Origin of the sequence: Pseudomonas sp. FSL R10-1339 (genome assembly GCF_009600545.1) — a bacterium.
In the GTDB taxonomy this organism is placed as follows: Bacteria; Pseudomonadota; Gammaproteobacteria; order Pseudomonadales; family Pseudomonadaceae; genus Aquipseudomonas; species Aquipseudomonas bubulae.
Genome location: NZ_WIVQ01000010.1, coordinates 1 through 85,033, shown reverse-complemented (window position 1 = coordinate 85,033; position 85,033 = coordinate 1). Strand labels below are relative to the sequence as shown.

The window sequence follows — 85,033 nt, the reverse complement described above, 5'->3', positions numbered from 1 at the left end:
TGTGGTGGCTGCCCCAGCCCCGTTGGTCGAGGCCCCGGCCCCCGCGCCAGTTGCGCCCCCCGAGCAAAAAACAGGCTTTTTCGCTCGTCTCAAGCAAGGCTTGTCCAAGACCAGCGCCAGCATTGGCGAAGGCATGGCCAGCCTGTTTCTGGGCAAAAAAGCCATTGATGACGATCTGCTCGAAGAGATCGAAACCCGACTGTTGACCGCCGACGTGGGTGTTGAAGCAACCTCGGTGATCATCAAGAACCTGACGCAGAAGGTCGCGCGCAAGCAACTGACCGATGCCGATGCACTCTACAAGTCGCTGCAGGACGAGCTGGCGGCCATGCTCAAGCCGGTGGAGCAACCGCTGAAAATCGAATCGCAAAACAAGCCATTCGTGATTCTGGTGGTAGGCGTCAACGGCGCGGGTAAAACCACCACCATCGGCAAACTGGCGAAAAAACTGCAGCTTGAAGGCAAGAAAGTCATGCTGGCTGCCGGTGATACCTTCCGTGCGGCCGCCGTCGAGCAGCTGCAGGTGTGGGGCGAGCGCAACCATATCCCGGTCATTGCCCAGCACACTGGCGCGGATTCGGCGTCGGTGATTTTTGACGCTGTGCAAGCTGCCAAGGCCCGTGGCATCGACGTATTGATCGCCGATACCGCTGGTCGCCTGCATACCAAAGACAACCTGATGGAAGAACTCAAGAAAGTTCGCCGGGTCATGGGCAAGCTTGACGAAGACGCTCCCCACGAAGTGCTGTTGGTGCTCGATGCCGGTACCGGGCAGAACGCTATCAACCAGACCAAGCAGTTTGATCAGACCGTTGCCCTCACGGGTCTGGCACTGACCAAGCTCGATGGCACGGCCAAAGGCGGGGTGATTTTCGCCCTGGCCAAGCAATTCAATATTCCTATCCGCTTTATCGGTGTGGGTGAAGGCATCGATGATTTGCGTGATTTTGAGTCCGAACCCTTTGTCCAGGCTCTGTTTGCGGAGCGGGAGCGTCCATGATTCGTTTCGAGCAGGTCGGTAAGCGCTATCCAAATGGACACGTGGGCCTGCACGAGCTGAGCTTTCGGGTCCGTCGAGGCGAATTCCTTTTTGTGACCGGCCACTCCGGCGCAGGTAAAAGCACGCTGTTGCGCCTGTTGCTGGCGATGGAACGCCCGACCAGCGGCAAATTGCTACTGGCGGGGCAGGACTTGGGGCAAATCAGCAACGCGCAGATCCCTTTTTTACGTCGCCAGATCGGTGTGGTTTTCCAGAACCACCAGTTGCTGTTTGACCGCACAGTGTTCAACAACGTCGCCCTGCCGCTGCAAATTCTCGGCCTGTCCAAGGCTGAAGTCGCCAAGCGTGTCGACTCGGCGCTGGAGCGCGTAGCGCTGTCGGACAAGACCGACCTGTACCCGGGTGACTTATCCACGGGTCAGCAACAGCGTGTAGGCATTGCCCGCGCCATCGTGCATCGCCCGGCCTTGCTGCTGGCCGATGAACCCACCGGTAACCTCGATCCGCGTCTGGCGGCGGAAATCATGGGCGTATTTGAAGACATCAACCGCTTGGGCACCAGCGTACTGATTGCCAGTCATGACCTGGCGCTGATCGCGCGCATGCGCCATCGCATGCTGACCTTGCAGCGCGGACGCCTGATCGGTGACGGGGAGGCCGCGCAATGAGTGCCACCCGCAGTTCCAAAGTATCCGAGCGCGTAGCTCCAAAGGCTGCCGACCCGCAGCCGCCGAAGAAAAAACATGATGATGACGATGGCCCGACCTTCGCCATGTTGTTTCACGCCTGGGTTGAGGCTCACCGGGCCAGTCTGCTCGACAGCCTGAAGCGCCTTGGCAAGCAGCCGATTGGCAGCTTTTTTACCTGCCTGGTGATGGCGGTTGCCTTGAGTCTGCCGATGGGCCTGTCGTTGTTGCTTAACAACGTCGAGCGCCTGGGTGGTTCCTGGCAGCGTGCAGCACAGATTTCGCTGTATCTGCAGATGGATGCCAGCAGCCAGCAGGGTGAAAATCTCAGCGATCAGATAAAAGGTATGGCAGGGGTGGCTGACGCGGAATTTATCAGCCGCGAAAAGGCACTCGAAGAGTTCCAGCAGCAGTCAGGGCTGGGCGAAGCGCTTAAAGAGTTACCCGATAACCCGTTGCCCGGTGTGGTCCTGGTAACCCCGGCAGAAGTCGATAAAGCGACGCTTGAAGCCCTTCGCGAACGCCTTGCGCAGTTGCCGAAGGTGCAACAGGCGCAACTTGATCTAGTCTGGGTCGAACGTCTGGCGGCAATCCTGAAATTGGGTGACCGTTTTGTGTTTGGCTTGACGGTGTTGCTGGTTTCAGCTTTGCTGCTGGTTATCGGTAATACGATTCGTTTGCATATCGAGAATCGTCGCATCGAAATCGAAGTCATCAAGCTGGTCGGCGGTACTGACAGCTATGTGCGCAGGCCCTTTCTTTATATGGGCGCGCTCTATGGCTTTGGTGCGGGAGTTTTATCCTGGGGCGTTTTGGCATTCGGCCTGAACTGGCTTAACGACGCGGTGGTGGGGCTGGCTGGCTTGTACGGCAGCAATTTTGCCTTGGCGGGTGTGCCGGTAGCCGATGGTCTGTCTCTCTTGCTTGGCGCGGTGCTGTTAGGGTATATCGGTGCATGGATTGCAGTTGCGCGTCACTTACGTGAGCTTTCGCCTAAATAGTTTTCTTTTTGCCTGTTGACCTTTTCAGCTTTTTTTGGGAACTTTTTTCCAGGTTTCCGGTCAACTTTCGCAGTGCTGAACTGCACGAGTTATGTGAGACGGAGGTTTTTTCGTATGACCACTTCTTTGCAACCTGCGTATGCGTTGGTCCCTGGTGCGAACCTCGAGGCCTATGTCAATACGGTGAACAGCATTCCATTGCTGACACCGGAGCAGGAGCGTGAACTGGCCGAGAGTCTCTATTATGAGCAGGATTTGGGGGCGGCTCGGCAGATGGTGCTCGCCCACCTGCGTTTTGTTGTACACATTGCCCGTAGTTATTCGGGCTATGGCCTGGCTCAGGCTGACCTGATCCAGGAAGGCAACGTCGGCCTGATGAAGGCGGTCAAACGCTTCAACCCTGAAATGGGTGTGCGTCTGGTGTCTTTTGCGGTGCACTGGATCAAGGCAGAGATCCACGAATTTATCCTGCGCAACTGGCGGATCGTGAAAGTCGCGACCACCAAGGCTCAGCGCAAATTGTTCTTCAACCTGCGCAGCCAGAAAAAACGTCTGGCCTGGTTGAACAACGATGAAGTGCATCGTGTGGCTGAAAGCCTCGGCGTAGAGCCTCGCGAAGTGCGCGAGATGGAAAGCCGCCTGACCGGTCATGATATGGCGTTCGACCCGGCAGCCGAAGCTGACGACGACAGTGCGTTCCAGTCGCCAGCCAACTACCTGGAAGACCACCGGTATGACCCGGCACGCCAACTGGAAGATGCTGACTGGACCGACAACTCCACCAGCAACCTTCACGAAGCGCTGGAAGTGCTGGACGACCGCAGCCGTGACATTCTGTATCAGCGCTGGCTGGCTGAAGAAAAAGCCACGCTGCACGACCTGGCGCAGAAGTACAACGTGTCAGCCGAGCGGATTCGTCAGCTGGAAAAAAGCGCGATGAACAAGCTCAAACTGTCGATTGCCGCCTGACCGGCCCGACCAAAAAACGCCTCGATCTGATCGGGGCGTTTTTTTTTTGGAGGAATTAAAGCCCCCCCTTGCCAGCCTGCTTCGCGCAGGGCCAGTTTGACGGTTGTGCCTTTAGCAACTCTGGATCAACACCATTGGCCCTGAGCAGTGAGTCCACCAGTGATCGGGACATCTCCACCGAATGCACCAGCGACCACACCAGCCCACGCTCTATGCCGCTGGCGTATGCGGTGATTTCATCCGAGACCTCTTCTGCGCTTTTGAGCATCAGCGACACATGGGACAGCGCTTCGATTGCACGGATATCAGGCAGCACGGCAAAGGGTGATTGCTTGCCTGCCCTTAGTGCACGGGTGGGTTTGAGGTTTTCCAGGCAAACGGGCGGGGCCTGAAGCAGGGCGTCGAGAATAAGCCGGGTGGTTTCATCGTGCTGATGATCATCCCGGGGAGTGTGAATGGCTTTGGGATCGTCGGGCGTCGGCTTTTTCATGTTTCTTCCACGGGGGAGCATCGGCGACTGGTGAAGATAGCCCTGTGAGTTTGCGGGTCGCAAGCAGCGCTTGTGTGCATCGTGTTTTCTCGGAAGCGTCTGCCTTTTGGCAGCGTAAAAGTCTGACGTGGGCGCCCGGGGATCGAATTCGCTACACTGGCGCACTTTTACGCTGTGCGTTGGCGCCCCATGACTGTGCTCAAATACCTCCAGGCTTACCCCCAGACCTTGCAAGAGCAGGTGCGCCAATTGATCGAGCGCAACCAGCTGGGCAGTTACCTGAGCGAGCGTTATCCACAGCGTCATGCCGTGCAAAGCGACAAGGCCCTGTATGCCTACGCTCAGGAGCTCAAACAGGAATACCTGCGCAATGCGCCATCCTTTGACAAGGTGCTGTTTGATAACCGGCTCGACCTGACCCACCGTGCGCTGGGTTTGCATACTGCTATTTCACGGGTTCAGGGCGGCAAGCTCAAGGCTAAAAAGGAACTGCGCGTGGCCTCGCTGTTCAAGGAAGCGGCGCCCGAGTTTTTGAAGATGATCGTGGTCCACGAGCTGGCCCACTTGAAAGAGTCAGACCACAACAAGGCGTTCTACAAGCTGTGTGAGCACATGTTGCCTGGTTATCACCAGCTGGAGTTCGACCTGCGGGTGTACCTCACGTGGCGGGATATGCAGGGCAAAACCTGACACTTACTTTATGTGTGGGAGCGGACCCGTATAGACGGGCAGGAGTTCTGAATGGAAGTCAGCAAAACCAAAAGCAGCTTTTACCGGCGCTTGTATGTGGCCTGGTTGATCGATAGCCAGATCGCCAGCAGCGTGCCTGCCTTGACCGAAGTCACCGGCATGCCGCGTCGTACCGCCCAGGACACCATTGCTGCCCTGGCCGATCTGGACATCATCTGCGAATTTGAACAGCAGGATGGCGCCCGCAACCATGCCGGACGCTACCTGATCCGCAACTGGGGGCCGGTGGACAAAAACTGGGTCGCTGGGCATCTGGTGCAGATCAAGCAGGTGCTGGGTTACCCCTGAGATGTCAGGCGCATGCCGATGTGCGGGATGTTGTCTTCTAGGTAGATCTCGCCCTGGGTGTTGAACCCGTGTTGCTCGTAAAAGGGTTGCAGGTGCGCTTGGGCGGACAGGAATACGGGCTGCCCCGCCCAGTACTCTTCGATATTTTTCAGGGCCTGTTCAAGCAGGGTATGCCCTAGCTTTTGCCCGCGGCCTTCGACGGCAACGATTACGCGGCCGATCACTACGTCACCTCCCTGGGACTCGGGGTCGAGGATGCGGGCGTAGGCCACCAGCTGGTCGTCTTGCCAGCCCATCACATGCAGCGTATCGCCCATCAGGTCTTGCCCGTCGACGTCCTGATAGGCGCATTTCTGCTCGGCGACAAATACTTTTGAGCGCAATTCGAGGATTGCGTAGAGCTGTTCCTTGCCCAGGTCGTTGTGGTGTTTGCAGAGCCAGTCGGTGGTCACGATCTTGTCCTTGTTGGCGAGTTCATGTCTCGATAGTAGGCGTGATGCCGACTGGCGCCAAGGCCTAAGGTGCCTTGACCAAATGCGCGGCCAGGGTGCGCAGTGGCCCGAGCTGGCGGCAAATCAGCGCCAGTTGGGTTTGTACCAGCCTCTGGTTTTCATCTATTTCATCGGGCATTTGTTCAAGTTCGCCGGCCAGGGCCTCTTCCTCATCACTTTGCACTGCAACCGCCTGCTTGGTGGCCAGGCCCTGGGCAATCTGGTCGATGCTGTCGGCAATCTTGCTCCCGGCCCCTTCAATCAACTGCTCGCGCACTTCGGCAGGCAATTGGGTGTCGCGGTGGGCGCCCAGACCAGAGAGGTAACTGAGCAAAGTGTGGGACAGCACCAAAAAGCGGAAGCCCATGTCTGCATCCTTACGGAAATGCCCGGGTTCCATCAGCATATTGGCCAGGGTGGTCGACAGCGCCGCATCGGCATTATGTGCGTTACGCCGTGCCAACCGATAGGCCAGGCTGTCGCTTTTACCCTGGGCATATTGCTGCATGATCTGGCGCAGGTACTGGCTGTTGCAGCTCAGGGTATTGGCCAGCACCTGGTTCAGGCGACGACCCTGCCAGTCAGGCAAGAACAGGAACACCGCCGCTGCCGCGATCACGCTACCCACCAGGGTGTCGAACAGGCGCGGCAGGAACAGTCCGTAACCATCGCCCACCTGATTGAAGCAGAACAGAATCATCAGGGTGATGGCCGCCGTGCTCAGGGTGTAGCGCGTGGTGCGGTTGATAAAGAACACCACCCCGGCCACGACGGCAAACATCGACTGTACCAGCGGGTTGGGGAACAGATCGAACAACGCCCAGCCCACGGCCAGGCCGATGGCCGTGCCGATAATCCGCTGGCTGAACTTGCGCCGCGTGGCGCCGTAGCTTGGCTGGCACACGAACAGCGTGGTGAGGATGATCCAGTAGCCCTGGCTTGGGTGAATCCAGTGCACCATCGCAAAACCGATACTCAGCGCCAGGGGCAGGCGCAAGGCGTGGCGGAAGATCAGCGAAGTGGGTGTCAGATGCTGGCGCAGGCGTGACCAGACATCCTTGAGGTTACGTGGCGAACGGTCGAGCAGGCTGCTATCGGTGGCATCGGCCAGGGTGTCGGGGTTGCTTGCATCGCTCAGCAGGCGGTCGAGGGTGCCAAGGTTGGCGGCCAGTGCCCGCAATGAACGCAACAGTCCGCGCCAGGCCGGGTTGCTCTGGATGCGCAAGTGTTCGAGGGAGGCATGCAGGTCTCCAAGAGCCTCGGCAAAGCTGTCGTCATAGACAAATGGCTGGCGCAGCTTGATCGACTCCGACAGGCGCTGGCAGGCCACGCCTTGCTGGCGCAGCAGACGTTGGCAGCGGAACATCACATCACTGTGGAAGAAGGCGTCGGCCAGGGCGTTGTACGGGTAGTGCGAAGAGCTGGCACGTTCGTGGATGTCTTGGGCGAGGAAATACAGCTTGAGGTAGCGGCTGAGTTTGGAGCCTGGCCGAGTATTGCCGACCCGGTGCAGGATGATTTCCTTGGCGGTGTTCAGCGCCGCTACCACCCTGCCGTTTTGCCGGGCCAGTTCCAGCCGGCCCGCTTCCACGTCCAGTTTGCGGATGGGCTCGAACAGCGCCGACTTGATTTTCAGGTACAGGCCAAGTTCCCAGAACAACCGGGCCAGGCTCTGTTGCACCGGCTGATTGGAAAACAGCGCCTGCCACAGCACCGACAGTATCCCGTACCAGGCGGCACCGGCCACCAGTAGCAAGGGTTCATGCCAGAAATTGGTGACTTCGCCGCCGCGCTGATCCACGCCGATCATGGTGTACACGGCCAGAATCAGTGTGGCTGAAGCAATCGCCCCGTAGCGCTCGCCCAGCGCGCCGAGCATGGTCAGGCCGAAACTGGCCAGGGCCAGCGCGCAGACCATCAGCCAGGGGTAGGGGAAAAGCAGCTCGACACTCAGGGCCGAGGCGGTGAAACACACCAGCGTCACCAGCAAGGCGTTGAGACGGCCTTGCCAGCTGTCATCGGTTTCAGACAGCGCACTGGCGATAACCCCCAGAAACAACGGGATCAGCAGTGACATCTCATCCTGATACCAGCAAAAAGCCATGCTGCCGGTCAGGGCGACAAATACCCGCACGCTGTAACTGAACTTGTCCAGTGCCCACAGGCGGCGCAGGGAATGCTGAAAGCTTTTCGATGACATGAAGTGGCGGTGCCTGGCTCGTGATTCGCTAACTTGAGCCAGATAAGACGACAGTGCAATGGGGCTGTCACATCGAACCAAAAATATTTTTCATGCGCCCCTGCAGTCGCTGCTGCAGGTTGCAGCAGCGGCTACGGGGGGCAGGTCAGACGTACTGCGCCGCTGCATACCCCGAAGCCCACGCCCACTGGAAGTTGAAGCCGCCAAGATGGCCGCTTACATCCAGCACTTCGCCGACAAAATACAGGCCGGGGCTTTTCAGCGATTCCATGGTCTTGGACGACACTTCGCGGGTATCGACCCCACCCAGGGTCACTTCAGCGGTGCGATAACCTTCGGTGCCCGCGGGGACCACCTTCCAGCACGCCAGTTTGTCCGCCACCTGCGCCAGCTCCGTCGGGGTGTACTGCTTCATTGGCTTGGACTCGAACCAGTGCTCGGCCAGCAGATTGGCCATCTTCTTGGTGAAGATTTCACCCAGCAGGGTTTTCAACTCGCTGTTGGGGCGTTCAGCCTGCTGTGTTTGCAGCCAGCTCAGGGCGTCGAGGTCGGGCAGCAGATTGATCTCAACCGTATCGCCGGGGTTCCAGAACGAGGAAATCTGCAAGATCGCCGGCCCGCTCAAACCACGGTGGGTGAACAGGATATTTTCGCGAAAGCTCTGGTCGTTGCAGCTCACCAGGCAATCCACCGACGTGCCCGACAGCTCGGTGCAGATCTCTTTGAGCTGATCGGTGATGGTGAACGGCACCAGGCCTGCGCGGGTTGGCAGCAAGGTGTGGCCGAACTGTTTGGCGATTTGATAGCCGAAGCCTGTGGCGCCCAGGGTCGGGATCGACAGCCCGCCGGTGGCGACCACCAGAGACTGGCAGTCAACCGGCCCCAGCGTTGTATTGAGGCTGTAGCCGTTGTCGGTTTTTTCGATCTGTTCGACTGAAGTGTCCAGGTGCAGGCTGACGCCGGCCTGTTTGCACTCGTCGAGGAGCATTTCGAGGATGTCGCTGGATTTGTTGTCGCAAAACAGCTGGCCGAGTTTTTTCTCGTGGTAGGGCACGCCGTGTTTGGCGACCATCTCGATAAAGTCCCACTGGGTGTAGCGGGCCAGGGCCGACTTGCAAAAGTGCGGGTTCTGCGACAGGAAATTGTTGGGCTCGGTGTACATGTTGGTGAAGTTGCAGCGGCCACCGCCCGACATCAGGATCTTTTTGCCTGCCTTGTTGGCGTGGTCGATCAGCATCACCTTGCGCCCACGGTTGGCGGCGGTCAGTGCGCACATCAGGCCTGCGGCGCCAGCGCCAATAATCACAACGTCGGTAGAGCGCAAAGCGGTGTCCTCGGTAAAAGCAGCCCTCACCCCAGCCCTCTCCCTGAGGGAGAGGGAGCTTGACCAGGGTGATTTCGAATTCTATGCAAATCTGCCCCCTCTCCCTCCGGGAGAGGGTTGGGGTGAGGGGGCTCTTGAAGCGTCTTACAAAACCCGTACGCGCAATACGCGGCCTTTGATTTTGCCTTCGCTCAGGCGCTGTGCAGCCTGCTTGGCAATGGTGCGGTCAACCGCCACGTAGGCCTGGAAGTCAAAGATGGCGATCTTGCCAACCTGGGCCCCCGGGATGCCTGCGTCGCCGGTCAGTGCGCCAAGGATATCGCCTGGGCGAACCTTGTCTTTACGACCTGCGCCGATCACCAGTGTGCTCATGGCCGGCAGCAACGGTGCGCCGCCCTGAGAGGTGAGGGTGTCCAGGGTTTCCCAGTTCAGCGGAGCTTTCTGCAACTGCTCGATGGCCTGGGCGCGGTGCGCTTCGGACGGTGCAACCAGGCTGATGGCCACGCCTTTTTCGCCCGCACGGCCGGTACGGCCAACACGGTGAATATGGATTTCCGAATCGCGGGCCAGCTCAACGTTGAGCACCATGTCCAGCGCGTCGATGTCCAGACCACGGGCGGCTACGTCGGTGGCAACCAGTACCGAAGTCGAACGGTTGGCAAACATGGCCAGTACCTGGTCACGGTCGCGCTGCTCCAGGTCGCCGTGCAGGCCGACGGCCGAAATGCCCTTGGAGGTCAGGTGATCAACGGTTTCCTGCACCTGCTGCTTGGTGAAGCAGAACGCCACGCAAGACTGCGGGCGGAAGTGGCCCAGTACCTTGGTCACGGCGCTCATGCGCTCTTCAGGCGAGATTTCGTAGAAACGCTGCTCGATTTGGCTGTCAGTGTGCAGCGCCTCTGCTTTTACCTGCTGAGGGTTGCGCATGAACTTGGACGACAGCTGCTTGATACCGGCCGGGTAAGTGGCCGAGAACAGCAAGGTCTGGCGACGCTCCGGGGTTTTGACAATGATGTCTTCGATGGCGTCATAGAAGCCCATGTCCAGCATGCGGTCAGCTTCGTCCAGTACCAGGGTGTTCAGACCGTCCAGTACCAGCGAGCCTTTGCGCAAGTGTTGCTGGATACGCCCCGGAGTGCCGACAATGATGTGCGCGCCGTGCTCCAGCGAACCGATCTGCGGGCCGAACGACACGCCGCCACACAGGGTCAGCACCTTGATGTTGTCTTCGGCGCGGGCCAGGCGGCGGATTTCCTTGGCGACCTGGTCAGCCAGTTCGCGGGTCGGGCAGATCACAAGGGCCTGGCAGCCGAAGAAGCGCGGGTTGATCGGGTTCAGCAGGCCGATGCCGAAGGCGGCAGTTTTGCCACTACCGGTCTTGGCCTGGGCGATCAGGTCCATGCCTTTGAGGATCACCGGCAAGCTCTGCGCCTGAATCGGCGTCATCTGGGCATAACCGAGGGAGTCGAGGTTAGCCAGCATGGCGGCGGACAGAGGCAGAGTGTTAAAAGCGGTGGCAATGGTGGTCACGGGACTGGCCTGCAAAACAAAATGTCGCGCAGTGTACCAGTCCCATGCCCTTTGCCTGAACATTCTGGACGAGATGTCATCCAGTTCTTGGCGAAAAGTAGCTTAATGTTCCAGCTCATGTTCCGAGTTGGCCTTGGGTTTGCGGCCATCCTGGGGTGACAGTTGCAGGAAAATCGCCGCTGCCAGCATCGCCATGATCCCTACTGTGAGGAAGGTCAGCTGGAACGCGCCCAGCACCGTGTCCACCCCATCGTTGCCGCCATCCCCGGTAAAGCCGCCAAGCAATGCCCCGGCGCAAGCCACGCCCAGGCTCAGGGACAGCTGCGCCACCACTGACAGCAAACTGTTGCCGCTGCTGGCGCTGGCGTCGTCGAGATCGATCAGGGTGACGGTGTTCATGGCGGTGAACTGCAATGAGTTGATCGCTCCCAAAACGGCCAGCATTGACAGCAACAACGGGTATGGCGTGTGTTCGGTAACCAGCCCCATGCTGGCCAGCATCAGGCCAAGGGCGAAGGTGTTGGCCGTCAGCACGGTGCGGTATCCCACGCGCTCGATCAATGGCCTGGCCACCCATTTGGCCAGCATGGCGGCCGCGGCCAGTGGCAGCATGCTCATCCCGGCCTGTGACGGGGAATAGCCCAGCGCGACCTGCAACAGCAAGGGCACCAGAAACGGCAGGGCGCCGCTGCCCAGGCGGGCGAACAGGTTACCGAGGATGCCCACTGCGAAGGTCTTGGTTTTGAACAGCACCGGGGAGAACAGCGGGTTGCTGATATTGCCCGCGCGTAACCAGTACGCTGCCAGACAGGCCATGCCCGCAAACAGCAGCAACATCACCCGCAGGTGCGGCATATGCAGCTCGCCCAGGCCTTCCATGGCAATGGTGATAAACACCATCGCCGCGCCAAACAGCACAAAACCCAACCCGTCAAAACGGGTGCGCTCGCTGCCGCGCAAATCCGGAATGAAGTGCCAGACGGCCCAGCAACCGAGAACGCCCACGGGCAGGTTGATCAGGAAAATCCAGTGCCAGCTCAGGTACTGCACCATCCAGCCGCCCATCGTGGGGCCTATCAGCGGGCCGAGCAGGCCGGGAATGGTGATAAAACCCATGATCCGCACCAGCTCCGAGCGCGGATAGGCCTTGAGCACCACCAGCCGGCCGATGGGCAGCATCAGGGCACCACCCAGGCCCTGGACGATCCGTGCGCCGATCAGCTCGTTGAGAGTGCCGGACAGGGCGCAGAGCAACGAGCCGAAACTGAACAGCAGGATGGCGCTGAAAAAGATTTTTTTGGTGCCGAAGCGGTCGGCGATCCACCCCGAGGCCGGGATCAGCAAGGCAACGGTGAGCATGTAGGCAACGATCACACCTTGCATGCGCAGCGGGTTTTCGTCGAGGTCGGGGGCCATGTCGGGCAGGGCGGTGTTGAGGATGGTGCCGTCGAGTGACTGCATGAAAAACGCGATGGCCACCACCCACGGCAACCAGCGCAGGGTTTCAGGGCTTAGAACCGGGCGTACGGGCATAGGACCTCTTTTTATGGACTGTCGATAATCCTCTGTGGGAGCGGGCTTGCTCGCGATGCAGAGGCCCGGGTTTTTTCAGGTAAACCGCGGCGACGCAATCGCGAGCAAGCCCGCTCCCACAGGTGTTACAGCGTCAGCGTGAGCTTTTTGACCAATGCCCCCGGCAGTAGATTCGACGCCGTCTGGCGCTGGTCGTAGGTGCTGGCCGACAGCAACAACTCACGCTCGGCTGTCAGCGCTTCCAGTTGTGAACCCAGCAGACTATAGACGCTGTCATCAAAGCGCATGGTGTTGACCGGGGCCTTTATCTCGCCGTTTTCCACCCAGAAAGTGGCAAAGCGGGTCATGCCGGTCAGGCGGGCGGCCGGTTGGTCCGAGTAGTTCAGGTACCACAGGTTGCTGATATACAACCCGGTGCCCAACTGCTTGAGGATGTCGGCCTGCACCAGGCTCCCTGCCGCCATCGCCAGTGCGCTCGGGGCTTCGCCCTCCGGTGCGCCGTTGACCTCAAGGCCATACTCGGCGGCACTGCGAGAACTCACCAGTTGCTGTTCGGCCTTGCCGTGTTTGACCAGCGACAAGTCCTGACGCGGGTACCCCTCGCCGGAAAACGCCGGGCTCAGGGACTGGCTGACCTGCTCGTCAAACGACACCAGCGGGCTCAGTTGCGCATCGCCCGCGTAGAGCTTTTGCAGCGGGCTGGATTTGCTGGCCAGTGCCTGGGCCGAAAAACCGCCCCAGCACAGCATGCTCATCACTTCTTCCAGCGCCGCCGGCGCCAGGTAGGCTCGGTACTCACCGGGCGCCAGGGCATGCAGCGGGCGATCGAGGAAACTCAGTTGCTCGCGGGCCAGTTGCATGCGCCGGGCGAAACGTTCGCTGTCCCAGTCGGCGCCGGCGTAGCTGGCCTTGACCGCCTGACCGTTGCTGTGGAACAAACTCCAGTCGAAATTGAAGCTATTGGCCTGATGCCAGCCAAACGCGCCCTCGGAGCTGGCATAGCCGTAGCTGATCGGGCCGCTGGCATAAAATCCGACCAGATCTACGCCTTTGGATGCACTGCGGATTTCTTCCAGAACCCGGGCCGTGTCCGGCAGGGGCTGGTTCTGCACGTTATGGCTGTTCCACGGCTGCGGGTTGAGCAGTAAATACGGATCGGCGGGCAACAATGGCAAGGTGTCGCGCAGTTGCCGCAGGGCATCGGCCAGGCGCTGTTTGTCGACATTAGGCTCGCCAGCCAGGGTGAGGTTCACATCGGCGTGGCGGCCGTCGTGGATCAGCTTCAGGCTCAGGCTGGCCTGTTGCACCTGCCCGGCCTGACGCACCTTGCCCTTGTTGAAACGGATAAATTCCGATGCTTCGCCGTTATAGCCCAGGGTGAACTGCTCAGGCGCAAGGATCGCTTTGCCCAACCACTCGACCAACCCCTTGAACTGCTCGGCCTGACTCAATGGGGTACTCATCAGGCATCACCTCCAAACACATCGATTTGACTGAACACGCAGGCGGGGGACGCATGGCCCACGCGGATCACCTGGTTGGGTTCGCCCTTGCCGCAGTTCGGGGTGCCCAGCACCTTGAAAGTGCTGGCGTCGCCCACGGCGCTGAGGTTGCGCCAGAACTGATCGGAAATGCCCCGGTAGTTGGGGTTCTTGACCACGCCCTTGAGTTCACCGTCCTCGATCAACTGGCCCCACTCGCAACCGAACTGGAACTTGTTGCGCGCGTCGTCGATCGACCAGGACCGGTTGGTGGCCATCAGAATGCCGCTTTCGATACCGCCGATCATTTGCTCAAGCGACTGATCGCCTGGCTCGATATTGAGGTTGGCCATACGGTCAATCGGTGGCCGGTTCCAGCCGCAGGCGCGGCTGTTGGCCACGCCTTCGAGGCCCGAGCGGAACTGTGACAGTGCGCCACCCAGCGGGCGTAGCAGCAAGCCTTCGCGGATCAGGAACTCCTTGTAGGCCGGGGTGCCGTCGTCGTCGAAGCGGTAGCTGGCGAGCTCCTCGGGGATGGTTGGGTCGAAGGTCACGTTCAGCAGCTTTGAGCCATATTGCAGGCTGCCGAAGTCGCTGGCCTTGACGAAGCTGGTACCGGCGTAATTGCGCTCGTCACCGAGAATGCGATCCAGTTCCAGCGGGTGTCCGATGGACTCATGGATTTGCAGGATCATCTGGTCGGGCATCAGCAGCAGATCGCGTTTGCCGACCGGAGCATTGGGTGCCAGCAGCAATTGCAGGGCCTGATCGGCGACCTGGGGTGCGGCACCGATCAGCCCGCAGCGGCTGATCACATCGGCGCCACCTTGCTGGCCGAAGTTTTCGCGGCCCAGGCTACGGCTTTGACTGTCGTTGCCGTCATAGGCAGTGACACTCATGCCCGGGTAAACAAAGCGCTGCGCCCGGCGCAGCTCGGCGCCGGCGCTGTTCAGGTAAATTTGCTCGACGTGATTGAGGCCCAGTGAAACCACCCAGCTCACCAGCCGCTCGTCTTTGGGTACGGCGGCTGATTCGGCGCCCAGCAGGGCAAAGCACTCGCTGAGTGAGGGGAAAGCCTGGTCAAGATCGGGTGAGAAAAAGTCGGCGCGCTCATGGCACACCGGCTCCTGGCTCAGGTTGAGCAGGGCATGCCCGGCGATCAGCTGGGCCTGGGTTTCGGCGCGATCAAGCGCGGCCTGCAGGCCGGCCTGGGACAGGTCGTTGGTGGCGGCGTAGGCTTCGATACCGCGCAACCGCACGGTGAGCATGGCGCCCTGGTCGTGACTGAATGAGGGAGGCTCTGCGACGTTCTTGCGTACCGACAGGTATTGCCCGGACTCGCGTACATAGCGTAACGAAAAGAACTCGGCCCGGGTGCGCAGTGCGGCAAAGCGCTGCTTGAGCTGAGGGTAGAAATCGAACATGCACAGACCTCCTTGGACTTGGTGGGTCTGTGGGAGCGGGCTTGCTCACGATGCAGGCAGTGCGGTTAACCCGCTGGACCGCGGTGATGCCATCGCGAGCAAGCCCGCTCCCACAGGGGCGCGCGTAGCGTGTTAAACCGGGCAACCCTTGGCGCGCAGGATGGCGTCAAAACGGTCCGGGTCCAGGGTGCCTTCTTTGATTGCCTTGAGCGTTGCCTGTTCACGGGCCAGCAGATCGTGGCAACGGATCAGCAATTCCGGCAGTTCACTGCGCGAAGCCGCAACCACGCCGTCACCGTCGCCGATCATCAGGTCGCCTGGCATTACCAGCATACCGGCACACGAGATGGGGACGTTGATTTCGCCGCCGCCGTCAGTGCTCGGACCGCGATGTACGCCGCCGATGGCATAGGCGGGCAGTTCACCGGTCTGCCACTCGTCGAGGTCGCGCAGGGCGCCGTTGATCACCACGCCGACAATCCCGGCCTTGAGGGCCATGGCACGCATGATGCCGCCGAACACGGCACGGGTCAGGTCGGCACTGCCGTCGATCACCAGCACATCGCCGGGGCGGGCCATTTGCATGGCTTTGAGGATCATCAGGTTGTCGCCCGGGCGTACACGGACGGTCAGCGCGCTGCCCAGCATCGGGCGGGTACCGTGGAACGGCTTGAGGCCCAGACCACCCACGTTGCGGCCCAGACAGTCACTGACTGCGGCTGCGGGGATCTTGCTGAATTCGGTGAGCCATTTTGGATCGAGAGGTTCTGCGTTTGGATTAATCAGGAAGCCGGTCGGCCATTTGCTCGAAGAGACAACATCAAACATAGAAAACCTCTTGGCCAGGCAAGGCTGGCATGTCGGGTGGGGCGGGGGGGTGTGGCGCGAAGCGAGGCACTAGATTAGGCCTGCGCTGAAGCGGGGGCAAGCGGGGCAAGATGAAACTCAAGAGTTACACAAAATTCGTAGCAGCTGCCGAAGGAACGAGGCTGCGTCCGGTTGCGAAGCGACCGTGAAACCAGATGACGCGATTCATCAGAAGAACCGCGTAGCCTGAATTTACGACGGCTGTGCCGCCGGACGTAGCCTCGCTCCGCTCGTCAACTGCTACGGATAGTGCTTACTGCGCGGTACGGCTCACTTCACGCAGCGGCTTGCCGCGTACCGGCGCGTCGCCTGCGACGTAGTAGTCGGCAGTGCTGCGCGGCTCCGGCTGGCGGCCACGGATCTTGTCGGCAATTTTCTCGGCGATCATGATCGTCGGTGCGTTGAGGTTGCCGGTGGTGATCAGCGGCATGATCGAGGCATCGACCACACGCAGGCCCTGCATGCCATGCACACGGCCTTCGCCGTCGACTACAGCCATTTCGTCGGTGCCCATTTTGCACGAGCAGGACGGGTGGAACGCGGTCTCGGCGTGTTCGCGGATAAAGGTATCCAGCTCTTCGTCGGTCTGCTTGTCGATGCCCGGGCTGATTTCACGGCCACGGAATGCATCCAGTGCTGGCTGCTGCATGATTTCACGGGTCAGGCGGATGCCGTCGCGGAATTCCTGCCAGTCCTGCTCGCTGGCCATGTAGTTGAACAGGATGCTCGGATACTCGCGCGGGTCCTTGGACTTCACATTGATCCGGCCACGGCTCGGCGAACGCATGGAGCCCATGTGCGCCTGGAAACCGTGCTCTTTCACCCCGTTGCTGCCGTTGTAGTTAATCGCTACCGGCAGGAAGTGGTACTGGATGTTCGGCCATTCGAATTCTTCGCGGGTGCGGATAAAACCACCGGCTTCAAACTGGTTGCTGGCACCGATGCCTTTGCCCAGGAACAGCCACTCGGCACCAATGGCCGGCTGGTTGTACCAAAGCAGCGACGGGTACAGCGACACCGGCTGGGTGCAGGCGTATTGCAGGTACAACTCAAGGTGATCCTGCAGGTTCTGGCCAACGCCCGGGAGGTCGTGCACCACCGGGATATCGAGGCTGTTGAGCAGTTCGGCCGGGCCGACGCCGGAGCGTTGCAGCACGGTTGGCGAGCCGATTGCGCCGCTGCACAGCAGCACTTCCTTGCGGGCCTTGGCCTGGATGCGGGTGTCGCTGTCGCCGACCATATAGGAAACGCCAACGGCGCGTTTACCTTCAAACAGGATCTTGTCGGTCAGGGCGTGGGTGACGATTTTCAGGGTCGAACGCTGCTTCGCCGTGTCCAGGTAGCCGCGGGCGGTACTGGCGCGACGGCCGTTCGGCGTCACGGTACGGTCCATCGGGCCGAAACCTTCCTGCTGATAGCCGTTCAGGTCTTCGGTGCGCGGGTAACCGGCCTGTACACCGGCTTCAACCATGGCGTGGAACAACACGTTGTTCCCGGCTTTGGGCGTGGTCACGCTGACCGGACCATCGCCACCGTGGTAGTCGTTGGGGCCGATATCGCGGGTTTCGGCTTTGCGGAAGTACGGCAGGCAGTCCAGGTACGACCAGTCTTCGAGGCCCGGGTATTTCGCCCAGCCGTCGTAGTCCATCGCATTACCGCGGATGTAGCACATGCCGTTGATCAGGGACGAACCGCCCAGACCCTTGCCGCGGCCACATTCCATGCGACGGTTATCCATGTGTGGCTCTGGATCGGTCTCGAACGCCCAGTTGTACCGACGCCCTTGCAGCGGGAATGCCAGCGCCGCAGGCATCTGCGTGCGGAAGTCGAAACGGTAGTCCGGGCCGCCTGCTTCAAGCAGCAGCACGGTGACGCCTTGGTCTTCAGTCAGACGGGTCGCCAGGGTGTTACCGGCAGAGCCGGCACCAATGATGATGTAATCGAATTCTTGGGACATAAATGCACCCTCTTTGAAGTTGTGGCAGAGCTTGTGGGAGCGAGCCTGCTCGCGATTGCATCAGCGCGGTGCAACTGATGCACCGCGTCGCCTGTATCGCGAGCAAGCCCGCTCCCACAGGGTTTATGCGGGCCTGTCGGTTTAGAACACCGAAACGTAGTCGCCCAGCTCTACCTGTACCGATTTGATCTGGGTGTACTGAGCCAGCGAGCTGATACCGTTTTCACGGCCAATGCCCGATTGCTTGTAGCCGCCCACCGGCATTTTTGCGTCGGACTCACCCCAGGCGTTGATCCAGCAAATGCCCGCTTCCAGCTGATGAATCACGCGGTGAGCGCGGTTCAGGTCCTTGGTCACGACGCCGGCAGCCAGGCCGAACTCGGTGTCGTTGGCGCGGCGGATCACTTCTTCTTCGCTGTCGTAAGTGAGGATGCTCATGACCGGGCCGAAGATTTCTTCTTTGACGATGGTCATGTCATCGGTGCAGTCGGTGAACACGGTCGGTGCCACGAATGCGCCTTTGGCCAGATCACCTTCGGTCAGGCGTTCACCGCCGCACAGCAGGCGGGCGCCTTCTTCTTTGCCCTTGGCAATGTAGCCCAGCACGCTTTCCATGTGAGCAAAGCTGACCAGCGGGCCGAAGTTGGTGTTTTCTTCTTGCGGGTTGCCGATACGGATGCGCGCTACGCGCTCCAGAATCTTGGCTTCAAACGCCGCTTTCATGGCCGTCGGGATAAATACGCGGGTGCCGTTGGTGCACACCTGGCCCGAGCTGTAGAAGTTAGCCATCATCGCGGTATCCGCGGCGCGATCCAGGTCGGCGTCGTCGAAAATGATCAGCGGTGATTTGCCGCCCAGTTCCATGGTCACGTCTTTGAGCGATGACTGGGTAGCACTGGCGGTGACTTTCTTGCCGGTGTCGGTGCCACCGGTGAACGAGATTTTCGCGATGCGCGGGTGCTCGGTCAGCCAGGTGCCCACTTCACGGCCGCTGCCAGTCAGAACGTTGAACACGCCGTCCGGCAGGCCCGCTGCGGTGAAGACTTCGGCGAGCTTCAGGGTAGTCAGGGAGGTGACTTCACTTGGTTTGAAGATCATCGCGTTACCGGCAGCCAGGGCCGGTGCGGATTTCCACAGGGCGATCTGGATCGGGTAGTTCCACGCGCCGATACCGGCCACAACGCCCAACGGCTCGCGACGGGTGTACACGAACGAAGTGTCGCGCAGCGGGATTTGCTCGCCTTCGATGGCGGGCGCCAGACCTGCGTAGTACTCCAGTACGTCGGCGCCGGTGACGATGTCGACATAACGGGTTTCGGAGTACGACTTGCCGGTGTCCAGGGTTTCCAGGGCGGCCAGTTCATCGTTGCGCTCGCGCAGGATTTCCACGGCGCGACGCAGGATGCGCGAACGCTCCATGGCCGTCATGGCGGCCCAGATTTTCTGGCCTTTTTCGGCGCTGACTACAGCGCGCTCGACGTCTTCTTTGGTAGCGCGTTGCACTTGCGCGAGGACTTCGCCGTTAGCCGGGTTGATGGCATCGAAAGTAGCGTCGCTACCGGCGTCGGTGTAGCCGCCGTCGATGTAGAGTTTTTGCAGTTCGAAACGGGCCATAAAATCCTCGCAAGTGCAGACAAGTGGTGGGCGTTAATCGTGAGTCGGGTGCCCTCTAGCTGTGGCACCGCAGATTCACGACAGTTCAGGGGTTAAGCGTTAATTGGGCCTAACTCACCTGTTTCGCCAGTTGTAGATCCATATATTCGTAGCAGATGCGTTGTGCCTGGTCGGTGTCGAAGCCGTCACCGGAAAGGGCACCCCGCAACCATAGACCATCGATGAGCGCTGCCAGGCCTCGTGCTGCATTGCGGGCCTGGGCCTGGGGCAACACCCGGCGGAACTGGCAGCACAGATTGGAGTACAAGCGGTGGTCGTTGATCCGCTGCAATCTGTGCAACGACGGTTGGTGCATGCTGGCCGCCCAAAAGGCCAGCCAGGTTTTCATTGCCGGGCCATTGACCTGGCTGGCGTCGAAGTTGCCCTCGACGATGACCTGTAAATGAGCCCGCGGGCTGTCGTCGCCCAACGCCTGGCGGCGCTCGGTGACGTTGTCGATCAAGACGTTCATCAAGTACCGCATGGTGGCGGCAATCAGACCGTTCTTGTCTTTGAAGTAGTGACTGATGATGCCGTTGGACACACCGGCCAGACGGGCAATCAGCGCAATGCTGGCATCTGCCATCCCGACCTGATCGACAGCCGTCAATGTGGCTTCGATCAACTGCTGGCGGCGTATGGGTTGCATACCGACCTTGGGCATTTCGCAAATCTCCTTGGGCCGGCGGTCAGTGCAAAAACATCACTGAACGGCAGCCAGTCTATTTTGTTTTGATTGAACGTTCAATCAACAAAGAATAAGCTCTGCGACAAATCGTCGCGATTTATGTCGTTTTCCTACGCATGAATGGCGCAAATCGACACGGTAAATTCCCATGGAACCCAAGCAGAAGCAGGCTTTCGCAGGCGCTGACGGGAGATCCAAACAGGCACAACGCATCAGACCACGCGGGGCAGCCCTTGATTTCAAGGGGACGCACACAGGTTTTGAACGCGGTCTGGGCGGGTCCGGTTTTTTAGCGGTGTCTTTATATCACTCGACCGTTGGTCGCTATCTAGGCGAATGGTCGTGTGGTGCGTTGCCTTAAGTCCTTGTCTCGCACTCCCTGGAGCATCCGTGCAATGAGTTCTGCCTCTCTTATAAAGACCCCACCGCAAAAGGTGACGGTCAACGGTTGGGTGTTTTACACCTCCACTGCCTTGATACTTTTGCTGACTGCCATCCTGATCATTGCTCCCGAAGAAGCGGGCCGTATCCTGGGTGTGGCCCAGGAATGGCTGTCGCGCAGCTTCGGCTGGTACTACATGGTAGTCATCGCTGCTTATCTGATCTTTGTGGTCGGGTTGGCGTTTTCGTCCTACGGAAAATTGAAACTGGGAACGAAACAGGACACCCCGGATTTCAGCTATGGCGCCTGGGCCGGGATGCTGTTCTCGTCCGGTATCGGTATTTCGCTGCTGTACTTCGGCGCATCCGAGCCGCTGGATCACTACTTCAACCCGCCTGAAGGCGTGTCGGGCAGCCATGAAGCAGCGCGCCAGGCGTTGCAACTGACTTTCCTGCACTGGGGCCTGCATGGCTGGGCGATTTACGCACTGGTCGGTCTGGCCGTGGCCTATTTTGCCTACCGTCACAACCAGCCGCTGGCGTTGCGTTCGGCGCTGTATCCGTTGATGGGCGAGCGCTGGGTCAAAGGTGCTGCGGGCCATGCGGTGGATGGCTTCGGTATGTTCGTGACACTGCTGGGCCTGGTGACCAACCTGGGCATTGGTTCGATGCAGGTGTCGTCGGGGCTTGAGAACCTGTTCGGCATGGAACACAGCAACACCAACCTGTTGATCGTGATCATCGTGATGAGCACCGTGGCGACCATTGCTGCAGTCTCGGGCGTTGAGAACGGCATCCGCCGACTGTCCAACCTGAACATTATCCTGTTCAGTGGCCTGCTGATTTTCGTGCTGCTGTTCGGTCCGACCCTGCACCTGCTCAACGGTTTTGTGCAAAACACCGGCGACTACCTCAACGGTATCGTGATGAAAACCTTCGACCTGTACGTGTACGAAGGCGACAGCAGGAAAACCGAAGGCTGGCTGGGCCTGTGGACTCTGTTCTACTGGGCCTGGTGGATTTCCTGGGCCCCATTTGTCGGGATGTTTATCGCGCGTATTTCCCGTGGTCGCACGGTGCGTGAACTGGTGGCGGGCGTGCTGTTGATTCCGCTGGGCTTCACCTTGGCCTGGTTGTCGATCTTCGGTAACTCGGCGCTGGACCTGGTGGTTAACCACGGTGCCGTGGAGCTGGGTAAAACGGCGCTTGAGCAGCCGTCGATGGCGATTTATCAACTGCTTGAGCATTACCCTGCGTCGAAAATTGTTATCGGTGTCTCGATCTTTGTCGGCTTTGTGCTGTTCCTGACCCCGGCCGACTCCGGCGCGGTGATGATGGCCAACCTGTCGTGCAAAGGCGGTGATGTGGACGAAGATGCGCCGCACTGGCTGCGGATCTTCTGGTCGGCGGTAATCACGCTGGTGACTATCGGCCTGCTGTTTGCCGGTAACTTTGCGGCGATGCAAACCATGGTGGTACTGGCCGGTTTGCCGTTTTCGGTGGTATTGATCCTGTTTATGTTTGGCCTGCACAAGGCGATGCGCCAGGACACTCTGGTTGAACAGGAACAAGCCGAGCTGGCTGCCCGTGGCCGTCGTGGTTTCAGCGAGCGGCTGACTGCACAGGACCTGCAACCGACTCAAGCCGTGGTGCAGCGTTTTATGGACAAACACGTGACCCCGGCACTGGAAGATGCGGCGGTACAATTGCGTAGTCAGGGGCTTGATGTGCAGACCCTGCTGGGCAGCGCCAAGCGTTGCATGGGCGTGCGGGTTGAAATGGAAGAAGGCAACCCGTTTGTCTACGAAGTCAGCCTGGATGGCTACCTGGCCGCACCGAGCGAGTCGGGTGAAGACGAAGTGCGCAGCCGTTATTACCGCGCTGAGGTGTACTTGCACAACGGTAACCAGGAGTACGACTTGATGGGTTTCACCCAGGAGCAGATCAGCCGTGACGTGCTCGATCAGTTTGAAAGCCATCGCCAACTCCTTGGCCGCGTATATAGCTAAGAACTGCAAAAGCCCCTCACCCTAACCCTCTCCCGGAGGGAGAGGGGACTGACTGCATGCTGACTCACTATCTCCACAAGTCAGCTCCCTCTCCCTCTCCCTCCGGGAGAGGGTTGGGGTGAGGGTAATGCCTACCCCAGATTCTTGCCCAGCAGCGCGTGATACAGCTCTGTATCCCCCAGTATCCCTACCACTTTGTGATCGTCGTGCAGCACCAGTTTGTTGCCGGTCTGGTAACGGATCTGTAGTGCATCGCGCATGCCGATGCCACTGTCCACCAGGGTCGGCCCACGCCCCAGGCCTTCTACCGCCTGGCCGCTTTTCCAGTGTTGCAGGTCCACCACAGCAGCACCCTGGCGCACGCCTTTTATGGTGTTGCCCTCCGCCAGATCAATCCACGAGTCATCCCCCGGGTCGATGCACACCGAGCCATTGATGCGTTTGCAGTTGTCCAGTGTGCGCATCAGGCTGCGTCCGCACAGCACGTTGAGCGGGTTGGTATGGGCAACAAAGGTGCGTACATAGTCATCGGCGGGGTTGAGCACGATTTCTTCAGGCTTGCTGTACTGCACGATCTTGCCGTCTTTCATGATCGCAATGCGGCTGCCCAGCTTGAGTGCTTCGTCCAGATCATGGCTGACAAACACAATGGTCTTGTTCAGCTTGTGTTGCAGTTCCAGCAACTCATCCTGCAAGCCCTGGCGGATCAACGGGTCAAGTGCCGAAAAGGGTTCGTCCATCAGCAGGATATCGGCGTCCATCGCCAGTGCCCGCGCCAGGCCAACCCGCTGCTGCATGCCGCCGCTCAACTCATCGGGCTTTTTATTGCGCCATTGGGTCAGACCCACCAGCTCAAGTTTTTCATCCACCAGGGTGCGGCGTTCCTTTTCGGGACGGCCCTGCATCTCCAGCCCGAAGCTGATGTTTTCGCGCACCGTCAGCCAGGGCATCAGGGCGAATTTCTGAAACACCATGGCGATGCGCTTGGTGCGCATCATCTTCAGTTCGGCAGGGGTGCACGAGGCAATGTCTATCTGCTTGCCTTCGTGCTCTACATACAACTGGCCGCGACTGACCGTATTGAGCCCGTTGATGCAGCGCAGCAAGCTGGATTTCCCCGAGCCTGACAAACCCATCAGTACGCAGATTTCACCTTTTTCGATGTCCAGGCTGGCCTTTTCCACGCCAACAATCTGCCCGGTTTTTTTCAGGATCTGATCCCGCGACAAGCCCTGGTCCAGAAGGCCGAGTGCTGCCCGGGGGTCTTTGGCGAAGATCACGTCAACATTATCGAAACGGATAATACTCATGCGTCGGCTCCTGCTTTGGCGTCCGGCTGCTTGCAGATACGGTCGAGCATGATGGCCAGCAGCACGATCGCCAGCCCGGCTTCAAAGCCCAAGGCGATATCGGCAGTGTTGAGGGCATTGACCACCGGTTTGCCCAGACCATCGGCACCCACCAGGGCGGCGATCACCACCATCGACAATGACAGCATGATGCATTGGGTAATCCCGGCGGCGATGCTCGGCATGGCGTGGGGAAGCTCGATACGGGTGAGCAACTGGCGACGGGAGCAGCCAAAGGCCTTGCCCGCATCAAGCAACTCATGGGGGACATCGCGGATGCCCAGGTAAGTCAGGCGGATCGGCGCGGCAATGGCAAATACCACTGTGGAAATCAGCCCCGGCACCACGCCCAGCCCGAACAGGGTCAGGGTCGGGATCAGGTAAACGAAGGTAGGAACGGTCTGCATCAGGTCGAGAACAGGACGCATAAAGGTGTAGAACATAGGTTTGTGCGCCGCGAGAATTCCTAGCGGCACGCCGATGATCACGCATACAAATGTAGCGAACAGCACCTGGGCCAGGGTTTCCATGGTTTCTTGCCAATACCCCAGGTTAAGGATCAGCAGAAACGACAGCGCCACAAAAACCGTGAGCCCCCACTTGCGCTGGATAAAGTGGGCAAACAGTGCAATCAGCCCGATAAACACAAAGGGATTGAACCAGGTCAGGGCAAAGGTCACGGCGTGGATCATGGCTTCCAGCGTGCTGGCGATGGCATCGAAGGTGCTGGCGCCGTGCTGGGTCAGCCAGTCGACGAAGTTTGCAATGTAATCGCCCAGAGGGATTTTTTGATCAATCAGCATGGTAGTGAACGTCCGCATGCAGGGGAATTGAAACGGAGCCGGGCGCAGTTGCCGCCCGACGCCCGCGATTACTTCGCAAGGCTGGCTTTAACGGCCTCAAGCCCGGGCTTGCCATCCACCGTGGTAACACCCGCGAGCCAGCTTTCAAGCACTTGCGGGTTTTGTTTGAGCCAGGCTTTGGCGGCCGCGTCGGGTTTGATCTTGTCGTCCAGCACCTTGCCCATCAGGGTGCTTTCCATGTCCAGGGTAAACACCAGATTCTTCAGTAACTGACCCACGTTGCTGCATTCTTCGGTGTAGCCCTTGCGGGTGTTGGTGTAGATGGTCGCCTGACCATAGTTGGGGCCGAAGAACTCATCGCCACCGGTGAGGTATTTCATTTTGAAGCGAGTGTTCATCGGGTGGGGTTCCCAGCCCAGGAACACCACCTCGGTGCCACGACGCTGGGCGCGGTCAACCTGCGACAGCATCCCCGCTTCGCTGGATTCCACCACCTTGAAGCCGGCGTCCTTCAGGCCGAAGGCGTTTTTGTCGATCATGGTCTGGATCATGCGGTTGCCGTCGTTGCCCGGCTCGATGCCGTAGATCTTGCCGTCCAGTTCCTTGCTGAATTTGGGCAGGTCGGAGAAGTCCTTGAGGCCCTTCTCATAGAGGGCTTCGGGTACGGCGAGGGTGTATTTGGCGTTCTCCAGGTTGGCGCGCACTGTCTCGACGGTGCCCGCGTCGCGGTAGGCCTTGATGTCGTTTTCCATGGTCGGCATCCAGTTGCCGAGAAACACGTCCATGTTCTTGCCATCGGCCAGCGACTTGTAGGTAACCGGCACGGAAATCATGGTGGTTTTGGTTTTGTAGCCCAGGCCCTTGAGCACTTCGCTGGTAACGGCGGTGGTGACGGTGATGTCGGTCCAGCCGACATCCGAAAAATTGACGGTACTGCATTGCGCCGGTTCTGCTGCCTGGGCGATGACGGGCAGACTCAGCAATGCAGCCAGCAACAACGATGAGGAATGTGTCATGGAGCGACTCCTGTGTGTCCGGGTTGCGGTTTTCGATCGAAAAGCCGCACATATCAGTTGCGGTCGGGCGATGCCCGGCAGGCGTGTTGCCAGCGCATCTTGCAATCGAGTCAGAACCGATCATGTAACAGCGAAAATCAAACGCCTACAGGGGGCGTCGCATCCAGTACAGGCAGGGTCGTATCTAGTACCTGCGAGGTCGTATCTGGACGAATGAGGCTTGAAAACTGTCTTTTTCATACCTCTGCGCCCTATAAAACGTCGGGGGCGCTGGCAGGCAAAGGCGGGTCGTAGCTGGACGTTTTTGCCGACTGCAAACACCCCATGATGCAAGGCATTCACCCCCGAGGTTCGTGCTCATGGCTATCAGCGTGTTTGACCTGTTCAAGATCGGTATCGGCCCTTCCAGTTCCCACACCGTGGGCCCGATGCGGGCGGCGGCGCTGTTTGTGCAGGGCTTGCGTGAACGCGATCAACTGCAACAGGTAAGCCGTATCGAAGTGCAGCTCTATGGCTCGCTGTCGGCCACCGGTATCGGTCATGGCAGTGACAACGCGGTCATCATGGGTTTGATGGGGGAATGGCCGGATGCGATTGATCCGTCCTGCATTGGTTCGCGTATCGCGCAGCTGCGCGAAAGCCGCACCCTGTTACTCCACGGCCATGTACCGATTCCGTTCGACTGGGCGCAGGATATGCGCCTGATAGACGAGAACCTGGCATTTCATCCCAATGCCATGACCCTGGTAGCGCACAGCGGGCACGGCATATTGCATGGCGATACTTATTACTCGGTTGGCGGTGGCTTTGTAGTGGATGCGGCGCAAGCGGCCAGTGGCGTATTGGACATGGATCGCACCGAGCTGTCTTACGATTTTAATAGTGCCGTCGAACTGCTGGACCTGTGCCGCACACATCACCTGAGCGTGGCGGCATTGATGATGGCCAACGAACGCATCTGGCGCAGCGAAGATGAAATCCGCTGCGGTCTGATCAAACTTTGGCGCGCCATGCAGGACTGCGTGGAGCAAGGCCTGAAACATGAAGGCATCCTGCCCGGCGGCCTCAATGTACGTCGGCGTGCTGCGCGCCTGCACCGCAGCCTGCTGGAACTGGGCAAGCCCAATGTGATCGGCTCGACCCTGAGCGCGATGGAATGGGTCAACCTGTTCGCCCTGGCGGTCAACGAAGAAAACGCAGCCGGCGGGCGCATGGTCACGGCGCCCACCAATGGTGCGGCAGGGATCATCCCGGCAGTGTTGCACTACTTTATGAAATTCAGCGATGAAGTCAGCGAAGCGCATGTGGTCGACTACCTGCTGAGCGCCGCGGCGATCGGCATTTTGTGCAAAAAGAATGCGTCGATTTCCGGGGCTGAAGTGGGCTGCCAGGGCGAAGTCGGCTCGGCCTGCGCGATGGCGGCTGCCGGGCTGGCGCAAATCCTCGGCGCCACCCCGGAGCAACTGTGCAACGCCGCTGAAATTGGTCTGGAGCATAACCTGGGCCTGACCTGTGACCCGGTGGGCGGGTTGGTTCAAGTACCCTGCATCGAGCGCAACGCGATTGCCGCAGTCAAGGCGATCAACGCGGCGCAGATGGCCTTGCGCGGTGACGGCCAGCACTTTATTTCCCTGGACCGGGTGATCCGCACCATGCGCGACACCGGTGCCGACATGCACGACAAATACAAGGAAACCTCGCGCGGCGGCCTGGCGGTCAGTGCGGTGGAATGTTGAGCCCCCAAACACCTCTGGGAGCGAGCTTGCTCCTACAGCCTCGGCGCTTTTTCAGCGCACACCGACCCGTTTTGGCGCACTCGTACTTTCGGTGACATTCTGTAACCGAGTTGCTCCTACATCCTTCCCACAAGTGCTACCGATGTGCTCAACAGCCTCGGTCAGCACCTGTGTATCCGTGTTTAACCGTCATTTCCCATCACCCTGCCAGACACATTGCGACGTCGTTTTCAGGCTTTGTTGAATAGCCATTCAAGTTTAGGCATGGCATTTGCGTTGTCATTTCAAAGCCCCGTGAAACGAGGGTAATAACAAGAGCCTGTGCCTGAGGCCATCACCCGCTTTGTGTGAGGAGATACCGCGATGACGTCGTTCAACTCCGGGGTCCAACCCCAGAACCGTACGCCTCAATCCATCGGCTTTCTGCTGCTGGACAATTTCACGCTCATTTCCCTGGCTTCCGCGATAGAACCTTTGCGCATGGCCAACCAGTTGTCGGGCCGTGAGTTGTATCGCTGGAGCACCCTCAGCGCCGATGGCAGTCAGGTCTGGGCCAGTGACGGTCTGCAGGTGACCCCCGACGCCAGCATGCACAAGGCTCCGGCGCTGGACATGGTCATCGTGTGTGGTGGTATCGGCATTCAGCGCACCGTGACCCGTGAGCATGTGTCCTGGTTGCAGAGTCAGGCGCGCCAGTCCCGTCGCCTGGGTGCCGTGTGCACCGGCAGCTGGGCCCTGGCCTATGCCGGCTTGCTCGACGGTTTTGATTGCAGTGTGCACTGGGAATGCCTGGCCTCGATGCAGGAAGCCTTCCCGCGCGTGGCCATGAGCACGCGGCTGTTTACCCTCGACCGCAGCCGTTTTACCAGCTCGGGCGGCACGGCACCGCTGGACATGATGCTGCACCTGATCAGCCGCGATCATGGCCGTGAACTGTCGGCGGCGATTTCGGAAATGTTTGTGTATGAACGTATCCGCAACGAGCAGGACCACCAGCGCGTGCCGCTCAAGCACATGCTCGGCACCAACCAGCCCAAGCTGCAGGAAATCGTCGCGTTGATGGAAGCCAACCTCGAAGAGCCCATCGACCTTGATGAGCTGGCGGTGTATGTGACTGTGTCGCGGCGCCAGCTCGAGCGCTTGTTCCAGAAGTACCTGCATTGTTCGCCGTCGCGCTATTACCTGAAGTTGCGGCTGGTGCGGGCGCGGCAGTTGCTCAAGCAAACACCGATGTCGATTATTGAAGTGGCGGCGGTGTGCGGCTTTGTGTCCACGCCGCATTTTTCCAAGTGCTACCGCGAATACTTCGGCATTCCGCCACGGGATGAGCGGGTGGGTTCCAACACTGCGCAGCAGACCACCCTGGTGCAGATCCCGCAGTCCCTGTTGCTGGCGCCGCTGGCCGGGCCGATGTCGGCGTTGAATCAGGCGCGCAATGAGTCGACGTTTGCCAGTGTGAGGATTTAACAATCAAAAGCGCCCTCACCCGGGGTGGGGAGGGCGCTTGATCTGTATCGAGGCGCAAAACTGCTTTTGCTTTTAGTCCCCCTCCCTTCGGGAGAGGGCTAGGGTGAGGGCGCTTTTGCCTTACCCGACCTTGCTCTGCTTGAACTGCGCCAAGCCCGGCAGCAACTGCCGGTCAATGGCCTCGCGCACCGCAGGCAAAATGGTTGCGCTGCCGGTGTAGAGCTTTTCGACCAACCCCTTGAGGGCGCGGGCATTGGTCTCGTTCAGCCCACAGACTGCCGTTGTGCAGGCCTGCTCCGCCGTACCTGACACTTCAAAGCCCAGCGAGCGCAGTTGGCCAACCAGATCCTGCTCATCAATCAAATCCGCGTGCATCATGACTTTTTATCCTTCTACAAAGCGCGATCGAAGTCTGATTCTGGTAGGGCTTTAGCCAGTGGGCAAGGGCGGTTTGGTGATATGTCTGATATGCCTAAGAACAGGTCGTTTTAAGGCACAGGCAAGGCAATCACCCGACTCACATACTCGGGTCTCGGCAGATCACGCTGTTGCTCCCCGATGGCCTGCAATACGGCCAGCGTGTGCTCGCCAAAGGGTGCGGAACGCGGGCCTGCCAAGTCCACGTGCAGCAGCATTTGCTCATTGCCCGCGAGGGCTCGCCCATCACCTGCCAGGTGCAGGCTGTGATAGACATGCAGGCGTTTTTTGTCGTGGCCGATGAGCTGGGTACGCACTTCAACGTGGGCGCCGAGCTTCACCTCGTGCAGGTAATTAAGATGCACCTCCAGGGTGAACAGTGAATGACCGCTGGCTTCGCGGCCCTGGCTGTCCAGCCCCAGGCGGTCCATCAGGGCATCCGTGGCGTAGCTGAAAATCAGCAGATAAAAGGCGTCGCGCAAGTGGCCGTTGTAATCGACCCATTCTTCAAGAATGGGCGTGGTGTAGGTGGTGAGGGTGGGCATGCTGTACCTCGCGGTTCGATCAGTCGTTGATGGTCATGCCATGTTTGAGTCTGGTTGCGTTCACCGCTTCCATCACCGCCAGCAGGCAGTCATCCCGATAGCTTTCCAGCGCGGCAATGCTGTGCTGGCCGAGTTGTTCAGTGGTGCCTTCCACCACATCGTCGATCAGTTTTTCGCTCAGTTCCGGAGCGGGCAAATACGTCCACGGCAGTTGCAGCGCCGGGCCGAACTGGTTCATGAAATGTCGCATTCCGGCATCGCCACCGGCCAGGGTGTAGGTCAAAAAGGTACCCATGAACGACCAGCGCAACCCTGCGCCAAAGCGAATGGCGTCGTCAATTTCACCGGTGCTGGCCACCCCGTCATTGACCAGGTGCAGCGCCTCGCGCCACAAGGCTTCGAGCAGACGGTCGGCAATAAACCCGGGCACTTCCTTACGCACATGTAGAGGGCGCATGCCCAGGGATTGATAAACCTTGATCGCCGCCTGAATGGCCTCGGGAGCGGTTTTTTGCCCGCCCACCACCTCGACCAATGGCAACAGGTAAACCGGGTTGAACGGGTGCCCGACAATGCAGCGCTCGGGGTGTGTGGAGGTTTCATAAAATTCGCTGGGCAGCAGGCCCGAGGTGCTGGAGCCGATCAATGCATCGGGTTTGGCGGCGGCGCTGATTTTGCTGTGCAGTTCAAGCTTCAGGTCGAGCCGCTCCGGGGCGCTTTCCTGAATGAAATCGGCATCGCGCACGCATTCATCAATGGTGCTGACAAACCGCAGCCGGTGTTGGGATGCGCCTTCAGCAAGGCCGCTTTTTTCCAGTGCAGGCCAGGCTTTGGCGACGCGTTTGCGCAGGGCCGCTTCGGCACCGGGGGCCGGGTCCCAGGCCACCACGTCCAGGCCGTGGGCGAGGGCGCGAGCAACCCAGCCGCTGCCAATGACACCGCTGCCCAGGGCGGCGAAGGTTTTAATCTCGGTGATAAAGGTCATGGCGTGCTCCTGGATAACAATAATGAGAGTGCGTGGGAGCGAGCCTGCTCGCGAAGGCTCCAAGGGCACCGCGATAACTCAGTCAACAGGCGTTATCGTTGACGACCTTCGCGAGCAGGCTCGCTCCCACAGGCAATGCTGCTGCGTAGTTGCTTAGCGGCGTTCTTTAAGGCCCATCTTCACCCGGCCTTCTGCCGGGCTCAGCACCCGTGCACCCAGGCGGCTGAGGATCTCTGTGGCGCGCTCCACCAGTTGCCCGTTGGTGGCCAGCACTCCTCGGTCCAGCCATAAATTGTCCTCAAGCCCGACCCGCACGTTGCCGCCCAGCAGCACCGCCTGCGCGGCCATCGGCATTTGCATGCGACCAATGCCGAAACCGGCCCACACCGCATCAGGCGGCAAATTGTCGACCATGGCTTTCATGCTGGTGGTGTCTGCCGGAGCGCCCCACGGGATACCCAGGCATAGTTGAAACAGCGGGTCATCCAGCAGGCCTTCCTTGATCATCTGTTTGGCGAACCACAAATGGCCGGTGTCGAAAATTTCCAGTTCGGCTTTAACGCCAAGTTCCTGGATGCGCTTGGCGCCCGCTCGCAGCTGTGCCGGGGTGGACACGTAAATCGTGTCGCCGTCGCCAAAGTTCAGGGTGCCGCAGTCCAGGGTGCAAATTTCCGGCAACAGCTCCTCGACGTGAGCCAGACGGGTCAGCGGGCCGACCAGGTCGGTGTTGGGACCAAACTCCATCGGGTTCTCACCCGGGCCGATATGCAAGTCCCCTCCCATCCCGGCCGTGAGGTTGACGATGATGTCGATGTCCGCCTCGCGGATGCGCTCCATCAGTTCGCGGTACAGCGCTACATCGCGGCTGAACTGCCCGGTTTTCGGGTCGCGTACATGGCAATGCACTACTGTGGCTCCGGCCTTGGCCGCTTCCACGGCAGCTTCGGCAATTTGCTTGGGGGTGACCGGTACCAAAGGGCTGCGGCCGCTGGTGTCGCCGGCACCGGTGAGTGCGCAGGTGATGATGACGTCGTGGTTCATGGGGCATTTCCTTGGGGCGTAGAGCGCCACACCGCAGCCATTGCAGGCTGCGCAGGGCGGGCTCGGTGTTGAATTATTTAGCGCTGAGTTTCAGGTTCCCGGCAGCGGGTTTGCCGTCTACCGTGGTCACCCCTTCAAGCCAGCGCTGCTGGTCTTGCGGGTGGTCCTTGAGCCACTGCCGGGCGGAGGCTTGAGCATCCTTGTGATCAAGCAGCGGCTGCATCATGCGGCTCTCGTCTTCGGCGCTGAAGGTCAGGTTGCTGAGCAAACGGCTGACGTTCGGGCAGCGGCTGGCGTAGTCCGGGGCAGTGACCGTCCACACCGTGGCCCGGCCTTCATCGGGGCCAAGGGCATCTTCACTGCCCGTCAGGTAGGTCATGTCCTGATTAATATTCATCGGGTGCGGGGTCCAGCCGAAGAACACAATCGGCTCATTGCGTTTTACTGCGCGGGTCACCTCCGAGAGCATGCCGGCTTCACTGGACTCCACCAACTGGAACTTGCCCAGGCCAAACTGGTTTTTCTCGATCATGGCCTTGATCTGGGTATTGGCGCCGGAGCCCGGTTCGATCCCGTAAATCCTGCCGCCCAGTTCTTTCTCGAATGTGGCAATGTCAGCAAAGCTTTTGAGCCCCTTGTCAGCCATATAGGTTGGAACGGCAAGCATGGCCTTGGCGTCATTAAGGCTCGGTTCGGCCAGTACCGTGACCTGTTTGGCGTCCACAAACGGGGTAATGCTCTGGTTCATGATCGGGTTCCAGTAACCCAGAAACATGTCCAGCCGCTTGTCACGCAGGCCGGCGAAAATAATTTGCTGTGAGGCACTGGTCTGTTTGGTTTTATAGCCCAGACCGTCGAGCAGGGTTTGCGCCATGGCGCTGGTGGCGATTACATCGGTCCAATTGACCACGCCCATGCGTACGTTCTTGCACGAAGCATCTTCAGCCGCCAACGCGTAGGGGCTCAGTACCAGCAGGCAACAGCTGATCAATCGTTTCATGGGGAGGGCCTCGGCAGGTTGTTATTGGGGGATCGGCGTCTTTGTGCACCGTGATACCAAGGTACGCAGGCGGCGTGCTGCGCAACCGCACTGGGGCGACGTGGATTTGCACTGCAGCGACCTGACTGTGGTTCAATCCGCTGAACCGACGTGTGAGCGCCCCCTATGGCCCAGGATTTCTACTTCCTTCTGCTGCCCGGCTTTTCCTCAATGGGCTTTATTTCGGCCATCGAGCCGCTGCGGGTGGCCAACCGTTTTCGCGGTGAGCTGTACCGCTGGCATGTGCTCAGTTGCGGGGGTGGCGCCGTGTTGGCGAGCAACGGTATGTCGGTCAATGCCGAAGGCGGGTTTGAGGCACTTGAAGCCGGGGCGACGTTGTTGGTGGTGGCCGGCTTTGATCCGCTGACCCACGTGACCCCGGCGCTGATTCAGTGGCTGCGTCGGCTGGACAACGACGGCGTCACCTTGGGTGGCATCGACACGGGTAGCGTGGTACTGGCGCAGGCAGGTTTGCTCGACGGCTATCGCCTGACCTTGCATTGGGAGGCGCTGGAAGCGTTCAAGGAGTCATACCCCAGGCTGCAGGTGACTCAAGAGCTGTTTGAGATTGACCGCCAGCGCATCACCTGTGCGGGCGGTACAGCCTCCATCGACCTGATGCTCGACCTGATAGCCCAGGCTTATGGGCCTGAGTTGGCGATTCAGGTGTCCGAGCAATTCGTGCTTGGCCGTATCCGTCAGCGCAAAGACCACCAGCGCATGCAGGTCGCCAGCCGTTATGGCATTCATAACAAGAAATTGGTGCAGGTGATTGGCGAGATGGAACAGCACAGCGAGCCGCCACTGAGCACTGAGCACTGAGCACTGCGCAACTGGCGCTTGGCATCAACGTTACGCGGCGCCAGCTGGAGCGTCTGTTCCGTTTGCACCTGAACGACACCCCGCGCAACTTCTATCTGGGCCTGCGCCTGGAAAAGGCCCGGCAACTGCTGCGTCAGACCGACATGAGCGTGCTGGACATCAGCATTGCCTGCGGCTTTGAGTCACCGTCGTATTTCACCCGCAGCTACCGGGCGCGGTTTACCTGTGCGCCGAGGCAGGATCGGGTTGCCGCTACTAACCCTTGAGCAACGCCGCACACGCCGCCTTGTAGGCCTCATGCTGATACTTGTTCAGCGAGGCGGGCAAGTCGAAGGCGTGTTTCTTGTATTGCGCATTGAGGGTCTGTGGCGACAGCAACTGCACCTCGCAATCGTCCAGCAACTGGATGATGCCCTCGATCTTGAAGGTAGTCGGGCCACCGGCAAATTCACCCTTTTTGCTGCGCTTCTTGATTGCAATGCGGGTGATGCCGTTGGCTTTCACAAAGGCCGCTATTTGCATGGCGAAGGCTTTGACGTTGACGCTCTCGTCATCGTCGTCCAGGGCGATTTTCTTGGTGGCATTGGCCCTGTGTTCAAGGCCATTGGCGCCTTGGGCTGCCATTGCAAAAATGGCTTCGCTGCCTTTGATCTCGATACCGCAAATAGTCATAAAAACCCTGGTTTATTCAATATGAAGATCAGTCCTGCCCGATCGATTCCAGAAACTCTGAACGGTCATCGCTGATACGCGCCATGCAATCGTTCTGGGCAATGTTGAACGCTTCGGTGCCGGCGGTGGCGGGGAACACGGCAATTGCGCAATCGGCGTCGCGCTGGTGCAACCACAGGGCCTGGGCGGTCTTTATCTTGCTCAGGATGTTATTGAGTTGCGTCGCGTTACTGCCGTACAGCGAAGTCATGCGTTCCTGCAGGGCTTCGTAGTTTTCGCTCAGCAATTGTTCGGCAGCATTCTTGCTGAACACCGAGCACGCCAGGGTTTGGCGGTCGTTTTCTACCGCGTCGCACGGGTTGTAGTCGGCATTTTCAGCTGCATGAGCGCCGCCGGTGAACAATGCCAAGGCCAGGAGAATCGATTTCATTGCCGCTTCCTAATCCATAGTTGGGGCCGATTCTGGCTTATGCGTGAGCCAAAGAACAGATAGCTCATGACATTGCTGTCGGCGGCTTTGTCGCGTGTTGACGCTTTCGGCAATTGCGCTGTCGCTTTTGCACCCGGCTGGTTTTGACCCCGGGCCTATGCTGGCCCCAATAGCGCCGGCAGACGATTCGGCGCAACAAACGCCAATAAGGGGACGCCTGATGAGCCCAACCGAGTTGCACGCAGACAGTATCGTTATCGACGGGCTGATCATTGCCAAATGGAACCGCGAACTGTTTGAAGACATGCGCAAGGGCGGCCTCACCGCTGCCAACTGCACTGTGTCGGTATGGGAGGGCTTCCAGGCCACGATCAACAACATCGTCGCCAGCCAGACCCTGATCCGCGACAACAGCGACCTGGTGCTTGCGGTCAAGACCACTGCCGATATCCGTCGCGCCAAGGAACAGGGCAAGACCGGGATCATCTTCGGCTTCCAGAATGCCCATGCCTTTGAAGACCAGCTGGGCTATATCGAGATCTTCAAGCAGCTCGGCGTTGGCGTGGTGCAGATGTGCTACAACACCCAGAACCTGGTGGGCACCGGCTGCTATGAACGCGATGGCGGGCTCTCGGGGTTTGGCCGTGAAGTAGTGGCTGAAATGAACCGTGTCGGGATCATGTGCGACCTGTCCCACGTGGGTTCGAAAACCTCGGAAGAGGTGATCCTGGAATCGAAAAAACCGGTCTGCTATTCCCACTGCCTGCCTTCCGGCCTCAAGGAACATCCACGCAACAAATCCGACGCCGAGCTCAAGTTCATTGCCGACCATGGCGGTTTTGTCGGGGTGACCATGTTCGCGCCGTTTCTGGCCAAGGGTATTGATTCGACCATCGACGACTACGCCGAAGCGATCGAATACACCATGAATATTGTCGGCGAAGATTCGATCGGTATCGGCACTGACTTTACCCAGGGCCACGGTCAGGACTTTTTCGAAATGCTGACCCACGACAAGGGCTACGCCCGCCGCCTGACCAGCTTCGGCAAGATCATCAACCCGCTGGGCATCCGCACCGTGGGCGAGTTCCCCAACCTGACCGAAACCCTGCTCAAGCGCGGCCACAACGAGCGCGTGGTGCGCAAGATCATGGGCGAGAACTGGGTCAACGTGCTCAAGGATGTCTGGGGCGAGTAACTGCACCGTATTTGTTGCGTAGCAGCTGCCGAAGGCTGCGTCCGGCTGCGAAGCAGTCGTAAACCCATATTGCACATTTTTCCTGTCAGGGCGCAGTGAGCGGTTTTGCGACCGCTTCGCGCTCGAACGCAGCCTTCGACAGCTGCACGGGACTTCATCATCTTTTGGAGCGCTACCCATGGCCAAAATCGCCCCGCAATTACCCATCGAAGTCGACAGCGAAACCGGCGTCTGGACTTCCGACGCCTTGCCGATGCTCTATGTGCCGCGCCACTTTTTCGTCAACAACCACATGGGCATTGAAGAAGTCCTTGGCGCTGATACCTACGCCGACATTCTTTACAAGGCCGGCTACAAATCCGCCTGGCACTGGTGCGAAAAAGAAGCCGAATGCCACGGCATCGAAGGCGTCGCGGTGTTCGAACACTACATGAAACGCCTGTCCCAGCGCGGCTGGGGCCTGTTCAAGATCCAGGACATCGATCTCGACAAAGGCACTGCCACCATCAAGCTGGAACACTCCTGCTTTGTGTACGTGTACGGCAAGGTCGGGCGCAAGGTCGACTACATGTTCACCGGCTGGTTTGCCGGCGCCATGGACCAGATTCTGCACGCCCGTGGCAGCAACATCCGCACCGTGGCAGAACAGGTTTATAGCGGATCGGAAGAAGGCCACGACCACGGCCTGTTTATCGTCAAGCCGTTGTAAGTCGAGGATCGGGATATGGCGTTCGAAGCAATGTTTGAGCCGATTCAAATCGGCAAGCTGACCATCCGCAACCGTGTGCTGAGCACCGCCCATGCCGAGGTGTATGCCACCGATGGCGGCATGACCACCGAGCGTTATGTGCAGTACTACGAAGAAAAGGCCAAGGGCGGTATCGGCCTGGCGATTTGCGGCGGCTCTTCGGTGGTGGCCATCGACAGTCCACAAGAGTGGTGGAGTTCGGTCAACCTGAGCACCGACCGCATTATCCCGCACTTCCAGAACCTGGCCGATGCCATGCACAAGCATGGCGCCAAGATCATGATCCAGATTACCCACATGGGCCGCCGCTCGCGCTGGGACGGCTTCAACTGGCCGACCCTGATGTCACCTTCCGGTGTACGTGAGCCGGTGCACCGGGCCACATGCAAAACCATCGAGCCTGAAGAAATCTGGCGGATCATCGGTAACTACGCCAGTGCCGCAGGCCGGGCCAAAGCCGGTGGACTGGACGGGGTTGAGCTGTCGGCGGTGCACCAGCACATGATTGACCAGTTCTGGAGCCCGCGTGTCAACAAACGCACGGATGAATGGGGCGGCAGTTTTGAAAACCGCATGCGTTTCGGCCTCGAAGTGCTCAAGGCCGTGCGCGCTGAAGTCGGCCCGGATTTCTGCGTGGGCATCCGCCTGTGCGGGGATGAATTTCACCCTGATGGCCTGAGCCATGAGGACATGAAACAAATTGCCAAGTACTACGACGACACCGGCATGCTCGACTTTATCGGCGTGGTCGGCTCGGGCTGTGACACCCATAACACCCTGGCCAACGTAATCCCCAATATGAGCTTTCCGCCGGAGCCGTTTTTGCACCTGGCCGCCGGGATCAAGGAAGTGGTCAAGGCCCCGGTGCTGCATGCGCAGAACATCAAGGATCCGAACCAGGCCACGCGGATTCTGGAAGGGGGTTATGTCGACATGGTGGGCATGACCCGTGCCCATATCGCCGACCCGCACCTGATCGCCAAGATCAAGATGGGCCAGGTCGACCAGATTAAACAATGCGTGGGTGCCAACTACTGCATTGACCGTCAGTACCAGGGGCTGGACGTGCTGTGCATCCAGAACGCGGCCACCTCCCGGGAATATATGGGCGTGCCGCATATCATCGAAAAATCCACCGGGGCCAAACGCAAGGTGGTGATTGTCGGCGCCGGGCCAGCAGGGATGGAGGCGGCACGGGTAGCTGCCGAGCGCGGTCATGACGTGACCCTGTTCGAGAAAAAGGACGCCGTCGGCGGGCAGATCACCACCGCCTCCAAAGCGCCCCAGCGTGACCAGATGGCAGGCATCACCCGCTGGTTTCAACTGGAACTGGCGCGCCTGAAAGTTGACCTGCGCCTGGGCACCGCAGCGGATGCGGCGACGATCATGGACTTGCGGCCGGACATTGTGGTGCTGGCGGTGGGCGGGCACCCGTTTGTGGAGCAGAACGAACACTGGGGCGCGGCCGAAGGGCTGGTGGTCAGTAGCTGGGATGTACTCGACGGCAAAGTGGCGCCCGGTAAAAACGTGCTGGTGTACGACACCATTTGCGAATTTACCGGTATGTCGGTGGCCGATTTTGCGGCGGACAAGGGAGCGCAGGTCGAGATCGTGACCGACGACACCAAGCCCGGTGTGGCCATTGGCGGCACGTCATTCCCCACGTATTACCGCAGCCTGTATCCCAAGGAAGTGGTCATGACCGGCGACATGATGCTGGAGAAGGTCTACCGCGAGGGTGACAAGGTGATTGCTGTGCTGGAGAACGAATACACCGGTGTCAAAGAGGAGCGGGTGGTCGATCAGGTAATCATCGAAAACGGTGTGCGACCGGATGAAGAGCTGTATTACGGGCTCAAGCCGGATTCGCGCAACAAGGGCCAGATCGACGTCGAAGCGCTGTTCGCGATCAAGCCGCAACCGTGCTTGAGCGAGGCGGGGGACGGCTACCTGCTGTTTCGTATCGGTGACTGTGTGGCCCAGCGCAACGTGCATGCAGCGATCTATGACGCGCTGCGGTTGTGCAAGGATTTTTGACCCGACACCGAACCAATGTGGGAGCGGGCTTGCTCGCGATAAACGATCACGCGGTGTTGCTGATGCACCGCGTCGCCTGAATCGCGAGCAAGCCCGCTCTCACATCAGACCTGCGTGGTCTTTGGGAGCTTCACCATGCTCAATATCGTTCTTCCCATCCTGCTGTTCGCCGCCCTCGTCCTGGCGATTGCGGGCGCCATTCGGCGCATGAACATGTGGCGCCGTGGTCGCCCGGCCAAGGTCGATCTGCTTGGCGGGCTGCTGGCCATGCCCCGGCGCTACATGGTCGACCTGCACCACGTGGTCGCCCGCGACAAATACATGGCCAACACCCACGTCGCCACTGCTGGCGGCTTTGTGCTGGCGGCCGTGCTGGCGATCCTGGTGCATGGCCTGGGCCTGCATAACCGCATCCTCGGCTATGCCTTGCTGTTCGCCACCGCGTTGATGTTTATCGGTGCTGTGTTCGTCTTCAAGCGTCGCCTGAACCCACCCTCGCGCCTGTCCAAAGGCCCGTGGATGCGCCTGCCGAAAAGCTTGCTGGTGTTTTCCGCCAGTTTTTTCATCCTCACCTTGCCGGTTGCAGGGCTGTTGCCCGAAGGCTTCGGCGGTTGGGTGCTGGCGGCGGTTTTAAGCGTGGGCGTGGCGTGGGGTGTGTCGGAATTATTTTTCGGCATGACCTGGGGCGGGCCGATGAAGCACGCCTTCGCGGGCGCATTGCATCTGGCCTGGCACCGCCGCGCCGAGCGCTTTGGCGGCGGCCGTTCAACAGGGCTAAAACCGCTGGATTTAAACGATCGCAGTGCGCCTCTGGGCGTGGAAAAACCCAAGGATTTCACCTGGAACCAATTGCTGGGGTTTGACGCCTGCGTGCAATGCGGCAAATGCGAAGCCGCCTGCCCGGCTTTCGCCGCCGGCCAGCCGCTCAATCCAAAGAAACTGATTCAGGACATGGTGGTCGGCCTCGCGGGCGGCACCGATGCTCACTTTGCTGGCAGTCCCTATCCCGGCAAACCTATTGGTGAGCATGGCGGCAACCCGCATCAGCCGATCGTCAACGGGCTGGTCGATGCCGACACGCTGTGGTCCTGCACCACTTGCCGCGCCTGCGTTGAAGAGTGCCCGATGATGATCGAGCATGTGGACGCCATCGTCGATATGCGCCGTTTCCTGACCCTGGAAAAAGGTGCGACACCGAACAATGGCGCGCAGGTGCTGGACAACCTGATCGCCACCGATAACCCCGGCGGTTTTGCCCCCGGCGGGCGGATGAACTGGGCTGCGGACCTGAACCTCGACCTGATGCGCGACAAGCCCGCCGTGGACGTGTTGTTCTGGGTCGGTGACGGGGCTTTCGACATGCGTAACCAGCGCACCTTGCGTGCCTTTGTCAAAGTGCTCAAGGCCGCCCGGGTCAACTTTGCCGTGCTGGGCCTGGAAGAGCGCGACAGTGGCGACGTGGCCCGGCGTCTGGGGGATGAAGCGACCTTTCAGGCGCTGGCTAAGCGCAATATCCAGACCCTGGCGCAGTACAGCTTCCAGCGCATCGTCACCTGCGATCCGCACAGTTTTCATGTGCTGAAAAACGAATACGGCGCCTTTGGCGGCGACTACCTTGTGCAACATCACAGCACTTATATGGCCGAGTTGATCGATGCCGGCCTGCTCAATCTTGCCGCGGATGTGGGCGGCAGCGTGACCTATCACGACCCCTGCTACCTGGGCCGCTATAACGGCGAATACGAGGCGCCGCGTGCGGTACTGCGCGCCTTGGGCATCGAGGTCAAGGAGATGCAGCGTTCGGGCTTTCGTTCCCGTTGCTGCGGTGGCGGTGGCGGTGCGCCGATTACCGACATCCCCGGCAAGCAGAGGATCCCCGACATGCGCATGGACGATATCCGTGAGACGGGCGCCGAGCGTGTGGCGGTGGGTTGCCCGCAATGCACGGCGATGCTCGAAGGGGTGGTCGAACCCCGTCCGCAAATCAAGGACATTGCCGAACTGGTGGCCGATGCGCTGATTGAAGACGTCGTGGCCAAACCTGTCCGACGGCCAGAATCGGAGGTGATCGCATGAGTGACATTATCCGCCGCGACCCACGGGCCGAGTGGATCGCCCGTAACCGTCTGCATCCGTTGCACGCGGCCATGCAACCCTTGCAGCAGAGCTGGATGGGGCCCAATGGCGTAGTGCGCAAAAATGTCCATGGTGCAGGTTTTATCGGGCCCAACGGCATCAAGCGCATAGACCGCAGCGGCGCGCAGCAGGGCGGGACCAGCAGGCGCGCGGCCAGCGTCGAGGTGCAATTACCGCTGCATCAGGTCGCGGCCCCGGCGTTTTATATCGCCGTGGTGCCGGATATGGTCGGGGGCCGCCTGAGCAGCCACGACCGCGATCTGCTGGGGCTGGCCCACCAATTGGCGGGCAGCGACGGAGCGGTGCTGGCGGTGGTATTCGGCGAGTCCAGAGAGACCGCCTTTGCCACGGCCGGGGTTGATCGGCTGTTGATGCTCGACAGTGAAGGTTATGCACCGGAGCACCAGGTGCTGGGTTTACGGGCTGTGGATAACCAGTTCACGCCACGCCACTGGCTATTGCCTGACAGCCGCAGTGGTGGCGGTGAATTGGGCCGGCGCTTTGCCGCCAGCCTGGGAGAACGCCCGGCCACGCGGGTGTGGCAACTCAAGGATGGCGTTTGCATCGGCCGTGCCGGGGCAGGTCAGCAAGATGTCGTCCAGCCGTTGCGGCGGTTGATTCTGGCAGCGGCCGAGTGTGCCGAGCCGGTCAGTGAAACCCGGCATGAAGCGCTGGAGGTGCAGTTATCCACAGCAGCTGCCAGCTGTTTGCCGCGTATTGAGGATCTGGGCGCAGTTGAAGTTGACCCTGCTGCGATTCCCATGGCTGAAGCCGAATTTATCCTCAGCGGTGGTAACGGGATCAAGGACTGGGGACTTTTCCACAGGGCTGCCACTGCCCTTGGCGCCACCGAAGGTGCATCACGGGTGGCGGTGGACGATGGCTTTATGGGTCGCGAGCGTCAGGTGGGGGCCAGCGGGGTATGGGTCACGGCGCGGGTGTATGTGGCGGTCGGGATCAGCGGTGCGATCCAGCATCTGCAAGGGATTGGTGCCTGTGACAAGGTGGTGGCGATCAACCTTGACCCTGGCTGCGACATGGTCAAACGCGCGGATGTGTCGGTGATTGGTGACGGTGCGGCGGTGCTTGAGGCACTGATCGAGGCTGTGGATAACTGGCGCAGCGCAACCTCTGTGGGAGCGGGCTTGCCCGCGATTCGGGCGACCCGGTCAGCCTGATACACCGCAGTGATTCCATCGCGAGCAAGCCCGCTCCCACAGGATTGAGTTCAGTCTGGAGATTTGCAAATGACCATCGCCACCGTTGCACTGGTTTCAATCGGCGCCCATCCTGCTTCAGGCCGCGCCCGTCGCGCCGAACAGGACGCCCGTGCTGTCGAACTGGGCCTGGAGCTGGCCGGAGAGAGCCTGCATGTGCTGCACGCGGGCAACCCCCATGAACCGGCCTTGCGCGCCTATCTGGGCATGGGACTGGAGGAGCTTCATGTGCTGGAGCAACCCGACGGCGCCGATGCCGTGCCAGCGTTGCGCGATTACATCCGTGAAGCGGGCGTGCAACTGGTACTCACCGGCAGCCAGGCCGAAACCGGTGAGGGTTCGGGCATGCTGCCGTACCTGTTGGCCGAAGAGCTGGGCTGGCCGCTGCTGGTAGGCGTGGCGCAGATCGAATCTATCCACAATGGCGTGGCCCAGGTGCTGCAAGCCTTGCCCCGGGGGCAGCGGCGCAGGCTGCAAGTGCGACTGCCATTTATGGTTACTGTGGATAACGCTGCTCCCAAGGCGCGCCAAAGCGCCTACGGCCCGGCTACAAGGGGGCTGGTCAGTGCCGAAGTGGTTGAAATCGTTGCCGATGAGTTATCCACAACCGGCGTATTGCAACCTGCCCGACCACGGCCCAAGCGCTTGAAGGTGATAAGGGCCAAAAGTGGCGCAGATCGCATGAAAGCAGCTACCGCCAAGGCGGCTGGGGGTTCCGGGCAAGTTCACAAAGGGCTCAGTGCTCAAGCGGGAGCCGAGGTGATTCTCAAGCTCCTGATCGAAGAAGGCGTTGTGCGCTAGCGTTTGCGGCCGGAACCTGAGCCAGCGACATCATTTGTATTTGCGCTCGCCGCCAGATGCAAATATGGCCTGAGATTTACGGGCGTCAGCCTGGAGTCTTTGCTCGCGCTGGCTGACTAACTGCCCGTAGTACCCCTTGACGCGAAGGGCGTAGCGATTGCGCAGATGTTCACGATTTGCCTTTGTTCCGGCGTTATAGGCGCCCACGGCGTCCCAGCTGTAACCCAGTTGTTTGACAAATTTGGCGAGGATCCAGGCACCGGCCATGACACTGGTGCAGGGTTGAGTCTGTAGTTGATATTCACTAATGCCAAAAGTGGCAAGGTGTTTCAAATGGCGACTGTTGACTTGCATCAAGCCTATATCGTAAGTCCCGTCTTTATTGACGTTGCGTGCGGCCGGATTCATTTTCGATTCAACTTGGGCAATGGCATGTAACAGCAACGGATCAATGTCATAGCGGTTGCCTGCATCCTGCCAGCAATTGGCATGAGCGAAGGTCGGTGTTAATCCGGCACATATGACAAGTATAATCAAAAATGAATGTTTCATATCAAGACCTCGCCGTTTCAGATAACGGATAAAGCAGGGGCGCCAATCTAATTGATAGATTGTTTTATCCTGTTGAATCTGCACGGTTTTATTGATAATTAATAAGGAATCCGCAGTGTTAAGTGTGGCGCGCAAGATCACAAAATTTTCACGTTTAAACTATAAGTATTGGCGGGTTTTAGGGGCGTGTTACCTGCAGTTTTTGTAGGTGGTTGAGTGCCTGTATAAACAGGGTGGCGAACAGGCTGCATAAAAATAAATATAGGACTTATTCGATTGATGGCAATTATCCTTCAATCAAAATTGGATCCATTGAAATGAACCAGCTAATAGTGAGTTGGTTATCTTTTTGTTGGATTGTTCATTTTGTGAGTGTTTAGAGTTGTTTAATAAGGGGGAGGGGCCTTGCAGGCTGAAATTGATATAATGTATGGCGTGATGCCAAATCTCTAAAAAGTCTAAGAAACGTGGCAGATGATGGTGATCGATCCAGTGTTTTTAACGTCTGATATCACTGCCTTCGCGAGCGAGTTTGCGGACAGCTTTTTAGTAGGCAAGGTACTGCCAGACATCTGCGCAAAGTTACCCCGGGTTTCTGTGTGCCTGCCTGTGGGTAACCTGTCTGTATTTGCTTGCAGGGCCCGGCTGACGTGGCTCCTGCAGGTTTGTACAAAAAATGATCGCTGCCAGGAAATCACACTTGCAGAGCGCTTGCTCTGTTTACCCACAAACTCTGTTGGTGAAGGTGTGGATAAGTTGTTCGCTCTATCCTGCAGGCCTTTATATTAAAGGGCTCCAAGGTGCTGATCAAAAAATGTTCAATCCACGTTGGCATCGTCTTTTGATGGGATAAAACCAGCCAATACAAGGGCTAAGGGAGTTTTCAACAGGGTGGATAAAGTTGCACACATATTCAGTTGGTCAAGCTGTGGATAAGGTGGGTGTGGTTATCTGCAGGCCTTTAAAACCGTGGCTTGTGCAGGTTTGCACAAAAAATGTACAGATGTCTGCCCCGGTAGTGATCCATGACTTCCCCACAGTTGCTGTGGGTGTGCCTGTGGACAAGATGTTGGTGAAGGGCTGTAGCCCTTTGATTGCATGGGCTAGAGGGGAGTGGTTAAAAAACGATCATTAGCATGCAATACATGGACATAAATGAGGCCGGGGTTGTGTGTTGTTGACTTGAATCGGTTTGAGCTAAAAAGAGTCCTGTGCCCCCGTGGAGTAAAACGAATGAGCGTTTCATTTCGTCCAGCAGTGCGTGCCGATGCACGCGAAATTGCACGTCTTTTTCAGATATCGTCCGAAGGCTGCGCCGATTACATCTGGAGTCAGATGGCGCAGCCGGGTCAGCAACTACTGGACGTCGGGGAGATGCGTTATGCCCGTGCGGGGGTCATATTTTCGTATGAAAACTGCTGGATTGCCGAGGCCGAGGGCCTGGTGATCGGCATGATGCACAGCTTTGTGATGCGCGACGACCCGGATGCCCAGCCTGAGACTGACCCGGTGCTGGCACCTTATGCGGATATGGAAATCCCGGACACGCTGTATATCTCAAGCCTGGCTTTGCATAAGGGCTGGCGAAACCTCGGGTTGGGCGCCAGGTTCTTGCTGCATGCCAAGGCGCGTTGCGGCGAACTGGGGCTGACCGGTTTGAGCCTGATCGACTATGCGGCGAACACAGGTGCCCGTCGATTTTATGAGCGCCATGGTTTTGAGATCGTCAAAACCTGCCAGATAACGCCCCACCCGCTGATCCGCGTAACGGGTGAGGCGTATTTGATGCATTGTCCACTTCCCAGTTAATCGCCCCCTGCGCAGATGCAGGTTTACTGGGCAACCACACCCTTGAGATACGCCGCAGGCGCTGCCCCCAGGTTGTTCAGCAGCCGCTCGCTGTACCAGTCGACAAAGTTGACCACGCCAAACTCGTAGGTTTGCGAGTACGGCCCTGGCTGGTAGGCGACCGAGTTGATGCCGCGCTGGTTTTCTTCAGCCAGCCGGCGATCCTGGTCGTTGGTGGCGTCCCAGACCTTGCGCATGCGCTCCACGTCGTAGTCCACGCCTTCTACCGCATCCTTGTGCACCAGCCATTTGGTGCTGACCACGGTTTCCTGCGCGCTGATCGGCCATACGGTAAATACGATGATATGGTCGCCCATGCAGTGGTTCCACGAATGCGGCAAGTGCAGGATGCGCATTGAGCCCAGGTCCGGGTTTTTGATGCGCCCCATCAGTTTTGCACAGCCTTGCTTGCCGTCTAGGGTCATCGAGACCGTGCCCTTGAGCAGTGGCATGCGCACGATGCGGTTACGCAGGCCGAAGCTGGCGTGGGCATAAGGAATTTTCTCGGCGTCCCAGGCGGCTGCTGAGGCGGCGACGTGATCCTTGAATGCTTGGTCGGCGCGCGGGTCGGTGACGTCGTCCCATTCAAGCAGGGTCTTGAGCAACTCGGGGTGCGACGCGTTGCAGTGGTAGCACTCGCGGTTGTTTTCCAGCACCAGTTTCCAGTTGGCCTTTTCCACCAGGGTGGTTTGAATCGCCACCTTGGTGTTTTCCATGTCGTAAGGTTCCATATAGTGGTTCAGTGTGGCGAGGAACTCGTCGATGGCGGGAGGGTTCTCGGCCAGGCTGATAAAGATATAGCCGCCCGCGGTTTTGACGTTCACCGGCTTGAGGCCGTATTGCTTCATGTCGAAGTCCGCACCCATCTCGGTGCCGGCAAACAGCAAGCGCCCGTCCAGCTCATAGGTCCACTGGTGGTAATGACACACCAGTTTGGCGACCTTGCCTTTTTCGCTGGTGCACAGTCGTGAACCACGATGGCTGCACACGTTATGAAAGGCATGCACCTGACCTTCTGCGCCGCGAATCACGATAATCGGGTTCTTGCCCACCTGCAGGGTCAGGAAGTTGCCCTTGGCCGGTATCTCGCAAGTCATGCCTGCAATCAGCCACTCCTTCTGGAAGATCTCCTGCATATCGATTTCGAACAGGCGCTCGTCGTTATAAAACGGCTGTGGCAGCGAAAATGTCCGCTCGCGGTTCTGCAGCATCTCGGCGGTGGCCTTGCGTGCGGGTTCCAGTGGATCGCCCAGGCTCAAGTTTGCGGTGACGTCCATCGTTGTAGTCCTCATGGCCATCGGATGTGGCCTAAAAATGGCTGATCAGGGGTTCGACGCAAGGCAAAGCAATACAAGTGGTAGTGGCGCTGAGTGTGCGTTCGAAGTGCGCCGCAGCCATATCTACGGGCGACATGGCCCAATCTGTTCCCGACGCTGAAGGTGCTGTTTTCAGGGGCTGGTCGCGATAAGTATGTGGATGTCGCGAATGGATAAATGGCCGCTTCGGGGCATGCGCAGAATCGCCAGCAAGAGGCCGGCTGTCGGCCGTGGAGAAGCGCATGTCCAATAGCTTTCTGAACCCGGTAACCACCCAGACCTGGGCCAATGGCCGACACATCGTGCGATGCGTCAAAGTGATTCAGGAAACCTGGGATGTGCGCACCTTCTGTTTTATGGCCGACCAGCCGATCCTGTTCTTTTTCAAACCGGGGCAATTCGTGACCCTGGAGCTGGAAATCGACGGTGACCCGGTGATGCGCTCGTACACTATTTCCAGCTCACCCTCGGTGCCGTACAGCTTTTCGGTGACCATCAAGCGGGTGCCCGGTGGCCGGGTTTCCAACTGGCTGCACGACACCTTGAGCGAAGGCCAGGAGCTGGCCGTGCACGGGCCGGTGGGACTGTTTAACGCCATCGACGCGCCGAGCCCCAAAGTGCTCTATCTGAGCGGCGGTGTCGGTATAACCCCGGTAATGTCGATGGCACGCTGGTTTTACGACACCAACGCCAATGTCGACATGGTGTTTATCCACAGCGCCCGCTCGCCCAAGGACATCATTTATCACCGCGAGCTGGAGCATATGGCCTCGCGTATCGACAACTTCAGCCTGCACCTGATCTGCGAGAAGCACGGGCTGGGCGAACCCTGGGCCGGGTATCGCGGTTATCTGAATCATAAGATGCTCGACCTGATGGCCCCCGACTTCATGGAGCGCGAGGTGTTTTGCTGCGGGCCGACGCCTTACATGAACGCGGTCAAGCGCCTGCTGGAAAGCAACGGTTTTGACATGAGCCGTTACCACGAAGAATCCTTTGGCGCGACGCCGCCTGAAGTGCGGGCTGAAGCGGTAGAACAGGCCGAGCAGGCGGCGGACGCACCGGAGCTGGACGTGGCGGACTTGAACCAGGTGGAATTCACCGCGTCCGGCAAGAGCATTCGTGTGGGACCAGCCGAGACCGTGCATGCGGCAGCGGCCAAACTCGGACTGATGATCCCCAAGGCTTGCGGCATGGGCATTTGCGGGACATGCAAGGTGTTGAAACTGGGGGGGGAGGTGGACATGGAGCACAACGGCGGCATTACCGACGAAGATGTGGCCGAGGGTTATATCCTGTCGTGCTGCAGCGTACCGAAAGGGGATGTGCGGATTGAGTTTTGACGGGCTTTCGTGGCTCCAGAACCCTGGCAGGGAACAAAGGTTGCAAACCACAGTCTTTAGGGGTCTGAAAGCAAGGTTGCCGCTAGCTTAGCCGCTGACTTTTCTTTATCGTACGCGCCCTTCGAAACTGCTTGAGAACATCACCATGATTGAGTCATCCCTTAGCAAACTGGAACAACTGGTCAGCGACCTGGTACAGCAAAAACAAGAACTGCTGGATGCCAACGAGCAACTGAACACCGAACTGGCCCAGGCCCGTGACGAGAACGAAAGCCTGCAACTGACCCTGATGGAACAGGAAGAAAAGCAAGGCGCGACCGCAGCCCGCATCCAGGCACTGGTTGAGCGCGCGAGCCCTGTCAGCGCATGAGCCTTGACAGAGACGGAGTAAATGTCGTCTCGATTTTGGGTAACGACTACACGATCAAGGCGCCGGAGGGGGAGCAGAAAACCCTGATGGCGGCCACGGTCATGTTGAAAGCCGCCCTGGCCGAAACGAAAAGAAAGTACCCGAGCCTGATCGGGGACAAGCTGCTGGTGCTGGCAGCACTGAATCTGTGTTCAAAACAGATTGAGTTGCAACTGAGCCACAAACAGGAACTCGACCGTTATCAAGAGCAAGTCAGCGCCACGGTCGATGTGATTGAGCGAACCCTGGGGCAATCCTGACGGTTCGCAAACCAATCACCCCCTGTGGGAGCGGGCTTGCTCGCGATTCAGGCAACGCGGTTTGTCTGCACGACCGCGCTGATGCCATCGCGAGCAAGCCCGCTCCCACAGTGTTATTGATGTTACGTGCGCTTTAAGCGGACATCACTTCGCGAATATCCGCCGCAAGTTCCCGCACCCGTGCTTCCTCGGTATCCCACGAGCACATGAAGCGTGCCCCGCCCTTGCCGATAAAGGTATAGAAGCGCCAGCCCCTGGCGGTCAGTGCCGCTACGGCCGGTTCCGACAGTTGCAGGAACACGCCATTGGCTTCCACCGGAAACATCAGCTCGACCCCCGGAATGTCACTCACCAACTGACTCAGCAACTGCGCGCAGTGGTTGGCATGGCGCGAGTGTTTGAGCCAGGCGTCGTTTTCCAGCAGGCCCACCCACGGCGCCGATAAAAAACGCATTTTCGAAGCCAGTTGCCCGGCCTGTTTGCAGCGGTAGTCAAAATCCACTGACAAGGCATGGTCGAAAAACAGAATCGCCTCGCCCACCGCCATACCGTTCTTGGTGCCGCCAAAGCACAGCACATCCACCCCGGCTTTCCAGCTCAGTTCGGCGGGCGTGCAGCCCAGGAATGCGCAGGCATTGGAGAAACGGGCGCCGTCCATGTGCAACAACAGGCCCAACTCCTTGCAGGTGTCGCTGATCGCGCGGATTTCTTCAGGGCGGTACACGCTGCCGACTTCAGTGGCCTGGGTGATGGTGACCACCCGCGGTTTTGGATAGTGGATATCTTTGCGCTTGAGGGCGATCTCGCGGATTGACTCGGGGGTGATCTTGCCGTTTTCAGTGCGGGCGATCAGCAGCTTGGAGCCGTTGGAAAAAAATTCCGGAGCGCCACATTCGTCCGTCTCGACGTGGGCGGTCTCGGAGCAGATCACGCTGTGAAAGCTCTGGCACAGGGACGACAGCGCCAGGGAGTTGGCCGCCGTGCCGTTAAAGGCGAAATACACTTCGCAGTCGGTTTCGAACAGTTTGCGAAAATCGTTCGAGGCGCGCAGCGTCCATTCGTCGTCGCCGTAAGAGCGCTGGTGGCCGTGGTTGGCTTTTTCCATGGCGGACCAGACTTCAGGGCAGATACCGGAGTAGTTGTCGCTGGCGAATTGTTGGCTCTTGTCAGTCATTTCCCGGTTCCATGGTCGAATAGTGTTGTGCACTTTATCCAAGAATCTGGCAGGTGCACAGGCGCGACTTAAAGTGCGGAAATGCCCTACAAAAGAATAACCCAAAGGCCTGTAACAAAATGTGGGAGCGGGCTTGCCCGCGATGGCATCTCCCGGTTTCGCCAGACAAACCTCGCAGCCAGTATCGCGAGCAAGCCCGCTCCCACAGGGTTATGGGAAACCATGTCGTAAACGCACCATTGCGTGGCGTCCATGGGCATTTGGTCTGCCTGCGCCAGCTCTACCATCTGGCTCAAAGGGCATTAGCCCCACCGAGACCAAAAGGCGCGCTGGCGCTGGGAGAACGCGATGTTCAGCAAGCAGGATCAGATCCAGGGTTACGATGACGCCTTGTTGGCGGCCATGAATGCTGAAGATCAGCGCCAGGAAGATCACATCGAACTGATCGCCTCCGAAAACTACACCAGCCAGCGGGTGATGGAAGCCCAGGGCAGCGGTCTGACCAACAAGTACGCCGAAGGCTACCCAGGCAAACGCTATTACGGCGGCTGCGAACATGTGGATAAAGTTGAGCAGTTGGCCATCGACCGCGCCAAACAGTTGTTCGGCGCCGATTACGCCAACGTGCAGCCGCATTCCGGCAGCCAGGCCAACGCAGCCGTCTACCTGGCATTGCTCAACGCCGGTGACACCGTGCTGGGCATGAGCCTGGCCCATGGTGGTCACTTGACCCATGGGGCCAGCGTCAGTTTTTCGGGCAAGCTGTACAACGCCGTGCAGTACGGCATCGACACCAGCACCGGCTTGATCGACTACGACGAAGTCGAGCGTCTGGCTGTTGAACATCAACCCAAAATGATCATTGCCGGGTTCTCGGCCTACTCAAAATTCCTCGACTTCCCACGCTTTCGTCAGATTGCAGACAAGGTGGGAGCCTACCTGTTTGTCGACATGGCCCACGTTGCCGGTCTGGTCGCTGCCGGGTTGTACCCCAACCCGCTGCCGTATGCCGATGTGGTGACCACCACCACCCACAAAACCCTGCGCGGCCCCCGTGGCGGCCTGATTCTGGCCAAGGCCAACGAAGCCCTGGAAAAGAAACTCAATTCGGCGGTGTTCCCCGGCGGTCAGGGCGGGCCCTTGATGCACGTGATCGCGGCCAAGGCAGTGTGCTTCAAGGAAGCGCTGGAACCGGGTTTCAAAACCTATCAAAAGCAGGTCATCGACAACGCCCAGGCCATGGCCGAGGTGTTTATCAAGCGTGGCTATGACGTGGTCTCGGGTGGTACCGACAATCATCTGTTCCTGCTCAGCCTGATCCGCCAGGGATTGACCGGCAAGGACGCCGACGCCGCCCTGGGCCGCGCCCATATCACGGTCAACAAGAATGCCGTGCCTAACGACCCGCAATCACCGTTTGTGACCTCGGGCCTGCGTATCGGCACCCCGGCGGTGACCACCCGTGGTTTCAAAGTGGCGCAATGCACGGAGCTGGCAGGCTGGATCTGCGACGTTCTCGATCACCTCGGCGATGCCGATATCGAGGCCGATGTGGCCCGCCAGGTGACTTCGCTGTGCCAAGACTTCCCGGTTTATCGCTGAGCGCGTTTTTGGAGTAGATCCTATGCAACGGTATTCAGGCTTCGGCCTCTTCAAGCACTCCCTCAGCCACCACGAAAACTGGCAGAAGATGTGGCGCACGCCGACCCCGAAAAAGGTCTATGACGTGGTCATCGTCGGCGGCGGCGGCCATGGTCTGGCAACTGCTTACTATCTGGCCAAGGAACACGGCATCACCAACGTGGCCGTGGTTGAAAAAGGCTGGTTGGGTGGCGGCAACACGGCACGCAACACCACCATCGTGCGCTCCAACTATTTGTGGGACGAGTCGGCGCACCTGTACGAACACGCGATGAAGCTATGGGAAGGTTTATCCCAGGACTTGAACTACAACGTGATGTTCTCCCAGCGCGGCGTCTATAACCTGTGCCACACCCTGCAGGACATGCGTGACTCCGAGCGTCGGGTCAGCGCCAACCGCCTCAATGGTGTGGACGGTGAACTGCTCAACGGCAAACAAGTAGCGGACGAGATTCCCTACCTCGATTGCTCGAAGAACACCCGCTACCCGATCATCGGCGCCACCGTACAACGGCGTGGCGGCGTGGCCCGCCATGATGCCGTGGCCTGGGGCTTTGCCCGTGCCGCCGATGCTCTGGGCGTAGACCTGATCCAGCAAACCGAAGTGCTCGGCTTTCGCAAGGAAAACGGCGTGTGCATCGGCGTCGAAACCAGCAAGGGCTTTATCGGCGCCAAGCGCGTCGGTGTGGTCACGGCTGGCAACTCGGGGCATATGGCGCGTCAGGCCGGCTTTCGCCTGCCGATCGAATCCCACCCGCTGCAAGCGCTGGTGTCGGAGCCGATCAAGCCGATTATCGACAGCGTGATCATGTCCAACGCCGTACACGGCTATATCAGCCAGTCCGACAAGGGCGACCTGGTGATCGGCGCGGGTATCGACGGCTGGGTCGGCTACGGCCAGCGCGGTTCGTACCCGGTGATCGAGCACACGATCCAGGCGATTGTGGAAATGTTCCCTGTGTTGTCCCGCGTGCGCATGAACCGTCAGTGGGGCGGCATCGTCGACACCACACCCGACGCCTGCCCGATCATCTCGAAAACCCCGGTGCCCAATCTGTTCTTTAACTGCGGCTGGGGCACGGGTGGATTCAAGGCCACGCCGGGTTCGGGCAACGTGTTCGCTGCCAGCCTGGCCAAGGGCGAGATGCACCCGCTGGCCGCGCCGTTTTCCATTGACCGGTTCCACACCGGTGCCCTGATCGACGAACACGGCGCTGCCGCTGTCGCCCACTAACAGGAGAAATACCCATGTTGCATATCTTCTGTCCCCATTGCGGCGAGCTTCGCTCCGAAGAGGAATTCCACGCCAGCGGCCAGGCGCATATCCCGCGCCCGCTCGACCCTGGCAGTTGCACCGACGCTGAATGGGGCGACTACCTGTTCTTTCGCGACAACCCCCGTGGCCTGCACCACGAACTGTGGAACCACGTCGCCGGTTGCCGGCAGTTTTTCAATGCCACGCGCAATACCGTGACCTACGAAATTCTTGAAACCTACCTGATCGGCAGCAAGCCGCAGTTCACTGAGCAGGCAGTACCTGCGGCCACCACGGCCACCCGCGAGCTGGGAGAAAAAGTATGAGCCAGACCCATCGCTTGCCCAATGGCGGCCGCGTTGACCGCACCAAGGTGCTGAGCTTCACATTCAACGGTCAACAATACAAAGGCTACGAGGGCGACAGCCTGGCGGCCGCTTTGCTGGCCAACGGCGTTGACGTGATTGGCCGCAGTTTCAAATATTCCCGGCCTCGAGGCATTTACGCCGCCGGTGCTGAAGAGCCCAACGCGGTGTTGCAGATCGGTGCCACCGAGGCCACGCAAATCCCCAACGTGCGCGCCACGCAGCAGGCGTTGTACCAGGGCCTGGTGGCCACCAGCACCAACGGCTGGCCCAACGTCAACAATGATGTGATGGGCATCCTCGGCAAGGTCGGCGGCAAGCTGATGCCGCCGGGCTTTTACTACAAAACTTTTATGTACCCGCAGTCGTTCTGGATGACTTACGAGAAGTACATTCGTAAGGCGGCCGGGCTGGGGCGTTCTCCTACACAGAATGATCCTGATACATACGACAACATGAACCACCACTGCGACGTGCTGATTGTCGGCGCAGGCCCTGCAGGTCTGGCCGCGGCACTGGCAGCAGCGCGCAGCGGTGCGCGGGTGATCATCGCCGATGAACAGGAAGAATTCGGCGGCAGCCTGCTCGACAGCCGCGAAAGCCTGGACGGCAAACCGGCCATGGAGTGGGTGGCCAAGGTGATCGCCGAACTCAAGACGCTACCCGACGTGATCCTGTTGCCCCGCGCGACGGTGAACGGCTATCACGACCACAACTTCCTGACTATTCACGAACGTATCACCGATCACCTCGGCGATCGCGCCCCTATCGGTCAGGTACGCCAGCGTATTCACCGGGTCCGGGCCAAGCGCGTGGTATTGGCCACCGGTGCCTGCGAGCGGCCGTTGGTGTACGGTAACAACGACGTACCGGGCAATATGCTCGCCGGAGCCGTGTCCACCTATGTGCGCCGCTATGGCGTGGCACCGGGCAAAAAACTGGTGCTCAGTACCAACAACGATCATGCCTACCGCGTAGCCCTGGACTGGCTCGACGCCGGCCAGCAAGTGGTTGCTGTTGCCGATGCACGCAGCAACCCCCGTGGTGCGCTGGTCGAAGAAGCTCGGGCCAAAGGCATTCGCATCCTCACCGGGAGTGCGGTGATCGAAGCCCGTGGCAGCAAGCATGTAACGGGTGCACGAGTGGCGGCGATCGACGTCAAGGCTCTCAGCGTTGCCAGCCCCGGCGAGTGGCTGGAGTGCGATTTGCTGGCCACTTCGGGCGGCTACAGCCCGGTAGTTCACTTGGCCTCGCACCTGGGCGGCAAACCGACCTGGCGTGAAGATATTCTCGGTTTCGTCCCCGGCGAAGCGCCGCAAAAGCGCGTATGTGTGGGCGGTATCAATGGTGTCTACCCGCTGGGCGACAGCCTGGCCGATGGTTTTGAGGGCGGCGCACGTGCGGCCAGCGAAGCCGGTTTCAAGGCCGTGGAAGGGGTGTTGCCCAAAGCCCTGAATCAGCTGCAGGAACCGACCCTGGCGCTGTTCCATGTGCCCCACGAAAAAGGTACGGCGCGGGCACCGAAGCAATTTGTCGACCTGCAAAACGACGTCACTGCTGCGGCCATCGAACTGGCGACCCGTGAAGGGTTCGAGTCGGTTGAGCACGTCAAACGCTATACCGCGCTGGGCTTCGGCACGGATCAAGGCAAGTTGGGCAACGTCAACGGCCTGGCCATTGCCGCCCGCTCGCTGAACGTGACCATCCCGCAGATGGGCACCACCATGTTCCGCCCCAACTACACGCCGGTGACCTTCGGCGCGGTGGCGGGGCGCCATTGCGGGCATATTTTCGAGCCGGTGCGCTACACCGCGCTGCAAGCCTGGCACGTCAAGCAAGGCGCTGAATTTGAAGACGTCGGCCAGTGGAAACGGCCGTGGTACTTCCCGCGTAACGGCGAAGACATGCATGCGGCGGTCAAGCGCGAATGCAAAGCGGTGCGTGACAGCGTCGGCATTCTCGATGCCTCTACCCTGGGCAAGATCGACATTCAGGGCCCGGATGCCCGCGAGTTTCTCAACCGTATCTACACCAATGCCTGGACCAAACTTGATGTGGGCAAGGCCCGCTACGGGCTGATGTGCAAGGAAGACGGCATGGTCTTCGACGACGGCGTGACGGCCTGCCTGGCCGACAATCATTTCGTCATGACCACCACTACCGGCGGCGCGGCCCGTGTGTTGCAGTGGCTGGAAATTTACCAGCAGACCGAATGGCCCGAGCTGAAGGTCTACTTCACCTCGGTCACCGACCACTACGCGACCCTGACCTTGTCCGGCCCCAATAGCCGCAAGTTGCTGAGCGAAGTGACCGACATTGATCTGGATCGCGAGGCGTTCCCGTTCATGACCTGGAAAGAAGGCCTGGTGGGCGGTGTGCCGGCGCGGGTGTTCCGTATCTCGTTTACCGGCGAGCTGTCCTACGAGGTCAATATCCAGGCTGACTACGCCATGGGCGTGCTGGAAAAAATCGTCGAGGCGGGCAAGCAGTACAACCTCACCCCTTATGGCACCGAGACCATGCACGTGTTGCGGGCCGAGAAGGGCTTCATCATCGTTGGTCAGGACACTGACGGTTCCATGACCCCCGACGACCTGAATATGGGCTGGTGCGTGGGCCGCACCAAACCGTTCTCGTGGATCGGCTGGCGCGGCATGAACCGTGAAGACTGCGTACGTGACCAGCGCAAGCAGCTGGTGGGGCTCAAGCCCATCAACCCGACCCAATGGCTGCCCGAAGGCGCGCAACTGGTGTTCGATGCCAAGCAGTCGATCCCGATGACCATGGTCGGCCACGTGATGTCGAGTTATGCCCACAACTCACTGGGTTATTCATTTGCCATGGGTGTGGTCAAGGGCGGCTTGAAGCGTATCGGCGAGCGGGTGTTCTCGCCCCAGGTCGACGGCAGCGTGATCGAGGCTGAAATTGTGTCTTCGGTGTTCTTCGACCCGAAAGGCGACCGGCAGAATATTTGAATGGGTGATCTCATGACCACAGCCAACGTATACCAACAGCGCCCGGAGTCGGGCGCCAAAGCCGAATCCTCGCTGCACCATGCCAGCCTGGCCGGCCTGATCGGCAAGGGCCGGAAAAACCCTGGCGTGACCGTACGCGAGAAAAAACTGCTGGGCCACCTGACCCTGCGCGGTGACGCCAAAGACCCGGCCTTTGCCGAAGGCGTGCACAAGGCCCTGGGCCTGGAACTGCCCGTGGCCCTGAGCCTGGTGGCCAACGCTGATACCTCGCTGCAATGGATGGGGCCGGATGAGTGGCTGCTGATCGTCCCCGGTGGCCAGGAGTTCGCCGTGGAGCAAGCCCTGCGGGCGGCGCTGGCGGGGCTGCATATTTCGGTGGTCAACGTCAGTGGCGGGCAGCAGTTGCTGGAGCTTAGCGGGCCGAAGGTGCGCGAGGTGCTGATGAAGTCCACCAGTTATGACGTACACCCCGACAATTTCCCGGTGGGCAAGGCGGTGGGCACGGTCTTCGCCAAGTCGCAGCTGGTGATTCGTCATACCGGCGAAGACACCTGGGAACTGCTGATCCGCCGCAGTTTTTCGGATTACTGGTGGTTATGGTTGCAGGATGCGGCGGCTGAATACGGGTTGAGCGTGGAGGCGTAAACCCGCCTGCTGTCCCCTGTGGGAGCGGGCTTGCTCGCGATGGCAGCCAGTCGGTCAACCGGATGCACCGAGTTGTTTGCATCGCGGGCAAGCCCGCTCCCACACCTGTACGTGCGCATTCCAACAACAACCAAGGACTCCCGCCATGAGCCGCGCCCCCGACACCTGGATCCTGACCGCCGACTGCCCGAGCCTGCTGGGCACCGTCGACGCGGTGACGCGTTATCTGTTTGAGCACCGCTGCTACGTCACCGAACACCATTCCTTCGACGATCAGCGTTCGGCGCGTTTTTTTATCCGCGTTGAGTTCCGCCAGCCCGACGGCTTCGATGAACATGAATTTCGCGCCGGCCTGGCCGAGCGCGGCCAAGCCTTTGGCATGACGTTCGAACTGACGCCGCCACACCATCGGCCCAAAGTGCTGATTATGGTGTCCAAGGCTGACCACTGCCTCAACGACCTGCTCTATCGCCAGCGCATTGGCCAGTTGTCGATGGACGTGGTGGCCGTGGTCTCCAATCACCCCGATCTGGAGCCTCTGGCGCAATGGCACGGCATCCCCTACCACCACTTCGCCCTCGACCCGGCCAACAAGCCTGCGCAGGAGGCCAAGGTTTGGCAGGTGATCGAAGACACCGGCGCCGAGTTGGTGATCCTCGCCCGCTACATGCAAGTGCTGTCCCCCGAGCTGTGTCGCAAGCTCGACGGCAAGGCGATCAATATTCACCACTCCCTGCTGCCCGGCTTCAAGGGCGCCAAGCCCTATCATCAGGCCTACGAGAAGGGCGTCAAACTGGTCGGTGCTACCGCCCATTACATCAACAACGACCTCGACGAAGGCCCGATCATTGCCCAGGGCGTCGAGGTGGTAGACCACAGCCACTACCCCGAAGACCTGATCGCCAAGGGCCGTGATATCGAAGCGCAAACCCTGGCGCGAGGCGTGGGCTATCACATTGAGCGGCGCGTTTTCCTAAATGGAGGTCGTACCGTGGTGCTGTGAGCCCGCGCCACCTTCTAAGCTGCAAGCAGCAAGTTAATCCCGCCAATAACAACTAAGGGTGAATACGATGGCTGACAATCGCGGTGTGGTGTACCTGGGCAACGGCCAGGTTGAAGTGCAAAGCATTCCTTTCCCCAAGATGCAGAACCCTCAGGGCAAGCCCATCCACCACGGCGTAATCCTGCGGGTAGTGTCGACCAATATCTGCGGCTCCGACCAGCATATGGTGCGTGGCCGCACCACGGCGCAAACCGGGCTGGTGCTGGGTCATGAGATCACCGGCGAGGTGATTGAGGCCGGGCGTGATGTGGAACACCTGAAAGTCGGCGACCTGGTTTCGGTGCCGTTCAACGTGGCGTGCGGCCGCTGCCGCAGCTGCAAGGAACAGAACACCGGCGTGTGCCTGACCGTCAACCCGGCCCGTCCCGGCGGCGCATATGGTTACGTGGACATGGGCGACTGGGTTGGCGGTCAGGCTGAATATGTATTGGTGCCTTACGCCGATTTCAACCTGCTCAAGCTGCCGAATCGCGATGCGGCGATGGAAAAAATCCGCGACCTGACCTGCCTCTCCGACATCCTGCCCACCGGCTATCACGGCGCCGTCACTGCTGGCGTTGGCCCTGGCAGCACGGTGTATATCGCCGGTGCTGGCCCGGTGGGGCTGGCGGCTGCGGCTTCGGCGCGCTTGCTGGGTGCGGCGGTGGTGATTGTCGGTGACGTTAATCCGATTCGTCTGGCCCACGCCAAGGCGCAGGGTTTTGAAATTGCCGACCTGTCCAAAGATACGCCCCTGCACGAACAGATCGCCGAACTGCTGGGCGAGCCGGAAGTGGATTGTGCGGTGGATGCAGTGGGTTTTGAAGCTCGCGGGCACGGCCATGACGGGGTCAAGCATGAAGCACCGGCCACGGTGCTCAACTCGCTGATGGGCGTGGTGCGGGTGGCGGGCAAGATCGGCATTCCGGGCCTGTATGTGACCGAAGACCCGGGTGCGGTAGACGCGGCGGCGAAGAAGGGCAGCCTGAGCATCCGCTTCGGGTTGGGCTGGGCCAAGTCCCACAGCTTCCACACCGGGCAGACGCCAGTGATGAAATACAACCGCCAGCTGATGCAGGCGATCATGTGGGACCGGATCAAGATCGCTGACATCGTAGGTGTTGAAGTGATCAGCCTGGACGACGCGCCGCGGGGCTATGGCGAGTTCGATGCCGGTGTGCCGAAGAAGTTCGTGATCGACCCGCACCGGATGTTCAGCAAGGCATAAACACCAGCGCCAACCCTGTGGGAGCGGGCTTGCCCGCGATTGCAGCACCTCGGTTATTGAGATGTACCGAGTTGTCTGCATCGCGAGCAAGCCCGCTCCCACAACTGCGTGGATTGTTTTTACAGGCTGGCCAGCGGCCCCTGATACAGCACGGGGCCCGTCGGCTGACCGGTGGGCGAGCCGCCTTGCGGTTCCAGGCTCACGGCGAGCACCACCGGCACCCTGATGAGTTGCTGCTGACTTTGGCTAAGGGTTATGCGGCCATCGCCATCGCGGGGGATCAGTCCAAGGGACACCGGTTTGCCTTCAACCGGTATCGCCCACAGTTCCAGGCTGCTGCCCCCATCCACCGCCGACAGCTCCAGCGGTTTTACTTTCAGATAATCGCTGTGGGCCTCGATGCTCAGGCCGGGCTGCGCAGTGCCGCTGAGCAGGGTGGCTTTGTATTGCACGCTGTCGCGGTTGTAGAGCAGGCCGGCAGTCACGACGATCAGCAATGAGCAGGCAAGTGCACTCAAACGCAGCCAGTTCCAGAACGGACGCTTTGCCGGCACATGCAGGGTTTGCGGCTCGATACGGGCCACGATGGCCCGCCACACGCGATCCGGTACGGGTTGCTCGATCAGTGGCTCGGTCAGCAGGTTGAGGTGTTCCAGCCAGCGGGCCAGTTCGGCGCGCAGGAGCGCGTCGCCCTGCAGCAGATGCTCAAAACGCCTGCGGGCCGTGGGCGGCATCAGCCCGATGGCGTAATCGGCGGTCAGCGCACGGCGTAACTCGGGTGTTTGATAGTTCATGATTCGAGGCACCTGCGCAGTCGCTGCATACCCCGGCGAATCCAGGATTTGACCGAACCGAGGGGTGCAGCCAGTTGCTGTGCCAGCTCGCTGGCGCTCAGCCCATGGAAGTAGGCGCTGGTGATGCTCTGGAGTTGCATGCCTTCGAGTTGTTCCAGGCACTGGTTGAGGGCGCAGGCTTCACGGGCGCTGCCCAGTTGGTCGAGGGCGCTGGGACTGTCATCGGCCACGTTGTCTTGCTGCTGGTCACTCAAGGGCAATTCACGGTGTTTGCGCAACTGGTCGATGGCCTGGTTGCGGGTGATGGTGATCATCCAGGTCAGCGGTGCCGACAAATGGGCTTCGTAACGTGAGGCGCTGTGCCAGATACGCACAAAACTTTCCTGCACCACATCCTCTGCCAGGTCGCGTCGGCCCATGCAGCGCAAGGCCACGCTGTACAAGCGCGGGGCCACGCTGCGGTAGAGGGTTTCAAAGGCGCGTCGATTACCCAATGAACATTGGGCCAACAGCTTTTCACGGTAATCGGTATTGGCGGTTAAAATAGCTGTTCTCCCCTCAAAAAAAGCCAGGACTTCAGACCAGTTGTCGGTTGAGGGTATAGGGTTGTTCCAATCATGTGAGTTACCTCGCTGCTCTGTATACGCAGGCAAGGGCTCAGCGGATGCACTCGTTTTCAATTAAGATTACAGACCGTTTGACCCGATAGTGGCACTTGGGAACATCTGCCCGGTTTTTGGGTCTTACCCATAGTTTTACCGCTCCCTGGCGGGCGGCTTTTTGGTTCTAGAGGTTGAAGCGATGAAAAAGTTGAGCGGCGTGGCACTGGCAACATTGATGACCGTGGCAGCGAGCCCGGTGTTCGCAGGTTTCAGCCTGAGCGACGTAGCCAACGTGGCCGCGCAGGTTCAGGGTGGCAACGGTAATGGCGCCACCACGGACAAATCGGCCCAGGCCGTGCAGATGCTGACCAAGGTCAACGAGCTGGGCGTCAAGCCTGAGCAGGCAGCGGGCGGTATTGGCGCGATGTTGAGCCTGGCGAAAAACCAGCTGACCTCCAGCGACTACTCCGAACTGACCCAGCAAGTGCCGGGCGTGAACAAGCTGGCTGGCGCCGGTGCCCTGGGTCAGTTGAGCCAGTTGGGCGGCCTGCTGGGCAAATCCAGCGGTGTTTCCGAGACCGCGACCAGCGCTGTCAGCAACGTGGCCAACACTGACCAGCTGAACGCCGCATTCACGGCGCTGGGCATGCAGGACGGTATGGTTGCCAAGTTTGCTCCGGTACTGCTGGACTACTTCAAGGGCCAGAACGTCAGCACTTCGCTGCTGAGCAAGCTGGGCAGCGCCTGGGGCGTTTAAAGGCTAGCCGCGCTCGGCACGCAAGGTGCTGATACGCTGGTCTTTCAGGGTCCAGAGCTGGTTGACCCAGCTCTGGACCTGCTCACGAAACACCGGGTCGTTTTCGTAATCCCCCTGCCACAATGCCGGATCCAGTTCGCGGGTCTGTATATCGACAATCACCTTGGGCACCTGCCCGCTGATCAACTGCCAAAAGCCCGGAATCTTTGCCTGTGGATACACCACAGTCACGTCGAGCACGGCATCCAGCTGTTCGCCCATCGCCGCCAGCACAAACGCCACCCCGCCTGCCTTGGGCTTGAGCAGCCAGGTATAGGGTGAATGTTGTTGCGCGTGTTTGGCCGGGGTAAAGCGCGTGCCCTCGAGGTAATTGACGATCGTCACCGGCTGGCGCTTGAACAGTTCGCAGGCCGCCCGGGTGATCTTCAGGTCTTCGCCTTTGAGCTGCGGATGTTTGGCCAGAAAGGCCTTGGAATAGCGCTTCATGAACGGGTAGTCGAGCGCCCACCATGCCAGGCCCAGAAAGGGGACCCAGATCAGTTCTTTTTTCAGGAAGAATTTGAAGAACGGCGTGCGCCGGTTCAGGCCCTGCATTAACGCGGGGATATCGACCCACGACTGGTGGTTGCTGATCACCAGATACGAGGTATCGCGGCTCAGACCTTCGGCGCCGCGAATATCCCATTGGGTGGGCAGGCACAGGGCAAAAATGCGTTTGTCGATTTCGGACCAGGTTTCGGCAATCCACATCACCGCCCGCGAATTGTAATCGCGCAGGCGCCCCGACGATGCCAGTTTGAGCAGGGCAAACAGCATCAACGGCCCGAACAGGATCAGGGTGTTGCACAGCAACAGCAGGGTAACCAGACAGCCGGTGAGCAGGCGGCGCATAAGCAACTCTTGAACGTTTAAGGACTGGCCATGATAAGCAGACTGGTGCTGAACGCCAAATCCATGGACCTTGTGGGAGCGAGCCTGCTCGCGATAGCCTCAACGCGGTGAAGCAGACTCACTAGGTCGCCAGTATCGCGAGCAGGCTCGCTCCCACACACCCAGTGTGAACCTACTGTGGATAAGTGGTCTAACTCTTACTTTTTCAAAGGAAATGCCTGCATGAAGTCTGTTCTTGCGTTGCTGTCTGTATTGGCGCTGCCGGTGATGGCCGCCGAGCCGACCCTTTACGGGCGTTACGAGTACATCAAATTGCCGGAAATCGGCGAGACCCTTAAAGCCAAGATGGACACGGGTGCCTTGACCGCGTCGCTGTCGGCCAAAAATATCCAGACCTTTACCCGTGACGGTGAAGAGTGGGTGCGCTTCCAGCTGGCCACCGAAGGTGCCAGCAGCAAAGTGTATGAACATAAGGTGGCGCGCATCAGCAAGATCAAAAGCCGCGCCGATGAAGATGAAGACCGGGAAACCCCCGAAAGCGCCAAGCGCCCGGTGGTCGATCTGGAAATGTGCCTGGGTGATGTCAAACGCACGGTGGAGGTCAACCTCACCGACCGGAGCAGCTTCAACTACCCGCTGTTGATTGGCGCCAAGGCACTGCGTGAGTTTGGTGCGGCGGTAAACCCGGCGCGGCGCTATACAGCGGACAAACCGGATTGCTGAGTGAGTGCTTGGCCCTCACCCCAGCCGCTTGATCGGGGTTGACGCGGATTTTGAATTCGCTGGAGATCGGCCCCCTCGCCCTTTGGGAGAGGGCTGGGGTGAGGGGCTTGCAGATTTTCAGGTTAGCCCGCCCAAGGCGCCTTGCGTGAGTTGTTCAGTGTGGTGAGATAGCTGTCGCCCCCCAACTGGCTCATCTGCTGACGAATCCACCCGGCGCGGCGGCTGACATAGGTGCTGGGGTGGCTTGCACTCCAGTTCAGCGGGCTGGGCAGCACGGCCGCCAGATAACTGGCCTGCTGGCGCGTAAGGTTTTTGGCACTCACGCCAAAGTGATGCTGCGCTGCAGCCTCGGCGCCGAACACGCCTTCATCCCACTCCGCACTATTGAGGTACACCTCAAGAATCCGCTGCTTGGGCCACAACACCTCGATCAACGCGGTAAACCAGGCTTCCAGGCCTTTGCGCAGCCAGCTGCGACCGGACCACAAAAACAGGTTCTTCGACACTTGCTGGCTCAGCGTACTGGCACCGCGCAGCGTTCCGCCTTGTTCGTTGTGGATCAGCGCAGCCCTGATCGCCCCGAAGTCAAAACCCCAGTGCTCGGGGAATTTCTGATCCTCACCTGCCATGACCGCAACTTTCAGTTCGTCGGATATTTCATCCCACGGCCGCCAACTGCGCTGCAGGTCAATCGGCTGGCCGTCAAGCCATGACTCGACCTTGCGTTCGACCATCAGCGCCGTGCCGGGAAGCGGTACCCAGCGAAAAACCAGCACCAGCAATGCGCTGCCCACTGCGAACCAGAGCAGGACCTTGAGAAAGCGATGAACAAGAAAACGCAGCATGGATAACTTGGCCGAACCCGTTGAGCGGGCCATTATACAGACCCTGCGCCATTCCATGATCCTGACTGGAGTAACCCCATGCTGCGCGTTTTTTTGATGCTGGCCGCATTCTTCGGCTTTACCGGTGTTGCTTTGGGTGCTTTCGCGGCCCATGGCCTTAAAGGCCGCCTGACTGAACAGTATCTGGCTATTTTTCATACAGGCGTGACCTACCAGTTGGTCCACACCCTGGCCCTGTTTGGCGTGGCCTTGCTGGCCACTCATCTGCCCGGGCGCCTGGTGACCTGGGCAGGTGTCTGTTTTGCTGTCGGCATTGTGCTGTTTTCCGGCAGCCTGTATGTGCTGACCATGACCGGCATCAGCAAGCTGGGGATCATCACGCCCTTCGGCGGCCTGGCATTTCTGGCCGGCTGGCTGTGTTTAGGGCTGGCCGCCTGGCGCCTGAGCTGAGCCTGCAAGATGAATGGCTTGGGTCGGCCTGACTGATCGGGCTAGAATGCTGGCCCCTTAAAATGAAGGCAGCGTCGCGCATGCTCATTCAGTTGAACGGTGAATCCTTTGAACTACCCGACGGCGAGACCGTCGCCGACTTGCTGGCCCGTCAGGAACTGACCGGCCGCAGGGTTGCGGTCGAGCTGAACCTGGACATTGTCCCGCGCAGCCAGCATGCCGAGACGGTACTCAAAGCCGGTGACCAGGTCGAAGTGGTGCATGCCATCGGTGGCGGCTAGGTTTTTGCCCTGCCCATCATGCTCGACCCGCAAGTGCACATAATTAAAGAGGATTCCCGATGAGCAACGTTCGCAGCGACAAGCCTTTTACCCTGGCCGGCCGTACTTACCAGTCGCGCCTGCTGGTGGGCACCGGCAAGTACCGTGACCTTGAAGAAACTCGCCTGGCCATTGAAGCCTCGGGTGCCGAGATCGTCACCGTCGCCGTACGCCGCACCAACATCGGTCAGAACCCGGGCGAGCCGAACCTGCTCGATGTGTTGCCGCCGGATCGCTACACCATCCTGCCCAACACTGCAGGCTGCTATGACGCGGTTGAAGCCGTACGTACCTGCCGCCTGGCCCGTGAACTGCTCGATGGCCACAAGCTGGTCAAGCTTGAAGTGCTGGCCGACCAGAAAACCCTGTTCCCCAACGTGATCGAAACCCTCAAAGCCGCCGAGATTCTGGTCAAGGACGGTTTCGACGTAATGGTGTACACCAGCGATGATCCGATCATTGCCCGCGAGCTGGAAGCCATGGGCTGTATTGCCGTGATGCCGCTGGCTGGCCTGATTGGCACCGGTCTGGGGATCTGCAATCCCTACAACCTGCGCATCATCCTTGAAGAAGCGAAAATTCCGGTACTGGTCGATGCGGGTGTGGGCACTGCCTCCGACGCGACCATCGCCATGGAAATGGGCTGCGAAGCGGTGCTGATGAACTCGGCCATCGCCAATGCCCAGCATCCGATCATCATGGCCGAAGCCATGAAACACGCCATTGTGGCGGGCCGCCTGGCGTACCTGGCCGGGCGCATGCCGAAAAAACTCTATGCCAGCGCCTCTTCGCCGCTGGATGGTCTGATCAAGTAAGAGCCACTGATGACTGAATCACTAGACACCCCAATCCCGGAAGAAGGCGACGATCGCCAACACCGTCGCATCAAGAGTTTTGTGATGCGCGCCGGGCGCATGACCGAAGGCCAGCAACGCGGCCTCGACCAAGGCACGCCGCTGTATGTACTGCCACTGGCTGACGCGCCGGTCGATTTCGACCAGGTGTTCGGTCGCTCTGCGCCGCGCACCCTGGAAATCGGTTTTGGCATGGGCCATTCCCTGCTGGAAATGGCAGCGGCTTCGCCTGAACAGGACTTTATCGGCGTAGAGGTTCACCGTCCGGGTGTGGGCGCGCTGCTTAACGGCGTGTTGACCCAGGGCCTGACCAACTTGCGGGTATACGATTGCGATGCAATCGAAGTCCTGACCCGTTGCGTGGCAGACAACAGCCTTGATCGCCTGCTGCTGTTCTTCCCGGACCCTTGGCACAAGAGCCGTCACCACAAGCGCCGGATCGTGCAAGCGTCCTTCGCCGAACTAGTGCGCTCCAAGCTCAAGGTTGGCGGCGTGTTGCACATGGCTACCGACTGGGAACCGTATGCTGAATACATGCTGGAAGTGATGAACGTCGCGCCGGGTTACCGCAATCTGGCTGAAGACGGCAAGTGCGTGCCACGTCCGCCTGAGCGCCCGGTGACCAAGTTCGAACGCCGCGGCGAACGTCTTGGGCACGGTGTGTGGGATTTGAAGTTCGAAAAACTGGCTTAAGCGGTTTTTCAATCACCGGCCCCACCCTGCTTTGGGGTCGGTGAAGTTCGTACGAAATCTGTGGGAGCGGGCTTGCTCGCGATGGCATCACAGCGGTGAATCAGATGCACCGCGTAGCCTGTATCGCGAGCAAGCCCGCTCCCACACGATATCCTGGGTGTTCTTCAGCGCCGATCCGCCACCACCCCGATCAATACCAGCACCACCAACAGCACCGGTGCCAGGCTGTAGTTGTTGAACTGGCTCAACCCGCGTTCGACCCAGGGCGTGGCGTAGATCAGGGCCGCACCGCTGCCGATCAGGCAAAGCAGGGCCATCAGCGGCACGCGCAGGGCGCCCGCAATGCTGCCCAGACGTTGTTCGACCCAGCCCTTGAAGTCGGCACCGAACAGCACCAGTACACAGCCAATCAAGGCCAGAGCGATCTCCGAGAGGTGACTGCGGCTCCAGCGCGATACGTTGGCAAGCAGGTCGAGTACCAAGTCCATTCGATTTCCTTAGGTCAAAAAGTGCTGCAACAGGTCATTGAGAAACAGCTGGCCCCGGGCAGTTGCCGCCAGGCGTGACGGTTCGACCTGCAATAAGCCACTTTGTTCGGCTGCTTTGCGTCCAGTGCTCAAGCTGTCCAGTGGTAACCCCGTGCGTTGAGGGTAGAGCGCCGAGTCAACGCCGTCGGTCAGGCGCAAGGCGTTCATTAGAAACTCAAATGGCAGCTCTTCTGCTGTAAGAGCTTTCTCTCCTGCTTGAAAGGATTTCGCTGGATTCAGGTAGTCCTTTGGCAGACGAGTTTTCCAGGTGCGCACGATACGGCCATCAGGATGGCTCAGTTTGCCGTGGGCGCCAGCGCCGATGCCGATAAAGTCGCCGAAACTCCAGTAATTGAGATTGTGCCGCGCCGGCCGGCCGGGCTGGGCGTAGGCCGACACTTCGTACTGGGTGTAGCCGTGCTCGGCGAGCAGCGCTTGACCGGCTTCCTGAATGTCCCACAGGGTGTCGTCTTCCGGCAGCACGGGGGGCTGGTTCCAGAACACCGTATTGGGCTCCAGGGTCAGCTGATACCACGACAGATGCGTCGGCTTGAGCGCAATAGCCTGGCGCAGGTCGCTCAGGGCGTCCTCCAGGGACTGATCGGGCAAGCCGTGCATCAGGTCCAGGTTGAAGTTGTCAAAGCCCGCCAGTCGCGCCATTGAGGCTGCACGCACAGCTTCATCGCCGTTGTGGATGCGACCCAGGGCCTGCAGCTTCTCTTGCTGGAAGCTCTGGATACCGATCGACAGGCGATTGATGCCCAGCTTGCGGTAAGCCACGAACTTTTCCTGCTCGAATGTGCCCGGGTTGGCTTCCAGGGTGATTTCGATATCACTGGCAAACGGGATGCGCGCTTCAACGCCTTTTAGCAGGCGCCCCAGAGCGTGTGCGCTGAACAGGCTCGGTGTGCCGCCGCCGAAGAAGATCGAGCTGAGCTCGCGACCATAAACAGCGTGCAGGTCCTGATCGAGGTCGGCCAGCAGCGCGTCGACGTATTCGTCTTCGGGCAGCACCGGGCTGGCGGTGTGGGAGTTGAAGTCGCAATACGGGCATTTGCGCACGCACCACGGAATATGGATATACAGCGACAGAGGGGGCAATTGGCTCAGCGGCGCGCGCGGCGCCTGCTGGGTAAAGCCAGCCGCGCCCAGATAGAGCGGCTGTGGAGGTGTGTCGTGGGTCATTTCAGGCCCAAACGCTGACGCAGCAAAACCATGGCGCGCGCACGGTGGCTCAGCTGGTTTTTCTCCGTGGGGCTGAGTTCGGCGCTGGAGCAGTTGCGCTCCGGTACCCAGAACAGCGGGTCATAGCCGAAACCGTGTTCGCCGCTGGCTGCAGGCAGGATGCGCCCGTGCCACAGGCCTTCACAGATGATCGGCAGCGGGTCGTCGGCGTGGCGTACCAGTGCCAGCACGCAGACAAACTGTGCACCGCGCTCTGCCTCGGGCACGTCTTTGAGGGCGTCGAGCAGCTTGGCGTTGTTGGCCGCGTCGCCTTTGCCGTCTGCATAACGTGCCGAATAAATGCCCGGCGCGCCGCCGAGAAAGTCCACGGCCAGCCCCGAGTCGTCGGCCAGTGCCGGCAAGCCCGAGAGGCGTGCGGCATTGCGGGCTTTAAGAATTGCGTTCTCAACAAACGACAAGCCGGTTTCTTCCGGCTCAACGCTGCTGAATTCTCCAATCGAGCGCAACTGCACCGACTCGCCGAGCATGGCCTGAAGTTCTTTGAGTTTGCCGGCGTTGTGGCTAGCCAGTACCAGTTGCGTGAGGTTCATCATTCGATTGGAGCGACCATTTGAGAAAATTGGATGGTTTCAGAGGTAGCGCCGCCTGCCTTCACATCCACTTTGAAGGTGAAGGTCTGCGGCCCGGCCACCGGGAACTGGGCCAGATAATTGATTTCGCCGTTCTTGCCCACCTGACGGAAGGTCAAGGGTATCGGCTTGGCATCGCCCGTCCGAACCGTGCCTTGAACGTTGGCGGCAATGTTCTTGCCGCCCTTGTTCAGGGTGATGTTGAGCACCGCATTGGTTTTGCTGCGGGTGACTTCAAATTCGTTGGCGATTTCCGGCGTCAGGAAAGTCGACGGGAACGCGTTGTAATACACCGTTGTGTCGCCAAACGTCTGTTGACGCTGGGCAGATGTGCCGTCACCGGCAAAAGCCTGCATGCCAAAACACATCGAAAGCAGTAGTAATCCAATACGACCCATTGTCACTCTCCTTAGAACTTGCTGGTTTAGACCGCGACCTGATGATCCTGAAGGCCGGGACTGCTGACACGATAAATGCCAATCTCGCCCAACAGGTTAGGCCATATCTTGCTCGCCCACCCGTGTCGGTGTTGTTGATCTACGGCAAGGCGGTTGATCACTTGTGCTTCGCGCTCGCGGCACAGCGCCTCGAAGTCTTCGAAAGTACAGAAGTGAATGTTCGGCGTGTTGTACCAGGTGTAAGGCAGGAATTCGGAGACCGGCATCCGCCCCTTGCTGGCCAGGTACCAGCGGCAACGCCAGTGGCCGAAGTTCGGAAAGGTGATGATGCACTGGCGACCGACGCGCAGCATTTCATCGAGGATCCGGTCGGGGTAGTGCACGGCTTGCAGCGCCTGGGTCATGACCACGATATCAAAGCTGTTGCTGGCGAAGTTGCCCAGGCCCTTGTCGAGGTCCTGCTCGATGACGTTGATGCCCTTGGCCACACATTCGGCAATGTTGTCCGGGTCGTTTTCCAGGCCGTAACCGGTGACTTGCTTGTTGTCGCGCAGCCAGCTCAGCAGTTCGCCATCACCACAACCAAGGTCGAGCACGCGGCTGCCGGCGGGGATCCAGTCTTGGATGATTTCCAGGTCGGCTCTCATGGCGTTCTCACAGTTCTATGCGGTTCATGTAATTGCTGAAGGCTTGCAGGTAGCGCGGAATCGGGATCAGAAAGGCGTCATGGCCTTGCGGAGCGTCGATTTCCAGGTAGCAGACGTCTTTTTTCGCGGCCATCAATGCATCCACCAGCTCCCGCGAGCGGGCCGGCGAGAAGCGCCAGTCGGTGGTGAACGACATCACGCAGAAGCGTGCCTTGGCCCCGGCAAAAGTTTTGGCCAGGTCGTCGTCAAAGTTGGCCGCCGGGTCGAAGTAGTCCAGCGCCTTGGTCATCAACAGGTAAGTGTTGGCGTCGAAACGCCCGGAGAACTCTTCGCCCTGATAACGCAGGTAGCTCTCGACCTGGAACTCGACGCTGTGGAAGTCGTAGTTGAGGTTTTCGTTCTTCAGGCCACGGCCGAATTTTTCGCCCATCGAGTCATCGGACAGGTAGGTGATATGCCCGACCATGCGTGCCAGCATCAGGCCGCGCTTGGGAATCACGCCTTTTTCCTGGAACGAACCGCCGTGGAACTCGGGGTCGGTAAGGATGGCCTGACGAGCGACTTCGTTGAACGCGATATTTTGCGCGGACAATTTGGGCGCCGAGGCAATCGCCAGGCAATGGCGCAGGCGATCAGGGTAACTGATGCTCCACTGCAGCGCCTGCATGCCACCCAGGCTGCCGCCGATCACGGCGGCCCATTGGCTGATGCCCAGCCGGTCCGCCAGGCGAGCCTGACTGTGGACCCAATCTTCAACGGTCAACACCGGGAACTCGGCGCCAAACGGCCGGCCGGTTTCAGGGTTCATGCTGCTTGGGCCGGTAGAACCGTTGCAGCCGCCCAGGTTGTTGAGGCTGACGACGAAGAACTTGTTGGTGTCGATTGGCTTGCCGGGACCGATGCAACTGTCCCACCAGCCGGGCTTGCGATCATCGGCGCTGTGGTAGCCCGCCGCGTGATGGTGCCCTGACAGTGCGTGACAGATGAGTACGGCGTTGCTGGCCGAGGCATTGAGCTGGCCGTAGGTTTCGTAGATCAGATCATAGGCAGGCAGTGAGCGACCGCAGGCTAGCGCCAGGGGCTCGTTGAAGTGCGCTGTTTGCGGCACGACCAGACCAACGGAATCGGGGGGAAAGGCAGCTGGCATCGACCCTGCTCTCATTTAAATGAGGCGTAAGTCTAATGAGCGGGGGGCGTAGCAGCAAGCAATGGTCTGGGCTGATTTTATGACCTGTAGCCAAACTCTGTGGGAGCGGGCTTGCTCGCGATTGCATCACCGCAGTTTGTCGACCGAGCGCGGTGCCAGTATCGCGAGCAAGCCCGCTCACACAGGTTCAGGGCCTGGCCAGCCCCGGCAAGTCCGGCAGTTTTTTGGGTGCATGCAAGCGCACGCGTTTCTGCCGGTTAAGCTCGCCGCTCACCAGGCTGACCTGACTTTTGGCTATGCCGAACGCCTTGGCCAGAAAGGCCATCAGGTGGGCGTTGGCCTTGCCCTCTACCGGTGGGGCGGTGAGACGGATTTTCAGGCGGTCACCGTGCAGGCCGGCGAACTCGTCGCTGCTGGCCTTGGGTTGCAGGTGACAGTCGAGAATCAGGTCCTCGCCGTCCCAACGGTAGTAGCTCATCAGATCAGGCCGAACAAGATGACCGGCATGCCGACGTACATGGCCAATGGCGGGATCACGAAGCTCTGGATCAGCTGGATCACCATAAACGCCAGGATGGGCGAGATATCCAGGCCGCCCATGCTTGGCAGGAAGCGGCGGAACGGGGCCAGGGCAGGTTCGGTGATCTGGTTGACCAGTTCAGCACCAGGGCTGGTGCTGCCGGGTGCCACCCACGACAGGATCACGCTGATGATCATGGCGAAGAAGAACACTTTCAAAAACAGCGCAGTCACGCCAATGATCGCCCAGAGCAGCAGGCCAAAGACGTTGAACGACATGTAGCTGAGCGTCAGGACCACGGCGAAGATCACCATCTGCACGATGATCGCCAGTACCAGCGATGACATGTCCAGGCCGAACAGGCTCGGGATCACCCGGCGCAGCGGCTTGAGCAGCGGCTGGGTGGCCTTGACGATGAACTGGCACAGCGGGTTGTAGAAGTTCGCCCGCACCAGTTGCAGGATAAACCGCAGCAGTACGATCAGCAGGTAGAGGCTACCCAGGGTTTGAATCACGAAAATGGCAGCGCCATTAAGTCCGGACATCATGTGCTCCTTTATTGACCCAGTTGTTCGGCCATTTCGGCCGAGCGGTGCGCGGCGGCACTCAATGCTTTTTCGACCGTGGCGGCAAAGCCGTCGGCCTGGAATGACTTGATCGCTGCTTCAGTAGTACCGGCAGGCGAGGTCACGCGGCGGCGCAGCTCGGCAGCATCGACATCGCTGGCCACGGCCATGTGCGCGGCACCCAGTGCAGTCTGCTCGGCAAGCTGCTTGGCCACGTCACGGGGCAGGCCGAGCTTGACGCCGGCATCGGTCATGGCTTCGATCAACAGGAAGAAGTACGCCGGGCCGCTGCCGGACACGGCAGTCACGGCATCGATCTGCGCTTCGCTGTCCACCCACACCACAATGCCCACGGCACTTAGCAGTTGTTCAGCCTGCTGGCGTTGCTCGGCGGTAACATCGGCGGTGGCAAACAGGCCACTTACGCCCTTGCCCAGCAGGGCCGGGGTGTTGGGCATGCAGCGTACCAGCGGCTGGTTGCCCAGCCAGTCAAGCAGGCTGGCGCAGGTAATGCCGGCGGCAATGGATACCAGCAATTGATGGGGCTTGAGGTGCGGGCGCAGGTCCTGGCACACGGCTTTCATGGCCTGTGGCTTGACCGCGATCACGATCACATCGGCGTCCTGAATGGCTTGCGCGTTATCGGCAAACAGTTCGATGCCATGCTCGGCGGCCACTTTGGCCCGCGTCTCGGCACCCGGATCGCTGGCGCGGATCTGTGCTGCATCCAGGCCTTTGGCCAACAGGCCGCCGATCAAGCTGGAAGCCATGTTGCCGGCGCCGATAAAGGCAATACGCATTTTGCTCATAACCGATCCTTATAAAAAATGAGACAGGCCGTTTCAGGCCTGGCCGTAGTCGCGGGCGCCAAATAATGCCGTGCCGATGCGTACCCAGGTGGCGCCTTGGGCAATCGCAGACTCCAGGTCATGGCTCATGCCCATTGAAAGCGTATCAAGGCCCATGTCCAGGCTTTCTTGCAATGTGCGTACTGTCGCAAAGGCTGCGTCCTGCTCGGCGCGGTCCTCCGTGGGCTCGGGTATCGCCATCAGGCCGCGCAGTTTCAAGCGTGGCAGGGCGCTGATGGCGGCCGCCAGCGCAGGAAGGTCTGCCGGGGTACAGCCCGACTTGCTGGGCTCACCGCTGACATTGACCTGAATGCAGATATTGAGCGGCGGCAGGTTTGCCGGGCGCTGTTCAGACAGGCGCTGGGCAATTTTGAGCCGGTCAACGGAATGCACCCACGCAAAATGCTCGGCGATGTCGCGCGTCTTGTTCGATTGAATGGGGCCGATGAAGTGCCAACACAAGGGCAGGTCGGCTAATTCGAGCTGTTTGGCGCGGGCTTCCTGCAGGTAGTTTTCGCCAAAGTCGCGAATGCCCGCGGCATGGGCTTCACGCAGCGCGCCAGCAGGTTTGGTCTTGCTGACAGCGAGTAGATGAATGCTTGTTACATCACGTTGCACAGCCAGTGCGGCTGCACGGATGCGCGCCTCAACCCGGGCAATGTTGCCTGCTATCGTGGACATTCGTGTAAGCCCGCTGTTGTGAAAGTCAGCGGCATTCTACTGGAATTGGGAGGGGGGATGGATATCGCTGACCTGGTTGGCATGCAGCCGCTGGAAGCGGCTGCATGATTTGCCTGCGCTTAGCGTTGCACAACCTGCAGCGCGCCTTTCTCTTTAGGCAGCACACGCTTGGCAACCACATAGTGGTTCTGCCAGTAAGGCTTTTGCAGCGTGTCGATAGTCACCGACTTGCCGCGACGCGGAGCGTGGATAAAGCGGTCGTTGCCCAGGTAGATGGCAACGTGGTTGACCTTGCGGCTCTTGATGTTGAAAAACAGCAAGTCGCCAGGCTTCAAGTCCTTGCGCTCGACCTTTTGGCCATGGCCGCTGGCCATTTCGCTGGAGGTGCGTGGCAAATCAACGGCGGCCACGTCATTAAAGACGTATTTGACCAGCCCGCTGCAGTCGAACCCTTTACTTGGGCTGCTGCCGCCCCAACGATAAGGGGTGCCCAGCACGTTGACGGCGCGGCTCAGCACCGTGCTGCTCTGCTTGTTGGCGGCGGCCAGGGAAGCGGCCGCAATTTTGCCCGGGGCCTTGCGGTGGGCTTTACTGGAGGCAGGACGTGCTACGGTCTTGCTGGTAGAGGCAACATAAGGCGCACTCGCAGATGACTTTGCGGTGTAGCCGGTGAAGCCCGAAGGAAGGTGTTGCTCACGATTGGTGGCGTGGGCGGCCAGTGGCAATAATAGGCAAATGGTTAGCCATGTCTTGAATATAGGACGCATTCGGCAGGGCTCAATGGTTATAAACGCGAAACTTTATAACAGCTTTTTTGTCCTTTCTCAGGCCATTTGTCAGGTGGACTGTAGGGTCAATTTCCGTAACGATGATGGCAAATTGTCGCATGGCGAGGGTGCAGGTCAGGTAACACAAGGCTTTGCGCCAATTTCTGTAAGACACTTTTACCTTTTGCACGACAGTAAAAAAGTCACAAAAAACTTCACAATATTTTTCTATCAGCAGCAAAGAGGGCATTTATGAGCGGCTATCGAGACGATGTTCAGCGCGATACTCACAGCAAAGTTCTGGGCTATTTGCTGTGGATTTTTGGTTTCCTGGGCGCGCACCGCTTTTATTACGGCAAGCCGGTAACCGGGACGATCTGGTTTTTCACCCTGGGCTTGTTGGGTATTGGCTGGTTGATCGACTTGTTCCTGATCCCGAGCATGGACCGTGAAGCCGACTTGCGGTTTACCGCAGGTAATACTGACTACAGCGTGGCCTGGATTCTGCTGACGTTTCTGGGCGTCTTGGGCGTACATCGGATGTACATGGGCAAATGGATCACAGGGATCATTTACCTGTTCACCGGCGGTTTTTTCCTGATCGGCGTCCTGTATGACTTCTGGACTCTGAACGATCAGATTTCGATCAAGAACGCAGAGCGTCGTTAAGACACAAATCCTGCCTCTGTGGGAGCGAGCCTGCTCGCGAATGATCTTCGCGAGCAGGCTCGCTCCCACGACTACAGGTTATTGGTAGCGCGTTAGCCTTCGTAACTGATCCGCCCATCCACCAGCGTATAACGCACGGCACTCGGCAGGCAATGGCCGAGGAACGGGCAGTTGTCGCCTTTGGAGTGCCATTGTTCACCGACCAGGGTCGAGGCCGCCGGGTCAAACAGCACCAGGTCCGCCGCCGAACCCACTGCCAGCTTGCCGGCTGGCAGGCGCAAGGCGTCAGCCGGGCCAGCGCTCAGGCGGTTGAGCAGCGTCGGCAGGTCGAGCAAACCGTCTTCTACCAGTGTCATCGCCAGCGGCAGAAGCACTTCAACGCTGCTCATGCCCGGTTCGGTTGCGCCGAACGGTGCCAGTTTGGCATCGCGTTCGTGGGGCTGGTGATGGCTGGAGATGGCTTGCACCACGCCCGACTTCACAGCTTCGCGCAGGCCGTCACGGTCGGCGCGGGTGCGCAGTGGCGGTTGCACATGGTAAACGCTGGAAAAATCCACCAGTGCTTCGTCAGTCAGAATCAGCTGATACAACGCCACATCCGCAGTGACTTTCAGGCCACGAGCCTGGGCCTGAGCGATCAGGGCCACGCCACGGGCGCTGGTCAGCTGGCTGAAGTGTGCGCGCACGCCACTTTGTTCAACCAGCAGCAGGTCGCGGGCCAGGGCTACGGTTTCGGCGGTTTCCGGAATGCCCGGCAAGCCTCGGAACGCAGCCATTGCACCGTCGTGGGCAATCCCGCCTTCGGCCAGATCACGATCCTGGGAGTGGAAGATCACCGTCAGGTCAAACGTGGCGGCGTACTCCAGTGCCCGGCACAGGGTGCGGGTGTTGCTGAAACTGTTGAGGCCGTTGCCAAATGCCACGCAGCCCGCGTCGCGCAGGGCGATCAGTTCGGCCAGTTGCTCGCCGTCCAGGCCTTTGCTCAATGCACCGATCGGGAACACCTTGCAGTTACCGGCTTCGCGGGCGCGGTCAAGGATCAGCTCGGCAACGGCCGAGGTGTCCAACACCGGCTTGGTGTGCGGTGGGCAGCACAGGCTGGTGACGCCACCGGCCGCAGCCGCGCGGGTCTCGCTGGCGATGGTGCCTTTGCGGCTGTAGCCCGGTTCACGCAGGGCAACGTTGAGGTCAACCAGCCCGGGGGCGGCCACCAGGCCTTTGGCTTCGATGGTTTGCGTCGGGGTGAAACCGGCTGGCGCTGCGCCAATGGCAACGATCTTGCCGGCCTCCAGGTGCAGGTCAGTCACTTGATCCAGCTGGCTGGTCGGATCAATTACACGGGCGCCGAGAATGCTGAGCTTCACTGGGCGTTCTCCTGTTCGAATTGGCGCTGGGCGGTTTGCCCGCTCATGGTCATGGACAACACCGCCATGCGCACGGCAATGCCGTAGGTCACCTGGTTGAGGATCACCGAGTGCGGGCCATCGGCCACCGCGGATTCAATCTCGACCCCCCGGTTGATCGGCCCCGGATGCATCACGATGCAATCAGGCTTGGCCCCGGCCAGGCGGGCGGTGGTCAGGCCGAACAGGCGGTAGAACTCGCCTTCGCTCGGCAGCAGGCCACCGGACATGCGCTCGCGCTGCAGGCGCAGCATGATCACCACATCCACGTCTTTCAGGCCTTCGGTCATGTCGGTGTAGACCTTCACGCCGTACTGCTCGATGCCGATCGGCAACAGGGTCTTCGGCGCGATAACGCGAATGTCCTTACAACCCAGGGTCTTGAGGGCGATCATGTTCGAACGTGCCACCCGCGAGTGCAGGATGTCACCGACGATGGCCACCGACAGGTTTTCGAAGCCGCCCTTGTGCCGACGGATGGTCAGCATGTCGAGCATGCCCTGGGTCGGGTGGGCATGGCGGCCGTCGCCGCCGTTGATGATTGCCACCTGCGGGCACACGTGCTCGGCAATGAAGTGCGCGGCGCCGGAGTCACCGTGGCGCACCACAAACATGTCGGCGGCCATGGCTTCTAGGTTGCGCAGGGTGTCGAGCAGGGTTTCGCCCTTGCTCGCCGACGAGGTCGACACGTTCAGCGTAATCACGTCGGCCGACAGGCGCTGGGCGGCCATTTCAAAGGTGGTGCGGGTGCGGGTGGAGTTTTCGAAGAACACGTTGCACACGGTCTTGCCGCGCAACAACGGGACTTTTTTCACGGCTCGGGCGCCGACTTCAAGGAACGAGTCGGCGGTGTCGAGGATTTCTGTCAGCAGTTCACGGGGCAAACCGTCGAGCGACAGAAAGTGGCGCAGCTGGCCCTGATCATTGAGCTGCAGCGGGCGCTTGGCGTCTGTAGGCGTCATCGCAATGGTCTCTTAGAGGGCTAGGTCTTGAAGTTCGAGTGTCAGTGGCGCGGGGCCGGACAATTTTACCCGCTCGCTCGGCTTGAGCGACAAGGTCGCGCCCACCACATCCGGACGGATCGGCAGCTCGGCGGCGTCCAGGTCCAGCAGGCTGACCAGGGTCACGCTGGCCGGACGACCATAGTCGAACAGCTCGTTCAGCGCTGCGCGAATGGTCCGACCGCTCATCAGCACATCGTCGATCAGCACCAGGTGCTGGCCTTCAATTTCGAATGGCAATTCGGAAGGCCGCACTTGCGGGTGCAGGCCGTTCTGGCTGAAATCATCGCGGTAGAACGACACGTCCAGCGTGCCCAGCGGGGCGTCGCTGTTCAGCGCCTTGAGCAGCGCCTGGGCAACCCAGATGCCGCCGGTGCGGATACCGATGTAACGTGGTTCGGTGATACCGCGACGGGCCAGGTGGGCCTTGAGATCAAGGGCCATCTGGGAGATCAGTTCAGCGGGAACAGGCAGGATCATGGTGGCTCCTTAAAAGGCCCGCGCAGCAGAACGTGCGGCGGCGGGCGCAAACAATGAGGCGGGTCAATTGTACAAGCGCCGGGTCAGTCTTGAGAGTGCGCCGGGTTTTCGTCGAGCCAGCCTTGCAGCACCAGTTTGGCGGCGATGGCATCAACGGGGTTGTCGCGGTAGCTGCCGCGCTGGCCGCCCTGGGCCCGGCGCTCGCCCTTGGCCTCGAAGGTGGTCAGGCGTTCATCATGGGTAAAAACCGGCAAATTGAAGCGGCCATTCAGACGATTGGCAAATTTCTGCGCCCGGGCGCAGAAGTCGCTCGGGGTGCCGTCCATGTTCAGGGGCATGCCGACCACCATTGCGTCGGGCTGCCACTCCTTGATCAGCTTTTCGATTTCTTCCCACTTGGGGATGCCATTCTCGGCTTTCAGGTTGCACAGTTCGCGGGCCTGGCCAGTAATCATCTGGCCCACAGCCACGCCGATGGAGCGGGTGCCGTAGTCGAAGCCCAGCAGTAAACGAAGGCTGGCCATCAGCAATGGCCTGCTTGGGTGCTTAACAAATTGAGGTTCACTCCGAGGTGTTTGGCGGCTGCGTCGAGGCGCAGCTCGCTTGGGGTATCAAACAGGATATGAGCGGAATAGGGGCAGGTCAGCCAGGCGTTGTCGGCCAATTCGGCCTCCAGCTGGCCAGCATCCCAGCCGGCATAGCCCAGGCAGATCAGGCTGCGGTTCGGGCCGCGGCCGTCGGCAATGCTGAACAACACATCGGCAGAGGTACTCAGGGCCAGCCCGTCGTCGAGTTCGACGGTCGCGTCAAAGTTCATGCTTGCCGGATGCAGGACAAAGCCACGGTCGATCATGACAGGCCCGCCACCGAAGACCGGCACGTGCTGGCACAGGGGTGAAGAAAGTTTTTCCGGGCGCAACTGCTCAAGAACATCCGCCAGGTTCAGTTCCAGCGGACGGTTGATCATCAACCCCATGGCACCATTGGCCGTGTGCTCGACGATGTAGGTCAAGGAGTGGGCAAAGTTCGGGTCGGCCATATGAGGCATGGCGATCAGGAATTGATGCTTGAGGTAAGTCGGCGCGTGTTTTTTCATGAGTCTTAGTGTGGCGCTGGCAGCGTGAACTGACAAGTTTGCAGCTCAAGATTCCTGGGTCTTTGTGGGAGCGGGCTTGCTCGCGATACAGGCGGCGCGGTTTAACGTTAAAACGCAGCGATCCAATCGCGAGCAAGCCCGCTCCCACAGTGCTTCAGTTGCTGGACAGGCGGTCGCCTTCGGCGAATTTCCAGGTGCGGATGATCTCCAGCCGGTCGATGTCCGCCAGATCACCGGTAAAGGGGGCAAAAGGTGCCGCCAGGCGCACGATGCGTTGTGCCGCCTGGTCCAGCAGCGGTTGGCCCGACGATTCAAGCACCAGCACTTCATGCAGCGAACCGTCGCGGTTGATCGACACCAGCAGGCGCAGTTTGCCGTAGATCTTTTCCCGGCGTGCCTGCTCGGGGTAGTTGAGGTTGCCGATGCGTTCAATCTTCTTGCGCCAGTCTTCTTTATACCAGGCGCCCTTGTCGCGCATGGTCGAAGCCGCGCTCATGCGGTAGATCTTCGGGCGCTTGGCGTACAGCTGCTGCTCGTTGGCCAGTTCGGCTTCGAGGCTGGAAATCTCGCTGGACAGCTGGGAACTGTCGAACGTTGGAATGCTGGCCTTGGGTGCCGCTTCGGTCTTGACCTTCTGCGGCTGGCTCGGGGCTTTTTTTGCCGTGGGCGCCACGGTAGTCACGGCGGCCTTGGGTGCGGCCTGGGTCTGTTCGGGTTTGGCGGCAGGCGGCGGGGTGACCTTCTTGACGCTGTTGTCCTGGAAAGGGGCGATTTCCGTCGTCTTGGGCACGGCTTTCTTGTCCAGCGTGCCGCTGCCCTGCTGGTTGTCCTGGGCTAAAAAGTCGGCTTTTTCCGGCGCTTTTTCGCTTTTGAACGTGGACAGGGTGATTTCCAGGGTTTTGCTGATCTGTTTGGGCGCTTCCATGTTGAACCCCACGCCGACGATCACTGCAATATGCAGCAGTGCCGCGACAAACAGGGTAAATCCGAGGCGATCGGCCGCACGCACGCCTTTATGGCCGAGTTCGGGGGGCAGGTCGTTGGGAAGTGTCATGGCAAAAAGACCAACATCGCGGGTTTCACGGGGTGCCCATGATAGCGCAATGTTGGTCTTTTATAGGGCTTGCAGATCAGCGTGCAGCGAGCTTGCGCTCGATCGCATCCATCAACAGGGCGCCGATATTGGTGCCGAACGCATTATCGATCTCGCGGATGCAGGTCGGGCTGGTAACGTTGATTTCAGTCAGGTGCTCACCGATTACGTCCAGACCTACAAATAGCAGACCCTTTTCACGCAGCGTCGGGCCGACCTGAGCTGCAATCCAGCGGTCCTTTTCGCTCAACGGGCGGGCTTCGCCACGACCGCCTGCGGCGAGGTTGCCGCGGGTCTCACCTTGCGCCGGAATACGCGCCAGGCAGTAATCTACCGGCTCGCCGTCAATCATCAGGATGCGTTTGTCGCCATCCTTGATCGCCGGCAAATAGCCCTGCGCCATGATCTGCTGGGTGCCGTTGTTGGTCAGGGTTTCGAGAATCACCGACAGGTTCGGGTCGCCCACTCGGTGGCGGAAAATCGAGGTGCCGCCCATGCCGTCCAGCGGTTTGAGGATCACGTCACCGTGCAAGGCAGCAAATTCACGCAGCACGTCGGCGCGGCGGCTGACCACGGTTGGCGGCGTGCATTGGGTGAACTGGGTGGCGAACAGTTTTTCGTTACAGTCGCGCAGGCTCTGCGGTTTGTTGACGATCAGTACGCCATCGCGCTCGGCCTGTTCCAGCAGGTAGGTGGAGTACACAAACTCCATGTCGAAGGGCGGGTCCTTGCGCATCAGGATCACGTCCAGATCGCTCAGGGCCGTGTCGGTCTCGGCGTCCAGCTCAAACCACTTTTGCGGGTTGGCGAACACCTTCAGCGGCTTCATGCGGGCCCGGGCCTTGCCTTCATTCAGGTAAAGGTCTTGCTGCTCCATGTAGAACAGGGTCCAGCCACGGTCCTGGGCTGCCAGCAACATGGCCAGCGAGCTGTCCTTTTTATAGGAGATGCCCGCAATGGGGTCCATGACAATCCCGACTCGAACGCTCATGGCAAATTCCTCAAATAAATAGTGGGCGCAAAGGCTTTGAAAAGTGGCGCCAGAGTGGCGCTGAGTGTGGCCCCGGTCAAGGAAAAACCGCCTGCTCCAGTCAGCCCGCAGCCCTTCGATAGATTGAAGGTCGTGACTGTGCTAAAAAGGCTCGCACAGTGCTTGCAGCCCTTGTCCATCAAGGAGTTGGGGTTTCAGGCCGTACAGTTGTAACAAAACGGGTCGCCTTGGCGATGGTAGAGCAGATATGGAAAAGCATTCCAGCGCCTTGAAGGTGATGGTGATCGACGATTCGAAAACCATTCGCCGCACCGCCGAAACGCTGTTGAAAAACGTGGGCTGCGAGGTGATTACCGCCATCGATGGCTTTGATGCGCTGGCCAAGATTGTCGACCACCACCCGCACATTATCTTTGTCGACATCATGATGCCGCGCCTGGATGGCTATCAGACCTGCGCCCTGATCAAAAGCAACCGGGCTTTCAAGTCGATCCCGGTGATCATGTTGTCGTCCAAGGACGGTCTGTTCGACAAGGCCAAGGGGCGGATTGTTGGCTCTGATCAATTTTTGACCAAGCCCTTCAGTCGCGACGAACTGCTGAGCGCAATCAAGGCACATGTGCCAGCCTTCACTATCACCCAAAGTGCCCAATAACACCGGCCAGCCGGCCAACCACCTGATAAATGGGGAACACCATGGCTCGCATTCTGATCGTCGATGATTCGCCGACTGAAATGTACAAATTGACCGGCATGCTCGAAAAGCACGGCCATGTAGTGCTCAAGGCCGAAAACGGCGCAGACGGTGTTGCCCTGGCGCGTCAGGAAAAGCCCGATGTGGTCTTGATGGACATTGTGATGCCGGGCCTCAACGGCTTTCAGGCGACGCGTCAGCTCACAAAAGATCCGGAAACCGGCAACATCCCGGTGATCGTCGTGACGACCAAGGATCAGGAAACCGACATGGTCTGGGCCCAGCGCCAGGGTGCCAAGGGCTACCTGACCAAACCGGTGGATGAAGAGCAACTGATCCTCAAGGTGAAACAAATCCTGGAAGAAAACCCTCCTAAATGACGGTCACCCTATGCCCGGCGCACTGACAGCCTTCGAACTGCTGCTTGAGATCGACCAGCGTTGTCGCTCGCTGGCGGCGGGTCTGGCGCCTGCACAGGCGCAGCTCGACACCTGGAGCGGTATTGGTTTTCGCATCGGCGAGCATTGTTTTGTGGCGCCGATGGGCGAAATTGCCGAGATCCTGCATGAACCACGGTTCACCCTGCTGCCCGGGGTAAAACCCTGGGTCAAGGGTGTGGCCAATTTGCGTGGGCAACTGCTGCCGATCATGGATCTGTGCGGTTTTTTCGGGGTCGAGCTGTCACCCTTGCGTAAACAGCGCCGTGTATTGGTGCTGGAATACAAAGACGTGTTTGTCGGCTTGCAGGTCGATGAAGTGCAGGGCATGCAGCACTTCGCCCATGCCGACCTCAATACGGATACGCAAACCTTGCCCCACCCGGTATTTGCACCTTATGTGCAAGGGCACTTTGCCGCTGAGCACCTGTGGTGGGTGTTCAGCCCGTTTGCCCTGGCCCGGGCGCCACAGTTCTGGGCGGTGGCCGTATGAGCAGGCTTTCAGCTTTAAAACGGGATTTCGGGACCTGATCGATGACCACAGCCAATACCGCTAAACCACTGGAAGGGTCGCGCAGTCGTTCGCAGATCATCGTGCTTTTTATCGCCCTGATCGTGTTCATCATGCTGTTATTCGCCAACTTTGCTTACCTCAATACCCAGTCCAACTACGACAAGCAGTACATCAGCCACGCAGGTGAGTTGCGGGTGCTGTCCCAGCGTATCGCCAAAAACGCCACCGAGGCCGCTGCCGGCAAAGCCGCCGCATTCAAGTTGCTGATTGATGCGCGCAATGATTTCAGCCAGCGCTGGGGTTATCTGAGAAAAGGCGACCCGGCCACCGGCCTGCCTCCTGCTCCTGCAGCCGTACATAAAGAAATGCAGGCGGTGCAACGTGACTGGGAGCTGCTGCTCAACAACGTCAACGCCATTCTGGCCAGCGAACAAACCGTGCTGTCGCTGCATCAGGTGGCTGCAACCCTGGCCGAGACCGTGCCGCAGTTGCAGGTCGAATACGAAAAAGTCGTCGAAATCCTTTTGCAACGTGGCGCCCCAGCCAGCCAGGTGGCGCTGGCCCAGCGCCAGTCCTTGTTGGCCGAGCGTATTCTGGGTGCGGTCAATACCGTGCTGGCCGGTGACGAAAACGCTGCCCAGGCCGCCGGTGCCTTTGGCCGTGATGCCAACCGCTTCGGGCTGGTGCTCAACGGCATGCTCGAAGGCAATGAAGGGATGAGAATTACCCAGGTTGAAGACAAGGATGCCCGCGCCCGCTTGCAGGAGATTTCCGAGCTGTTCCAGTTTGTGTCCGGTACGGTGGATGAAATCCTTGAAACCTCGCCGCAACTGTTCCATGTGCGCGAAGCGGCAAACAACATTTTCAGCCTGTCGCAAACCCTCCTCGATGAAGCCTCGACCCTGGCCAATGGTTTTGAAAACCTCGCCAACGGGCGCTCGCTGGATATCATCGGCGGTTATGTTCTGGGCTTGCTGGCACTGGCATCGATTATCTTGATCGGCCTGGTGATGGTGCGCGAAACCAATCGCCAATTGCGCGAGACGGCGGAAAAGAACGAGCGAAACCAGAACGCGATCATGCGCTTGCTTGACGAGATTGCCGATCTGGCGGACGGCGACCTGACGGTGACCGCCTCGGTGACCGAAGATTTCACCGGTGCCATCGCCGACTCGATCAATTACTCCATCGACCAGCTGCGTGAACTGGTGGCCACCATCAACCTGACAGCAGGCCAGGTGGCGGCAGCGGTACAGGAAACCCAGGCCACCGCCATGCAGCTTGCCGAAGCTTCCGAGCATCAGGCCCAGCAGATTGCCGAGGCCTCCGGGGCGATCCAGGAAATGGCCCATTCGATCGACGAGGTATCGGCCAACGCTTCCGAATCTTCGGCGGTTGCCGAGCGTTCCGTAGCGATTGCCAACAAGGGCAATGAAGTGGTTCATAACACCATCCGCGGCATGGACAATATTCGCGATCAGATCCAGGACACCGCCAAGCGAATCAAGCGTCTTGGCGAGTCCTCACAGGAAATCGGCGATATCGTCAGCCTGATTGATGATATTGCCGATCAGACCAATATTTTGGCGCTCAACGCTGCCATTCAGGCCTCGATGGCCGGTGATGCCGGGCGCGGCTTTGCCGTGGTGGCCGACGAAGTGCAGCGCCTGGCCGAGCGCTCATCGGCGGCGACGCGGCAAATCGAAACCCTGGTGCGGGCCATTCAGGCCGATACCAACGAGGCCGTGATTTCGATGGAGCAAACCACTACCGAAGTGGTGCGCGGTGCCCGTCTGGCCCATGACGCTGGCGTGGCGCTGGAAGAGATCGAAGGGGTGTCGCAAAACCTGGCAGACCTGATTCAAAGTATTTCCAATGCCGCACAAAAGCAGACCACTTCGGCGGCGCAGATTTCCCTGACCATGAGTGTTATTCAGCAAATCACCAATCAGACCTCGTCCGGCTCCACGGCGACCGCCGAAAGCATCGGCAATCTGGCCAAAATGGCCAGCCAGCTGCGGCGCTCGGTGTCCGGTTTTACTTTGCCTGCTCCGTCCAAAGACCATGAGCCACAGTAATGCGCTGCAATTCTGACTGGAGTCGTTATGGTTGACCGGCACGACTATGTGGCCCTTGAATGGGTCAAAGGCGAAATTGCCCATACCCTGAAACAGGCCCGAGTGGCGCTGGACGCCTATGCCCAGCGGCCAGCCGCCGACGTGCTGGAACAGTGCCTGGATTGCATTCATCAGGTGCATGGCAGTTTGCTGATGGTGGAATTCTATGGCGCGGCTTTGCTGGCCGAAGAGATGGAGCAACTGGTGATTGCCCTGCAGGAGGGCCGCGTCAGCCAGCTCGATGAAGCCCTGCGCCTGCTGCAGCAAGCGTTCAGCCAATTGCCGTTGTATCTGGACCGCGTCCACAGTGCCCGGCGCGACTGGCCCCTGGTGGTGTTGCCGTTGCTCAACGATTTGCGCAGCGCCCGTGGCCAGGCCCTGCTCTCGGAAACCAGCCTGTTCAGCCCGCCCTTGCAGGTGTTGCCCGCCCTGGATGAGGCCGCCCTGGCCCGGCTGGCAC

General features: G+C 59.7%; 85 protein-coding genes and 1 pseudogene. 39 read left to right on the top strand and 47 right to left on the bottom strand.

What is annotated here, in order from left to right:
- The 4 genes from ftsY to rpoH form a co-directional block, all read left to right on the top strand.
- Positions 1-1,000: signal recognition particle-docking protein FtsY (ftsY, locus tag GHO03_RS05675; protein WP_153399361.1), on the top strand; the 1,000-nt coding region annotated here is incomplete at its 5' end.
- Positions 997-1,668, top strand: a complete 672-nt coding sequence (ftsE, locus tag GHO03_RS05670; protein ID WP_016782600.1) for a cell division ATP-binding protein FtsE — start codon at positions 997-999, stop codon at positions 1,666-1,668. The genes ftsY and ftsE, both read left to right, overlap by 4 nt.
- Positions 1,665-2,687 (top strand): permease-like cell division protein FtsX, encoded by a 1,023-nt coding sequence (ftsX, locus tag GHO03_RS05665; RefSeq protein WP_094999798.1) that lies wholly within the window; start codon positions 1,665-1,667, stop codon positions 2,685-2,687. Before ftsE ends, ftsX begins: the two co-directional genes overlap by 4 nt.
- 114 nt (positions 2,688-2,801) lie before the next feature.
- Positions 2,802-3,656 (top strand): RNA polymerase sigma factor RpoH, encoded by an 855-nt coding sequence (gene rpoH / locus GHO03_RS05660; protein WP_004419731.1) that lies wholly within the window; start codon positions 2,802-2,804, stop codon positions 3,654-3,656.
- A 55-nt stretch (positions 3,657-3,711) separates the two neighbouring features.
- On the opposite strand, the gene GHO03_RS05655 is transcribed toward rpoH, so the two are convergent.
- Positions 3,712-4,146: a hypothetical protein gene (locus GHO03_RS05655; protein WP_094999799.1), complete on the bottom strand. Its 435-nt coding sequence runs from the start codon at positions 4,144-4,146 to the stop codon at positions 3,712-3,714.
- A gap of 189 nt (positions 4,147-4,335) precedes the next feature.
- Here GHO03_RS05655 and GHO03_RS05650 point away from each other — a divergent pair, with 189 nt between their 5' ends.
- Together GHO03_RS05650 and GHO03_RS05645 are read left to right on the top strand one after the other, a co-directional pair.
- The gene (locus GHO03_RS05650; protein WP_095017827.1) at positions 4,336-4,836 is read left to right on the top strand and encodes a YgjP-like metallopeptidase domain-containing protein; all 501 of its coding nucleotides are present in this window, start codon (positions 4,336-4,338) and stop codon (positions 4,834-4,836) included.
- A gap of 51 nt (positions 4,837-4,887) precedes the next feature.
- Positions 4,888-5,184, top strand: a complete 297-nt coding sequence (locus tag GHO03_RS05645; protein WP_094999801.1) for a helix-turn-helix domain-containing protein — start codon at positions 4,888-4,890, stop codon at positions 5,182-5,184.
- Here the strand turns inward: GHO03_RS05645 and GHO03_RS05640 are convergent.
- The 11 genes from GHO03_RS05640 to betI all read right to left on the bottom strand — a co-directional run bounded on the left by GHO03_RS05640 (position 5,175) and on the right by betI (position 20,308).
- Positions 5,175-5,636 (bottom strand): GNAT family N-acetyltransferase, encoded by a 462-nt coding sequence (locus GHO03_RS05640; RefSeq protein ID WP_271350803.1) that lies wholly within the window; start codon positions 5,634-5,636, stop codon positions 5,175-5,177. The two genes, GHO03_RS05645 and GHO03_RS05640, sit on opposite strands and share 10 nt — an antisense overlap.
- Positions 5,637-5,700: 64 nt before the next feature.
- Positions 5,701-7,875 carry a YccS family putative transporter gene (gene yccS / locus GHO03_RS05635; protein ID WP_095020479.1) on the bottom strand — a complete coding sequence of 725 codons (2,175 nt, stop codon included), beginning with the start codon at positions 7,873-7,875 and terminating at the stop codon, positions 5,701-5,703.
- Between the two features lie 145 nt (positions 7,876-8,020).
- Positions 8,021-9,199 (bottom strand): NAD(P)/FAD-dependent oxidoreductase, encoded by a 1,179-nt coding sequence (locus GHO03_RS05630; protein ID WP_094999979.1) that lies wholly within the window; start codon positions 9,197-9,199, stop codon positions 8,021-8,023.
- Positions 9,200-9,343: 144 nt separating this feature from the next.
- Positions 9,344-10,681, bottom strand: coding sequence for an ATP-dependent RNA helicase DbpA (dbpA, locus tag GHO03_RS05625; protein WP_228795946.1), 1,338 nt, complete (start codon positions 10,679-10,681; stop codon positions 9,344-9,346).
- A 150-nt stretch (positions 10,682-10,831) separates the two neighbouring features.
- Positions 10,832-12,262: a multidrug transporter subunit MdtD gene (gene mdtD / locus GHO03_RS05620; protein ID WP_153399359.1), complete on the bottom strand. Its 1,431-nt coding sequence runs from the start codon at positions 12,260-12,262 to the stop codon at positions 10,832-10,834.
- Positions 12,263-12,387: 125 nt separating this feature from the next.
- Positions 12,388-13,725: a TldD/PmbA family protein gene (locus tag GHO03_RS05615; protein WP_094999805.1), complete on the bottom strand. Its 1,338-nt coding sequence runs from the start codon at positions 13,723-13,725 to the stop codon at positions 12,388-12,390.
- Positions 13,725-15,167 carry a TldD/PmbA family protein gene (locus tag GHO03_RS05610; RefSeq protein ID WP_153399356.1) on the bottom strand — a complete coding sequence of 481 codons (1,443 nt, stop codon included), beginning with the start codon at positions 15,165-15,167 and terminating at the stop codon, positions 13,725-13,727. The genes GHO03_RS05615 and GHO03_RS05610 overlap by 1 nt, the downstream gene beginning before the upstream one ends.
- Before the next feature lie 132 nt (positions 15,168-15,299).
- Entirely contained in the window at positions 15,300-15,995 is a 696-nt protein-coding gene (locus tag GHO03_RS05605; protein ID WP_094999807.1) for an RraA family protein, read from the bottom strand.
- A 292-nt stretch (positions 15,996-16,287) separates the two neighbouring features.
- On the bottom strand, positions 16,288-17,991 hold the full coding sequence (gene betA / locus GHO03_RS05600) for a choline dehydrogenase (protein WP_094999808.1): 1,704 nt from the start codon (positions 17,989-17,991) through the stop codon (positions 16,288-16,290).
- Positions 17,992-18,132: 141 nt separating this feature from the next.
- On the bottom strand, positions 18,133-19,605 hold the full coding sequence (gene betB / locus GHO03_RS05595) for a betaine-aldehyde dehydrogenase (RefSeq protein WP_153399354.1): 1,473 nt from the start codon (positions 19,603-19,605) through the stop codon (positions 18,133-18,135).
- Between the two features lie 109 nt (positions 19,606-19,714).
- Positions 19,715-20,308: a transcriptional regulator BetI gene (betI, locus tag GHO03_RS05590; protein WP_094999810.1), complete on the bottom strand. Its 594-nt coding sequence runs from the start codon at positions 20,306-20,308 to the stop codon at positions 19,715-19,717.
- A gap of 476 nt (positions 20,309-20,784) precedes the next feature.
- On the opposite strand from betI, the gene GHO03_RS05585 reads away from it, so the two are divergent.
- Entirely contained in the window at positions 20,785-22,722 is a 1,938-nt protein-coding gene (locus tag GHO03_RS05585; RefSeq protein ID WP_238705530.1) for a BCCT family transporter, read from the top strand.
- A 131-nt stretch (positions 22,723-22,853) separates the two neighbouring features.
- On the opposite strand, the gene choV is transcribed toward GHO03_RS05585, so the two are convergent.
- The 3 genes from choV to GHO03_RS05570 form a co-directional block, all read right to left on the bottom strand.
- A complete protein-coding gene (choV, locus tag GHO03_RS05580; RefSeq protein ID WP_094999812.1) occupies positions 22,854-24,032 on the bottom strand; it encodes a choline ABC transporter ATP-binding protein in 1,179 nt (392 codons plus the stop codon).
- Positions 24,029-24,874, bottom strand: a complete 846-nt coding sequence (gene choW, locus GHO03_RS05575) for a choline ABC transporter permease subunit (RefSeq protein WP_094999813.1) — start codon at positions 24,872-24,874, stop codon at positions 24,029-24,031. The genes choV and choW overlap by 4 nt, the downstream gene beginning before the upstream one ends.
- Positions 24,875-24,942: 68 nt before the next feature.
- Positions 24,943-25,890 carry a choline ABC transporter substrate-binding protein gene (locus GHO03_RS05570; RefSeq protein ID WP_095019590.1) on the bottom strand — a complete coding sequence of 316 codons (948 nt, stop codon included), beginning with the start codon at positions 25,888-25,890 and terminating at the stop codon, positions 24,943-24,945.
- A gap of 359 nt (positions 25,891-26,249) precedes the next feature.
- Between GHO03_RS05570 and GHO03_RS05565 the strand changes: the two genes are divergently transcribed.
- Positions 26,250-27,626, top strand: a complete 1,377-nt coding sequence (locus GHO03_RS05565) for an L-serine ammonia-lyase (protein WP_153399352.1) — start codon at positions 26,250-26,252, stop codon at positions 27,624-27,626.
- A gap of 363 nt (positions 27,627-27,989) precedes the next feature.
- Complete coding sequence (locus GHO03_RS05560; protein WP_088378748.1) at positions 27,990-29,093, top strand: GlxA family transcriptional regulator; 1,104 nt, start codon at positions 27,990-27,992, stop codon at positions 29,091-29,093.
- Between the two features lie 120 nt (positions 29,094-29,213).
- On the opposite strand, the gene GHO03_RS05555 is transcribed toward GHO03_RS05560, so the two are convergent.
- The 5 genes from GHO03_RS05555 to choX form a co-directional block, all read right to left on the bottom strand.
- Entirely contained in the window at positions 29,214-29,471 is a 258-nt protein-coding gene (locus GHO03_RS05555) for a hypothetical protein (RefSeq protein WP_094999816.1), read from the bottom strand.
- A gap of 110 nt (positions 29,472-29,581) precedes the next feature.
- Positions 29,582-30,055, bottom strand: coding sequence for a thioesterase family protein (locus GHO03_RS05550; RefSeq protein WP_094999817.1), 474 nt, complete (start codon positions 30,053-30,055; stop codon positions 29,582-29,584).
- A 19-nt stretch (positions 30,056-30,074) separates the two neighbouring features.
- A complete protein-coding gene (locus tag GHO03_RS05545) occupies positions 30,075-31,040 on the bottom strand; it encodes an L-carnitine dehydrogenase (protein ID WP_094999818.1) in 966 nt (321 codons plus the stop codon).
- Between the two features lie 153 nt (positions 31,041-31,193).
- Positions 31,194-32,081 carry a 3-keto-5-aminohexanoate cleavage protein gene (locus GHO03_RS05540; RefSeq protein WP_094999819.1) on the bottom strand — a complete coding sequence of 296 codons (888 nt, stop codon included), beginning with the start codon at positions 32,079-32,081 and terminating at the stop codon, positions 31,194-31,196.
- Between the two features lie 73 nt (positions 32,082-32,154).
- On the bottom strand, positions 32,155-33,081 hold the full coding sequence (choX, locus tag GHO03_RS05535) for a choline ABC transporter substrate-binding protein (protein WP_153399350.1): 927 nt from the start codon (positions 33,079-33,081) through the stop codon (positions 32,155-32,157).
- Positions 33,082-33,246: 165 nt separating this feature from the next.
- Here choX and GHO03_RS05530 point away from each other — a divergent pair.
- Positions 33,247-34,208: pseudogene (locus GHO03_RS05530) on the top strand (GlxA family transcriptional regulator).
- On the opposite strand, the gene GHO03_RS05525 reads toward GHO03_RS05530, so the two are convergent.
- Both GHO03_RS05525 and GHO03_RS05520 read right to left on the bottom strand, forming a co-directional pair.
- Complete coding sequence (locus GHO03_RS05525; RefSeq protein ID WP_094999822.1) at positions 34,198-34,614, bottom strand: DUF3010 family protein; 417 nt, start codon at positions 34,612-34,614, stop codon at positions 34,198-34,200. The pseudogene GHO03_RS05530 and the gene GHO03_RS05525 overlap by 11 nt on opposite strands.
- Before the next feature lie 28 nt (positions 34,615-34,642).
- A complete protein-coding gene (locus tag GHO03_RS05520; protein WP_094999823.1) occupies positions 34,643-35,044 on the bottom strand; it encodes a lysozyme inhibitor LprI family protein in 402 nt (133 codons plus the stop codon).
- A gap of 220 nt (positions 35,045-35,264) precedes the next feature.
- Between GHO03_RS05520 and GHO03_RS05515 the strand changes: the two genes are divergently transcribed.
- The 6 genes from GHO03_RS05515 to GHO03_RS05490 all read left to right on the top strand — a co-directional run bounded on the left by GHO03_RS05515 (position 35,265) and on the right by GHO03_RS05490 (position 43,181).
- Positions 35,265-36,242, top strand: a complete 978-nt coding sequence (locus GHO03_RS05515; RefSeq protein ID WP_094999824.1) for a dipeptidase — start codon at positions 35,265-35,267, stop codon at positions 36,240-36,242.
- Positions 36,243-36,420: 178 nt separating this feature from the next.
- The gene (locus GHO03_RS05510) at positions 36,421-36,951 is read left to right on the top strand and encodes a 4-vinyl reductase (RefSeq protein WP_094999825.1); all 531 of its coding nucleotides are present in this window, start codon (positions 36,421-36,423) and stop codon (positions 36,949-36,951) included.
- Between the two features lie 15 nt (positions 36,952-36,966).
- Complete coding sequence (gene dgcA / locus GHO03_RS05505) at positions 36,967-39,027, top strand: dimethylglycine demethylation protein DgcA (RefSeq protein ID WP_153399348.1); 2,061 nt, start codon at positions 36,967-36,969, stop codon at positions 39,025-39,027.
- Positions 39,028-39,162: 135 nt separating this feature from the next.
- Positions 39,163-41,103, top strand: a complete 1,941-nt coding sequence (gene dgcB, locus GHO03_RS05500; protein ID WP_153399346.1) for a dimethylglycine demethylation protein DgcB — start codon at positions 39,163-39,165, stop codon at positions 41,101-41,103.
- Positions 41,100-42,341 (top strand): electron transfer flavoprotein subunit alpha/FixB family protein, encoded by a 1,242-nt coding sequence (locus tag GHO03_RS05495; RefSeq protein ID WP_153399344.1) that lies wholly within the window; start codon positions 41,100-41,102, stop codon positions 42,339-42,341. The genes dgcB and GHO03_RS05495 overlap by 4 nt, the downstream gene beginning before the upstream one ends.
- Positions 42,342-42,410: 69 nt before the next feature.
- Positions 42,411-43,181, top strand: coding sequence for an electron transfer flavoprotein subunit beta (locus GHO03_RS05490; protein WP_153399342.1), 771 nt, complete (start codon positions 42,411-42,413; stop codon positions 43,179-43,181).
- Positions 43,182-43,211: 30 nt separating this feature from the next.
- Here GHO03_RS05490 and GHO03_RS05485 read toward each other — a convergent pair whose 3' ends face one another.
- A complete protein-coding gene (locus GHO03_RS05485; RefSeq protein WP_372241711.1) occupies positions 43,212-43,874 on the bottom strand; it encodes a transglycosylase SLT domain-containing protein in 663 nt (220 codons plus the stop codon).
- 1,092 nt (positions 43,875-44,966) lie between these two features.
- Here GHO03_RS05485 and GHO03_RS05480 point away from each other — a divergent pair.
- Positions 44,967-45,542 (top strand): GNAT family N-acetyltransferase, encoded by a 576-nt coding sequence (locus tag GHO03_RS05480; protein WP_094999831.1) that lies wholly within the window; start codon positions 44,967-44,969, stop codon positions 45,540-45,542.
- Between the two features lie 23 nt (positions 45,543-45,565).
- Here the strand turns inward: GHO03_RS05480 and gbcA are convergent, their stop codons facing one another.
- Positions 45,566-46,858, bottom strand: a complete 1,293-nt coding sequence (gene gbcA, locus GHO03_RS05475; protein ID WP_153399340.1) for a glycine-betaine demethylase subunit GbcA — start codon at positions 46,856-46,858, stop codon at positions 45,566-45,568.
- Positions 46,859-47,139: 281 nt separating this feature from the next.
- On the opposite strand from gbcA, the gene gbcB reads away from it, so the two are divergent.
- From gbcB to GHO03_RS05460, 3 genes are all read left to right on the top strand, one after another.
- Complete coding sequence (gene gbcB, locus GHO03_RS05470) at positions 47,140-48,240, top strand: glycine-betaine demethylase subunit GbcB (RefSeq protein WP_094999833.1); 1,101 nt, start codon at positions 47,140-47,142, stop codon at positions 48,238-48,240.
- A gap of 145 nt (positions 48,241-48,385) precedes the next feature.
- Positions 48,386-48,610 (top strand): hypothetical protein, encoded by a 225-nt coding sequence (locus tag GHO03_RS05465; protein ID WP_016782568.1) that lies wholly within the window; start codon positions 48,386-48,388, stop codon positions 48,608-48,610.
- Positions 48,607-48,909, top strand: a complete 303-nt coding sequence (locus GHO03_RS05460) for a cell division protein ZapA (RefSeq protein WP_094999834.1) — start codon at positions 48,607-48,609, stop codon at positions 48,907-48,909. The genes GHO03_RS05465 and GHO03_RS05460 overlap by 4 nt, the downstream gene beginning before the upstream one ends.
- A gap of 133 nt (positions 48,910-49,042) precedes the next feature.
- Here GHO03_RS05460 and GHO03_RS05455 read toward each other — a convergent pair whose 3' ends face one another.
- Positions 49,043-50,083: a low specificity L-threonine aldolase gene (locus GHO03_RS05455; protein WP_094999835.1), complete on the bottom strand. Its 1,041-nt coding sequence runs from the start codon at positions 50,081-50,083 to the stop codon at positions 49,043-49,045.
- 348 nt (positions 50,084-50,431) lie between these two features.
- On the opposite strand from GHO03_RS05455, the gene glyA reads away from it, so the two are divergent.
- From glyA to fdhA, 7 genes are all read left to right on the top strand, one after another.
- The gene (gene glyA / locus GHO03_RS05450) at positions 50,432-51,685 is read left to right on the top strand and encodes a serine hydroxymethyltransferase (protein WP_094999837.1); all 1,254 of its coding nucleotides are present in this window, start codon (positions 50,432-50,434) and stop codon (positions 51,683-51,685) included.
- Positions 51,686-51,707: 22 nt separating this feature from the next.
- Positions 51,708-52,958 (top strand): sarcosine oxidase subunit beta family protein, encoded by a 1,251-nt coding sequence (locus GHO03_RS05445; RefSeq protein WP_016782563.1) that lies wholly within the window; start codon positions 51,708-51,710, stop codon positions 52,956-52,958.
- A 14-nt stretch (positions 52,959-52,972) separates the two neighbouring features.
- A complete protein-coding gene (locus GHO03_RS05440) occupies positions 52,973-53,305 on the top strand; it encodes a sarcosine oxidase subunit delta (protein ID WP_094999838.1) in 333 nt (110 codons plus the stop codon).
- Entirely contained in the window at positions 53,302-56,319 is a 3,018-nt protein-coding gene (locus GHO03_RS05435; protein WP_153399338.1) for a sarcosine oxidase subunit alpha, read from the top strand. The genes GHO03_RS05440 and GHO03_RS05435 overlap by 4 nt, the downstream gene beginning before the upstream one ends.
- Positions 56,320-56,331: 12 nt before the next feature.
- Positions 56,332-56,964 (top strand): sarcosine oxidase subunit gamma, encoded by a 633-nt coding sequence (locus GHO03_RS05430; protein ID WP_094999980.1) that lies wholly within the window; start codon positions 56,332-56,334, stop codon positions 56,962-56,964.
- A 145-nt stretch (positions 56,965-57,109) separates the two neighbouring features.
- Positions 57,110-57,967, top strand: coding sequence for a formyltetrahydrofolate deformylase (gene purU, locus GHO03_RS05425; protein WP_016782559.1), 858 nt, complete (start codon positions 57,110-57,112; stop codon positions 57,965-57,967).
- A gap of 67 nt (positions 57,968-58,034) precedes the next feature.
- Complete coding sequence (gene fdhA, locus GHO03_RS05420) at positions 58,035-59,234, top strand: formaldehyde dehydrogenase, glutathione-independent (RefSeq protein WP_094999840.1); 1,200 nt, start codon at positions 58,035-58,037, stop codon at positions 59,232-59,234.
- 119 nt (positions 59,235-59,353) lie between these two features.
- Here the strand turns inward: fdhA and GHO03_RS05415 are convergent, their stop codons facing one another.
- Together GHO03_RS05415 and GHO03_RS05410 are read right to left on the bottom strand one after the other, a co-directional pair.
- Positions 59,354-60,028 carry an anti-sigma factor domain-containing protein gene (locus GHO03_RS05415; protein WP_095019602.1) on the bottom strand — a complete coding sequence of 225 codons (675 nt, stop codon included), beginning with the start codon at positions 60,026-60,028 and terminating at the stop codon, positions 59,354-59,356.
- Positions 60,025-60,600 carry a sigma-70 family RNA polymerase sigma factor gene (locus GHO03_RS05410; protein ID WP_256668421.1) on the bottom strand — a complete coding sequence of 192 codons (576 nt, stop codon included), beginning with the start codon at positions 60,598-60,600 and terminating at the stop codon, positions 60,025-60,027. The genes GHO03_RS05415 and GHO03_RS05410 overlap by 4 nt, the downstream gene beginning before the upstream one ends.
- 229 nt (positions 60,601-60,829) lie before the next feature.
- Here GHO03_RS05410 and GHO03_RS05405 point away from each other — a divergent pair, with 229 nt between their 5' ends.
- Complete coding sequence (locus GHO03_RS05405) at positions 60,830-61,387, top strand: DUF2780 domain-containing protein (RefSeq protein ID WP_094999842.1); 558 nt, start codon at positions 60,830-60,832, stop codon at positions 61,385-61,387.
- A gap of 3 nt (positions 61,388-61,390) precedes the next feature.
- Here GHO03_RS05405 and GHO03_RS05400 read toward each other — a convergent pair whose 3' ends face one another.
- Positions 61,391-62,278, bottom strand: a complete 888-nt coding sequence (locus GHO03_RS05400; protein ID WP_094999843.1) for an acyltransferase — start codon at positions 62,276-62,278, stop codon at positions 61,391-61,393.
- A gap of 222 nt (positions 62,279-62,500) precedes the next feature.
- Between GHO03_RS05400 and GHO03_RS05395 the strand changes: the two genes are divergently transcribed.
- On the top strand, positions 62,501-63,001 hold the full coding sequence (locus GHO03_RS05395) for an ATP-dependent zinc protease (RefSeq protein ID WP_095019604.1): 501 nt from the start codon (positions 62,501-62,503) through the stop codon (positions 62,999-63,001).
- Positions 63,002-63,123: 122 nt separating this feature from the next.
- On the opposite strand, the gene mtgA is transcribed toward GHO03_RS05395, so the two are convergent.
- Positions 63,124-63,879 carry a monofunctional biosynthetic peptidoglycan transglycosylase gene (gene mtgA, locus GHO03_RS05390; RefSeq protein ID WP_372241708.1) on the bottom strand — a complete coding sequence of 252 codons (756 nt, stop codon included), beginning with the start codon at positions 63,877-63,879 and terminating at the stop codon, positions 63,124-63,126.
- Positions 63,880-63,924: 45 nt separating this feature from the next.
- Here mtgA and GHO03_RS05385 point away from each other — a divergent pair, with 45 nt between their 5' ends.
- The 4 genes from GHO03_RS05385 (at position 63,925) to trmB (ending at position 66,163) form a co-directional block, all read left to right on the top strand.
- Positions 63,925-64,296 carry a DUF423 domain-containing protein gene (locus GHO03_RS05385; protein WP_094999845.1) on the top strand — a complete coding sequence of 124 codons (372 nt, stop codon included), beginning with the start codon at positions 63,925-63,927 and terminating at the stop codon, positions 64,294-64,296.
- A gap of 80 nt (positions 64,297-64,376) precedes the next feature.
- Positions 64,377-64,577, top strand: coding sequence for a sulfur carrier protein ThiS (gene thiS / locus GHO03_RS05380; RefSeq protein ID WP_016782550.1), 201 nt, complete (start codon positions 64,377-64,379; stop codon positions 64,575-64,577).
- A 59-nt stretch (positions 64,578-64,636) separates the two neighbouring features.
- Complete coding sequence (locus GHO03_RS05375) at positions 64,637-65,431, top strand: thiazole synthase (protein ID WP_019828053.1); 795 nt, start codon at positions 64,637-64,639, stop codon at positions 65,429-65,431.
- 9 nt (positions 65,432-65,440) lie between these two features.
- Complete coding sequence (gene trmB / locus GHO03_RS05370; protein ID WP_094999846.1) at positions 65,441-66,163, top strand: tRNA (guanosine(46)-N7)-methyltransferase TrmB; 723 nt, start codon at positions 65,441-65,443, stop codon at positions 66,161-66,163.
- A gap of 164 nt (positions 66,164-66,327) precedes the next feature.
- Here the strand turns inward: trmB and GHO03_RS05365 are convergent, their stop codons facing one another.
- The 11 genes from GHO03_RS05365 to GHO03_RS05315 all read right to left on the bottom strand — a co-directional run bounded on the left by GHO03_RS05365 (position 66,328) and on the right by GHO03_RS05315 (position 74,078).
- A complete protein-coding gene (locus GHO03_RS05365) occupies positions 66,328-66,651 on the bottom strand; it encodes a DUF3392 domain-containing protein (RefSeq protein WP_016782547.1) in 324 nt (107 codons plus the stop codon).
- Between the two features lie 9 nt (positions 66,652-66,660).
- Positions 66,661-67,875: a radical SAM family heme chaperone HemW gene (hemW, locus tag GHO03_RS05360; protein WP_094999847.1), complete on the bottom strand. Its 1,215-nt coding sequence runs from the start codon at positions 67,873-67,875 to the stop codon at positions 66,661-66,663.
- Complete coding sequence (gene rdgB / locus GHO03_RS05355) at positions 67,872-68,468, bottom strand: RdgB/HAM1 family non-canonical purine NTP pyrophosphatase (protein ID WP_094999848.1); 597 nt, start codon at positions 68,466-68,468, stop codon at positions 67,872-67,874. Before rdgB ends, hemW begins: the two co-directional genes overlap by 4 nt.
- Complete coding sequence (locus GHO03_RS05350) at positions 68,465-68,902, bottom strand: DUF4426 domain-containing protein (RefSeq protein ID WP_094999849.1); 438 nt, start codon at positions 68,900-68,902, stop codon at positions 68,465-68,467. The genes rdgB and GHO03_RS05350 overlap by 4 nt, the downstream gene beginning before the upstream one ends.
- A gap of 26 nt (positions 68,903-68,928) precedes the next feature.
- A complete protein-coding gene (metW, locus tag GHO03_RS05345; RefSeq protein WP_016782543.1) occupies positions 68,929-69,549 on the bottom strand; it encodes a methionine biosynthesis protein MetW in 621 nt (206 codons plus the stop codon).
- 7 nt (positions 69,550-69,556) lie between these two features.
- Entirely contained in the window at positions 69,557-70,696 is a 1,140-nt protein-coding gene (locus tag GHO03_RS05340) for a homoserine O-acetyltransferase (protein WP_094999850.1), read from the bottom strand.
- A gap of 187 nt (positions 70,697-70,883) precedes the next feature.
- Entirely contained in the window at positions 70,884-71,174 is a 291-nt protein-coding gene (locus GHO03_RS05335; RefSeq protein WP_095019607.1) for a DUF167 domain-containing protein, read from the bottom strand.
- Complete coding sequence (locus GHO03_RS05330) at positions 71,174-71,761, bottom strand: YggT family protein (protein WP_094999852.1); 588 nt, start codon at positions 71,759-71,761, stop codon at positions 71,174-71,176. Before GHO03_RS05330 ends, GHO03_RS05335 begins: the two co-directional genes overlap by 1 nt.
- An 11-nt stretch (positions 71,762-71,772) precedes the next feature.
- Positions 71,773-72,591: a pyrroline-5-carboxylate reductase gene (gene proC, locus GHO03_RS05325; RefSeq protein WP_094999853.1), complete on the bottom strand. Its 819-nt coding sequence runs from the start codon at positions 72,589-72,591 to the stop codon at positions 71,773-71,775.
- A gap of 33 nt (positions 72,592-72,624) precedes the next feature.
- A complete protein-coding gene (locus GHO03_RS05320) occupies positions 72,625-73,311 on the bottom strand; it encodes a YggS family pyridoxal phosphate-dependent enzyme (protein ID WP_153399336.1) in 687 nt (228 codons plus the stop codon).
- Positions 73,312-73,430: 119 nt separating this feature from the next.
- A complete protein-coding gene (locus tag GHO03_RS05315) occupies positions 73,431-74,078 on the bottom strand; it encodes a C40 family peptidase (protein ID WP_153399334.1) in 648 nt (215 codons plus the stop codon).
- Positions 74,079-74,330: 252 nt separating this feature from the next.
- On the opposite strand from GHO03_RS05315, the gene GHO03_RS05310 reads away from it, so the two are divergent.
- Positions 74,331-74,747 carry a TM2 domain-containing protein gene (locus tag GHO03_RS05310; protein WP_094999857.1) on the top strand — a complete coding sequence of 139 codons (417 nt, stop codon included), beginning with the start codon at positions 74,331-74,333 and terminating at the stop codon, positions 74,745-74,747.
- Between the two features lie 92 nt (positions 74,748-74,839).
- On the opposite strand, the gene GHO03_RS05305 is transcribed toward GHO03_RS05310, so the two are convergent.
- The 7 genes from GHO03_RS05305 to gshB all read right to left on the bottom strand — a co-directional run bounded on the left by GHO03_RS05305 (position 74,840) and on the right by gshB (position 80,811).
- On the bottom strand, positions 74,840-76,111 hold the full coding sequence (locus GHO03_RS05305) for a dihydroorotase (RefSeq protein WP_094999858.1): 1,272 nt from the start codon (positions 76,109-76,111) through the stop codon (positions 74,840-74,842).
- Positions 76,108-77,112, bottom strand: coding sequence for an aspartate carbamoyltransferase catalytic subunit (locus GHO03_RS05300; protein WP_094999859.1), 1,005 nt, complete (start codon positions 77,110-77,112; stop codon positions 76,108-76,110). The genes GHO03_RS05305 and GHO03_RS05300 overlap by 4 nt, the downstream gene beginning before the upstream one ends.
- A 12-nt stretch (positions 77,113-77,124) precedes the next feature.
- Positions 77,125-77,631 carry a bifunctional pyr operon transcriptional regulator/uracil phosphoribosyltransferase PyrR gene (pyrR, locus tag GHO03_RS05295; protein ID WP_095023228.1) on the bottom strand — a complete coding sequence of 169 codons (507 nt, stop codon included), beginning with the start codon at positions 77,629-77,631 and terminating at the stop codon, positions 77,125-77,127.
- Positions 77,632-77,714: 83 nt separating this feature from the next.
- Positions 77,715-78,155 carry a Holliday junction resolvase RuvX gene (gene ruvX, locus GHO03_RS05290; RefSeq protein ID WP_088378774.1) on the bottom strand — a complete coding sequence of 147 codons (441 nt, stop codon included), beginning with the start codon at positions 78,153-78,155 and terminating at the stop codon, positions 77,715-77,717.
- Entirely contained in the window at positions 78,155-78,727 is a 573-nt protein-coding gene (locus GHO03_RS05285) for a YqgE/AlgH family protein (protein WP_094999861.1), read from the bottom strand. Before GHO03_RS05285 ends, ruvX begins: the two co-directional genes overlap by 1 nt.
- Positions 78,728-78,881: 154 nt before the next feature.
- The gene (locus tag GHO03_RS05280; RefSeq protein WP_133144071.1) at positions 78,882-79,781 is read right to left on the bottom strand and encodes an energy transducer TonB; all 900 of its coding nucleotides are present in this window, start codon (positions 79,779-79,781) and stop codon (positions 78,882-78,884) included.
- Positions 79,782-79,857: 76 nt separating this feature from the next.
- Positions 79,858-80,811 (bottom strand): glutathione synthase, encoded by a 954-nt coding sequence (gene gshB, locus GHO03_RS05275; RefSeq protein WP_094999863.1) that lies wholly within the window; start codon positions 80,809-80,811, stop codon positions 79,858-79,860.
- Between the two features lie 247 nt (positions 80,812-81,058).
- Between gshB and pilG the strand changes: the two genes are divergently transcribed.
- The 5 genes from pilG to GHO03_RS05250 all read left to right on the top strand — a co-directional run.
- Complete coding sequence (gene pilG, locus GHO03_RS05270) at positions 81,059-81,466, top strand: twitching motility response regulator PilG (RefSeq protein WP_095019610.1); 408 nt, start codon at positions 81,059-81,061, stop codon at positions 81,464-81,466.
- A gap of 41 nt (positions 81,467-81,507) precedes the next feature.
- The gene (gene pilH, locus GHO03_RS05265; RefSeq protein ID WP_095019611.1) at positions 81,508-81,885 is read left to right on the top strand and encodes a twitching motility response regulator PilH; all 378 of its coding nucleotides are present in this window, start codon (positions 81,508-81,510) and stop codon (positions 81,883-81,885) included.
- A 10-nt stretch (positions 81,886-81,895) separates the two neighbouring features.
- Positions 81,896-82,435, top strand: coding sequence for a chemotaxis protein CheW (locus GHO03_RS05260; protein ID WP_094999866.1), 540 nt, complete (start codon positions 81,896-81,898; stop codon positions 82,433-82,435).
- A 41-nt stretch (positions 82,436-82,476) separates the two neighbouring features.
- Complete coding sequence (locus GHO03_RS05255; RefSeq protein ID WP_153399332.1) at positions 82,477-84,534, top strand: methyl-accepting chemotaxis protein; 2,058 nt, start codon at positions 82,477-82,479, stop codon at positions 84,532-84,534.
- A 27-nt stretch (positions 84,535-84,561) separates the two neighbouring features.
- On the top strand, positions 84,562-85,033 hold a 472-nt coding region (locus GHO03_RS05250; RefSeq protein WP_153399330.1), incomplete at its 3' end, for an Hpt domain-containing protein.

Coding starts and splice junctions, on each gene's coding strand:
- ftsE (WP_016782600.1), top strand. CDS start 997: ATGATTCGTTTCGAGCAGGTCGGTAAGCGCTATCCAAATGGACACGTG.
- ftsX (WP_094999798.1), top strand. CDS start 1,665: ATGAGTGCCACCCGCAGTTCCAAAGTATCCGAGCGCGTAGCTCCAAAG.
- rpoH (WP_004419731.1), top strand. CDS start 2,802: ATGACCACTTCTTTGCAACCTGCGTATGCGTTGGTCCCTGGTGCGAAC.
- GHO03_RS05655 (WP_094999799.1), bottom strand. CDS start 4,146: ATGAAAAAGCCGACGCCCGACGATCCCAAAGCCATTCACACTCCCCGG.
- GHO03_RS05650 (WP_095017827.1), top strand. CDS start 4,336: ATGACTGTGCTCAAATACCTCCAGGCTTACCCCCAGACCTTGCAAGAG.
- GHO03_RS05645 (WP_094999801.1), top strand. CDS start 4,888: ATGGAAGTCAGCAAAACCAAAAGCAGCTTTTACCGGCGCTTGTATGTG.
- yccS (WP_095020479.1), bottom strand. CDS start 7,875: ATGTCATCGAAAAGCTTTCAGCATTCCCTGCGCCGCCTGTGGGCACTG.
- dbpA (WP_228795946.1), bottom strand. CDS start 10,681: ATGCTGGCTAACCTCGACTCCCTCGGTTATGCCCAGATGACGCCGATT.
- mdtD (WP_153399359.1), bottom strand. CDS start 12,262: ATGCCCGTACGCCCGGTTCTAAGCCCTGAAACCCTGCGCTGGTTGCCG.
- GHO03_RS05615 (WP_094999805.1), bottom strand. CDS start 13,725: ATGAGTACCCCATTGAGTCAGGCCGAGCAGTTCAAGGGGTTGGTCGAG.
- GHO03_RS05610 (WP_153399356.1), bottom strand. CDS start 15,167: ATGTTCGATTTCTACCCTCAGCTCAAGCAGCGCTTTGCCGCACTGCGC.
- GHO03_RS05605 (WP_094999807.1), bottom strand. CDS start 15,995: ATGTTTGATGTTGTCTCTTCGAGCAAATGGCCGACCGGCTTCCTGATT.
- betA (WP_094999808.1), bottom strand. CDS start 17,991: ATGTCCCAAGAATTCGATTACATCATCATTGGTGCCGGCTCTGCCGGT.
- betB (WP_153399354.1), bottom strand. CDS start 19,605: ATGGCCCGTTTCGAACTGCAAAAACTCTACATCGACGGCGGCTACACC.
- betI (WP_094999810.1), bottom strand. CDS start 20,308: ATGCCCAAGGTCGGTATGCAACCCATACGCCGCCAGCAGTTGATCGAA.
- choV (WP_094999812.1), bottom strand. CDS start 24,032: ATGAGTATTATCCGTTTCGATAATGTTGACGTGATCTTCGCCAAAGAC.
- choW (WP_094999813.1), bottom strand. CDS start 24,874: ATGCTGATTGATCAAAAAATCCCTCTGGGCGATTACATTGCAAACTTC.
- GHO03_RS05570 (WP_095019590.1), bottom strand. CDS start 25,890: ATGACACATTCCTCATCGTTGTTGCTGGCTGCATTGCTGAGTCTGCCC.
- GHO03_RS05565 (WP_153399352.1), top strand. CDS start 26,250: ATGGCTATCAGCGTGTTTGACCTGTTCAAGATCGGTATCGGCCCTTCC.
- GHO03_RS05560 (WP_088378748.1), top strand. CDS start 27,990: ATGACGTCGTTCAACTCCGGGGTCCAACCCCAGAACCGTACGCCTCAA.
- GHO03_RS05555 (WP_094999816.1), bottom strand. CDS start 29,471: ATGATGCACGCGGATTTGATTGATGAGCAGGATCTGGTTGGCCAACTG.
- GHO03_RS05550 (WP_094999817.1), bottom strand. CDS start 30,055: ATGCCCACCCTCACCACCTACACCACGCCCATTCTTGAAGAATGGGTC.
- GHO03_RS05545 (WP_094999818.1), bottom strand. CDS start 31,040: ATGACCTTTATCACCGAGATTAAAACCTTCGCCGCCCTGGGCAGCGGT.
- GHO03_RS05540 (WP_094999819.1), bottom strand. CDS start 32,081: ATGAACCACGACGTCATCATCACCTGCGCACTCACCGGTGCCGGCGAC.
- choX (WP_153399350.1), bottom strand. CDS start 33,081: ATGAAACGATTGATCAGCTGTTGCCTGCTGGTACTGAGCCCCTACGCG.
- GHO03_RS05525 (WP_094999822.1), bottom strand. CDS start 34,614: ATGACTATTTGCGGTATCGAGATCAAAGGCAGCGAAGCCATTTTTGCA.
- GHO03_RS05520 (WP_094999823.1), bottom strand. CDS start 35,044: ATGAAATCGATTCTCCTGGCCTTGGCATTGTTCACCGGCGGCGCTCAT.
- GHO03_RS05515 (WP_094999824.1), top strand. CDS start 35,265: ATGAGCCCAACCGAGTTGCACGCAGACAGTATCGTTATCGACGGGCTG.
- GHO03_RS05510 (WP_094999825.1), top strand. CDS start 36,421: ATGGCCAAAATCGCCCCGCAATTACCCATCGAAGTCGACAGCGAAACC.
- dgcA (WP_153399348.1), top strand. CDS start 36,967: ATGGCGTTCGAAGCAATGTTTGAGCCGATTCAAATCGGCAAGCTGACC.
- dgcB (WP_153399346.1), top strand. CDS start 39,163: ATGCTCAATATCGTTCTTCCCATCCTGCTGTTCGCCGCCCTCGTCCTG.
- GHO03_RS05495 (WP_153399344.1), top strand. CDS start 41,100: ATGAGTGACATTATCCGCCGCGACCCACGGGCCGAGTGGATCGCCCGT.
- GHO03_RS05490 (WP_153399342.1), top strand. CDS start 42,411: ATGACCATCGCCACCGTTGCACTGGTTTCAATCGGCGCCCATCCTGCT.
- GHO03_RS05480 (WP_094999831.1), top strand. CDS start 44,967: ATGAGCGTTTCATTTCGTCCAGCAGTGCGTGCCGATGCACGCGAAATT.
- gbcA (WP_153399340.1), bottom strand. CDS start 46,858: ATGGACGTCACCGCAAACTTGAGCCTGGGCGATCCACTGGAACCCGCA.
- gbcB (WP_094999833.1), top strand. CDS start 47,140: ATGTCCAATAGCTTTCTGAACCCGGTAACCACCCAGACCTGGGCCAAT.
- GHO03_RS05465 (WP_016782568.1), top strand. CDS start 48,386: ATGATTGAGTCATCCCTTAGCAAACTGGAACAACTGGTCAGCGACCTG.
- GHO03_RS05460 (WP_094999834.1), top strand. CDS start 48,607: ATGAGCCTTGACAGAGACGGAGTAAATGTCGTCTCGATTTTGGGTAAC.
- GHO03_RS05455 (WP_094999835.1), bottom strand. CDS start 50,083: ATGACTGACAAGAGCCAACAATTCGCCAGCGACAACTACTCCGGTATC.
- glyA (WP_094999837.1), top strand. CDS start 50,432: ATGTTCAGCAAGCAGGATCAGATCCAGGGTTACGATGACGCCTTGTTG.
- GHO03_RS05445 (WP_016782563.1), top strand. CDS start 51,708: ATGCAACGGTATTCAGGCTTCGGCCTCTTCAAGCACTCCCTCAGCCAC.
- GHO03_RS05440 (WP_094999838.1), top strand. CDS start 52,973: ATGTTGCATATCTTCTGTCCCCATTGCGGCGAGCTTCGCTCCGAAGAG.
- GHO03_RS05435 (WP_153399338.1), top strand. CDS start 53,302: ATGAGCCAGACCCATCGCTTGCCCAATGGCGGCCGCGTTGACCGCACC.
- GHO03_RS05430 (WP_094999980.1), top strand. CDS start 56,332: ATGACCACAGCCAACGTATACCAACAGCGCCCGGAGTCGGGCGCCAAA.
- purU (WP_016782559.1), top strand. CDS start 57,110: ATGAGCCGCGCCCCCGACACCTGGATCCTGACCGCCGACTGCCCGAGC.
- fdhA (WP_094999840.1), top strand. CDS start 58,035: ATGGCTGACAATCGCGGTGTGGTGTACCTGGGCAACGGCCAGGTTGAA.
- GHO03_RS05415 (WP_095019602.1), bottom strand. CDS start 60,028: ATGAACTATCAAACACCCGAGTTACGCCGTGCGCTGACCGCCGATTAC.
- GHO03_RS05405 (WP_094999842.1), top strand. CDS start 60,830: ATGAAAAAGTTGAGCGGCGTGGCACTGGCAACATTGATGACCGTGGCA.
- GHO03_RS05400 (WP_094999843.1), bottom strand. CDS start 62,278: ATGCGCCGCCTGCTCACCGGCTGTCTGGTTACCCTGCTGTTGCTGTGC.
- GHO03_RS05395 (WP_095019604.1), top strand. CDS start 62,501: ATGAAGTCTGTTCTTGCGTTGCTGTCTGTATTGGCGCTGCCGGTGATG.
- mtgA (WP_372241708.1), bottom strand. CDS start 63,879: ATGGCCCGCTCAACGGGTTCGGCCAAGTTATCCATGCTGCGTTTTCTT.
- GHO03_RS05385 (WP_094999845.1), top strand. CDS start 63,925: ATGCTGCGCGTTTTTTTGATGCTGGCCGCATTCTTCGGCTTTACCGGT.
- thiS (WP_016782550.1), top strand. CDS start 64,377: ATGCTCATTCAGTTGAACGGTGAATCCTTTGAACTACCCGACGGCGAG.
- GHO03_RS05375 (WP_019828053.1), top strand. CDS start 64,637: ATGAGCAACGTTCGCAGCGACAAGCCTTTTACCCTGGCCGGCCGTACT.
- trmB (WP_094999846.1), top strand. CDS start 65,441: ATGACTGAATCACTAGACACCCCAATCCCGGAAGAAGGCGACGATCGC.
- GHO03_RS05365 (WP_016782547.1), bottom strand. CDS start 66,651: ATGGACTTGGTACTCGACCTGCTTGCCAACGTATCGCGCTGGAGCCGC.
- hemW (WP_094999847.1), bottom strand. CDS start 67,875: ATGACCCACGACACACCTCCACAGCCGCTCTATCTGGGCGCGGCTGGC.
- rdgB (WP_094999848.1), bottom strand. CDS start 68,468: ATGATGAACCTCACGCAACTGGTACTGGCTAGCCACAACGCCGGCAAA.
- GHO03_RS05350 (WP_094999849.1), bottom strand. CDS start 68,902: ATGGGTCGTATTGGATTACTACTGCTTTCGATGTGTTTTGGCATGCAG.
- metW (WP_016782543.1), bottom strand. CDS start 69,549: ATGAGAGCCGACCTGGAAATCATCCAAGACTGGATCCCCGCCGGCAGC.
- GHO03_RS05340 (WP_094999850.1), bottom strand. CDS start 70,696: ATGCCAGCTGCCTTTCCCCCCGATTCCGTTGGTCTGGTCGTGCCGCAA.
- GHO03_RS05335 (WP_095019607.1), bottom strand. CDS start 71,174: ATGAGCTACTACCGTTGGGACGGCGAGGACCTGATTCTCGACTGTCAC.
- GHO03_RS05330 (WP_094999852.1), bottom strand. CDS start 71,761: ATGTCCGGACTTAATGGCGCTGCCATTTTCGTGATTCAAACCCTGGGT.
- proC (WP_094999853.1), bottom strand. CDS start 72,591: ATGAGCAAAATGCGTATTGCCTTTATCGGCGCCGGCAACATGGCTTCC.
- GHO03_RS05320 (WP_153399336.1), bottom strand. CDS start 73,311: ATGTCCACGATAGCAGGCAACATTGCCCGGGTTGAGGCGCGCATCCGT.
- GHO03_RS05315 (WP_153399334.1), bottom strand. CDS start 74,078: ATGCGTCCTATATTCAAGACATGGCTAACCATTTGCCTATTATTGCCA.
- GHO03_RS05310 (WP_094999857.1), top strand. CDS start 74,331: ATGAGCGGCTATCGAGACGATGTTCAGCGCGATACTCACAGCAAAGTT.
- GHO03_RS05300 (WP_094999859.1), bottom strand. CDS start 77,112: ATGACGCCTACAGACGCCAAGCGCCCGCTGCAGCTCAATGATCAGGGC.
- pyrR (WP_095023228.1), bottom strand. CDS start 77,631: ATGATCCTGCCTGTTCCCGCTGAACTGATCTCCCAGATGGCCCTTGAT.
- ruvX (WP_088378774.1), bottom strand. CDS start 78,155: ATGGCCAGCCTTCGTTTACTGCTGGGCTTCGACTACGGCACCCGCTCC.
- GHO03_RS05285 (WP_094999861.1), bottom strand. CDS start 78,727: ATGAAAAAACACGCGCCGACTTACCTCAAGCATCAATTCCTGATCGCC.
- GHO03_RS05280 (WP_133144071.1), bottom strand. CDS start 79,781: ATGACACTTCCCAACGACCTGCCCCCCGAACTCGGCCATAAAGGCGTG.
- gshB (WP_094999863.1), bottom strand. CDS start 80,811: ATGAGCGTTCGAGTCGGGATTGTCATGGACCCCATTGCGGGCATCTCC.
- pilG (WP_095019610.1), top strand. CDS start 81,059: ATGGAAAAGCATTCCAGCGCCTTGAAGGTGATGGTGATCGACGATTCG.
- pilH (WP_095019611.1), top strand. CDS start 81,508: ATGGCTCGCATTCTGATCGTCGATGATTCGCCGACTGAAATGTACAAA.
- GHO03_RS05260 (WP_094999866.1), top strand. CDS start 81,896: ATGCCCGGCGCACTGACAGCCTTCGAACTGCTGCTTGAGATCGACCAG.
- GHO03_RS05255 (WP_153399332.1), top strand. CDS start 82,477: ATGACCACAGCCAATACCGCTAAACCACTGGAAGGGTCGCGCAGTCGT.